Source organism: Actinoplanes sp. NPDC051405, from assembly GCF_055586185.1.
The window spans coordinates 55,357-169,571 of record NZ_JBVJIR010000004.1 but is presented as its reverse complement, the minus strand read 5'-3'; the positions used below and the strand labels follow the sequence as shown (position 1 = coordinate 169,571).

Below are 114,215 nucleotides of genomic sequence, written 5' to 3'. Positions count from 1 at the left end.
GTACGCGTGGATCCGCGCCGACTCGGGCCGGACCACCAGCGACGGTCGTCCGGCGCGGCCGGTCTCGCGGGGCACCGCCTCGCTGACCAGTCCCGCGGTGGTCAGCTCGGCGGTCAGGGCGCCGATGGTGCTGCGGTTGAGGCCGAGCCGGTTGGTCAGCTCGGCCCGCGACGTCGCGCCGTGCAGGTGGACGTAGCGCAGCAGGGACCCGAGGTTGTGCCGGCGTACCTCCTCCGGGCTGGGGCCGGCCCGCATCAGCGCGCCGTCCCCGTACCCGAAGTTTCGCTCACCGGGTTCCGGTAGCTGCCGCCCTGCGTCGGGCCAGGGCGTCGACGCTGGCGGCGACCAGCAGGATGAGGCCGGTGAAGATGTACTTCTGGCCGGACGAGAAGCCCATCAGGCCCATCCCGTTGTCGATCACGGCGATCACCGCACCACCGATGACCGCGTTGATGATCTTTCCCTTGCCGCCGAAGAGGCTGGTGCCGCCGATGACGGCCGCGCCCACCGAGTAGAGCAGGATGTTGCTGCCACCGGTGTTCGGGTCGACCGAGCTGGCCCGGCTGACCGCCATGATGCCGCCGATCGCCGCCATGGTGGACGCGATCGCGAAGACCGAGATGCGGATCCGGTCGACCGGGATGCCGGCCCGGCGGGCCGCCTCGGTGTTGCCGCCGACGGCGTAGACGTGCCGGCCGTAGGTGGTCCGGCTCAGCACGAAGGTCCAGAAGATCAGGAAGGCCCCGATGATCGGGACCACGATCGGTACGCCCTTGAGCGAGTTGATCGCCGGGTTGACGGCCCGCTCCTGCGACAGCACCGCGGTGGTGGTCAGCACCAGCACCGCCAGGCCGCCGATGCGCAGCAGCACGATGCCGATCGGGTCCGTGACCAGGCCGCGGGCGGCGCGGCTGCGGATCCGGCTGAACTGCACCAGCGCGTAGCCGGCGACCACGCCGATGGCCAGGATCCAGCTCCACAGCACCGGGATGTTGTCGTTGTTGAGCGAGATGACGAACTGGTCGCGGATCGAGATGTTGATGCCGCCACCCAGCAGCACCAGCAGCAGGCCCTGGAAGCCCAGGAACGCGGCCAGCGTGACGACGAAGGACGGGATGCCGACCTTGGCGATCAGCAGGCCCAGCGCCAGGCCGATGACCACGCCGGTGAGCAGCGCGGCCGGGATGGCGAGATACCAGGCGACGCCGTGGTTGGTCAGCAGGATGGCCATGACCGCGCCGCACACGCCGCTGGCGAAGCCGGCGGACAGGTCGATCTCGCCGAGCAGCAGCACGAAGATCAGGCCCATGGCGATGAAGACCACCTGGGCGCCCTGAGTGAACAGGTTGGCGAAGTTCAGCGGGCTGAAGAACGTCTCCCGCGCGACGCCGAAGATCAGCGACAGGACGACCAGTCCGAGGACGGCGGGCAGGCTGCCCAGGTCGCCGCCGCGGACCCGGCCCCAGTAGTCGTGGATGTGGCCGGCGAGGGTCGGCTTGACCACCTGGACGCCGCCGGCCGTGGTCGTGGTGGTGGTCACTGGTCCCCTCCGGGCGTGATGTCGATGGCGTCGCTGGCGAAGTCGGCGGGCTTCTCCGGGGGCAGGCCGAGGTTGCCGCTGCGTCCGGAGGTGATGAGTTCGACGATCTGGGAGTGGGTGACGTCGGTGGTTTTGACCTGGGCGGCGGTGCGGCCGAGGTAGAGGGCGGCGACGCGGTCGGAGACGGCGAAGACGTCGTTCATGTTGTGGGAGATGAGTACGACGCCGAGGCCGTTGTCGGCGAGGCGGCGGACGAGTTCGAGGACCTGGGCGGTCTGGGCGACGCCGAGGGCGGCGGTGGGTTCGTCGAGGATGACCACGCGGCTGTTCCAGAGGACGGCTTTGGCGATGGCGACGGTCTGGCGTTGGCCGCCGGAGAGGCTGGCGACGAGTTGGCGCAGGCTTTTGACGGTGCGTACGGAGAGGCTGGCGAGGGTGTCGCCGGCCATTTGTTCCATGGTGGGTTCGTCGAGGACGAGTCCGCGGACTTTTTCGCGGCCGAGGAACATGTTCTGGACGATGTCGAGGTTGTCGCAGAGGGCGAGGTCCTGGTAGACGACTTCGATGCCGAGGGCGGAGGCGTCGCGGGGGCTGTGGATGGCGACCTGGTTGCCGTCGAAGGTGACGGTGCCGGCGTCGATGGTGTAGATCCCGCTGACGCATTTGACCAGGGTGGACTTTCCGGCACCGTTGTCGCCGACCAAGGCGGTGACCTCGCCGGGGTAGACACTCAGTCCGACATCGTGCAGGACCTGGACGGGACCGAAGCTCTTGTCGATCCCGTTGAGTTCCAGGAGGGGTGTCGCGGCCACGGTGGTTCTCCTTCGCTTGGTGACCGGGTTCGTCGTGGCAGCGCCACTGGCGGTGGGATGGGGGTGACCCGGCGCGGCGCCGCCCACGCCCGTGCGGGCGGGAGCGGCGCCGAGTCGAACGGGACGACCCGCGATCAGCTCAGGTCAGCTGATGCCCGCGTCGGTGCAGGCCTTGGCGAAGTCGGGGGTGCACAGCTGCTCCTTGGTGACGAACCCGTCGGCGATGACGTCCTTGACGTTCGCCTTGGTGATCGACTGCGGGTCCAGCAGCACCGAGGGGACGTCCTTGCCGGACTCCACGTCCTTGGTGACGCCGGTGGCGGTGGTCGGCTTCTGGCCCTTGGCCAGCGCGATAGCCAGCTCGGAGGCCGCGTTGGCCTCCTTCTTGATCGCCTTGTAGACGGTCATGCACTGGTCGCCGGCGAGGATGTTCTGCAGGCCCTGCACGGTCGCGTCCTGGCCGGTGACCGGGACCTGGCCGTTGAGCTTGTTCTTCTTCAGCACCGCGATGGCGGCGTTGCCCAGGCCGTCGTTGGCGGCGAGCACACCCTTGATGTTCTTGTTCGAGGTGAGCATCTGCTCGAAGATGGTGCCGGCCTGCGCGTTGTCCCAGTCCGGTACGGCCTGGTCCGGGCCCTTCTCGTAGTCGCCCGAGTCGTACTTGAGCTTGAGGACCGAGTCGTAGCCCTGCTTGAACAGAGTGGCGTTGTTGTCGGTCGGGGAGCCGTTGAGCTCGGCCACGACCGGCTTGGTGTACTTCTTCTCGGTCAGGCAGTCCACCAGGCCCTGACCCTGCAGCTCGCCGACCTTGACGTTGTCGAACGACACGTAGTAGTTCGCGCCGCCGTTGAGCGTCAGGCGGTCGTAGTCGATGGTCGCGATGCCGGCGTTCTTGGCCTTGTCCAGCACGGCCTTGCCGGTGCCGGAGTCCAGGTTGACGATCATCAGGACCTTGACGCCGCTGGAGATCATGCCGTCGGCGATCGTCTGGAACTGGGTCTTGTCACCCTGGGCGTTCTGGATGTCGGCCTGGACCCCGGCCGCGTCGAACGCCGCCTTCAGGTACGTGAGGTCGGCAGTGGCCCACCGCGCCGAGCTCTTGGTGTCCGGCAGGATGACGCCGACCTTGCCGACGGACGAGCCGCCGGTGCTGCCGGAGTCGCCGCTGCTGTCGTCACCGCACGCGGCCATGCTGCCGGTGGCCAGCAGGCTTGCCGCGGCCAGGGCGAATAGTCCTTTACGCATACCTTGGTGTCCTTTCGGGTGTTCCGGGCCTTCGATCGGCTTCGATGGTGCCACTGCGCGGGAGAGTCACTCCCGGAGGTGTTCAAGATCAGGAGCGAGTTTGTTGTGCCCGGCAACGTTTTCCCATAACGACCGGTTGCACAAGGGTGTCGGCGGGCGATCTTGAAACACGGGATAACAATCCGGCAACACGGCGGTGATACGAGGATTTCCGGGCTCGGCGAGCGTTGGCCGGCCGGGTCGTGGTAATCGCTGGAAACGACACAGAATGGGCCGGTGCGGTCCGCCGCGTGTCCGACCTCGACCCATTTAAGGGGAAAGGATCCCGGCCGGTTGGGCCCGAAACTTTCGAAGGGATGATCTTCCCTGGCTCCGCCCCGACCCGGACACGGGGTCGGTCGTTCGGACGGGTCCTCGATCCAACGAAGGGGGAGAGGCCCTCCGCAACTTTCGGAGCGGACTTGAGGTGTACCGGCTGTGGCGGGGGTGCACCGGCTCCTCGGTCGATGCGGTGTGGGCTGCCGCGGTGCTATTCCGGATTGTGCGGTGGTGGCCCGGGAATGGGTGTGATCAACGGGGAGTGGCCAGTGCTTTTCCCGGAATCCGCGGTCGATATCCTGGTGCGCCGGGTCGGGAAGCAGATGGACCCGGCGACCCCCGGGAGAACAAAGATGAACGGTGCCGATCCCGGCCGCTGGTCGGCCGTCGCCGAAAGCTGGTCGCGGCTGTGGGGCGCATTCGCCGAGCCGGCCTGGGACGCGGTGCTCATCGCCGCCGGGGTGGGCCGTGGTGCCCGCGTCCTCGACGTGGGCTGCGGTGCGGGCGACCTGCTCGCCCACCTCGCCGGCCGCGGGATCTCGGCCGCCGGCATCGATCCGGCGCCCGGCATGGTGGCGTACGCCCGCACCCGCGTGCCCGGCGCCGACGTCCGCGTCGGCACCGCCGACCACCTGCCCTGGCCCGACGCCGGCTTCGACCTGGCGGTCTCGGTCAACGCCCTGCAGTTCGCCGAGGACACCCTCGACGCGTTGAGCGAGCTGATCCGGGTCACCGTCCCCGGTGGACACGTCGCGGTCGCCAACTGGGCCGAGGGGGACCGCAACGATCTGACCGTCATCGAGGACGCCGTGGCCCGGGCCGCCGACGAGGAACCACTGCCCGACGGGGAGCTACGACTGCCGGGCGGCCTCGAGGAGCTGCTGCACGACGGCGGTCTCACCCTGGTCGCGGCCGGGATCGTCGAGCTTCCGTGGCGGGCGCCCGACGACGACACGCTCGTCCGTGGCGTCCTGCTGGGCGAGGATCCGGCCACCATGGCGGCCACCGCGCCGACCGTGATCGCCGCGGCTCAGCCCTTCCGCACCCCCGACGGCGGGTACACCCTCGTCAACGCGTTCCGTTACGCGGTCGGCCGGACGGCGCGCTGAGCGTCAGGGCGCCGTGCCCGATATGCGACGATTGCCGGCATGCCACTGTCTCGTCGCACGCTCCTGCGCGCCGCCGTCGCGATCCCGGCCACCTGCGCCGGAGCCGGACCGGCTTTCACCGCCGGCGGCCCGAAGACCGGCGGCGCGGCGGCCGGCGGCCCGAGGACCGGCGGCGCGGCGGGCACCGGACCGACGGCCGGTGACTGGAAGGCGCTGGCCGCCGGCCTGGAGGGAACGGTGGAACTCCCCGGCACGGCGACCTTCGCCGCGGCCCACCGCCTGGTCGATCCCCGCTTCGATGCGGTCCGGCCGCCCGCGGTCGCCCGGTGCGCCGCCCCGGCGGACGTGACCGAGGTGATCCGTTTCGCGCGGCGCTTCGGCGTACCGGTGGTGCCGCGCGGCGGCGGCCACTCCTATGTGGGCGCGTCGACCAGCCGGACCGGCGTGGTCCTCGACCTGCGCGGGCTCCGCGCGATCGGCTACGACGCGGGCAGCCGTATGGCGACGATCGGCGGCGGTGCCCGGCTCATCGACGTCTACGACCGGCTCGACGCCCACGGCGTCTCGATTCCCTCGGGTTCGTGCGGGACCGTCGGCATCGGTGGGATCACGCTGGGCGGCGGCATCGGGATGGCGGCTTCCGCGTACGGGATGACCTGCGACGCGGTGATCGCCGCCGAGCTGGCCACCGCCGACGGCCGGCTCCGCACCGTGCACGCCGGCCGGGAGCCGGAGCTGTTCTGGGCGCTGCGCGGCGGCGGAGGCGGCAGCCTCGGGGTTGTCACCAGCTGGCGGATGCGCACCTACCCGGCGGCCCCGGCCGGCACCTTCGTGCTGACCTATCCGTGGAGTACGGCGGCCCGGGTCGCGGCCGGCTGGCAGGCCCGGCTGTCCCGGGCGCCCGACGAGACCTGGTCGTCCTGCCAGTTCGCCTCCGACGCGCGCGGTGCCCGCAGCGTACGGATCGCCGGCGTGCTGCTCGGCGGGGCCGCGGACGCCGAGGTGGCGGCGATCGTCCGGGCCATCGGCCAGGACCCGGCCACGGTACGCGTCGAGCGCCTCCCGCACCGCACCGTCGTGCACAACCGCGGCGGCTGCGACGACGTCGGTGACTGCGGCCCGCGCGCCACCGAGCTGGTCGGCAGTGACGTCTTCCCGCGCATCCTGCCGCCCGATGCCGTCGCCGCCCTGCTGGCCAGCGTGGAACGCCGGTCCCAGGCCCGCCGGCCGGGCATCGCCAAGCTCAAACGGATGACCGGCGTCCAGGGCCGGGTGGCTCCCGGCGCGACCGCGTTCCCGTGGCGTGGCATGCACACGATGCTGCAGTGGCTGGTCCAGCCGGCGGCCGGTGACCCGGCCACGGTCCGCGACGGCTACGCCTGGATCGACGGCGGCCACCGGGCGATGGCCCGCTGGTCGGCCGGCCGCTACGTCAACTACCTCGAACCCGATCCGGCCCAGGTGCCGCGCTACCACGGCGCCAACCTGGCCCGGCTGCGCCGGATCCGCGGCGCCGCCGACCCGGACCGCGTCTTCCGCTCGCCGTACGCCGTCTGAGGGCCTGCTGTTTCGGGGCTGACCAGCAGGGAACCAGAGCAGCATGTTCCCCGCTGAGAATCTGCGCGACTGGCGCGGCGAGAAAGTCATCGACCCCGACGGCTCCAAGATCGGCGAGCTGGAGGCCGTCTACGTCGACACGGCCACCGACCAACCGGCGTTCGCGACCGTACGGACCGGCATGATCGGCCGCCACCGGCTCACCTTCGTGCCGCTGGACGGGGCCACCGTGAGCCCGAGTGCCGTCCGGGTGCGCTACGACAAGAAGGTCGTCGGCGACGCGCCCACCATCGATCTCGACGGTGAGCTGGCGGCCGGCGACGAGCCCGGCGTCTTCGCCCACTACAACCTGCCGTACCAGCCGGGAGGCGCGGGGGAGCGCCGCCTGGCCCGCCGCTGATCCACTACTGGACGGGCCGGCCCAGTAGGGTGCGGACGTGCGTCGCAGCCTTTCCGCCGGCCCCTCCGGTGGCGTGCGGCTGGTGCCGGACGTCCTCGCCGCGGCCGTCGTCGTCCTGGTGTTCTGGGCGCCGCCCACGCTCGACTCCGCGAGCCCGGCCCGCTCGGCCGCGGGCTGGGCCCTGGCGGCGCTCACCGGCCTGGCCATGGTCTCGCGGCGGCGGTTCCCCGGCGCGGCGACCGTGGCCGCGGCGATCGCCACCGTCACCGGCAATGCCCTGGGCCTGTGCCAGGACCCGATGCTGGCCGTGGCCTGGTGCCTGTACCCGCTCGCCGTCGCGCGCGCTGCGCGCACCAGGCTGCCCGTCCTCGTGCTGGCCTGCGTCGCGCTCAGCCTCGCCGCGGTGACCGGCGTCCCGTCCAGCGACATGACCGGGCTCGGGCAGCGGGCCGTCGTGGCCGTCGCCGCGGTCAGCGTCGCCTGGCTGCTCGGCACCATGGTCGGCCGGGGCATCGCCGCCACCAGGGAGGCGGAGCGTGCCCGCGTCCAGCTGGAGGTCGCCCGCGACGTGCACGACGTGGTCGGTCACGCGCTGGGCGTCATCAGTGCCGAGGCCGGCGTGACCCGGGGCCTCGCCGACGCCGGTGAGCAGGAGCTGCGGGATTCCCTGGCCGGCATCGAGCTGCACGCGCGGCGGGCGCTGGAAGAGGTGCAGGTGCTGGTCCGGGGACTGCGTTCGGCGCCTCCGCCGGTCACCGGGCTGTCCTCGGTCGTCGACACCACGCGCGCCGCCGGCGTCGACGTACGGGCCCACATCACCGTCGACGAGCAGGTCGAGGACGCCGTCGGGGCTGTCGTGCTGCGGATCGTGCAGGAGTCGCTGAGCAACGTGGTGCGCCACGCGGCGGGCGCGCCGTGCACGGTGGACGTCCACGAGACGGGCGGTGCGGTCGTCGTCCGGGTCCGGGACCGTGGGCCGGGCGCCGCCGGACGCGAGCACACCGGCTTCGGCCTCGCCGGGATGAGCGAACGGGCCCAGCTCGTCGGCGGCACCGTCACGTGGGGTGACCACCCCGGCGGTGGCTTCGAGGTCAGTGCGCGCCTGCCCGTCCGGGAAGGTGGTGGCCGGTGACCGCGGCCATCAGCGTGTTCCTGGCCGATGACGACGACCGGTTCCGCGGCATCTACCGCAAGCTGTTCGACCGGACGCCCGGCTTCCGGGTCGCCGGCGAGGCAGCGGACGGGGAGACCGCCGCCCGGCTCGTCGGGGCGCTGAAGCCGGCGGTCGCGCTGCTCGACGTGCAGATGCCCGGCGCGAGCGGACTGGAGGCCGCCCGCCGCCTGCTGCCGGCCACGACCACCAAGGTCATCATGCTGACCACCTTCGACCTCGACGAGTACGTCCACGAGGCCCTCACCCTCGGCGCCTCCGGCTTCCTGCTCAAGAACGCGTCCCCGCCCGAGGTCCTGCACGCCGTACGCACCGTCCACGCCGGCCACGCGATGCTGGCCCCGGAGATCACCGCCAGGCTGATGCGGCAGTTCGCGCCGCGCCGGCCCGAGCGGCGGCATGCCTTCGCCGGCCAGGTGCTGTCCGCCCGCGAGACCGAGGTCATCCGGTACGTCGCCCGCGGCTACACCAACCAGCAGATCGCCGACGAACTGACGCTGAGCGTGGAGACGGTCCGCACGTACCTGCGCCGGATGTTCGCCAAGCTCGACGTGAACGACCGCACCCACCTCGCCGTGCTGGCGTACGAGGCGGGCCTGCTGCACGAACCTCGCTAGATGTCTACTTCCGGGTGACGCGGGCCGGCGACCGCGCCCAGCAGGCTGGTGTCCGTGATCGACATCGCCCACCTCAGCAAACGCCACGGCGGCCGGCCGGCCGTCGACGACGTCAGTTTCACCGCACGGCCCGGGCCGGTGCCGGAGCGCCGGGCCGTCGACCACCTCACCTGGATCGCCCGGTCGAACCGGATCCCCCGGGCCCGGGTGAGTGCGGTCCTCGAACTCGTCGGCCTGGCCGAGGTGGCGAGGCAGCGGGTGAAGCGGTACTCGCTCGGGATGGGACAGCGGCTCGGCATCGCCGCGGCCCTGCTCGGCGAGCCGGACGTGCTGGTGCTGGACGAACCGGTGAACGGGCTGGACCCGGAGGGGATCCGCTGGGTGCGGCAGCTGTTGCGGGACTATGCGGCGTCCGGGCGTACCGTGCTGCTGTCCAGCCACCTGATGGCCGAGACGGCCGGGACCGCCGACGACCTGGTGGTCATCAACCGGGGCCGGATCGCTGGGCAGGGTACGGTCGCCGAGGTCACCGCGGGCCATCCATCGCTGGAGGCGGCTTTCTTCGCTCTGACCGGCGAACGGACTGCGGCATGAGAGCCGCCGTCCGCGCGGAACTCACCAAGATCACCACCCTGCGCACCGGCTGGCTCGTGCTCGGCGCGATCCTAGCCCTCCAGCTCCTCGTGGAGGTGCAGGTGGTGGGTCTCACCGCCGACGCGGTCGCCAACATCACGCCGGACGGGTCCATCGAGATCTTCCTCGGCCGGCGTGAGCCCGCCCGCGCGGCCCTGCTCGAGGGCATCCGCGCGTCCTCCCTGCAGATGAGCGTGTTCCTGCCCGCGCTGGCTGCCGTGATCGCCGGGCAGGAGTTCCGCGGCGGGCAGCTCGGGCTGACGGTGCTCGCCGTGCCCCGGCGGGGCCGGTTGCTCGCGGCGAAGCTGCTCGCGGCGGCCGGATACCTCACCCTGGCGGCGGTGCTGATCGCCACGATCAGCACCGTGTTCAGCTACCAGGGCGTCAAGGACCGGTACCCCGGGCTGCCGGTCAGCGCCGACGCGATCGCGGGCCAGGCCAGGTTCATCCTGTACGCGGTCCTGCTCGGCCTGAGCACGTACGCGATCGCCGTCATCGCCCGCAGCACCCTGGTGGCCATCGGGGTCAGCCTCGCGCTGATCACCGTGACGATGACCCAGGTGCTGGCCGGCGCACCCGGACTGGACGCGCTCCTGCCGGTCAGCGCCGGCCGGAACCTGCTGCTCAACCCGGCGACCGGCGACCTGACGTCGAGCCCGCCGCGGGCCGTGCTGGTCCTGGTGGGCTGGGCGCTGGTGACCGCTCTGCTCGCCGGGGTCACCCTCGTACGGCGGGACGCCCGGTGACCGCCCTGATCGCCGCCGAGCTGGCCAAGATCCGTACCCTGCCGGCGGTCTGGATCGCCCTCACCGGCGTGCTCGCCGCGAACGGTGCGCTCGGCGTCCTCGCCGCGACGGATGCCGTCCGCGTCGCCGGCCCCGACGGCCCGGCCCCGATCGCCCGGCTCGGCGCCCCGCTGCTGGCCCCGGTCTACGTCTTCGTCGCGATCGCGGTCTTCGCCGCCGGCAGCGAGTTCCGCGGCGGTCAGGTCCGGGTCAGCCTGCTCGCCGTGCCGCGCCGGACCAGGCTGTTCGCCGCCAAGTCCGCGGTGTGCGCGCTGGTCAGCGTGCTCGCGGCCGTCCTGGTGGTGCTGCCGTTCCTCCGTGCCGCCGCGGGCACCGGCCTGCCCGCGCTGGTGACCGCGTACCTGCTGCTCGCCCTGGTCGGCTATGGCTTCGCCGTCATCGCGAGGACCGCCGTTACCCCGCTCGCCGTGCTGGCCGCAGCGGCCCTGCTGGTCGCGCCGATGCTCCGCGGCGTCGTCCCGGCCCTGGTGCAGTACCTGCCGCACGACGCGGCGCTGAGCCTCGTGGGCCTGCCCGGTGGCCCGGCCGCCCTGGGCCGGACCGGCGGCCTGCTCGCCCTGTCGTCCTGGGCCGCCGGGTGCGTCGCGGCCGCCTGGCTGGTCTTCGTCCGCCGTGACGCGTAAGGAGGCGATGGTGTCGAAAAAGGCCAAAACGGTCGCCGCGCTCGTCGCCGTCGTGGTGGCAGCCGTGGCCGCGCTCGTCGTGCTGTACCCGATCGTCGTCGCGGCCGCCTGTCCCGGCTGCTACGGGCTGCGCCGGGCCGCACCGGACGTGTACGTCGACGACGGCGCGACGCCCGAGCAGCGGCGTCAGATGGTGGACATGATCGCCGCGGCGAGGCAGCGGGTCAGCGACTACCTCGGAGCGACGCGCAGCAGCCCCCGCGTCCTGGTATGCCTCAGCGCGGACTGCTACGAGCACATCGGCGGTGGCGGCGAGAAGGGACAGGCCCTGCGGGATCGTGCGCTGGCGCTGTCCCCGGACGGCGCCAACGAGGTGATCGCCAGTCACGAGCTGACCCACGCCGAGCTGTACCGGCGGCTCGGCTCCCGCTACGACGAGGTGCCGCGCTGGTTCCATGAGGGCATCGCGGTGCTGGTCTCCGACGATCCCCGTTACCTGACCGCGAAGCCGCCGGGCGAACGCTGCCCGATCGACCACGCCCGGGCGCTGGCGGCCATCCGCGCCGGCGCGGCGCCCTCGACGGACTTCTACCGCGACAGTGCCTGCGTGGTGGACCGGTGGGCCGCCGCGCACGGCGGTGCCGATGCCGTGCAGGACCTCGTCCGCCGCCTGCGAGCCGGCGAGTCCTTCGCCGCAGTGGTGGTCATCTAGCCGCCCGCAGCAGGCGGCGCAGGCTGGCGATGATCTCACCCTCGTGCTCGGCCAGGATCGGGATGGTGGCGTCGGCCAGCTGGAAGATGTCCGGCCCCTCCAGCTCGGTCAGGGTCCGGCGCAGGGTGGCGACCCGGGCGTCCGACGGCGGGTGGTCGGCGACGATCGCCGCGCCGCCGAGCTCCGGCACCTCGTCGCGCACGCGGTTCAACAGGTGGTCGACCGCGAAGAACAGGAACGTCCCGGTCACCGCGATCGACTTGCGCAGCAACGGGCTCTGCTCCTGCTCGTCGTGGTCCAGGGCTTTCAGGGCGAGCAGCATGCCGATCTCGTCCGCCTCGAACTCCTGGTCGTGACTCTTGCGCAGCCACTCGGTGCCGCTCGGGCGCCGGCCGGTACTTCTGAGGTGGCCGGCGAGGAAGTGGCCGTACTCGTGGGCCACGGCGAAGGTCTCCGCGGCGTCGGCGTACAGGTAACTCAGCACGCCGCGGGTGGTGCCGTCGACCTCCTGCTTGCCGCCGCGCCCGGGATCCGTGTGCAGCACGTACGCCGCCAGCGAGCTGACCAGGTTCTCGTCCGCGTGCCGCCGGCGGCGTTCCATGGCCGGCGTGGTCGGCTGGACGTCATAACCGCCGTCCGGGCGCCGCTCGGCCACCCGCACCCTGGTGTTGAGCGCGAGGGCCACCTCGACGAGCAGGTAGTGCAGGCCGGTGTTGATCAGCAGCAGCGTGCCGTGGCGGGCGGCGAGCGCTTCGGCGTTGAACGACCGGTGGGGATACTCGCCGACGTACACCGGGCCGGGCAGCTCTCCGCCGAGCTCGCGGACCGCCCGCTCGATCCGCGCCGAGGTGGCGGCGTAGCGGTCCCGCGGCTCGCCGCCGGACGGCTCGGGCGGCGCGGGCGGCAGCAGGTTCGTCTCGCCGTAGTCGGCCGCCGATCGCTGCGCCTGCTCCGTGATCCGGGCGATCAGGAGCGCTTCCTCCTCGGGCGTGGCGGTACGCCCGACGAGTTCCTCCAGGCCCTGGGCCCGCAGCAGTTCGCGGTACTCGGCGGCCAGCGCCGCGCGCGCCGCGTTCACGGCTGGCCCTGCCAACCGGCGCCGGGCACGTCGGTGGGCCCGCCGGTCACGGCCACCGCGAAGTCCTGCGGCCCGAAGAGCAGCTCCGACACGGCGGTGACCTCGATGGAGTAGTCGCCCGGACCGGCCCGGTCGAGGCGGACGATCTGCACGTTGTTGGCGGTGTCGGCAGTCGCGTAGGCGGTGCGGCGCTGCTCGTTGCCGGACCAGCGGCGCCCGTCCGCCCGGTGCACCACCACCAGGCTGAGCGCGTGCTGGATGCCGCGCCCGGGCGGGTCGGTCCATGCCAGACACACGCGCAGCGGGCCGGGATCGGTGCGGTGCAGCGTCAGCCGGACGGTCTGCCCGAGCCGGTCCAGCGGTCCGCAGGGGGAGGCGGCCGCCCAGGTGTCGACGTACATCGCGGGCAGGGCGCCGGCCAGGTCGAGCAGGCCGAAGCCCTGGTGGCAGTTGGGCGGGTACGGATGCTGCGCCGCCGCGTCCCGGCCGCCGAGCCAGCGGGTGCCGTTGAGCAGCGAGGCCTTGAGCAGGGCGGCGCTCGGCACGTGGGCGTGGCCGGTGAACCATTCCCGGACCAGGGCCGCGGCTCCGGCGACGAGCGGCGCGGCCATGCTGGTGCCGCCCAGCACCGCGTAGTTGTCGTCCCAGTCCCGCCAGAAGGAGCGGTCGGGGGCGAGGGCGGACCGGGTGGACACGACGCAGGTCCCCGGCGCCACCAGGTCCGGCTTGATCCGGTCGTGCTCCTGGCACGGTCCCCGGCTGCTGAACGCGGCCAGCGAGTCCGGGTCGCCGCCGAGCCGCTCGTCGCCGATCGGGGCGTCCGGGAAACCGGCCGGGGACCACTCACGCCAGGTCAGGTCCGGGACCCCCCGGGTGCTGCGGCTCGCGCCGACGGTCAGGGCGTTCTTGGCGGTGGCCGGCGCGGTCACCGAGAACAGGTCGACGAAGCCGGCCGGCACGTGCCGGGGAGCCAGGGCCCGCCCGGCGTTGCCCGCGGCGACGACGACGAGCATGTCCGGGTGCTCGCTGACGAACTCGTCGATCTCCAGCGAGCTCATCCGGTAGACCGAGCCGGCCTCGGCGCCCCAGCTGTTGTTGTGGATCCGGGCGCCCGCGTCGTAGGCCTCGGCCAGCAGGTCGTTGAGGTCGACGGGCAGGCCGGAGAGCCGGCCGGCGGCGTCCAGGACGGACTGGAAGAAGACCGAAGCGCCGGGCGCCGCGCCGCGGAACGTGCCCCCCGAGGCGGACCCGTCCCCGGCCAGGGTGCCGGCCACGTGGGTGCCGTGGCCGTGCGGATCGCTGGCGTCGTTCGGCCGGCCCCGGGCGACCACCTGCAGCAGGCGGCCCTTGAGGTCGGGATGCCGGCTGTCGACGCCGGTGTCCGCGATCGCGACGACCTGGCCGCGCCCGGTAAGCCCGGCCAGGGCGGGCACGGACGCGCGCAGGCCGACGATGCGCTGCGCGTGGTCGTTGGCCAGCTCCGGGGCGACGTAGAGGTCGACGGCCGCCACGTCCTGGCGCCGGGCCAGCTCGACCAGCGCGGGATCACCGAAGCGGCACCGGAAGCGCACCTTGCGGCGTCCGGCGCCGTCCTCCGGCCAGCTCTGCCGGGCCAGCCAGGCGCGGATCGCCGGCAGGTCCGCCGCGCGGTGGGCGAGCACCTCGTAGCGCACGGGCCGGGCCCCGGGCGGTTGCCCGCCGGGGGACACCACGTTGCCGGCGTCGGCGGTGTCGCTGAGCCGGTACGGCCGCACCTCCAGCACGAACGCCAGCGCCGCCACAGCAGCCCCGCGCCCGCCGGGGATCCGGGTCACGTAGAGCTGGTCGGCGACCCGTTCGAGCACGGCGGCGTCGAGCGCGGCCAGCTCGTCACGCCAGGACGGCGGTGGCACCGGCACCGTCCGCAGCAGGACGGTCTCGCCGTACCCGGGTTGCTCGGCCTTCGGGGTGTCGTCGAGGTCCGGCAGGGTCAGCGAGCCGAGCATGGCGTACCGCGACGGCGGCGCGAGTGGCGGGACCGGCCCGGCGGCTGGGTCTCCGACGGAATGGATGATCAGTCCGAGCCGGCGCAGCTCGGGCAGGTTCCGTTCGTCGGTGGCGCCGGAGACCACGTCGCCGCGTACGGCATTGCCGGCCAGCAGAGCGAGCACGGCATCCCGGTCGCTGCCGCCGGCCAGGTGCCCGACCACCGAGATCACGAGCGGCGGCCGAAGAAGCGCCGGGACGAAGCCGGCAGCACCCGCAGTCGTTGCGCCGCCCGGGTGGCCACCTCGGGCACCGAGGACTTCGCGGCGAGCTGGTAGAAGCGGCGCGATCTGGTCAGGTCACCGGCCTGCTCCCAGTACCAGCCCAGGTTGTGCGCGGCGAACGCCCGGCTGCGGTCGTCGGTGGCCTTGTCGTACGCGAACTCCCACAGCCGGCGGGCCTGCGCCTGGTGGCCGGCCTCGTCCTCCAGCATGCCGAGGTTGATCGCGCCCTCGACGGCGAACTCCGGGATGCCGAGGTCGATGGCGAGCTGGAAGGCCCCGCGGGCCCCGGCCAGGTCACCCAGCTCTTTGCGGACGTTGCCGAGCTGGCGGGCGGCCGCGGAGCGGAACACCGGATCGGCGCCGGTCTGCTCGGTGGCGCCGCGCAGCGCTGCCTCCGCCCGGCCCGGCTCGCCCAGCTCGATCAGGGACAAGCCGAGGTGCAGGTGCACGGCCGCCACCTCGCTGGGCGTCTTGGCCACCGGCGCGGCCCGCTCCAGCCACAGCACCGCCTTGGCGTGCTCGCCGTGCTGGTGCGCGTCGATCCCGATCTGCGCGGCGAGCAGGGTGGTGAACGCCCGGCTGAGCGCCTCGTGCTCGGTCTTGCGGGCCGACGTGGCCTGCCCGTACATCGTGTCGCGCAGGGAACTGGCGAAAGCGCCGCGGGTGAACTGCCGGCCTTGGCCGTCGCTGCCGAACCCGGCGAAGTCCGCGGTCGGGCGCAGCACGTTGCCCCAGGGGCCGGAGCCGTCCGCGGCCGCGTCGACGTGCTCGCGCGGGGCGACCAGCTGCAGGTCCTCCTCGGTGCGCGGCCGGTCCCCGCACACCGGGCACGGCCGGCCGACGCACCGCGCCTTGAGGGCCTGGTACTCCTCCGGGCCCATCACCACCTGGTGGTGGACACAGTGGCCGCACCGGTGCGACAGCACGAAGATGTTCAACGACGCCTCCCAGGCGGGCGGACAAAGCCACCCTACGACGCGGGCGTATCCCTGTGTACCCGAGAAGCTCCGGTGGGTGAGAGGGCTGGCAGCATGCGGCCATGCAGCCGGCCTGCCGCCTGGTCGTCCAGATCGGACACCTCGCGCAACGCCAGCCAGGCGGCCCCCACGGCGGGATCGTGCGAGGTGGCGACCGGGCCGGGCAGAGCCGCGAGCACGGCCTCCCGTACCGGGGTGTCGCCGGTGAGCAGGCCGCCGGCCAGCACGACCGGGCCGTCGGGGGGTCCGAGCTCGGCCAGGGTGGCGACGAGCCGGGTGCCGGCCTCGGTGGTCAGCCGTACGGCGAGGGGGTCGCCGGCCCGGGCGGCGGCGCAGACCACCGGAGCGAGCGCGGCGAACGCCGAGGGCGGCTGGCGTCCGGCCCAGTGCACGAGCTGATCGCACGAGGCCACCGCGGCGTGGGTGGCCACGGCGGCGGCGAGCCCGCGGGGTGCGGAAGCCGGCCACGTACGGGCCACCGCCCGGACGGCGTGCAGGCCCAGCCACAGGCCTGAGCCCTCGTCGCCGAGCAGCCAGCCGAGCCCGTCCGCCGTGCCCGTGACGCGGCGGCTCTCCAGCCGGGCCGCCACCGCGCCGGTGCCCGCGATGAGCACCGCGCCGGAGGGTGCCGGGGTGCCCGCGGCGAACGCCGTGACCGCGTCCCCGGTGACGGTGACCGGGCAGGTCAGGCCGGTTGCCCGCCACTGCTCGTCGAACGCCTCCGACACCCGGGGATCCGCCAGGGCGCTGCGACCGGCTACTCCCACGACACCCGCGATCACCGTGGCCGGGTCGTGGCCGCGCAGGGCTGTGCGCACCGCCGTACCGATGGCCCGGGCGGCCCGGGGCCCGGCCGCCGCGGGGTTGCCCGGGCCGGCCGAGCCGCGGCCCACCACCGCGCCCTGCGTGGTGGCGACGACGGCGCGCGACGCCGTCCCGCCGGCGTCGACTCCCAGCACCAGCTTCACGCAAGGAATCGAAACATAGAAAGTTTTTGTTGACCAGAAGCCACAGTGGTCGTAATTTTCATCGACATAGGACGACGATGAAAACGAGGATCAGCACAATGAGGATCGGGTGACGGGCGAGAGCGGCGGTCTGCTGGTGCGGCTGCGCATCGAGGGGCCGAGCATGCCGGAGGCGCTGGCGAAGATCGCCGAGACCATCCTGGCCGATCCGGAGACGGCCGCCCACGCCAGCATCGTGGACCTGGCCGAGCGGTCCGGCACCTCGACCGCCACGGTCACCCGGTTCAGCCGGGCCCTCGGTTTCAAGGGCTACGCGAACCTGCGGGTCGCCGTGGCCACCGAGACCGGCCGGGCCGAGCAGGCCCGCTGGGAGACCGACATCAGCGGCGACATCAATCCCGGCGACCAGCTCGACAAGGTGCTGGACGTGATCACCGCCGCCGACACCCGGGCCATCCAGGCCACGGCGTCCGGTCTGGACACCGCGGCGATCGAGCGGGTGGCGGCGGCGATCGCCACCGCCGGGCGGGTGGAGATCTTCGGGCTGGGCAGCAGCGGCACGGCGGGCAGCGAGATGGCCTTCCGGCTGGAGCGCATCCGCGTCCCGGTGCGGTACCGCGCCGACACCCACACCGCCCTGACCAACGCCGCGCTGCTCGGACCCGGTGACGTGGCGATCGCCCTGTCGCACTCCGGCCGCACCCGCGAGGCCATCGAGACCCTCGCCGAGGCCGCCGACCACGGGGCGCTGACCGTCGCGGTGACCTCGTTCGCCCGGTCGCCGCTGGCCGAGGTCGCCGACGTCGCGTTCGTGACCTCGGTGCACGAGACCACCTTCCGGCTCGCGGCGCTGTCCGCCCTGCACTCGCAGCTGCTGATCCTCGACCTCATCTACGTCGCCGTGGCCCAGCGCACCTACGAGCGCACCGCCGAGGCCCTCGAGCTCACCGTGCGGGCCGTCGACGCCCACCGGGTGCCCGAGCCCCACGCCAACCGCAAGCGAGCACGGAGGGACAAGCCGCTGTGACGATCACAAGCGCCGCCTACGCCGAGGTCATCGCCGAGGCCATCACCCGGGTCGGGAGCAGTCAGCGCGACGCGGTGGCCCGGGCCGCCGACCTGCTGACCGCCACCCTGCGCGCCGGCGGGGTGATCCAGGCCTTCGGCTGCGGGCACTCCGAGGCGCTCGCCATGGAGATCGCCGGCCGGGCCGGTGGCCTGGTGCCGACCAACAAGATCGCGCTGCGCGACATCGTCCTGTACGGCGGCGAGCCCGCCGACGTGCTCACCGACCCGCAGCTGGAGCGCACGCCCAGCGTCGCGCACCGGCTCTACGACCTGGCCCCGATCAAGCCCGACGACACCTTCGTCATCGCCTCCAACTCCGGGGTCAACGGCGCGGTGGTGGAGATGGCGCAGCTGGTCAAGCAGCGCGGGCACGCGTTGATCGCGATCACCTCGCGGGAGCACTCGGCCCGGGTCGACTCGCGGCACGACAGCGGCCTCAAGCTCGCCGACCTCGCCGACGTCGTGCTCGACAACGGCGCCCCCTACGGCGACGCCGCGCTGTCCTACAGCGCCGGCGCCGGAACCCCCGGGGCGGTGGGTGCCGTCTCCTCGATCACCGCCGCCCTGCTGGCCCAGCAGATGGTCACCGAGGTCGTGGCCCGGCTGCTGGCGCTCGGCATCACCCCGCCGGTCTATCTCTCCGACAACGTGCCGGGCGGGCGGGAGCACAACAAGGAGCTCGAAGCGCGGTACGCCGGGCGCATCCGGCGTACCGCTTAGGGAAGAAGGCCCAGTTGATGAACCGCCCACCCCTTACCGAACCGTACCCCACGAGACGCACCCTGCTGCGCACGGCGCTGGCCGCCGGCGTCGCGGCACCGCTGCTCAGTGCCTGCGTGACCGGCGGCAGCGACGACAACGACCCGGCCGCCGGCAACACCGGCGCCAAGAGCGCCGACAACCCCCTGGGGGTCAAGGCCGAGACCCCGCTCGAGGTGGTGATCTTCAAGGGTGGGTACGGCGACGAGTACGCCAAGCACGCCGGCACGCTCTACACCCGCAAGTACCCGGGCGCGAAGATCGACCACCAGGGCCTGCAGAAGATCGGTGAGGCCCTGCAGCCCCGGTTCGTGGCCAACACGCCCCCGGACGTCGTCGACAACACCGGCGCGAGCCGGCTCGACATCGCGACGCTGGTGGCGGCCAAGCAGGTCAGCGATCTGAGCGCACTGCTGGACGCGCCGTCCTTCGACGATCCGGCTGTGACGGTGCGCGACACCCTGCTGCCCGGGGTGGTCGAGGACGGGACGTTCGGCAAGACGCCGATGACCCTGAACTTCACCTACACGGTCTGGGGTCTCTGGTATTCCAGGCCGCTGTTCGCCGCCAAGGGCTGGGCGTACCCGAAGACCTGGGACGAGATGCTGACGCTCTGCGCGACCATCAAGGCGGCCGGCATCGCGCCCTGGACGTACCAGGGCAAGTATCCGGAGTACATCAACGATCCGCTGCTCAGCATGGCCGCCAAGACCGGCGGGCCGGCGCTGGTCAAGGCCGTGGACAACCTGGAGCCCAACGCGTGGAAGGCGCCGGGGCTGCTCGGTGCCGCCGAGGCGTTCGCCGAGCTGGCCGGCAAGGGCTACCTGATGGCCGGTTCCGAGGCGCTGACCCACACCGAGGCGCAGGCGGCCTGGTCCAACGGCAAGGCCGCGTTCATCCCGTGCGGCTCGTGGCTGGAGAGCGAGCAGAAGGACGTCACCCCGCCCGGCTTCGACATGGTGATGGGCGCGGTACCGTCGCGGACAGCGGGTGACCAGCTCAAGCCGACCGCGGTGCAGGCCGCCAGCAGCGAGTCGTTCCTGGTGCCGGCCAAGGCCAAGAATCCGGCCGGTGGGATGGAGTACCTGCGGATCCTGTTCTCCAAGCAGTCCGCCAAGGCGTTCGCGTCCACGGCCGGCACGCTGCCCGCGGTGGCCGGGGCGACCGACGGGCTGACCCTGAGCAGCGGGCTGGGCTCGGTCCGCGACGCGGTCACCGCGGCCGGCGCCGAGACCTTCACCTACCGCTTCCGCACCTGGTACGCCCCGCTGGCCAAGGCCCTCGACGACGCCACCGGCGAGCTGGTGAACAAGCGCATCACCGCGGCGGAGTGGGCGCAGCGGGTGCAGAAGGCGGCGGACGCGATCGCCAAGGACTCCTCGGTGCAGAAGTACACCCGCTGATGCGTCACGGTCGGTGGCGGTTCCTGGCCGGCGCGCTGGTGCCCGCGCTGGTGCTGCACGTGGTCTTCGTGCTGTCGCCGTACGCGCAGGCCTTCTACCTGTCGCTGACCGACTGGACCGGCGTGGCCGGCGAGGCGCACTTCGTCGGGGCGGGCAACTACGCCCGCCTCGGCGGGGACTCGCTGTTCCTCGACGCGGTGCGCAACAACGCGGTGATGCTGGTGGTCGTCCCGCTGGTCACCATCGGCATCGGGCTGTTCCTGGCCAGCATGATGCACCTCGGCGGCCGGGGCGGGCGGCGCGGCATCGCGGGCTCGGGGGCGTACCAGATCGTGTACTTCTTCCCGCAGTTGCTCTCGCTCGTGGTCATCGCGGTCCTGTGGGGTTTCGTCTACAACCCCAACACCGGCCTGCTGAACGGGGGACTGCGTGCGATCGGGCTCGGCGGGCTGGCGCAGAGCTGGCTGGCGTCGCCGTCGCTGGCCCTGATCGCCGTGATGGCGGTGCTGGTCTGGTCCTCGGTCGGCTTCTACGTGGTGCTGTTCAGCGCGGCGATCGACGGCATCCCGCGGGAGCTGTTCGAGGCGGCGCTGCTGGACGGGGCCGGGGCCTGGGCGACCTTCCGCAAGGTGACGTTGCCGCTGGTCCGCGAGACCGTGCAGGTGGCGTTCGTGTATCTCGGGATCGCCGCGCTGGACGCCTTCGCGGTCGTGCAGGTGATGACGGTCGGGCCGGGTGGTCCGGACGGCGCCACCGAGGTCATCGGGCTCTCGCTCTACCGCAACGCGTTCACCTACGGCAAGTTCGGCTACGCCTCGGCCATGGGCGTCGCGCTGTTCTTCGCCACCCTGACGCTGGCCGTGCTGGCGCTGCGGGCCGGTCGCAAGGAGAGGCTGGAGCTGGCATGACGCTGGTGGATGAACGGCCCGCTGTGTCCGTACCGCCGGCTGCCGCGCGCCGGCCGCGGCGGTCCTACGCCGTGTTCCCGGTGCACCTGGCCATGCTCGCGTGGGCGGTGGTCACCGCGCTGCCCCTGCTCTGGGCGGTGGTCAGCTCGTTCAAGACCGACACCGAGATCCTGAACGAGCCGTGGTCGCTGCCGGCCTCCCCGCAGCCGGGCAACTGGGCGCGGGCCTGGACCGAGGCCAGCATCGGCCGCTACTTCCTCAACAGCCTCATCGTGGTCGGCGGGGCGCTGCTGCTGACCATGCTGCTCGGCTCGCTGGTCGCCTACGCCCTGGCCCGGTACGAGTTCCGGGGCAACCGGCTCATCTACTACACCTTCGTCGCGGCCATGTTCTTCCCGGTCTTCCTGGCCCTTGTGCCGCTGTTCTTCGTGGTGCAGCGGCTCGGGCTGCTGGGCACGTACCCGGGTCTGATCCTGGTCTATGCGGCGTATGCCGTGCCTTTCACGGTCTTCTTCCTGCATTCGTTCTTCCGCACGCTGCCCGGCGAGGTGGCCGAGGCGGCGTTCATCGACGGCTGCTCGCACGGCGCCGTCTTCTTCCGCGTCATGCTGCCGATGGCCCGGCCGGGCCTGGTCGCCGTCGGCATCTTCAATTTCCTCGGGCTCTGGAACCAGTACCTGCTCCCGCTGGTCCTCAACCCCGACCCGGACCGGTACGTCCTGGCGCAGGGTCTGGCCGCCCTGTCGGTCAGCCAGGGCTACCGCAGTGACTGGAGCGGTCTGTTCGCCGGCCTGACCATCGCCATGCTGCCGGTGCTGATCGCCTACGTCGCGTTCCAACGCCACATCCGCGCCGGAATGACCGCCGGCGCGGTCAAGTAGGTCCCCTCACCCCCCATTCCGGAGGACCCCCATGTCCAAATCCCTGAAGCTGCTGGGTGTGACGACGCTGCTGAGCTCCCTGGCCGTCTTCACCCACGCCGCCGGCGCCTCCGCCGCCGACTGCGGCTACCTGTTCGACGACTTCTCCTACAGCTCGGCCAGTGACAGCTCGCTGTCCGCGCACGGCTGGACCCCGCGCAGCTACGCCGGCGGACCGGGCGTGCCGGGAGCGACGTGGTCACCGAGCAGCATCACCTTCCCCAGCGAGGGCGGGCAGAAGGTCATGCAGCTCACCGCCTCGACCGACGGCACCGGCGCCGGCACCAACCACGCGGAGCTCTACAGCACCCAGAAGCGCTACCTGGAAGGCACGTACGCCAGCCGGGTCCGCTTCACCGACACCCCCACGGCCGGCAACGACGGCGACCACATCAACGAGACGTTCTTCACCATCAGCCCGCTCAACGGCGACCTGGACCCGACGTACAGCGAGCTGGACATCTCCGAGTACCTGCCCAACGGCGGGTGGGGCGAGACGGGCCCGATCAACTACCAGACGACCTGGTACACGTACCGCGCCGAGCCGTGGTTCGCCGACAACGTGCACTCCGAGCAGCGGTCCAGCCTCAACGGCTGGCACGACCTGGTCGCGACGGTGGCGGACGGGCACGTCAAGTACTACATCGACGGCGTGCTGGTCGGTGACCACTCGGGCAAGTTCTACCCGCGGCAGACCATGACGATCAACTGGAACCTGTGGTTCATCGACACGGCGGCGCACACCGGCGGGCGCAGCACGTACATCCAGCAGGTGGACTGGGTGCTGTTCGCCAAGCAGGCTCTGACCCCGGCCGAGGTGACCGCCCGGACTGCGGGCTACCGCTCGGCCGGCACCACGTTCGCGGACACGGTGGACACCACCGGCGGCTGCACTCCGCCGACCACCCCGCCGTCCACTCCACCGACGACCCCGCCGACCACGCCGCCTTCGCAGGGCGACTGCACCAACGCGCCGGAGTGGACGTTCGGGTCGGTCTACCAGGGCGGTCAGACCGTCAAGCACGAGAAGAGCCGCAACGGCGATCCCAGCGGCCCGCCGTCGGGTGAGGGCAAGCACCTGTGGAAGGCCCGGTACTGGACGCAGGGCTCGGAGCCCGGCTGGACCCAGCAGTGGCAGGACCTCGGTCGCTGCTGATCCCGTTCGCGGGGGCGTCGCCGCGGGCGGCGCCCCCGCTCAGGTCAGCCAGTTCCAGCACTGCCAGCCGATCCCGGCCAGCCCGGCCGCGGTCAGCGCGGCCAGGTATGCCACCACCAGCCGGACATCGCGCAGCACACACTTCGACCGGCGCAGCCCCGCCCGCCGCGCCCGCACGTAGCCGGCCAGGCCCAGCGCGGCGAACGCGGTGACCGCCAGCGGCCCGGCCAGCCAGGCCAGCGCCGCCACGGTGGCGTAGACACACAGCCGCAGCGGATCGGCCGGACTGCTGGTCATCTCCGCGCCACCGCCTGCGGCAGGCGCTGGGCGGCCAGCTGCGGCCAGGCCTGCACGGCGCAGAACGGCGCGCACTGGTCCCGGTCGTCCTTGCGGGTGCCGACGTGCACGCAGCACTGCAGCAGCCGTTCCTCCACCATCGTGGCCATGTCCATGAACGGCTTGACGGTGATCCGTTTGACCCGTTCGGCCAGCATCCGGCGCAGCCGGTCCCGGCCACCGGGCAGGCTGGACGACGCCATCGCGGCCAGTGTGCCGATCCCCAGGTCACAGTTGGCGCAGATGTCGCGCCACAGGTCGCCGACCCGGGGATGCGACAGTGACGACTGCTCCGACAGCAGACCGAGCAGTGAGTCGCGGACCGCCCGGCGCAGCTGCGCGGGCAGCTCGGTGTCGGCGATCCGGTTGGCGACGGCGTCGGGCGCCAGCTCCAGGAAGGACAGCAGCCGGTCGTGGCCGACCAGGGCGGTCAGCGAGCGCCACTCGCCGGTGTCGTCGCGCAGCAGGTAGCCGACCGAGCAGCAGTGCGGGTGCGAGCAGGGCAGCGCGGTCAGGTCCCGCCAGGTGACCAGGTCGCCGGTCTGCGGGCCGAGCCGGGCCAGCACCCCGGTGTGGGTGAGCCGGCGGTTGCTGTCGATCGCCGCGGAACGGCCGGAGCCGAACTGCGGCTGGATCGACACCCCGCCCACGTACGGCGTGTCCAGCGCCCGCTTGACGACCGCGCCGATCTCGTCGTCGTTGACGTTCAGCGCGGCCGTCATGGTCAGCGTGGTGAAGATGCCGCGCCCGGCCAGCCGGTCGATCGCCTGTTCCTTGGCCCGCCGCAGGTCGGCGCCGCGGTGCTGCCGGTGCGCGCGCTCACTGACCCCGTCGTACTGCAGGTACACCTCGACCCGTTCGCGATGGGCGGTGAGCAGGTCCAGCAGGGCGTCGTCGCGGGCGATCCGCAACCCGTTGGTGTTGAGCAGGATCCGCACGACGTCCCGCGCGGCGACCGCGTCGAGCAGCTCGGCCAGGTACGGGTACAGCGTGGGCTCGCCGCCGGAGAGCATGAGCACGTCGATGCGCTGCCGCTCGCGGGCCAGCCGGGCGTCGAGATTGGCCAGCACGTCGGCCAGCGGGACGACGGTGTCCAGGGCCGGCGACGAGTCGGCGAAACACGTGGGGCAGCGCAGATTGCACGAGTCGGTGAGGTCGGTCAGCAGGATGCAGGTGTGCTGCGTCTGCATCTCCGGGAGCCCGTCCAGGTAGGCGGCCGGCACCGGGGCGAAGTTGCCGGCCAGGTCGGGCTCGTGCTGTTTGGTCGGCGCGGTCCACTGCTCCAGGTAGGTCAGGATCGCCGGGTGCTCGTCGTAGAGGGTGCGCACGAGGCCGTGCCGCGGGCAGCCACGCTCGAGCCAGACCTGCTCGTCGCGTACCACGAGCCGGCCGGAGAGCCGGGCGACCTCGGCCAGCGGGCGCTGCGGGTCCTCGTCGTGGCATTGCGGGCAGAACGCGTTGACGTAGCGGTGAATGCGGTCGCCGCGCAGCGGCATGCCGGTGCCCATCAGTGGTCCCTCCGGGATGTGGTCATTGGGCCGAGATCATGGCCACGCACAGCCCGAACCCGACGAGCGGCAGCACGATCAGGCCGGCGGCCCAGCCGATGAACAGCCCGATCCCGATGCCGCGGTCGCCCTTGACGATCAGGACGGTGCCGACCGCGACGACAGCGGCGAACAGCACCAGCTGACCGAGCAGGCTGCCGCCGATCAGCGCCTGGTCGGCCGCCTCACCCGCGCCCCAGATGGCGGCGGCGACCAGACCGGCGCACATCAGGTGCCCGAGCATCGCGAGCCCGATGCCGGCCCAGACCGCGCCGGCCCGGATCGGCTGCGGCGGCGTCATGCCGGCACCTCCTGCGCGCGGGTGGTCCGGTGCTGCCGGGTGAGGACGACAAGCCGCCAGGCCAGCAGGGGAGCGCAGGCGAGCAGGAACAGTTGCGGGCGGGTGAGCCCGGCGGCCACCACCTCGTTGCCGCGGACGAACTCGACCGCGAACCGGAACGCGGCGTAACCCGCCAGGTAGCCGGTGAACAGGGCGTCCGGCTGGGTGATCCGGTCGCGGGCCAGGATCAGCACGGCCAGGGCGAGGAGATGAAAAGCGATCTCGTACGCGAACGAGGGGTGCCGCGGCACGCCGTCCACGGTGATGCCCCAGCCGGCGCCGGTGGGCGTGCCGGGCCGTTCGGTGAGCAGGCACCCGATCCGCCCGACCGCCAGGCCGGCGGCGATCGCGGGCGCGAACAGGTCGCCGCTGCTGGCCCGGTAGCCGCTGAGCCGCTTGGCGACCAGCACCCCGAGGTACGCGCCGGCCAGGCCGGAGAGGATGCTGCGGTTGCCGTACGCCCACTGCTCGGCCAGGGTCGCGTTCTGCCGCAGGTCCAGGTGCTGCAGCCAGGTGCCGAGCCGGCCGAACAGGGCGCCGCCGACGAGCACCCCGGCCACCAGGTACCAGAGCCGCTCGTCGCTGCGGCCGCGCCGGCGTACCTCGGCGGCGAAGACCAGCCCGGCGACCGCCAGGCCGAGCGCGACGAAGACGTCGTGCGTACCCGAAGGCATTTGCCCGATATGCACCAAACGACGATATAGCATCCGAGGCGGTAGCGTCTGCCGGCGTGACCGAGACCGAGGTGCGGCTGCTGACCTTCAACGCGCTGATGGGTGGTGACGTCCGGGCGCGGCTGCGTGCCCTCGGCGCGGTCCTGGAGCAGTCCTCCTACGACGTGGTCTGCCTGCAGGAGGTCCTGCTGCGCCGCCATGCCGCCTTGGTCCGCCGCCTCGCCCGGCACTACGGCCACCACGCGTGGTCCGGTTCCCTGCCCCTGGCGGGCGGCCTCGTGCTGCTGTCGCGGTGGCCGATCCGGACCGCCCGCTTCGTGCGGTACCCGCGCACCGGCCCGCCCCGTCCCGAATACCTCATGCGCAAGGGCGTCCAGCTCGCCGTCCTGGAGACGCCGGCCGGCCCGCTCGCGATCGCGAACACCCACCTGTCCGCCAACCGCGACGGCGACTGGTCACCGGCGAACCGCTACACCCGGGTCGCCCGCGCCGAGCTGGAACACCTCGCCGGTGAGCTGGTCCGGCTCGACCCGGCGCTGCCGGTCGTGGCGGTCGGCGACTTCAACGTCCCGCGCAACGCCGCCGCGCTCACCGGCTTCCTGGCCCGGGCCGGGCTCACCGACGTGCTGGCCGGGAACACCGCGCCGACGTACCGGCCCACCGAGCGCTGGCCGACGCCGCCCGCCTTCGACCACGTGCTGATCCGGCCGGCGCCGCGGCGGCCGCTCTCCGCCGAGGCGCGGATCGTCCTGCGGGACGCGGTGACGCTGCCGGGTGGCCGGCAGGGGTATCTGTCCGATCACTACGGTGTCGAAGCGGTGCTGTCCCTGGCTGTCCTCGATCCGCCACCGCACGGGACGGAATTCGGCGGACGTCGATGTTAGCGTCCGGTGATGATGCGACGTGGCGTCCTCGGCGTCACCGTGCTGGGGGAGGAGGACCCCGCGACGGGCGCCTACCGCCCGGGCTGGCAGATGATCGTCGCCGGGCGCCTGGCGCTTCCGGGACGCGGCCGGCTCCTGGGTGGCGGACAGGGCCCAGGCCGCCCCGATCCTGTCGGCGCAGGTGTCCAGCGTCCGGCACGGTCACCATCAGCTCGCCGGCCGGGACCACGCCGCAGGGCCGCAAGTACCAGACCTACTCGCCGCAGCTGCACCCCGAGCAGGCGCTGGCCTCGGGCAAGCTGCTGGTCAGCATCGCGTGGAACGGTGCCACGCTGGCCGACGTAAGCGCCGACACCGATCTCTACAAGCCCCGCTTCCACGAGGTCACCCTGCCCTGAGAACGAGCTCACGCTGCCCTGAGGTCGCCGCGACCACAAAGACCACAACGACCACCGTGTCCGTAACGATGACCGCCGATGGTCCCGCGATGCAGCATCTCTGAAACACGTACGCAACACAGAGGAGCGGTCGTGAAGAACACAGTTCTGCGGCGCCCGGGTCGCGTCGTCGCCGCGGGGATGGCCGCGGCGCTGCTGGCCGCCACCGCGGCCGGGTGCACCAAGGACACCGCCGGCGGGCAGACGAGCACCGGCGAGGTGCGCTATCCGACCAAGACAGTGCAGCTCATGGTGCCCGCCGCGCCCGGCGGCGGCTGGGATCTCACCGCCCGCACCATGCAGAAGGCGATGACCGACGGCAAGCTCGTCGAGCAGCCCGTCGAGGTCTACAACGTCACCGGCGCGGCCGGCACCATCGGGCTGGCCCAGCTGGTCTCCAAGAACCGCGGCGACGCCCACCACCTGATGGTCATGGGCCTGGTGATGGTCGGCGGCGTGGTGGCCAACAAGTCGCCGGTGAAGCTGGACCAGGTCACCCCGATCGCCACGCTCACCGCCGAGCAGGAGGTCATCGTCGTCCCGGCCGCCTCCAAGTACAAGAACCTCAAGCAGCTCATGGACGACGCCAAGGCCGCACCGGCGTCGATCAACTGGGGCGGCGGCTCGGCCGGCGGCACCGACCAGATCCTGGTCGGCCTGCTGGCCAAGGCGGCCGGCGCCGACCCCAAGGCGATGAAGTACGTCGCGTACTCCGGCGGCGGCGAGGCCAAGGCCGCGCTGCTCTCCGGTGACCTGACCGCCGCCGTCTCGGGCCAGAGCGAGTTCAAGGACCTGGTCGCGTCGGGCAAGGTCCGCGCGCTCGCGGTCTCCGGCGCGACCGGCGTCGACGTCGGCGGCGGGTCGCCGGCTCCGACCGTCAAGGAGCAGGGGTACGACGTCGAGCTGATGAACTGGCGCGGAGTCGTGGCACCGCCCGGGATCGACGCCCCGACCAAGGAAGCTGTGACCGCCCTCGTGGACCGGCTGCACTCCTCGGAGTCGTGGAAGTCCGCGCTGCAGAAGCAGGGCTGGGAGGACTTCTACAAGAGCGGTGACGCCGCGTCGACGTTCTTCACCAGCGAGAACCAGCGCATCACCACGGTGCTCACCGACATCGGGCTCGGCTAGATGACCACCGAAGCGGCACCGGTACGGCCCTCGGAGACGAGCCGCCGTACCGGTGGGGTGGTCCTCGCCGCCGTGCTGGTCCTCGTCGGCGGGTTCCTGGTGTGGACGGCGTTGGGGGAGGCCGACGGTGATCTGGGTCTGCGCAGCCCCCGGCTCGCGCCGGTGGTGGTGTCCGCGGCCTGGGTGGTCGTCGCCGTGGCGTACCTAATCGCCCAGCTGCGCACCCGGGAGGCGCCGCCGGAGGAGAAGCCGGGCTGGTGGAGCCCGGCCGGGGTGGTGGCGAGCCTGGTCGGCTTCGCCGTCGCCCTGGAGTACGCCGGCTTCGTCGTCTCCGCCGCGGCCTTCGTCGTCGTGGTCTCCCGGGTGCTTGGCAGCCGCCACCTGGTCCGGGACGTCATCGTGGCGGTGGTCCTGCCGACAGCCGTCTACCTGGCCTTCACCCGGCTGCTCGACATCTTCCTGCCCGCGGGGGTGTTTCCGCTGTGAACGTCTTCGGTGATCTGCTCTCCGGCTTCGGCACCGTCCTGAGCCCGCAGTACCTGCTGTACGCGGCGATCGGCGTCACCCTGGGCACGTTCGTCGGCGTGCTGCCCGGCATCGGCCCGGCCCTGACGATCGCGCTGCTGCTGCCGGTCACCTTCAGCCTGGACGACCCGATCGGCACGTTCATCATGTTCGCCGGCATCTACTACGGCGCCATGTACGGCGGCTCCACCACCTCGATCCTGCTGAACACCCCCGGCGAGTCGGCCTCGGTGGCCACCGCGATCGAGGGCTATCAGATGGCCCGGCGCGGAAGGGCGAAAGCCGCCCTGGCCACGGCCGCGATCGGGTCGTTCGTGGCCGGCACCATCTCGACCCTGCTGCTGAGCCTGCTGGCCCAGCCGGTCGCGAAGCTGGCGACCACGTTCCGGGCGGCCGACTACTTCGCGCTGGCGTTGCTGGCGATGGTCGCGGTCACCGCGCTCGTCGGCCGGTCGGTCGTCCGCGGCCTGATGTCGCTGGTTTTCGGCCTGTTCCTGGGCCTGGTCGGGATCGACGCGCTGACCGGGCAGGCCCGGTTCACCTTCGGCACGATGGAACTGCTGGAGGGTGTGGACATCGTGGTGGTGATCGTCGGCCTGTTCGCGATCGGCGAGACCCTGTATGTCGCCAGCCGGCTGCGGCACCTGCCCGAGCACGTGCATCCGCTGGAGCCGGGCTCGGCGCGGCACGGGTGGCTGACCCGCGACGACTGGCGGCGTTCGTGGGGGCCGTGGCTGCGCGGGACGGCGGTGGGCTTCCCGTTCGGGGCGCTGCCGTCGGGCGGGGCGGACGTGCCGACGTTCCTGTCGTACACCTACGAGAAGCACCGGGCGAAGGACCGGGCCGAGTTCGGCAAGGGTGCCATCGAGGGGGTGGCCGGTCCGGAGGCGGCCAACAATGCGGCGTTCTCGGGTGTGCTCGTACCGTTGCTGACCCTCGGCATCCCCACCTCGGCGACCGCCGCGGTCATGCTGGCCGCTTTCCAGATCTTCAACCTGCAGCCCGGCCCACAGTTGTTCGACACCTCGCCCGAGCTGGTCTGGGCGTTGATCGCCTCGCTCTACGTCGGCAACGTGCTGCTGTTGCTGCTCAACCTGCCGCTGATCCGGGTCTGGGTCAAAGTGCTCCAGATCCCCCGGCCCATCCTGTACGCCGGCATCCTGGTCTTCGCCACGCTCGGGGTCTACGCCGCCACGGGCAGCGTCAACCAGGTGTTCATCGCCTACGCCGTCGGGGTGATCGGCTTCGGGATGCGGCACTTCGACTTCCCGATCGCGCCGGTGATCCTGGGCCTGATCCTGGGCCCGATGATGGAGGTGCAGTTCCGCCGGGCGCTGCTGGTGGCCAACGGTGATCTGAGCACGTTCGTGACCCGGCCGCTGACCGCGGTGCTGCTCGCGTGTGCGGTGCTGGCGTTCGTGGTGCCGTACCTGCCGCGCATCGTGGCCCGGCTGCGCGGCCGCGACCCGCGCGACGAGCCGAAGAAGCTGGTGTTCGCCGAGGACGATTAGTGGTACCAGACGGGATTCGACGCGTAAGCGCGCACCGTCGCCGCTACGACGTCGCCCAGGAGATACTCGCCGCGGTCCGGGCCGCCCCAGGAGGCGAGTTCCACGATGACCCGCACGGACCCGTCAGGGAGCACGCTGGTGTATGCCCGGCTCATCGCTGAGTAGGGGTATTCCAGGAACTGCGTACCGGCCTGGTGGCCATGCAGGTGGGCCAGCAGTATCTCGCCGCTGGTGTCGAGGGCGAGGTCGGGGCGATGGTCGCCACCGTCGGTCAACGGCCAGGCCCGGTCGCTGGTGACCCGGTAGCGCGGGCCGTCACCTGTAGGCGGCTTGCCGATCGCCCTGTGCAGAAGGCGCGCGACCCGGCCGGGCGGGCGGCGGTATCGGGCCAACGGCAGCGGCACCGCTCCGAGGGACTCCAGCGTCCCGGCCAGCTGCCTCAGGACCGGCGCAACGGCTGCGTACGCGTCCGGCTCGGGTCTGCCCATGCGCCGAGCATAGGAGCGCCGGAACACCGCCTATGTGAACGCGCGGCGGAAGCGCTCCAGCGCCAGGTCGTCCTCGCCCGCGGCCCAGCTCTCCAGGCCGACGACGCCCTGGTAGCCGAGCCGGTGCAGGGCCGTGGCGACGGCGGGATAGTGGATCTCGCCGGTGCCCGGCTCGCACCGGCCCGGCACGTCGGCGACCTGGAGCTCGCCGATCCACGGCAGGGCCCGCTCGACGAGCTGGACGAGGTTCCCCTCGCCGATCTGCGCGTGGTAGAGGTCCAGGTTCATCCGCAGGTGCGGACTGCCGACGGCCTCCACCAGGGCCAGCGTGTCGGCCGCCCGGGCGAAGGGGACGCCGGGGTGGTCGACGGCGGTGTTGAGGTTCTCCAGGGTGAACACCCGGCCGGCGCGCTCACCGAGCTCGGCCAGGCGGGTGAGGGTCCGTACGGCGGTGAGCCACATCGTGGGCGTCACCACCGCGGCCGGGACCACCGGAAGTCCCCGGTCGTCCAGGCCGGTGCCGTGCACGTTCAGGCGCGGGCAGCCGAGCCGCTCGGCGACCTCCAGGGACAGCCGGGCGGTGGCCAGGAGCTCGTCGGCGCCGGCCGGGTCGGCCAGGGTGCCCCGCAGGTAGCCGGTCATCGACGAGATCGTCGCGCCGGTCGCGGTCAGCGCCTCGAGGTCCTTGCCGGCCCAGTTCCACATCTCGACCTCGAAGCCGCGCTCGGCGATGCGCCGCACCCGGTCGGCGAAGGGCAGTTCGAGGAAGACCATTTCGGCGCAGACCGCCAGCCGGTAGCCGCTCATCCGGTCACCTCGTCGATGCGGACCGGGCGCCCACCGGCCACCGACGCGGCGGCGGCGAGCGCGATGGCCAGGGCGGCCCGGGCGTCCTCGCCGGTCACCGGCGCCGGCGTGCCGGAGCGGACGGCATCGGCGAACGCGGCGAGCTCCGCGGTGTAGGCGCCGGTGAACAGTTCCTGGTCGCTGCGGACGGTCTCGGCCGTCCGGCCCGGGGCGCCGGAGAAGACCATGGTGGTACGCCGCCCGTCGCCCAGCGTGGCCGTGCCGCCCGGCCCGAACACCTCACCGCGGACGTCGTAGCCGTAGGCGGCCTCGAAGCAGGCCTCCGCCGTGCCGACCGCGCCGTTGTCGAAGCGCACCGTGACCACGGCCGTGTCGAGCAGCCCCCGGTCCCGCCAGCCCGGCTCGACCAGGGCGTCGGCGACCGCGTAGACCTCCACGGCCTCGGCGCCCGGATTGAGGAACCGCAGCGTGTCGAAGTCATGGATCAGGGTCTCGAGAAAGATCGTGTCCGGCGGTACGCGCGCCGGGTCGAAGCCGCCCGGATCCCGGGTCAGCGACCGCAGCAGCCGCGGCGTCCCGATCGTGCCGGCGTCCAGCAGCGCCCGCGCCGCCTGCCAGTCGGGGGCGAACCGCCGGTTGAAGCCGACCTGCAGCACCACCCCCGCGGCGCGGGCGGCAGCGACGGCCCGGTCGGCGTCGGGCAGGGTGAAGGCCATCGGCTTCTCGCAGAACACGTGCTTGCCCGCCTCGGCCGCCGCCACGACCAGGCCGGCGTGGAACCGGGCGGGCGCGGCGATCACCACCGCGTCGGCCCACACCTGCGCCGCGTCGGTGTAGGCCCGGTCGGCGTCGAGGGATTCGGCCAGGGTCTCAGCCGCGCCCGGCGCCGGGTCGGCGACCGCCACCAGCCGGGTGCTGCGCAGACGCCGGCTCACCGTCTCGCCGTGGAACGAGCCCATCCGGCCCGACCCGATCAGCGCGACCCCCACCGCTTTACTGGAACGTTCCATGCCACGAGAGTGGGCCGCGGCACCGGCCGGCGTCAAGGGGTGCAGCTGGAACGTTCCAGACTGTGCGACTACGCTGGGCCGGTGCGCAGCGCGGAGCCGAGAGCGACCCTGGCCGACGTGGCGGCGCGGGCCGGCGTGTCCAAGTCGTTGGTGAGTCTGGTGATGCGCGCCGAGCCGGGAGCCGGCGCCGAGACGCGCCGACGGGTCCTCGAGGCCGCCGACGAGCTCGGCTACCACCCCGACAGCCGGGCGCGGCTGCTGCGCAGTGGCCGCAGCCGGCTGCTGGGCGTCGTGTTCGGCATCCAGCACGACTTCCACGGCGACCTGGTCACCGACCTCTACACCGCCGCCCGGGAGACCGGCTACGAGGTGGCGCTGAGTGCCGTCACGCCCGGCCGCGACGAACGCGAGGCAACGGCCGGCCTGCTCCAGGACCGCTGCGAGGCGCTCATCCTGCTCGGACCGCAGGAGCCGACCGCAAGCCTGGTCCGGCTGGCCGCCCGCTTGCCCGTGATCGTGCTGGCCCGGGGCGTCCGGCACGCGGCCGTGGACGTTGTCCGCACCGCCGACGCCGAAGGGCTGCACCAGGCCGTCGACCACCTGGTCCAGCTCGGCCACCGTAGGATCGCGCACATCGACGGCGGGCGCGCCCCCGGCGCAGCCGACCGCCGCCGCGGATACCGCGACGCCATGCGGGCCCACGGCCTCGACCGGTACGCACGGATCGTTCCGGGCGGCCTCACCGAGGAGGAGGGCGCGGCGGCGGCCCGGGTGCTCCTCGACGACCCGCCGACCGCCGTCACCGTCTTCAACGACCGCTGTGCCACCGGGGTCCTCGACGTCCTCGCCCGGCACGGCCGGAAGGTGCCCGGCGACCTCAGTGTGGTCGGCTACGACGACAGCCGGCTGGCCCGGCTCGCGCACGTCGACCTCACCACGATCGCGCAGGACACCGGCACGATGACCAGGCTCGCCGTACGCCGGGCGATCGACCGGATCGAGGGGAGCGCGGTGGCCCGGCGCGAGGTCGTCGTCCCGCCCCGGCTGGTCGTCCGGGGCACCACCGGGCCGCCGATACATTGACAGATATGGATGGCCTCTGAAATTCTCGGTGCGGGACCGCCGCGGGAGCATGTGGCCGGTCGGGAGAGGGCGAAACTCCCGGCCCACCGTCCACCGATGCCCGCGCGCGTCGTGCGATCCGTCCCGCCGGCGACCGTGCCCGGGCATCTCGATCCCTCATCGAGTGCTGGAGGCACCATGTCCTCGACCATCCGACTGCCCCGACCCGTGGCCCGCACCTTCACCGTGCTGGTGGCGGCCGTTCTGCTGCTCACCACCGCGCTGGCCGACGGCGCGTTCGCCCACGGTTCGACGATCGACCCCGCATCGCGCAACTACGGTTGCTGGAAGCGCTGGGGCAGCGACTTCCAGAACCCGACCATGGCCACCGTGGACCCCATGTGCTGGCAGGCCTGGCAGGCCGACACCACAGCGATGTGGAACTGGAACGGTCTCTACCGGGAGAACGTCCAGGGCAACCACCAGGCCGCCGTCCCCAACGGCACGCTGTGCAGCGCCGGCAACACCGGCGGCACCCGCTACTCGGCGCTGGACACGCCGGGCAACTGGACCGCCACCCGGATCCCCAGTTCGTCGGCTTTCACCGTGGTGGCCCACGACCAGGCCCGGCACGGCGCCAAGTACTTCCGGGTCTACGTCAGCCGGCAGGGGTACAACCCGCTGACCCAGCGTCTGTCCTGGAGCGACCTGACCCTGCTCAAGGACACCGGGCCGATCGCGCCCGGCGCCGGCGAGACCACCACCGACCCGGCTCTGGGTGGCGTGTCGGTGAAGATCCCGGTGAGCGCACCGGGGCTGACCGGCCGGCACATCGTCTACACGGTGTGGGAGGCCGGGCACGCCGACCAGGTCTACTACTGGTGCGCGGACGTGAACTTCGGGTAGCCGTGACCTAGGCGATCCAGCGGTACCGGCGTTGCGGCCGGCCCGCTGACCCGTAGCGGAGCCGGACCTCGGCCTTTCCCGCGGTGACGAAGTGCTCGAGATAGCGGCGGGTGCTCACCCGGGAAAGGCCGATCCGCTCGGCGCACTCCTCGGCCGACAGGTCGCCCGGGCAGTCGCGCATCGCGTCCGCGATCAGCCGGGAGGTGTCCGCGGTCAGCCCCTTGGGCATCGGCGCGCTGGACATCCGCAGCGTGACGAACAGCTGATCCACGTCGGGCTGCCCCACGTCGGTGCTGAGCGCGAGCCGGTCGTGCACGGCCGCGTAACGCTCCAGCCGGTCACGCAGCACGTCGAAACCGAACGGCTTGAGCACGTAGTGCACGACGCCCCCGCGCAGCGCCGAGCGTACGGTCGACACGTCGCGCGCCGCCGTCACCGCAAGCACGTCCGGGCCGCCGTCACCGCTCTCCCGCAGCCGCCGCAGCACGTCCAGCCCGGTGATGTCGGGCAGATAGATGTCCAGCAGCACCAGGTCCGGGCGCACCGCGCCGACCTGGGCCAGCGCGTCGGCGCCGGTGTGCGCGACCCCGACCGTGGTGAAGCCGGGCACCCGGTCGACAAAACCGCGGTGCACCTTGGCCACCATGAAGTCGTCGTCCACCACCAGTACGCGGATCACGACACCACCTCCCGGGCCGGCGGCAGCCGCGCGGTGAAGGTCGAGCCGTGCACCTCGACGCCGCCGCCGCGGTGCACGCAGATCAGCCGGATCATCGCCAGGCCCAGCCCGTGGTGGCCGTCCACCTGGTCCTTGGTGCTCCAGCCCTGCTGGAACACCCGGTCGGCCAGTTCCGGCCCGACCCCGGGGCCCGAGTCGGTCACCGTCACCACCACCTCACCGACCGGCATCGTCGTCACCCGTACCGTGATGGACCCGCCCGGGCCCACCGCGTCGAGCGCGTTGTCCACCAGGTTGCCGACCACCGTGACCAGGTCGGCCGACAGCTGGTCGTCGACCGCCGCCAGGTCCGTGCCCTCGGCGATGGTCAGCGTGACCCCCTGCTCGGCGGCCAGGCTGGCCTTGGCGATCAGCAACGCGGCCAGCGCCGGGTCCCGGATCACCCGGGTCACCTCGCGGTCCAGGGTCTCGTGCAGCTCGCTGGTCCGGTTGATGTAGCGGACCACCTCCTCGTGCTCGCCCAGCTCGACCAGGCCGGAGATGGTGTGCAGCCGGTTCACGAACTCGTGCGCCTGCGCCCGCAGGGTGTCGGTCGTGTGCCGGCTGACGTCGAGCTCCCGGCGCAGCGCGGTGAGCTCGGTGCGGTCGCGCAGGGTGGTCACCGAGCCCGCGGCGCGGCCCCGCATGACGACCGGCTGGCGGTTGAGCACCACCACCCGGTCGTCGCTGAGCACCACCTGGTCGACACCCTCCGACCGGCCGGTGAGCACGTCCAGCAGCGCCGGCTCGAAACCCTGCTCCAGCAGCGACCGGCCGACCGCGTCCGGGCGCAGCCCGAGCAGCCGGATCGCCTCGTCGTTGACCAGGGTCACCCGGTGCGCGGCGTCGGTGCCGATCACGCCCTCCTTGATGCCGTGCAGCATCGCCTCCCGATGCTCGACCAGACCGGTGATCTCGCGCGGCTCCAGGCCCAGGGTCTGCCGCTTCACCCGCCGCGCGAGCAGCAGCGAGCCGCCGACGCCCAGCGCCGCGCCCAGCACGAGGTAGGTGAGCAGGTTGGTCAGCGCGCTGCCGAGCTGATCGGTCAGGGTGGGATAGGCCCGGCCCACGATGATCAACCCGATGAAGTGGCCGTCCTGCTCGTCCAGCACGGGAACGTGCGCGACCAGGGCCTTGCTGCCGTTCTCGATGACGCCGACCCAGGACCGGCCGCTCAGCGCCGGGCTGCCGGCCATCGGCGCGGGCCGCCCGGCGTCCGGGCCGGTGACGACGGTCCCGGCCGCGTCGGCGACCACCACGTACGAGGCGCCGGACACCGCCCGCGCACTCTCCGCCACCGTCTCCAGGGCGTCGCGGCCCAGCGGATTACCCAGCCCCAGCCGCACGGTCCGGTTGATCGCCGCGTTCTCACCGACCGACCGCAGCCGCTCGCCCTCGACCCGGCGGAACGCGGCGTCGGCCTCGGCGATCGAGACGGCGGCGACCGCCCCGACGACGAGCAGGACGATGGCCAGTTGCAGGGCGAGCAACTGACCGGCCAGGGAGAGCCGGTGTCTCATGCAACAGCATCCTGCGCCGATCGGCCGCGCTGCGCCAGACTGTCGGCATGCGACGACGGTCCCTGCTCGGCGGCGCGCTGGCGGGCGCGCTGGCGGGGTGCACCGCGCCGGCCGGGCCGGGCGACGACCTGCGGATCATGGTGCCGAACCCGCCCGGCAGCGGCTACGACATCACGGCCCGGGTGCTGGCCACCGCGCTCGGCGACGCCGGCATCGCCCGCGGCGTCGAGGTGTTCAACCTGCCCGGCTCCGGGGGAGTGGTCGGGCTGCGGCGGCTGGCGTACGAGAAGGGCAACGCCCTGCTGGTCATGCTCATGGGGCTGGGACTGATCGGTGCCGAGATCGCGGCCGATGCCCAGGTGACGCTGGCGGATGCCACGCCGATCGCCCGGCTGGTGCAGGAGCCGTCGATCGTGGTGGTGCGGCGCGATTCGCCGTACGGCTCGCTCGACGAACTGATCGAGGCCTGGCGGGCCGACCCGGCCGGGGTCCCCGCCGGTGGCGGCTCCTCGATCGGCGGACCCGACCACCTGGCCACCATGCTGCTGGCCGAGGCGGCCGGCCTGGCGCCGGCCCGGGTCGCGTACCGGCGCAACGACGGCGGTGGCGACCTGCTCGCCGCCGTCCTCGGCCGCGAGGTCGCGTTCGCCATGTCCGGCCTGAGCGAGTACGCCGACCAGATCACCTCGGGTCAGCTACGGGCCCTCGCGGTGACCAGCGAACAGACCGTCGACCAGGTGCCGGCGCCGACGGTCCGGGCCGCCGGCCTCGACGTCGTCTTCAACAACTGGCGCGGCATCGTCGCCCCGCCGGGCCTGGCCCCCGCCGATGCGGCTTCGCTGCGGGCGACTGTCGCGAAGCTGGACACGTCGGCGCCCTGGGCCGCGGCCCGCAGCCGCTTCGGCTGGACGGCGGCCTATCTGACCGGCGACGCCTTCGGCGCCTTCATCGCCGAGGAGAGCGCCCGGGTGGCCGGGGTGCTGCGCCGGCTCGGCCTGCACCGCCCCTGACCGGTACGGCGGCCACGGGCCTGATCGCCGGGAGGTCGCCTTCCTCGTACCGGCTGGCGCTCAGCAGCAGCGTCCACTCGTCGCAGCCCTGCCACGGGTACAGGTCCGCGGCGCCACCGCGCACGGTCCGCGGCCCCTCACCGGTGCGCGGCCGGGCGTCCGCCGGTGCCTGCGCGTAGTCGGGGAACCAAGCGTCGGCGCAGAGCTCGGTCGCCGAGCCGATCCCGGCGAGACCGAAGGCGTTCTCCGCAGCAGCAATCCGCTGCTCGTCGCCGAAGTCGTCGAGCAGCTGCTCCTCGCCCGGCCGGGCGTCGCCGCGGAACGTCAGCGTGGTGGTGCCGGCGCGGGCCGCGTACTCCCACTCGGCTTCGCTGGGCAACCGGAACGGCAGGGCCTCGAGCAGCTCGTCGAGGTCGTCCTCGATCCGGGCGGCGGTGGTGTCGGTGTCGGCGTAGTCGTCCTCGTAGGCGGGCAGCCAGTGGCGTATCTGCTCCACCGTGAGCGGGTGGCGCGCGATCAGGAACGGCTCGACCCGCACCTCACGAGCCGGCCGCCATTGCGCTGCGGCTTCGAAGAACGGGTCGGGGTCGTCCTCGAACTCACCGCGCTCCTGGATGCCGCGTACCGCCGCCAGCTCGGCGTCCGACAGGCCCATCCGGAACGTCCCGCCCGGCACCTCCCGGAACACGACCCCGGACGCCGTGTGCCGCCAGGCCGGCCGCCCGCTAACGATCTCCGCTGCCCACATGCCGGCGCACGATAGCAACCCAGATCCGCCCCGGGTTCTGTCGTACCCGTCCGATACAACTACGGCCCGATCGATCGTGCGGGAGGACCGGATCGTGACCGAGGACGGGATCGCCTACGAGCGGCGCAGCGCGGCGCCGGTCATCGCGCCGGTGCGCCCGCGCAAGCTGGCCAAGGTGCCCTTTGTGGAGCCGGCCGAGGGCCGGTTGCAGGGCGTCGTGTCGAGCGGCTCGGACGCGTCGCGGGTCTACGTCTCCTCGATCACCGCCGGGGACCACGGGCTGAGCTGCACCACCAACAACAACCGGCCCTGCGGCGGGCTCGGGGCAGCCCGGCCGTGCAACCACATCGGCGCGCTGATCGACGCCGCGGTGGCGCAGTACGGCCTCGACCGGGTGACCCGCTACCTGAAGGCCGACCTGCCCGAGGGCGAGCAGGACCTCCGCCGCGGCCTGCACCCGACGACGGCGCCGAGGCACTCCGCCGAGGTGTTCAGCAGCTTCCTGCGCCACCTGGCCTACCTGGAGCTCCCGCCGGTCGCCGACCCTCTGCCCGAGCTGCAGTGGTTCCCGGCCGCCGGGGTGGTGAGCTGATGCTCGCCGCGGCTCTGCGCTCCCGCCCGGCCGGGCTCGACGAGGCGCTGGCCCTGGTCGACGGCCTGGACGACGCGCTCCTGCACGGCCTGGCCCGGCTCGACGAGACCCGCGCCGCCCACCTCGCCGCCCTGGCCGCCGCCTTCGCCGGTGCGCCGCTGGCCGGCCCGGTCGCCGACGCCACCGCGAAGATCATCTCCGGGACGGTGACCGACCGGCACCTGGCCGCCCTGGCCGGCGCCCGTTCCGCTCTGCTCGGCGCGGCCCACGACACCCTGCTCGCCGGTGTGGACGCCGCCCTCGGCCGGGTCCGGGAGCCGTGGTCCGCCGCGCCCGTTCCCGTGGCTCCCGGCCGTCCCCTGGCCGCCGGCCGCTCGTGGCTGCGCGAGCTGGCGATCGCCGGCTGGCGCGGCGTCGACACCGAAGTGGCGGGCAGCGGCGCGCAGGCCGTGCAGGCGCTGCTGGCCGACCCGTCCGCCCGCCGGCTCGCGGTCCTGCTCGACGGCTTCGCGGCCGAGCTGCGCGCCACGGCGCCGATCGCCACGCTGACCCCCGTCCCGGTGCGCCGCTGGGCCGACCTGTGGGCCAGGGCCCTGCTGCTGTGCCAGGACGGCTTCGCCACGACCGAGGCCGCCGCGGTCGACGGGCGGTTGCTGATCCTCGGCGTCGACCTGCACGAGCACCCGACGGCGTTCCGGGCCCAGGTGCACGGGCTGCTGGAGACCCGCGGCGGCGACGTGCGCCTGGTCCGGGCGAGCATGGCGGCCGCCAAGGTCGACACCATCAGCGGCCCGTCCGCCTGGCGCATGCTCGCCGCCTTCCCGCTGCTGCGCGCGGCGCTCGCCGGGCACCGCACGGTCGAGGTGTCGGGCATGCCGCTCACCCCGGGTGGCGATCTGATGTGGCACGAGGCCCGCGCCGCGCCGGGTGAGCCGGCCGACCCGTTCGCGACGGCCCGCGTCCGGCTCGGTGCCGCGATCGCCTCGTCCGCCCCGCCGCTCGACCGGCATCCGGTGGCGATCGCCGAGCCGGTGCTGCTGGAGGGCTACCGGGCGACGGCGGAGTCGTTCGACCTCGGCGGCACGACCCTGGCGGTGGACGTGAGCCGGCTGCCGGCGGCCGGTCCGCTCACGCCCGCGCTGGTGGCGGCCTCCACGGCCTGCCTGGGTCTGCTGCGCTGGGACGGTGGGCGGTGGTCGGTGCAGCCGCTGGCCGTGCAGGCCCTGATCCGCAAGAAGGCGGTCGCCGTGCACACCGGCGACTGGGCCCTGGGCCCCACCGAGGCCAAGGCGGCGAAGGCAGAGGCGGCCGCGGGCACCGCCGTCGACGTGCTGCGCGAGCGAGCGGGAAGGCTGCTGCGAAAGTGACGACCGCGCAGCACAGACGGCAGGTGCTCTACTGGCGACTCCTGGCCCGGCTCTTCGACCCCGAGGAGCAGGCGGCGCTGGAGTCCGCGAGCGTGGCCGTCGTCGACGACCTGGGGCTGCCGGCGGCGCTGCTCGACCCGTCGGTCTCGGTGGACACGGTGGTGCAACGGTTCCCGCTCCTGGAGTCCGAGTTCGACGATCTGCTGACCACCGCGGCGGACGACCGCGACGGCGAGGTGCGCCGGGCGGCGCTGATCTCCAAGGTGCTGCTCAACGTCTTCGCCACCGGCTCGGGCGACGTGACCGCCGGGCAGCTCGCCCGCTGGCAGGCCGACGCGGGCTGGTTCAGGCGGGCGCTCGGCGGCGAGCCCGGTCAGCCGCGGGGGCGCTCGACCGGCTCGGGCCGCGGTTCCGGCGGCGACCTCACCGCGGTGCTGGCCGAGATCGAGGGTGAGCTCGTCAGGCGGATGCGGCTGCGGGAGGTCCTCGCCGACCCCCGGCTGGCCCGGCAGCTCACGCCGGGCATGTCGCTGATCGGGCAGCTGCTGCGGGACAAGAGCAACCTCGACGGCGTCGCCCTGGCCAACGCCAAGGCGCTGATCCGCCGGTTCGTCGACGAGGTCGCCGAGGTGCTGCGCACCCAGGTGGCGCAGGCTCCGGCCGGCACCGTCGACCGGTCCGTGCCACCCCGGCGGGTCTTCCGCAACATCGATCTCGACCGGACCATCTGGCAGAACCTGCCGAAGTGGAGCCCGGCCGACGAGCGCCTCTACGTCGACCGGCTGTACTACCGGCACACCGCCAGGCGCACCAGCCCGGCCCGGATGATCGTGGTGGTGGACCAGTCCGGGTCGATGGTCGACTCCATGGTCAACTGCACCGTCCTGGCCTCCGTCTTCGCCGGGCTGCCGCGGGTCGAGGTGCACCTGATCGCGTACGACACCCGCGCGCTGGATCTGACGCCCTGGGTGCACGACCCGTTCGAGGTGCTGCTGCGGACCGATCTCGGCGGCGGCAACGACGGCCCGGCCGCCCTGGCCATGGCCCAGCCCAAGATCACCGATCCGGGCAACACGGTGCTCGTCTGGATCTCCGACTTCTACGAGTTCGACCGGTCCCAGCCGCTGTTCGACGGCATCGCCGCCCTGCACCGCTCCGGCGTGCGCTTCATCCCGGTCGGCTCGGTCACCAGCTCCGGCGCCCAGCAGGTCAACCCCTGGTTCCGCCGGCGCCTGCGGGACCTGGGCACCCCGGTGATCTCCGGCACCATCGGCAAGCTCGTCACCGAGCTCAAGAATTTCGTCGCCTGACAACCAAGGAGCTGCCATGAGCGAGATGCTGCGCGCCCCCGCCGAGGTGAAGTACGCCGACGAGCTGGACTGGCTCGAGTCGGTCGACGACGGGCCGAAGCCGTTCTCCTGGCGGCTCAGCCCGAAGATGGTCCGCCTGTTCGTCCTCGGCTCGGTCCGCGCCGACGGCCTCGACCGGGTGATCCCGCAGAAGTGGTTCGGCGAGCGGAGCCTGGTCGAGCGGGCCGTCGTCACGCTGGCCTCCGACCGCGGTCTGCTGCTCATCGGCGACCCCGGCACCGGCAAGAGCTGGCTGGCCGAGCTGCTGGCCGCCGCGATCAGCCGCAACTCCACGCTGGTCGTGCAGGGCACCGCCGGCACCACCGAGGACCACGTCACATACTCGTGGAACGTCTCGATGGTCATCGCCAAGGGCCAGTCCCGCGCCTCGATGATCCCGTCACCGATCATGACCGCGATGGAGGGCGGCGTGATCGGCCGCTTCGAGGAGCTGACCCGCTCCACCAGCGACGTGCAGGACGCGCTGATCTCGATCCTCTCGGAGAAGTACGTCTCCATCCCCGAGCTGGACGACGACAACATCGTCTTCGCCAGGCCCGGCTTCTCGATCATCGCCACTGCCAACAGCCGCGACCGGGGCGTCAACGACCTCTCGTCCGCACTCAAGCGGCGCTTCAATTTCATCCGCATCCCCATGGTGACCAACCGCAGGAGCGAGGCGGAGATCGTCCGGTTCCGCACCGCCGAGCTGCTGCGCCGGCACACCATCGAGCTGGAGGTGCCACCGACATTGCTCGACGTGCTGCTGCAGAGCTTCGCCGACCTGCGCGCCGCCTCGGCCGCGGCGACCGGCGACGACGAACGCCTGGAGTCGGCGCTGTCCACGGCCGAGCAGATCGGCGTGCTGGAGGACGCCATCCTGCACAGCACCTTCTTCGGAGGAACGCTCAATGCGCAGACGCTCGCCGGTGCGCTGGTCGGGTCACTGGCCCGGCGCAGCCCCGAAGACCTGGCCATCCTCACCAAGTACTGGCACGGGGTCGTCGAACCGCGCAGCAAGGACCACGGCGGCGACTGGTCCGGCTTCCTGGAGGGCGGCCGCCAGGCGATCGCCACCCTGTCGTGAGTGACCCTTTCGGCGCGCTGCGCGCACAGCTGCTCGAGGCGGCCGAGGCGCTCACCGGCGGACCGGCGGCGCTACCGGAGATCCTCGCCGGCATCGTCGACGACATCGACCACGCCCTGCGCGAGCCGGTGGAGATCTTCCCTGTCTGCCACCACTCGCCGTCCTCCGCGCTGGCCATGGTCCGGCGACTGCGCGAGAAGCGGCCCACGGTGATCTACCTGGAGCTCTGTGAAGACCTCGGGCCGCTGCTGAACGAACTGCGGAACTGCCGGCTGCCGGTGGCGTTGCAGGCTTTCGCGTCCGAGCTGAACGGCTTCCCCGAAGAAGCGTCGCCGCTCAGCGTGATCGCGCCGATCACCGAGGCGTCGGCGGAATACCAGGCGATCGCCTACGCCCTGGAGACGCCCGGCGTGGAGCTCGTCCTGGTCGACCGGTCCACCGATCACGTCTTCCCATCGATGCCTGCGCCCGGATCCGTCACGTCTACCGAGGCGGCGGGGGAGTTGCACGGTGATGCGGTCGGGGTGGAGCTCGGCGATCTGCGGCCGCGCTTCGCGGACCTGGAGGAGCACCTGCTGCGCCACGGCCGGGTCCGGCACTGGTCGGAATGGTGGGACCAGCACGTGGAGCAGCCCCTCGCCGGCGCCGACCACGCGACGTACCGGCAGGTGATGGTGCTGATCGGTAGCCTCTTCCGGCGCTTGACCCCGCGCGACTCCCGGCTGCGTGCGAACGACGAGGACCGCGAGCGCCACATGTGGACGCGAATCCGCGAGCACCTCGCGGCCAGCGGCGCCGACCGGGCCGACTGCCTGTACGTCTGCGGCGCCTTCCACGCCGCCAGCCGTGTGCCCGAGGCCGGCTCCGATCCGTCGGCGCCGGACTTCACCATCCCGCCGCCCACCGGCAGCAAGTGGCTCTACGGGCTCATCCCGTCCAGTCACTCCGCGATCGAGGCGCAGTTCGAGCTCGCCCCGGGTTCCGTCTCCATCGCGGCCGCCACCTGGGAGAAGGCGCTGGGCCGCAGCCGGCTCACGCCGTACCGGCTGGCGGGGCAGAACGGCACCAGGAAGCGCGCTGCGAAGGCCCTGCCGCCGCCCACGGTGGTGCCGGTGGCGGTGACCGACCAGCTCACCGCCTACCTCGGGACGCCGGCGGTCCTCGACGGGCTCGACGAGGAGGAACTGCGCGGCTGGTGCGTCGACATCGTACGGCTCGCCCGGCGCAACGGCTATCCGGCCAGCACCGCCGACGCCATCGCCGTCTTCGAGACGTCGATCCTGCTGGCCGGGATGCGGGGGCGGGCGCGGCCCACGACGTACGACTTCCAGGACGCCGCCGTCACCTGCATCGAGAAGGAGGTCGTGCCGGGGCGTCGTGACGTACGCCGGCTCTGCGAGATCTTGCTCGGCGGCGACCGGAACGGCCAGGTCGGGTACGCCGCGATGCCGCCGCTCGCCCGCGACGTCTACGACCGGCTTGCCCCGCTCGGCCTCAACCTCGAACAACGCACCATCCAGCGGGCGCTGCTCGACGTCACCGCCCGGCCGGAACTCGCCGCCTGCTCGGATCTGCTCTGGATGCTTCGCCACCTGCTGCCCGACCACGCCGTACGCCCGATCACGGGCACCCGCCGCCTGGGTGAACCGGCCCTCCAGGAGAGCTGGGACCTGGACCTGGGCCGCCACCAGCGCACCATCATCGAGCTCGGCTACGAGGGCGTGACGGTCGAACAGGTCCTCGAGCAACGCCTCCGCCGCGCCGCCTGGGGCCGCGAGTCCACGGCGGCGACCGCGCTCAAGGCTGTCGAACAGTCCCTGGTGTTCCTGCACAGCCCCCGGCTCACCGACGACCTGGGCGCCCGCGCCGTCGACCTGCTGGCCGGCGAACGCACCGTCGACGAGGCCCCCACGGTTCTGCGCCGCATCCGCCGCCTGCTGGCCTACTACCGGACGACCGCGCCGGCGCTGCCGTCCTGGTGCGACCGGTTCGTCACCGAGGGGTACGCGCACTACTGCACGCTCCTGCCCACCGCGTTCGTCAGCGAGGACACCGGAGTGCGGCAGGTGGGGGCGATGCTCGGCTTTCTGGTCAGCCTCGAGACCCTGGCGTTGTCGCTGGGCTGCGACCGGAGACAGCTGGAGCTGGCCGTACGGCAGTCGCACCCGCAGGCCCCGATGAAGCTGGCGCTGCTCTGGGCGGCCCAGCACCAGCTGGGTCTGCTCCCCCTGGCCGAGCTGCGGGCCCGGATCGACGCCCTGCTCGACAATCCGCTGGTGGTGCCGGCGTTCCCGCAGTACGTCAGCGGCCTCGTGCAGGCGCTGGAAGCGGTGCCCCGGCTGGCGCCGTTCGTCGTCGAGACGCTGTCGAAGGCGTTCGGCCAGCTGCCCGACCGGGTTCTGCTGCCCTGGCTGCCGGCCCTGATCACCACCCTCAGGACTCACGCGGCGGAGCTGGTCCCGGTCCTGACCCGCGAGGCGGGCCGCACGTTCCCCGGCACACTGGCCGAGCTCGACTCGTGGACCGCGCCCTGGGATGCGGACGGCGTGCCCGAGAAGCCGCCGGTGGGCCTGGGCATGAGCGCCGCAGTGGCGCTGCTGGCGGCTTATCCGGCTGCGGGCGAGGCGGTGGCCGAGCTGATGATGTGAAGGTGATCTCGTACTGGCGGGTGGCCGTACCCGGGTGCTCGGCCCGTGGGGGATTTGCTAGTGTTTCCTCCGTCGCCGGGACAACGTGCCGGAGTGACAAGCGGACGTAGCGCAGCTGGTAGCGCATCACCTTGCCAAGGTGAGGGTCGCGGGTTCGAATCCCGTCGTCCGCTCTTTCGAACGGCACCTATCCGTCGAAGCCTGTGCTCACGGTCAGGTCTCTCCACTGCTCCAGCTCGGCGCGCTCCGCGTCCAGGACATTGCTGAACGCGTTGAGGGCGTCCTCGCCGAGCAGCAACAGCGCCGGCGGTTCATTGGCGGCCACCGCGGTGATGATCGCTTGTGCGGCCTTCGCCGGGTCACCCGGCTGGGTGCCGTGGACGGCGTCGTTCTCCTTGCGACGCTTGCCGGCCGTGTCCGCGTAGTCGTCGATCGGCTCGGCCGACTGGGTCAAGGAGCGGCCCGCGAAGTCGGTCCGGAACGCGCCCGGCTCCACCGCGATCACCGAGATCCCCAGTGGCTGCAACTCCTTGCGCAGCGAGCCGGACATGCCTTCCAGCGCGGCCTTGGTGGCGGAGTAGTAGCCGGAACCGGCCGGGGTGATCCGCGCGCCGATCGAGGAGACGTTGACGACCGCTCCGGCCCGGCGAGCCCGCATGCCCGGAAGCACCGCCTTGATCATCGCGACCGCGCCGAAGAAGTTGGTGTCGAAGAGCCGTCGCACGTCGGCGTCGTCGCCTTCCTCGACCGCGGCCCGGTAGCCGTAGCCGGCGTTGTTGACCAGGACGTCGACCCGGCCGAAGTGCGCCTCGGCCTGCTGCACGGCCGCCATGACCTGGGCGGGTTCGGTCACGTCGAGCGCGAGGGCGCGGGCGGTGTCCGGATGGGCCTTCTCCAGGTCCTGCACCTTGGCGGCGTCGCGGGCGGTCACGACGGCATTGTCACCGCGGGCGAGGACCGCCTCGGCGAGGGCACGGCCGAGGCCGGTCGAGCATCCGGTGATCAACCAGGTCTGCACGGGCATCAGGGTGAGTCCTTCCTTGTCGCGGACATCCCCAGCCAACACCTCTTCGAATCCGCGAGGGAGAGTTCGGCGTGGCTGGTTCCACCAGGGCCTCCCAGCCGGACGGCGGTGGGCCGCGACCTTACCCGGATCGGTAAGGGAGTGGGCGGCAACAAGCCTCGCGGAGATCCGCTTGAGTCTTCGCGGCCGAAGGGTGCGGCGGCCGGGACGCCGCCGCACCCCCTGAGGCTCAGGGATCAGCTCGCAGTGCAGGTGGGCGTCATCGCTCCCGCCGTACCGCTGGCCTGGAAGCCGAATTCCGTGGCCTGGCCGGCACCGATCGTGCCGTTGTAGGCCACGTTGGAGAACTGCACGGGACCGCTGGTCCCGGTCCGGTTGGTGTTCCAGCTGCTGGTGACCGTGGCGCCCGCGGGCACCGTCACACCTACGGTCCAGCCGTTGGTTCCCGACGCCCCCGCTGTCACCTTGACCGTGGCCACAAATCCGCCGGTCCATGCGTTGACCGATACCGTCGCGGTGCAGCCGGCGCCCGGCACCGGGGCGCTGGGTGACGGCGAGCCGGAGGACGGCGCGCTCGGGGACGGCGAGCCCGACGACGGGGCACTGGGCGACGGGGCACTGGGGGACGGGGCACTGGGCGACGGGGAGCCCGACGACGGCGGCGTCGATGTGAGGGTCGGTGTCTGCCAGTCACGCCACTCGGCCAGGTTGCCCGCTGCGCGGCTGGAGATCCGGATCGCGCCGGGGGCGGTGCCGGTCTTCAGGAGGAACTTCTGGATGTGCTGCTGCAGCGGGGTACGCCACTCCGCCCGGTTCGCGCAGTGGCTGCCGTCCTGGACGTCCGACCAGTACGTGATGTTCGCGGCCGCGCCCAGCGCCTTGTAGACCTCCGCGCCGCCCAGGGCAGCCACGCTGGCCGACTTCGGGCCCAGGTTGGCGATGTGCGGGTTGTCCATGATGAACAGGCCGCGCGGAGCCACCATCGCCACGAGTTCGTGGGTGTCCACCGGGAGTCTCGCCGGGCTGCTGGTGAAGGAGCCGAACGCGTCGCCCAGCCAGGGCTGTTCGCCGTACGCGCTGCTCAGGCTTTGTGCGCCCTCGCCCGGGATCCCCCGGAAGATCGGTGCGCCCGCGCTGCCCGACTCGATCGGCATGGTCAGCGCGATCCGCTGGTCGAACGCACCCGTGACGATGGCACCCTTGCCGAAGCGCGAACAGCCGGTGACACCCGTGGCGTCCGCGCGCAGGATGCTGCCGTTCGACTGCTCGATGACGTCGATGATCCGGCTGACCCCCCACGCCCACGCCACCAGCAGACCCGTGCTGCTGGACGCGCCGTAGATGCTGTAGAACGCGCCTTGCTTGTTGTTGCGCGGGGTGCCTTCCTTGCCCACCGCGTACGGGTCGTAGTTGATGACAGCCGCACCGGCCGCCTTGATGCCGGCCGTGTCGGCACCGAAACCGCCCAGTACGACAACGGCGGGGAACGGGCCGGAGCCGCTGGGCAGTTCGACCTTGGCCGAGAAGCTGGAGCTCTTGCCGTTGTGGCTCACGTTCACGGTGATGCTGGTGCTCGACACGGTGCCCGAGACTGTGGCCGGTTTCGCGGGCTTCTCGCCGTACACGAATTTCTCGGCCAGTTTCTTGATCTCCGCCCGCCGGCACTGCCAGTCCGACGTGCTGGTGATGCGCGTGCCGTTGAGCCGGGTGAAGGGGTCGGGGAGCTTGGCGATGGTCGGCAGCGAGCCGGCGTCCGGCAGGGCGGGTACGGCGCAGCCGGCACCTTCGTCCTCCACCGCGGCGGCCGGGACGGCGGCCTCCGCGGAGGGGATCGTGGTGACCAGAGTCGCCACTCCGGCGATGGTCACTGCCGCTGTCAGCAACGCGATGAGTGCCGAGCGGATGTCAGAGCGGCCCGGTTGGGTGGTCACAGGGGCCCTCCTTCCGTGGGGGATTGCGGGGCGCCGATCGCCGAAAGTTCCGGTGGTGTGGTCGTGGAAGCGCTCCCATGGTGGATGCGACCAGTGTTGAATGCCTTATCGAAGAATGTCAATCGACCTGGGGTCGGGGAGGGGTGAGTCCGGCCGTCTTTCTCGCCGGGCTTCCGAAACTTCCAGCTCGCCGCCGACCCCCACCACCCCGCCGCGGACGCGTAATCTCTGCGCATGGCTGATGCTGAGGATGTTCGTCGCCTGGCGCTGGCTCTCCCGCAGACCGAGGAGATCGACAGCGACGGCTTCGACTTCCGGGTGGCGGGCAAGGGCTTCGTCTGGTCCTACCCCGAGCGTCTCCCCGGCAAGCCGCGCACGATCCGCACCGACGTCGCCGTTCTCTACGTGGGCGACGAGGCCGAGAAGCAGGCCCTACTGCTCGGCGAACCGGAGCTCTTCTTCACCACGCCCGGCTACGACGGCCTCCCGCTGGTGATGCTGCGCCTGCCGGAGGTCACCGTCGACCGCCTCGGTGAGCTGGTGACCGACGCCTGGCGGATGCGTGCCCCGGAGGATCTGGCCGGCGCCGCGTAGCCCTACGGGTAGCTCAGCTCCACCACGGCCGAGTAGTTGTCGACGGCGTTCAGCGTGCGCACCCCGAGAGTGTGCGAGCCCGGAGCCGGCGCCGGAATGGTGATCGATGTGCTGCCGACCTGTCCCACCGGCATCCCGTCCAGCAGGACCTCGTAACCCGCGACCGGCGCCGTGATGAACGGTGACTGTGCCGGGGGAGCCGTCCATGACAAGCGCAACAACCCGGCCGCCGGAGTGTCCATCCGCAGAGCGCTGGGCGGCGCCGGGATCTCGTCACCGCGCCAGATCTGCCCGAGCGACTTGAACGACCACGGCGACACATTCCCGGCCGCGTCCACGGCGCGCACGGAGAAGACGTACACCCGCGGCGGCAACGTTCCGCCGGTTGAGTAGACGTAGCGGGTGTCGGTGACCGTCGCCCGTGGCTGGCCGCTCTCGTACACCTCGTATTCGACCGGTCCCTGGTCGTCGGTGGACGGCGCCCAGGTGATCGTGAGGCCGGAGCTGATGTCGAAGGCGAGTGGTCCGGGACGGCTGGGGGCCGTGTGGTCCACCGGGGCCCCCGCGCAGTCGGCGCCGTTGAGGGTGCAGTTCGCCGGGTCGCCCTGGCCGCTCGCCACCCAGCCGAACGTCGTGGACGATCCCGGCGGCAGCTGCGCGTTCCAGGTCTCGTTGGTGACCGTGTAGTGCTCGCCGCTGCGGGTGAACACGCCGCTGTAGGAGCTGGTCACCCTGGTGCCGGGAAGGTCGAACTCGACCCGCCAGCCGTCGACTGCGGCCGCGCTGTCGTTGCGGATGGTGATGCTCCCGACGTAGCCCGCCGGCCACTGACCCAAGCGCGTAAAGCTGGCGACAGGCGCGGCCGCCGAAACGCCGGCCGCCGAAGCGGCGTCTGCCGCCGAAGCGGCGGCCGCCGGTGCCAGGGCGGCACCCGTGGCCAGGGCAATCAGCACGGCGAGTCGTTTCATATCGACGACGTTATATGTCACCTGGCCAAGATCGACAGAGGGCCCATCTCCGGGTCATCCCGGATAGGACTCCGCCCCCTATTGCGGGCATGCTGGACGGATCGCGCATTCGGCCACGGGGAGGAAGCCCATGCACGCCAGACGATTCACCATCGGGACCGGCGCCGCGCTCGCCACACTGCTGCTCGCCGCGGCGTGTGGTTCCGACACCGGCGACCCGGCCGAGCCCGCCCCGGCCCCGGCGAGCGCCGGTCCGCACGGCTCGCACAGCGCGTCGGCCCCGGCGCCTCCGGCAGCGTTGCGCCAGGGGGAGCGGTTCGTCGACCTGGCCCTGCCGCAGGCCTACACCCCCGCGGCCCCGAACGGCGGCACCGACGAATACCGGTGCTTCGTCGTCGATCCGAAGCTGACCGAGCCCGCGTACCTGACCGGCAGCCGCTTCCTGCCGCAGAACGCCGACATCGTGCACCACGCGATCTTCTACCGGCTCAGCGCCGAGCAGGCCAAGGCCGCCGCCGACGTCGACGCGAAGACGCCGGGCGAGGGCTGGACCTGCTTCGGCGACGCCGGGGTGCCGGGGGATACGGCCTGGGTCGCGCACTGGGCTCCCGGCGCCGGTGAGACGCTCATGCCGGCCGGTTTCGGCTTCGAGATGCCGCCGGGCAGCAAGCTGGTCATGCAGGTGCACTACAACCTGCTCGGCGTCACCGACCAGAGCAAGGCTTCCGACCGGTCCGGCATCCAGATGCGGATCGCGGACGGCAAGGCGCCGTTGCAGGGCCTGGAGACCGCACTCGTGGCGGCGCCGATCGAGCTGCCGTGCGAGCCAGGTGCCGCCGGCCCGCTCTGCGATCGCGACACCGCTGTCGCGGATGTCGCCAAGCGCTTCGGCGCCGAGTCCGCCGAGACCGTCCAGGGTCTCAACGCGGGCTGCAACGGCGGCGCCGCGCCGGTCGCCGGCAACACCCAGCACTGCGACCATCCGGTACGCGAGCCCGGCACGATCTACCTCGCCGCCGGCCACATGCATCTGCTCGGGCGGGCGATCAAGGTCGAGCTCAATCCGGGTACGCCCAAGGCCCGCACCGTCATCGACGTGCCCCGGTACGACTTCGACAATCAGGCCCTCGTCCCGCTGCCCGAGCCGATCGCCGTCGACCGCGGGGACACGCTGCGCGTCACCTGCACCCACGACGCGACCCTGCGCAAGCAGTTGCCGCAGCTCAAGTCGCTCCCCTCGCGGTACGTGGTCTGGGGCGAGGGCACCAGCGACGAGATGTGCCTGGGAGTCATGGTGATGGCCCCGAAGTCCTGAACGGTGAGCGGTCCTTGACACCGCGCGGGGCAGGCCCTTTGCTGAACGCATCGACGGCCACGGATGGTCTGTCCCGCGCCGGAGAGGTTCCCATGCGCCGCTGGTTTGCGCTCCCGCTCGTGATCGCCGTACTGATGGCGGGGGCACCCGCCCGGGCGGACAGTGCCGCACCGGCCACACCGCGGCGGTTGGCGGTGGGGGCCGGCACGACCTCGATGAGTCTGTCCTGGGAGCAGCCGCGCACGGGTCCCCGGGCCCGCTGGTTCCGGGTGTACGAGGGCAGCCAGGTGGTCGCCCGGGCCACCACCACGTCGGCCGCTCTGGCGGTGGCCTTCAACTCCACCCACACGTACACGGTCACCGCCGTCGACGATCAGGGCCACGAGTCGGCCCCGACCGCCCCGGTCAGCGGGCACGCCTGGGCGTCCGGCCTGAACCCGGAGTGCCTGAGCCCGGCGCCGCTGACGGTCACGGCCGCCGCGATCACCGCCTCGGCCGCCTCGCTGTCGTGGCCGCGGCATCCTCTGTGGCAGGACCTGGAGCTGCGTGTCGGCGGCGTCAGCCTGGGCCGGACGACGCGGACCAGCGCCCGGATCGGCGGGCTGGCCCCGGCGACGACCTACAGCGTCGGCCTCTACCGCTACAACGGCTGTCAGCAGCAGACCGTGCCGGTGGCCTGGGGCTCCCTGACGACCGCCACCGGCAGCACCGAACGCCCGGCCGCACCCTCCGCGCTGACCGTCGCGGGCCGCACCGACACCACGATCCGGCTCTCCTGGACAGCACCCGAGGGTCCCGCCCCCTCCCGGTACGCGGTCTACGACGGCGACACCCTCGTCGCCCGCACCAGCAGCACCGCCGTGACGGTCGGCCGCCTCTACCACGCCTCGTGGCACACCTTCACGGTCGCGGCCCTGAACGCCGCCGGCGACGAGTCCACCCACACCCGGCCGGTGCCGGCGAACACCGAGCCGTGCCAGGTCAACCCGCCCCGCCCGATCGGGCTCACCGCCACCGCGGTGTCCCCGTCCTCGGTCCGGCTGGGCTGGATCCTGCGCACCGCGGCGATCTCCTACACCGTCTACGACGGCGACCGCCCGGTCGCCACGCCCGCCGGTCCGGAGGCCATGGTGACCGGGCTGGCGTCCGGCTCCCGGCACAACTTCCAGGTGACCGCCACCCTGCCGGACAGCTGCGGTGAGACCCCGCGCAGCACCGCCGTCGCGGTGACCACGCCGACCGGCCCGACCGGCCGTCCCGCCCAGCCCGCCGACCTGACCCTCACCGGCAACGCACCCCTGGGCGTGAACAGCACCGCGATCACGCTCAGCTGGACCGCGTCCGCCGGCGGAGAACCCACGACCGGCTACCGGATCTACGAGGGCGCGACCCTCGCCGGTACGGCCACCGGCACCCAGCTGTCCCTGACGGTCGGCGCCGGAACGCGGCACACCTACACCGTGGTGGCAGTGGACGCCGCCGGCACCGAATCCGTGTCCAGCGCGCCGCTGGCCGTCCAGGCCACGTACCTGCCGCCGCCGTAACGGCGGCCGCACGCCGGCCTCTCGCTATGCTGGCGCCGAGCAATGGCCGGCAGCGAGGGAGAGGCACGCGTGCGCACCACCGTGCATGACGTCGCGCGCGCGGCCGGCGTCTCGGTCTCCACGGTGTCGCGGGCGCTCACCGGCGGCCGGGTCAGCCCGGCCACCCGCGAGGCGGTGCAGGAGGCGGCGGAACGCCTCGGCTACCGGCCCAACCGGGCGGCCCAGGGGCTCATCACCGGCCGCACCGGCAACCTCGGCCTGATCGTGCCCGACCTGCGCAATCCGTTCTTCGCGGACGTGGCCAAGGGCGTGACGGCCCGGGCCCGGTCGGTCAACTGCGGCGTGTTCATCAGCGACACGGACGAGGACGTCGCGGCCGAGCTGGAGGCGATCGCCACCCTGGGCCGCAACACCGACGGGGTCCTGCTCTGCTCCCCGCGGGCCGGCGACGCCGAGCTGCTGGAGGTGGCCGACCCGGCGTCGACGGTGCTGGTGCACCGCCGGGTGCCCGGCATGCTGTCCGTGGTGGCCGACATCGCCGACGGCACCCGGCAGGCCATCGGTCATCTGCGGGCCCTCGGGCACCGGTGCATCGCCTTCGTCGCCGGCCCGGAGGACTCGTGGGCCGGGCAGCAGCGGCTGTCCGCATTGGCCGGGATCACCGCCGACGACGACACCGAGATCCTGCGCGTCGGTTCGGTGGCCCCCACGTTCCAGGGCGGAGTGCTCGCCGGTGACCTGGTGCTCGCCGGTCCGGCCACCGCTGTACTGGCCTACAACGACCTGGTCGCCATGGGCCTGTTGCACCGCCTCGCCGCCCGCGGGGTCGCGGTGCCGCAGCGGATGAGCGTGGTGGGCTACGACGACATCAGCATGGCCATGATGAGCCACCCGCCGCTGACCACGGTGACGGTCCCCAAGGGCCGGGCCGGGGTGGCCGCCCTGGAGCTGCTGCTGCGCCGCATCGGTGGCGCCGACGGGTCCGGCCGGCCGGCCGGCTCAACCCGCGAGCCGGAGATCACCCTGGCCACCAGCCTGGCCGTGCGCGACTCCTCCGGGGTGGCCCCGGCCTGACGACTCCCGTCAGGTCACCGCGCCCAGCTGCCACGGGACGAACTCGTCGCGGCCGAGGTCCAGCTCCTCGCTGACGGTGGGCCGGCCGGACGCCACGTCCAGGACCGTCCGCAGGATCTCGTCGCCGAGGCCCTCGATGGTCGCGGTGCCGTCGGCGATGCCGCCCGCGTTGAGGTCCATGTCGTCGCGCATGCGCTCGAACATCGTGGTGTTCGTCGCGATCTTGATGCACGGCACCGGTTTGGTGCCGAGCACCGAGCCCCGGCCGGTGGTGAAGCAGACGACGTTCGCGCCCCCGGCGACCAGGCCGGTGACGGAGACCGGGTCGTAGCCCGGCGTGTCCATGAACGTGAAGCCCGAGGCGGTCACCCGCTCGGCGTACTCGTAGACCGCCACGAGCTCCGCGGTGCCGCCCTTGGCAACCGCGCCCAGCGACTTCTCCAGGATCGTGGTGAGGCCGCCGGCCTTGTTGCCCGGTGACGGGTTGTTGTCCAGCGTGCCGCCGCCGGCCTGCACGTACCCGTGCCACCAGGCGATCCGGTCGAGCAGCCGCTGCCCGACCTCCTGGCTGACCGCCCGCCGGGTCAGCAGGTGCTCCGCGCCGAAGACCTCGGGGGTCTCGGCCAGGACGGTGGTCGCTCCCTGAGCGACCAGCAGATCGGAGGTACGGCCCAGAGCCGGGTTCGCGGTGATCCCCGAATACCCGTCCGAGCCGCCGCAGTTGAGCCCGAGCACCAGCGCCGACGCCGGTACGGTCTGCCGCCGGCGTTGCGCCACCTGCTCCAGCAGGCCCCGCACCGCGGTGACCCCGGCCCGGACCGTGGCCCGGATGCCGCCCTGCTCCTGGATGACCAGCTGCTCGATCAGGGTGTCCGCGGGAAGCGCGCCTCCGGTCACGCTGTCGACGCCGATCATCTCGCAGCCCAGGCCCAGCACCAGAATCGCGCCGATGTTCGGGTGCGCGGCGTACCCGCGCAGGGTGCGCTGGAGCAGCTGGCCGCCGTCGCTGGTGGGCACCAGGCCGCAGCCGGAGTCGTGGGTGAGGGCGACGACGCCGTCGACCCCCGGGAACGCGTCCATCGCCAGGCCGCGGAACTGGTCGGCGATCATCCGGGCCGTCGACGCGGCGCAGTTGACCGAGGTCACGATGCCGACGTAATTGCGGGTGCCGACCGAGCCGTCCGCGCGGACGTAGCCCTCGAAGGTGAGCCGCTGGGCGGCCGGCGGGATCGCCACGCGGGCCGTGCCGAACTCGTACGTGTGGTCGACGGAGTCCATCGCGAGGTTGTGGGCGTGCACGTGGTCGCCGGCGCGTACCTCGCTGGTGGTGCGGCCGATCGTCTGGCCGTACTTGTGCACCCGGCTGCCCGGCGGCAGCTCGCGCAGCGCGACCTTGTGTCCCTGCGGCACCGCCGCCGTGACGGTCAGCGCCAGGTCACCGTGTCGCAGCACCAGGCCCGGCGGGAGGTCGCGCAACGCCACCGCGACGTCGTCATCGGGCCCCAGCACGAGGGCGTGCTCGGTGAGCGGGGCGGGTTCCGGGTCAGCCATGAGGTGCATCCTCGCCACGAATGGAAAGTTGCGGGAACGTTTTCACTCTGTATCATCGCACGCAGTCGATGGGTCGTCCACGGGCGGCGATGTCGGTGCCGGTCCCCGGAGAGGAGCCACGTGACCCAGGCGAGGCCAGATCTGCGCCCCCTGAGCAACGCGGGCGTGACCCGCGCGGAGCTCCCCGTACGGATCCTGCAGATCGGCGCCGGCAACTTCATCCGCGCGTTCGTCGACCTGATGGTGCACCGGGCGAACGAGGCCGGCGTGCTCCGGCACGGGATCGCGGTGCTGAAGGTGACGCCCCGGCCCGAGCACGTGACCCCGCGCCTGGCCGAGCAGGACGGCCTGTTCCACGTCGTCCTGGAGGGCGCCGGAGCCAGGGAGACCACTCTGGTCACCGCGGTGCGCGAGGTCGTCAACGCCTACGCCGACTGGGATCGCTGCCGCGCGCTGGCCCGCGGCGAGGAACTGCGGTTCGTCGTCTCCAACACCACCGAGGCGGGCATCGTGTTCGTCGACGGCGACGACCTCACAGCGTCGCCGCCCGTCTCGTTCCCGGCGAAGATGACCGCGCTGCTGCACGAGCGCTGGCGGCACTTCGGTGGCGACCCGGCCCGGGGACTGTCGTTCCTGCCCTGCGAGCTCAACGAGGACAACGGCAGCACCCTGCGGGCGATGGTGCTCCGGCACGCCGCGGGGGCGAGCAGCGATCCCGGGTTCACGCGGTGGGTCGCCGAGCACTGCCGGTTCTACGACACGATCGTCGACCGGATCGTGCCGGGACTGCCCGAGGACGAGGCCGCGGAGCTGCGGCAGAGCCTGGGGTACGACGACCGGCTCATCGTCCGCGGCGAGTCCTACGGGCACTGGGCGATCGCCGGCGACCCGGCCATCCGCGACGAGTTCCCGCTGGACCGGGCCGGTCAGCCCGTCGAGTTCCTCACCGACATCCGGCCGTACCGGGAGAAGAAGGTCCGCGTGCTCAACGGCGCGCACACCGCCATGGCCGCGGTGGCCCCGCTGCTGGGCTGCCGGACCGTGCTGGAGGCCACCGCGCACCCGCTCGCCGGGGCGTACGTCCGGCAGCTGGTCGAGTGCGAGGTGCTGCCGACCCTGCCCGGTGACCGCGCCGAGTTGAGCCGTTTCGCCGCCGCGATCCTCGACCGGTTCCGCAACCCGGTGCTGCGGCACGAGCTGGCCGACATCGCGCTCAACGCGATCGCCAAGTGGCGTACCCGGAACCTGCCCGTGGTCCTCGACGCCTGGCGCGCCGGGCGCGAGGCCCCGCTCAGCGTCTTCGCGCTGGCCTGCCTGCTGGCCGGCTACGCCGGGGCGCTGGGCGACCTGCCGATCCGCGACGACGACCCGGCGGTGCTGTCACGGATCCGGGACAGTTTCCCGGCCGGCGATCCGGAGCACTGGCTGGCGGAGCTCTTCCCGGCGCTCGGCTGGCACGGCACCCTCGACCAGTCGCAGGTGACGCGGCTGGCCGCCGAGACCGCCGTACCGTTGCGGGCGCTTCTCGCCGGTGACCCCGCGCAGGTCCTGACCGGACTGCTGACACCCGCCTCTGTGTCCGATGAGGAGTGATGACCGTGCACGAGACCTGGCAACAGCTGGCCGACCACGCGCTCGTACCGGTGGTGGTGCTCGACGATCCGGCCGCCGCCCTCCCGCTGGGCCAGGCGCTGGTCGACGGCGGGCTGCCCGTCGCCGAGGTCACGTTGCGCACCCCCGAGGCCCTCAAGGGCATCCAGGAGCTGGCCGGGCACGGCGGCCTGCTGGTCGGGGCGGGCACGGTGCTGACCCCGCGGCAGGTGGACCTGGCCGTCGAGGCCGGCGCCCGGTACGTCGTCTCGCCCGGCCTTTCGCGGGCCGTGGTCGAGCGGTGCCAGGCGCACGGCGTACCGGTGCTGCCCGGCGCGGTGACCGCGACCGAGGTCCAGGCGGCCATCGAACTCGGCCTGGAGGCCGTCAAGTTCTTCCCGGCCGCCACCTCGGGCGGCCCGGCCGCCGTCGCCGCACTGGCCGCGCCCTTCGCGGACATGCGGTTCGTGCCCACCGGCGGCATCGACGCCGGCAACGTCGCCGACTACCTCGCGCTGCCCGCCGTGCTGGCCGTCGGCGGCTCCTGGATGGTGCCACGCGCCGCGATCCGCGCCGGTGACTTCGCCCGGGTCCGCGAGCTGACCAGCCAGGCCGTCGCCGCCACCCGCGGACGTTGAGAGAGGTCCACCATGCCGGTTCTGCCGCTCAGGCCCGCCGACTCCTGCCGTTTCGACGCCGTCAGCCTCGGTGAGGTGATGCTGCGCCTCGACCCAGGGGAGGGGCGCGTGCGCACGGCCCGCTCCTTCCGCGCCTCGGAGGGCGGCGGTGAGTACAACGTCGCCCGGGGGCTGCGGCGCGTCTTCGGGCTGCGCACCGCGATCGTCACCGCGCTGGCCGACAACGAGGTGGGCCGGCTCGTCGAGGACTGCATGCTGACCGGCGGGGTCGACACCAGCTTCGTGCGGTGGATCCCGTACGACGGGGTGGGCCGGGCGGTGCGCAACGGGCTCAACTTCACCGAGCGGGGTTTCGGCGTACGCGGGGCCGTCGGGGTCTCGGACCGCGGGCACACGGCCGCGTCGCAGCTGCGGGCGCAGGACGTCGACTGGGACCACCTGTTCGGCGAGGTCGGCGTCCGCTGGCTGCACACCGGCGGCATCTTCGCGGCTCTGTCCGACACCGCCGCGGAGACGACCCTGGCCGCGGTGCACGCCGCCCGCCGCCACGGCACGGTCGTCTCCTACGACCTCAATTACCGCCCGAGCCTGTGGAAGGCGGTCGGTGGCACCGCCCGGGCCCGCGAGGTCAACGCCGGCATCGCCCCGCACGTCGACGTGATGATCGGCAACGAGGAGGACTTCACCGCCTGCCTCGGCTTCCAGGTCGACGGCGTCGACGACAACCTGCGGGACCTGCGCACCGCGTCGTTCGCCCAGATGATCAGCAAGGTGGCGGCCGAGTACCCCCGCCTGCGCATCATCGCGACGACCCTGCGCGGCGTCCGCACCGCGACCCGCAACGACTGGGGTGCGCTGGCCTGGTCCGGGCCGACCGGCGTGATCGAGTCGACGCACCGCCCGGACCTCGAGATCCTGGACCGCGTCGGCGGCGGCGACTCCTTCGCGGCCGGCCTGATCTACGGCATCCTGGACGGCGCGTCGCTGGCGGAAGCGGTCGAATACGGTGCCGCGCACGGCGCCCTGGCGATGACGACGCCCGGGGACACGTCGATGGCCGGCAAGGCGGAGGTCCTGGCCCTGGCCGCCGGCGGAGGAGCCCGCGTCCAGCGCTGACCGCCCGCGCTCGCATTGACGGGTTTCCCTACCGTGGGGCCAGGAGGCTGCCACGGATGCGGGAACCCTCACCAACGCGGTCGCACTGTCGGTCTCGATGCTGGCCCTGACCATGTCGACGGTGCTGGCCGTCCGGCAGCTGTGGACCACCCGCGCCGCCGGCCAGGACTCCAACCCACACGCAGGTGCTGCTGCGGCTCAACGGCGAGTACCGCACCGACGGCGTACCCGCCGTGACGTGCTCCGCGACCTGACGACCAGGGCCGGGCCGGGCCGGGCGCCGTCACGGCGCCCGGCCGCGGTCAGGAGCACTGCTGATCGAGCGGGGAGAGCCAGTCCTTGAGCGTGGAGCCCAGCGTCGTGTTGACGTCCTGGGTGGTCTTCACCGCGCTGAAGCTCTTGGCGTCGGCGGCCTCGGCCTTCAGCTTTTCCGCGGTCTGCTTGCCGGCGTTGCGCAGCTCCGGGTCGGTGCTCTCCGCGGTGGCGCTGCTGATGGCCGTCGCGAACGCGGTCAGCGCCTGCTGCACTTCCTGCTCGTTCTTCTTGTCGTCGCCGGCGGTCTTGCGCGCGTCGGCCAGCTCGGTGAGGGCCTGGGCGAACGGCGCCATGTGCCGGCTGTAGACCTTGCCGACAGCTTCGCACGCGGACCTCGTCGAGGCCTCCGCGCTGCGCTGGGCTGCGGGCGGCGCCGAGGCCGTACCGATTCCCACGCCGGCCTCGCCGGGTGCGGGATTGGTGGCGGTGCCGCAGGCAGCCGCCGAGAGCAGCACGCCGCCTAGAAAGAACGCCTGCACGGCCTGGCGCATCGGGGAACCTCCTGCTGATCGGGGATGCGGGAACGTGGGAGCGCTCCCATCGCGCTCTGCACCATACGTCGCGGTGCAGTTCTCGTCTAGAGACGCCCTTCTATTCCACCCGCCCGGTATGCCGGGGACGATTCATCGGATGTCGCCTCCCGGCGGGCGTGCTCGGGAGACGATGACGGCATGCAAGCAGCACAGGGCGTGCCGTTGTCGTGATGAGCCGTACCTTCGGGATCCTCTCGCCGTTCGTGGGCGGCGACTACTACGGAGCGATCATCGCCGGCGTCAACAGCGCCGCCGTGGCCGCCGGCGACCGGGTCATGGCCGTGCAGACGCTGGATCCGGGTTCGTACAGCGCCGACCGCAGCGGTCTGCCGGACTTCCGCCGGCCGTTGGCGTGGCAGCACCTGGCCGGCCTGATCGTGCTGCCCGGCGCGGTGGACGCCGCGTACGCCCGGACCGCGCGGCTGGCCGGCAAGCCCGTGGTCCTGGTCGGGCACGAGGTGCCGGGCAGCGACTGCTCGTCCGTGCTGGCCGACAACCGCAGCGGGATCCGGGAGGCCGTCGCGCACCTGGCCGGGCACGGCCACGAACGCATCGCCTTCGCCGGCAACCTGACCCACTTCGACGTGCGGGAACGGCACGAGGGCTACCGGGAGCAGCTGCTGGCCCAGCAGCTCACGCCGCGGCCCGACCTGTTGTTCGCGCTCAACGACAATCACGAGACCGGCGGCGAGTCCGTCGCCGACGCCCTGATCCGGGCCGGCATGCCGGCGACGGCTGTCGTGACGGGCACCGACCGCAATGCCATCGGCCTCATCCGCCGGCTGGCCCAGGCCGGCTACACGGTCCCGGGCGACCTGGCCGTGGTGGGCTTCGACGACATCGCCGACGCAACCTACCTGCGGCCGAGCCTGTCCACAGTGCGTCAGCCACTGGACGCTCTGGGCGCGGCCGTGCATGCCCTGGCCCGCGAGCTGGCGGCGGATCCGCGGCTGCCGGCCGCCGTACGGCTCGTGCCCACCACCTTCGTCCAGCGCGACTCCTGCGGCTGCCCGAGCCGCGGTCTGCCGGTGTCGGAGTCGCGGACCCGGGAGCTCTTCTCCGACGTCCGCTACCTGCAGGCCACGCTGAACGTGCAATATGAGCTCGGCATCGAACTGCTGGGCTCGCACGAGAAGGACCCGCGCGGCCTGGCCTGGATGGAGAGCACCCCGGCCGTCGGCGGTTGCCTCGGTCTCTGGCGCGGCGACGGCGAGCCGCGCGGTGCCGACCCGCTGCTGGAGGTGGTCGGGGAGTTCCGGGCCGGTGGCGGTCCACGCTGCGGGCCGGTGAGCGCGTTCCCGCCGCCCGGGCTGTTCACGCTGGCGGACGGCCCGGCCGGCGACATCGTGTTCGTCGTGCCGGTGCGCAGCGCGTCGCGGGACTGGGGCGCGCTGGCGGCGGTCGGGCGGATCCAGGCCAGCACGCCGCCGGGCCGCGAGATGATGAACCAGGCCGGGGCCCTGCTGGCCGCCGCCCTCGACCGGGACGCGATGGTGGCGTCCCTGCGGGACCAGGAGGAGCGGCTGCGCAACGCCGCCCTGCACGACCACCTCACCGGCCTGCCGAACAGGGTGCTGCTGGCCGACCGTCTTCAGCAGGCCGGCCTGCGCGCCGCCCGGCAGCCCGGCCACCGCTTCGCGGTCCTGTTGCTCGACCTGGACGGGTTCAAGGCCGTCAACGACTCCCTGGGTCACGCGGCGGGCGACGTTCTGCTGGTGGAGGTCGCCCGCCGCCTGACCGGGCTGGTGCGTCAGTCCGACACCGTCGCCCGGCTCGGCGGTGACGAGTTCGTCGTGCTGCTCGACGGCTTCGCCACCCGCGACGGCCACGAGCGGGTCCGTGACGCGATCACGGCCGCGATCACCGAGCCGTTCGTCATCGACGGGTGCCCGGTCGAGGTCGGCCTGAGCATCGGTGTCGCGCTGTCCACCGACGGCTCGGCCGACCCCGACCACCTGCTCCGGGAGGCCGACGCGGCGATGTACCGCGAGAAGTCGACCGCCCGGCGTCGCTGACCGCCGGGAAGTGGCTCAGCCGGTGCCGCACACCGTGCCGTTGAGGGCGAACACCCCGGGCAGCACGTTCGGTCCGCTGTAGGCACCGACGAACCCGGCCGTGGCTGTGGCGCCGGCGGCCAGCGTGGCACCCGGATCGCTGGTGACCCGTACGTCGCGGCCGGTCTGGGTCCAGGTGGCGCTCCAGCCGCTCTGCACGCTCTGCCAGCCGGTGGGCCAGGTGAACGTCAGCGTCCAGCCGGTGACCGGGGCAGGCCCGTTGTTGGTGACCTCGACGGCCCCGACGAAGCCGTTGCCCCAGTCGTTGGTGTCGCTGAACTTGACGGTGCAGCTGCTGCTCGCCGGCGCGGTGGTGGTGACGGTCAGCGGCAGGGAGGACCACGACACCCGGCCCGCGGTGTCCCGGGCCAGCACGTTGACGGTGTAGCGGGTGCCCGGCGTGAGGTTGCGGGCGGTGAAGGACGTGCCCGAAATCTCGCCGAGCTGCTCGCTGACGGCGCCGTTGGCCCGGTACACCTCGTACTTGGCGATCGGGTCGCGGCCGGGCCGCGCGGCCGGCCAGGAGATCGTCGCGGTGCGGTCGGTGACGGCCCCGGCGACGGGCGCGCCGGGTGCTCCGGGGGCCCCGGCGCCGGTCCGGGCCGGGCGCAGGGTCACCAGCGTGAGCGAGTACGGCGGCAGCGTCTGTTCAGTCGCACTTCCCAGCGCGGCGGTATCGAGCGCTCCGGCGCCGTTGCCGAGCGAGATGACGGTCGGCGCGGTGCTCGTACTCGGGTTGTAGCCCCGGTAGTCCAGGGTGGCCGTCCGCTCGTTGTCGGGGTCCCGGTTGACCAGCAGCACCCGCAGGTCGCCGTTGGGCCGGCGAGCGGCGTGCGCGGCGACGAGCGGATCGTCGGTGCCGGCCCGGACCAGCTGGTCGCCCGGGTGCACGAAGGACTTCATCAGCGTCAGGGCGTGGTACGGCGCGAACGGTGTGTTCAGCGGCGGTTCACACACCGACCCGTCGGACGTGCAGTTGCCGGAGGAGAGCAGGCCGAAGTCGCCGTAGTCGCGCTGCCCGGCCACGGTCGACACGGTGCCGATGCCGTTGTGGACGTTCCACCACTGCACCGTGAAGACGCCGTTCTCCAGCAGGTCGCTGTACGCGTCGGCCAGGAACAGGGCGCCGGGCTGGGTGTTCTGTCCCACGCCGACGTTCATCTCGGTGAGGCTCACCTGGATGCGGCCGGCGTTGCTGCCGGCGTACCGGTCGATCTGCCGGCGCAGCAGGTACATCGCGTCGTCGATGTGACCCGTCCTGGTGAGCGCCTCGGCGGCCGTGCCGCCGCCGGGATACCAGTGCACGTCGACGAAGTCGATGTGGGCGCCGGCGCGGGTGAGCACCTCCTGGTTCCAGGTCCCGGCGTCACCCGCGCCGACCAGCCCGTCGGGCCAGTTGCCCGGCGTGGTGAGCACCGCGCCGATCTTGATGTCCGGGTCGACGGCCCGCATCGCCTCGGCGAACGCGACCACCCCCGCGGCGTACGCGGCCGGGCTCTTGTCGGCGTGGTGGTCGGCCTCCCACGGCTCGCCGTAGTGGCCGTTGCCGTAGTTCTCGTTGCCGATCGTCCAGTACTTGGCCCGGTAGCCCTTGTCCTTGGCGTGGCGCACCCAGTCCGCGGCCTCCTGCGCCGTCCCGGTGCCGTAGTTCGCGATGATCATCGGCTCGGCGCCGATCCGCCCGGCCGAGGCCATGAACGTGTCGAAGTCGGTGCCCGGGGCGACGTAGCCGCCGGGTGCGGTGTGATCGCGCCAGTGGTAGATGTCGGCGTACGAGCCGCCGGGGTAGCGCAGCATCTGCACGCCGGCCGACTTGAGCAGGCCGGAGGTCTCGGCCGTGCCCAGGTTGGTGTCCCAGATGGCGTCGTTGACGCCCAGGGCTGTGTCGGGAACGGTGGCCAGGCCCGCCTGGGCGTTCACGGTCACGGCGACGGGAGCGGGGGAGGCGGCGGGCGCGGCGGTGGAGGCCGTGGGTGCGGCGACACTGCACAGCGCACCGGCGCCCAGCAGCAACGCGCCCCGCGCGACCCGGTGGAAGATCGCGGACGGCATGGCTCTCCGATCGGAGGACAGCGACACTTGGGAGCGCTCCCATACTCACTGTCGCAGCGACCACTGTCAATCTTCACTGACGTTGCCGGCCGGCCTCGGAAATCCTCACATTCGGCACAGGTCAGTCGAACAGTCAGACGAGCCCATCGGGGGGCTTCCAGGGCGGACAGGTGATTCGGTTGAAGATGTCGAACCTCAGGGTCGGGCTCCGGCTCGGCGCCGGCTTTCTCGTGGTGATCATCGGCATGGTGGTGCTGACGGTCATCGGCGTCAACGAGGTCAACAAGATCAACGATCGGCTGACCGTCGTCAACGACCTCAACGGCGTCAAGCAGCGGTATGCCATCAACTTCCGGGGCAGCGTGCACGACCGTGCGATCGCCGTCCGGGACGTGGTGCTGGCTCGTACCGGTGCCGAGGTGCAGACCGAGGTCGACACCATCGCCAAGCTGACCACCAAGTACGACGAGTCGGCGGTCAAGATGGCCGCGATGTTCTCCGACGGGGCCGACGTCAGCGCCGAGGAGAAGCAGGCGCTCGCCGAGATCAACCGCATCCAGGCCAAGACGCTGCCGCTGATCAGCCAGGTCGTCGACCTGCGCCGGGCCGACACCAACGAGCAGGCCTACGTCGTGCTCACCACGCAGGCCAGGCCCGCCTTCATCGAGTGGCTCGCCGCCATCAACGTGTTCATCGACCTCGAGGAGGCGATGAACAAGGCCGAGACGGCCCAGGCCCGCCAGACCGCCGACGGATTCATGACCATCATGGCGATCGGCCTGCTGCTGGCCGCGCTGATCGCGGCGCTGGTCGCCTGGCGGATCACCCGCGGCATCACCCGGCCGCTGGCCGAGGCGGCGGACGTGCTCGTCGCGGTGGCCGACGGCGACCTGACCCGGCGGGTGGACGTGCGTTCCGCCGACGAGGTCGGCCAGATGGGCCGCTCGGTGAACACGGCGCTGGACGCGATCAGCACCGTCATCACCGAGTTCGGCCGCAGTGCCCAGGGCCTGGCGCAGACCAGCCACCGGATCGGCGCGCTGTCCGGCCAGATCGCCAAGGGCGCGGAGGAGTCCTCGGTGCAGGCCAACGTCGTGGCCGACGCGGCCCAGGAGGTCTCCCGCAACGTGCAGACCGTCGCGGCCGGCTCGGAGGAGATGGGCTCCTCGATCCGCGAGATCTCGCACAACGCCAACGAGGCCGCCACCGTCGCCGCCCGGGCGGTCGACACCGTCCGGGTCACCACCGACACCGTGTCCCGCCTCGGCGACTCCAGCCGCATGATCGGCGACGTGGTCAAGGCGATCACCAACATCGCCCAGCAGACCAACCTGCTGGCCCTCAACGCGACCATCGAGGCCGCCCGGGCCGGCGAGGCCGGCAAGGGCTTCGCGGTGGTGGCCGGCGAGGTCAAGGAGCTGTCCCAGGAGACCGCCCGGGCCACCGAGGACATCTCCCGCCGGGTCGAGGCCATCCAGGCCGACACCACCAGCGCGGTCGCCGCGATCGCCGAGGTCACCGCCGTGATCACCCAGATCAGCGACTACCAGACGACGATCGCCTCGGCGGTCGAGGAGCAGACCGCGACGACCAACGAGATGAACCGCAGCGTCAACGACGCCGCGTCCGCCTCCGGCCAGATCGCCGCCAACATCAACAATGTGGCCGACGTGGCCCGCAACACCACGGCCTCGGTCGAGGAGTCGCGCCGCGCCGCCGACGAGCTCGACGAGGTGAGCCGCAAGCTCCAGGCCCTGGTGGGCGGCTTCCGGATCTAGTCGCACCCGACGCACAGCGTCCCGGCGTGAGCACCACGCGCCGGGACGCTTGCTGTCCGCGGCACGCCGGTGAAGACCGGGCCGGGTGCCGGACATGTGCCAGGGTGAACGTGGTGAACACGCAGGCGCGCCGGGCCCGCTTCGAGGAGCTCGCGGTCCTGCTGATGGAGCCGCTGCGCCGGTTCCTGGCCCGCCGTACGGATCCGGACACGGCCCAGGACGTGCTCTCGGAGACGCTGCTGGTCTGCTGGCGCCGGCTCGACGAGGTGCCGGAGGACCGCCTGCCCTGGGCGTACGGTGTCGCCCGGCACTGCCTCGCCAACGCCGAACGCGCCCGCCGCCGCCAGGGCCGCCTGGCGGCCCGGATCCTCGCCCTCGATCCGCCCGCGGCCGCCGTCGCCGAGCCGGTCGAGCTCCCGGACGAGCATCTGCACACCGCGCTGGGCCGGCTGGGCCCGCTGGACGCCGAGATCGTGCGCCTGTGGGCCTGGGAGGACCTCGGCCCCGCGCAGATCGCCGCCGCGCTCGAGCTCACCCCGAACGCGGTCAGCATCCGGCTGCACCGGGCCCGGGGCAAGCTCCGGGCGGAGTTGAGAAAGCTCGGCGCGGGCGCCGGACATGAGGTACCGGAAGAGGGGAGGCGGCCGTGACCGACGACGACCTGCGGGCCCGGCTGCGGGAGGCGGACCCGGCGGCACAACTCGCGCCGCTGTCCCCGGACCGGGCGACCCGTCTGCTGGAGGAATCCATGATCACCGAGTTCGGCACCGCGCCACCCCGTCCGCACCCCGTCCGCCGGTGGGCGCTTGCCGCGGCCGGCCTGGTCCTCGTGGCGGCGGCGGCCGGCACAGGCGCGGTGCTGCGATCGTCGGACGGCCCCGGGCCCGGTCTTGGTGCCGGTCCTGCTCCCGGGGTGCCGACGGCGAGCCCGGCCGTCATCTCGGTGACGCGCATCGTCATCCCCGGGGACACCGCGGCCAAGTGCATGCCGCCCGACCCCGGAACGCTCGCCCGGGTCTCGCTGGCCTTCGCCGGAACCGTCGAACGGATCGCCGGCGGCACCGCAATCCTGCGCGTCACCCGCCTGTACGCGGGCCTGCCCACCGATGTCGTCGAGGTCGCGCAGAGCGACGGCAACAGCGAGGCGCTGATCGGGGCCACGGTCTTCGAGCCGGGCCGGCAGTACCTCGTCGCGGCCACCGACGGCCAGGCTCTGGTCTGCGGTTACAGCGGTCTGGCCACGCCGGAGCTGCAGGCCCTCTACGACGCGGCGTTCTGAGCCCGGGTGGCCGCGAGCGAGCCGAGCACGGCCAGCGCGTCGGCCGACGGGCTGCCCGGCGCCGCGTGGTAGACGACCAGCTGCTGCCCGGGGGCCGACCGTACGTCGAACGTGTGCATGGCCAGGGTCAGCTCGCCGACCTCGCGGTGCACGAGCCGCTTGGTCTCCAGCGTCTTGCCGGTCACGTCGTGGCGGGACCACAGGCGGCGGAACTCCTCGCTGTGCTCGGACAGCGTGCGCACCACCGTGGCGACCCGGTCGTCCGCCGGTGCCGCCCCGGCGGCCAGCCGTAGAGCGCCCACGCTGTTGCGGGCCACGGCCGCCCAGTCGGCGTAGAACGCGCGCGCCGACGGCTCGAGGAAGACGGCGTGGATCAGGTTGCCGCGCTCCTCGATGTCGGCGAACAGCGCCTCGGCCAGCGGGTTGCGGGCGAGGATGTCGTACGCGCGGCCGAACACGATCGCCGGGTTGTCCCGCCACGCGCCGAGCAGCTCCACCAGGGCCGGATCGGGGAGCTCGGACGAGGCCGGCAGTGTGGCCACCGGGAGCAGCCCGGCCAGCCGGTACGCGTGCATCCGCTGATCGTGGCTCCACCGCAGCACCCGGGCCAGCGCGTCGAGGATCTGCGGCGACGGATGCCGTTCCCGGTCCTGCTCGAGGCGGACGTAGTAGTCCACGCTCATGCCGGCCAGGGCGGCCACCTCCTCGCGGCGCAGCCCGGTCACCCGCCGTCCGGTCGCGGCGGGCAGGCCGACCTGTTGTGGCGTCACCTCGGCCCGCCGGGCCCGCAGGAAGTCACCCAGCATCCCGTCCCTGGTCATGACCGATTGTCTCCCGGCGAGCGGCGGCGCAGCACCATCCCGGCGTGGTGCAGGACGCCGTCGACGAAGTCACCGTCGGCGGTGAAGCCGGTGTCGTCGACGTAGTCGATGTGGTCGCCGCTGATCTCGTACCGGCCGGTGTACGCCCGTTCCCGGCGGCCGCGGGCCTCGACGTAGCGGCCCTCCGGCAGCAGTTCGTGGCGGATGGCGCCGTCGGCGGTGACCCACATGCCGGCGTACGGGTGAGATGTCTTTGTCATGGGATCCACGCTAGGAGCCTCGCGGACGCGCGGGGAGGGTGCGTCGCACCCACCCTGCGGTGTGTCCCGCACAATATTTACGAACGGTCGGTCTTATTGTACGGTGACGGCATGACCCAGGACGGCCGGCTGATCCGCGGCGAACGCACCCGCACCGCGGTGCTCGATCAGGCCCTGGCGCTGGCCACCGTGGCCGGCCTCGGCGGCCTGTCGCTGAGCCAGGTCGCGGACGCGCTCGGCGTCAGCAAGTCGGGCCTGTTCGCGCACTGGCGGTCCAAGGAGGCGTTACAGCTCGCGGTGATCGAGCACGCCCGGGCCCAGTGGACCGAGCGGATCATCCGGCCCGCGCTGGCCGCGCCGCGCGGGGTCCGCCGGCTGTGGGCGGTGCACGACACCCGGCTGTCCTTCTACGAGGCCGAGGTCCTGCCGGGTGGCTGCTTCTTCGCCAACGCCCACTTTGAATACAACGCTCGCCCCGGTGTCATCCGCGACCGGCTGGCCGCCGAGCTGACCGACTGGATGACCTTCCTGACCGGGCTGGCCGCCGACGGGGTCGCGCTCGGCGAGCTGCGGCCCGGCGCCGAGCCCGAGGGCATCGCCTACGAGACCGAGTCCCTGGGTGTCTGCGCCGTGATGCAGGCACCGGTGCTGGGACGAGACGTGACCTTCCGGCGCGCCCGCCGAGCGCAGCTCGAGCATCTGCGCGCACTCGCCACCGACCCGACGATCCTCCCGGAGCTGACATGACCACCGTGACCGAGACGCTGCCGCACGGCGGCGTCGTCCCCATGCCCGTGCACTTCGACGACCTGGACGCCATGGGCGTGCTCCACAACTCCCGCTACGCGGTGCTGGTGGAACGCGCGATCGTGCTCTGGTGGGCCGAGCGGGGCGTCTCTTTCTCCGGCGGCCGGCCCACCACGCCCGACGCCTTCAACGTGGTCCGCGAGTATTCGGTGACCTTTCACCGGCCGGTCCGCGGCACCGGCGAGATCAGCGTGCACTTCTGGCTGGAGAGCATGGGCACGACCAGCGCGGACTACCGGTTCCGGGTGACCTCCGCCGACGGCGCCACGGTCTTCGCCGAGGGCCGCCGGGTCAACGTGCGCCTGGACCCGGCCACCATGCGCCCGGCCCCGTGGACCGAGCACGGCCGCACCCTCGGCGCCGAGCTGCTGCGCCAGTGACCCCCGTCCGACCACCCCGCCGCCACCCTTGAACGGATCAAAGGCTCTTCTATTCGAAGAACTTGAGACCCCAGCCGGTGTCGGAGGTCGGGCCCGGCACGTTGGCTCTGCTGTAGACGGTGTTGCCCCACCACGCGAAGGTGCCGGTGTACCAGAAGCGGTTGCCCCACGAGTACGGCGTGCCCTTCGGTACGGCGTGGAACATCAGCGGAAAGCGCGGGCCGGCCGGCGGGCTGGTGGCGATGTCGCCGTTGAGCAGCACGAAGCTGTGGTGCCCGGGGCCGTTGACCGACAGCGTCGGATCCCAGCCGGCCATCATCGTGGCGCGTTGCGAGCCGAAGAGGCAGCCGTTGGACTTGTACCAGTCCCAGACGTAGGCGGGGTCGCCGCCGGCCCGCAGCCGCAGGTCGGCGAGGCAGTACTGCTCACTCCAGCTGCCGTTGGCGGAGTAGACGATGTGCAGCTGCCCGTTGGGGTCGCGGATCGGTTCGGGGCCCTCGTTGATGAACGGGTTGCCGACGACGCGCTCCCAGGGCTCGCGGGGCTGGGAGATGACGTACCGGCCGCCGGTGGGGGTGGTCGGGCTGCTCATCCGGACCAGGTAGATGTTCTGCTCGACGTTGGTGTCACCGGCCCAGCCGGACCAGACGAACCAGCGCTGGCCGTTGAAGGTGAACAGCGCGCCGTCGACGGCCCACTTGTTGTCCGGCAGGGCGAGCTGGGTCTCCGCGGTGTAACCGGTGTCCGGGGCGGCCGAGCTGATCGCGTACATGCGGTGCGCGGCGCCGGTGCCGGCCGAGAAGTAGATGTAGTAGCGGCCGCCGTCCACGACGATCTCCGGCGCCCACACCTCGCCCCGGCCCCGGCTGTCCGACCACACCTGCCGGGCCGGGGCTGCCGCGAGCCCGTCCGGGGAGGAGGCCTGCCGGACCGCGATGCCGCCGTTGAGCGACTGTGCGGAGATGTAGGTGCCGCCGACCCGGATCACGCTGGGGTCGGCGGCCCGGATGCTCTGGGCCGCCTCGGCGCTGCGGGCCGGGGAGAGGGCGAATGTGGTGGTCAGGGTCAGCGCCAGGGCGGCGGTGAGGAAACGTGACTTGGGCATGGGCGTTCCCGCTTCTGCCTCCGCTTCGACGCCGCTGCGGTGGGGGCCGCACGGGGATGGCGTCCGGTGGGGATGCGCCGGAGGCGCCGGGGGGACATCCCGGACCGTCACGCGCCGGAGAGCGCTCCCTGAGGATTTCTCGTTCCGGGCGGGAAGTCAATGCATCGACAAGTGTCACTGAGGAGGAGAGTCCGCGGGGTAGAGCGAGTCGAGCAGATCGGCGTACCGGGTCTCGACCGCGCGGCGCCGCACCTTGAGCGACGGGGTGAGGTCGCCGCCCTCGACGGCCAGGTGGTGGTCGAGGACCCAAAACTTCTTGATCGTCTCCCACGGCGCCAGCGTCGCGTTGAGCTGCTCGACGTAGCCGCCCACGGCCTCGGTCAGCTGCGGGGAGCGGGTGATCCCGGCGTAGTCGGTCTCGCCGAGCCCGTGCCGGGGCGCCCAGGCGCGTACGGCGTCCGGGTCGAGGTCGATCAGGGCGGTGATGTACTTGCGCCCCTCGCCGTGCACCACGATCTGGCTGGCCAGCGGGCAGATGCCCTTGAACCGCGCCTCGATCGTCTGCGGGGCGACGTACTTGCCGTTCGAGGTCTTGATCAGGTCCTTCTTGCGGTCGGTGATCCGTAACGAGCCGGCGGCGGTGATCTCGCCGATGTCGCCGGTGTGCAGCCAGCCACCGGCCAGCGTCTCGGCGGTGGCCTGGGGGGCGTCGTGGTAGCCCTGCATCACGCCGGGGCCGCGGACCAGGATCTCCCCGTCCTCGGCCAGGGCGACGCCGGTGCCGGGCAGCGGCAGTCCCACGGTGCCGTACTCCGGGCTGCCGGGCCGGTTGAAGAACGTGGTGGCGCACGTCTCGGTGAGGCCGTAGCCCTCCAGCACGGGCAGGTCGACGGCGTCGAACCACTCACCGATCTCCGTCGACAGCGCGGCAGCCCCGGAGATGAAGAAGCGCAGCCGGCCACCGAACCGGCTCCGGATGCGCGCGAGCACCAGCCGGTCGGCGATGCGGTGCTGGACGGCGAGGAACCGGCCCGGCCGCTCGCCCCGCCGGCGCAGCCGGGACACCCGGATCCCGACGCCGATGCCCCAGCCGAACAGGCGCGCGGTCACCGGGCCGGACTGCACGGTGGCCAGCACCCCGGCGTACACCTTCTCGAAGATCCGCGGCACCGCCGGGATGATCGTCGGCCGGACCACCGGGAGCCGCTCGACGAGCCGGCCCACGTCGCCGTCCACGGCGAACGCGAAGCCGACCGAGAGCTGGCAGGAGAGCAGGGCCTTGCCGAAGGCGTGGGCCAGCGGCAGCCAGAGATAGCCCAGGTCGCCGGGGCGCAGGAAGCCCATGGCCTGGATGGCCAGGCCCTGGTAGACCCAGCTGTGGTGGGTGACGCGGACGCCCTTGGGCAGCCCGGTGGTGCCGGAGGTGTAGATCAGCGTCGCCAGGTCGTCGGCCCGGATCGCGGCGCACGCCTCGCGCACCGCGGCGGGCTTCGCGGCGAGCAGTGCACGGCCCCGGGCGCGCAGGTCGGCCAGGGTCAGCACCCGGCTGTCACCGTCGCCGGGGTCGCCGTCGATGACCACGGCATGCTCGACCGGCGAGCCCGCGGCGAAGACCTTGGCCAGCTGCCCGGTGTGCTCCACGACGGCGAAGCGGCTCGCCGAGTCGGTGAGGATGTGCGTGACCTCGGCGGCCGAGCTGCTCGGGTAGACCGTGGTCGTGGCGCCACCCGCGCACATGACGCCGAAGTCGGCCTCGATCCACTCGGTGCGGGTGCCGGCCAGGATCGCGACCCGTTCCTGCGCCCGTAACCCGAGGTCGAGCAGGCCGGCGGCGATCTCGGTGACCGCCGTACCGGTGTCGGCCCAGGTCTGTGACCGCCAAGCGCCCTCGCTGTCCGGGCGCCGGTAGGCCTCCGCCTGGGGCGTGCGGGCCACCCGGTCGAGGAACATGGCGCCGAACGACGCCGGCTCGGTGCGCCGCAGCTCCGCCAGCAGGGCCTCCTCGGCGGTGCTCGCGCGGCAGCTCGCGGACGCCGTCACGGTGCTCGTCGGCATGTGCCTCCCTCTCCGTCGACCCCTCCATCATCCGTCAGCGCGGGGAGCGGCGGCAGCGGACCCGCTCAGCCGGGACGCAGGACCCCGAGCAGGAAACGGTCGGGACGCACGGCGGTGACCGTGCCGGCCTCCGCGCGCAGCAGGCCGTCGAGGTCCTCCACGGCCAGGCAGCCGGGCGCCGGATCGGCCAGGCCCAGCGCCAGGTGCACCGCGCCCGGACGCTCCGCCTCGGGCACCCGGCGGGGATCACACCCGTGTCCGAGGAAGGCCCACCGGTATCCGATCACGTCGTCGAGCCGGACCGGCGGGCCGCCGGCCACCCGGACCCACGGATTGGGCAGCACCTGGCCCGCCTGCGGCAGCGGCCCGGCCACGGCGCGGGGCAGGCGGCGCGGCGGGAGCGGACGGTCGCTGAGGCGGCGTTTGAGACCGGGCACGGCGTTGAGGCTGCGGGCCAGGCCGCGGAACACCAGCGCGGCGGCCCGGTTGCGGGTCTGCAGCACCCGGCCGATCCGCAACGCCAGCGTGGTGGTCGCCGCGACGTCCGGGCGGCGCTCCCGCTCGTACGCGTCCAGCCCGTCACCCTCGCGCAGCCGCCAGGCCAGCGCACCGGCGTCCCTGATCCCCATGCCCAGCCCGGCACCGGCGAACGGTGGCATCGCGTGCGCCGCGTCCCCGGCCAGCAGCACCCGCCCGGCCCGCCACCGCTGCGCCATCCGCGCGTGGAACGTGAACACGGCCGCCCGCTCGACCTCCAGCCGGTCCGGATCGGTCCACGGGGCGACCAGCGCGCGGACCGTATCCGGCCGGAGCATGGTCTCGGGCTGCTCGCCGGGCAGCAGCATCCACTCCCAGCGCCAGCGGCCGGGGCTGGACATGGCCACCGCCGGCCGCGCGGGGTCCAGCACGAACGCCACCGTCGGGTTGCCGTCGGCGGTGCCGTCCACCCCGGTGTCGTCCGTGGCGGTGGTCGCCGCGTCGACGACCAGCCAGGGCTGCGCGAACGTGTCGCCGGTGAAGGCGATGCCGGCCCGGGTGCGGACGGTGCCGGACGTGCCGTCGCAGCCCACGAGCCACTGCGCGGTGATCCGTTGTCCGTTGTCGAGGACGGCGACGACGTGGTCGGCGGACTGCTCGACGTCCTGGACGGAGCGTCCGGTGAGCACCTCGACCGAGGACAGCTCGGCGACGGCGGCGCGCAGCGCGGTCTCCAGCGCCGGCTGGTCGATCCGTACGACCTGCGGGTGCCCGAACGCCTGGGCCCGCTGCGTCATCAGGAACAGCGGCCGCCGGTCGGCACCGACGGCACCGTTGCGGATCAGCGGCACCGACCAGGCGTCGCGCGGGGCCAGCCCGGGGATCAGCGACAGCAACCGGATGGACTCGATCTCCAGCACGGCGGCCCGGGGCCTGGGGTACGGCCGGACGCTGGGCTCGACCACCACGGTCCCGACACCCTGCGCCCCGAGCAGCGCGGCGAGCACCCCACCGACCGGCCCGAGCCCGGCCACCACCACCGTCGTGTCTCGTGTCACCGGGGCAGCCGGACCACGTCGGCGATCACCGCCCCGTCGTCGGTCAGCCGGACCGCGGCCGGGCTGTCGAAGACGATCATGGCAAGCTTCTCGTCCGGGCGCCCGATCAGGCCCATGCCCTCGGCGTGGTCGTCGCCCTCGCCGTACGTGATCTCCAGCTCGCGGGTCAGCACCTCGCCGCGCACGACCGCCGGCATCCCCACCCGGTAGGCGCCGTGCCAGCGGTAGATCCGCACCGGGCCGTCCAGGCTCATCGTCGGGCCGGCCAGCACCAGCAGGTCGTCGCCGTCCGGGCACAGATCACGCACGCCCAGCCCGTCCAGGTCCAGGACGTGCTTGCGGTACTCCAGCCCGTCGTCGAACGGGCGCAGCCGCAGCCGGCCGGGCTCGGCCGGATCCACGTACGGCCGCAGCTCCAGCACGAACGCCCAGCCGCGCAGCACCGGACCGCGCAGGCCCAGGTAGACCCGGTCGCCGCTGACCGCGATGCCCTCGATGTCCAGCCCGTTGTCCTTGCCGGGAATGGCCAGGAACGGCGCCAGGTGGGCGTCGTGGCGCAGCAGCGTCCGCAGCCCGTCCCGCTTGTCCAGCTGCGCGGCCCGGTGGTGCTCGCCGTCCACGACGATCTCGCGCACCGGGGTGGGCAGCCCGTCGACCTCGGCGATCGGCAGCCGCAGCAGCACCTGGCGGTTGTCCTGGCCCTCGACCCGGGCCAGCCGCCGCAGCGCCTTGTCACCGGCGTGCCGGGTCTTGATCTGCTTGCGGCGCAGGCTGTGCGACCCGACCGCCCACAGGAAGTGCCCGGTGCGGGCCAGACCCTCGATGTCGGCTTCCTCGTCGGCGTCCGCGCCGGGCAGGTCGATGAAGTCGGCCAGCCGGAAGGTCCGCTCGTCGGCGTACTCGGCCGGCTGAGCCGGGTCGTCGGCCACCAGGCGCTCGACCGTCGCCGTCTCGTCACCCGCGATCCAGAGCACCCGGCCGTCGACCCGCACCGCGGACAGGTTCGTGTGGGTGGCGGCGGCCCGCGAGTGGTCGCCGAACCGCAAGCGGACCGTGTGTACCAGTGTCATGGCGACCATCGTGGCACCCGCAGTCGCGCTCAGCGCAGCAGATGGCCGACGCCACGCACGGTGTGCAGCACCGGCGGTGTCCCGAGCTTGCGGCGCAGCTGGGCGATCAGGACATCCAGGACGTTCGTGGCGGGCGGCACGACCTCGTCCCAGGCGGCGGCGATCAGCCGGGCCCGGGGGACCGGCTCGCCGCCGGCCGCGATGAGCAGGCGCAGCACCTCGAACTCCTTGGCCGTCAGCGCCAGCGGCCGGCCGGCCCGGCGCACCTCGTAGCGCCCGGGATCCAGCTCGATGCCGGCGTGCCGCAGCACCGGCGCCGGGCGGGGGCCGCCGCGCCGGCACAGGCTGCGGACCCGGACCACCAGCTCCGGGGTGGCGAACGGTTTGCCGAGGTAGTCGTCGCCCCAGGCCAGGCCCCGGACCCGTTCGTCGGGGGCGCTGCGGCCGGTGAGGAACAGCACGGGCACGTGCCAGCCCGCGCGCCGCCGGGCCGCGACGTACTCCAGCGCGTCGCCGGCCGGCAGCACCCGGTCGAAGACCGCGCAGTCGTACGCGTTGACGGCCAGCGCCTCGTCCGCCGCGGGCAGGTCGGCGGCGGTGTCCACGGCGAAGCCCGCGCCCCGCAGCGACGCGTCCACGGCCAGTCGCAGATTCTCGTCGTCCTCGGTGACCAACACCCGCACCCGCCTACCGTAGCGGCATCAGTATTCCTCGATCCGCCGCCCGCAGCCCGGCCTGGAACCGGCTGCGCGCGCCGAGCCGGGCCATGATCGTGGACATCATCCGGCGTACGGTGCGCACCGAGACGCCCAGCCGGGCCGCCGCCGACTCGTCGGTGTAGCCCGCCGACAGCAGCGCCAGCAGCTCCCGTTCGCGCCCGCACAGCTCCTCGGCGCTGGTCAGTGGCTTGCCGACCAGCCACAGCCGGTCGAAGAGGGCCACCACGGTGTCCACCACGCCGCTCAGGCCCACCATCGCGACGTCGTCGCCGGACCGGTCCCGGGCCAGCATCGCCACCATGCCGTCGACGACCGTCACGTCGGCCGGCACCTGCGGCACGGTACGGATCTCGACCCCGGCGTCGACCAGCCGGCCCAGGCGCAGCACCTCGGCGGGACGGCTGCGCACGCCGTCGGTCAGCAGGATGCGATACCGCACCCCGCGGCGCAGATTGCTGTGGTCGGCGTGGCGCAGCGGACCGCCCGTCCCGGTCCCGCCGGTACGGGCGACGAGCACCTCCCGGACGGCGTTGCTGAGCGCGGCGTCGACGGCGGCGGGCGCGGACAGCACGGCGACGAGGCCGGGTGCCGCCACGGTCGTGGTCATCACGCCGCCCGGCGCGGGGCCAGCGCGGACCGGCACGCCGCGAGGTGCCGGAACACGGGATGGCTGCGGTAACGGTCCGGACCGGCCGGCTCCAGCAGTCCCCGGTCGGCCAGCGACTCGTGGGCGGCGCGGTTGCCGGCGGTGGTCGTCAGCTCCGCCGGCGCCGGGCCCAGCGTGCGCCAGACGCACTGTTCGGCCAGGTCGAGGCCGGTCAGTGCGGCGTTCGCCGACTGCCGGACGGCTCCGGAGAAGACCCGGCACGGGTCCTCGTCGAGCTCCTCGGCCAGGCGCCGCACCGTCCAGTGCGGCCGGGTCAGCAGCCGGGCGGCGGCGTCGAGCAGGGCGGCGGGCAGGCCACCGCAGGCGCGCAGGACGGCGGCGGTCGCGCGGGTCTCCGTACCCGGCCGGGCGGCCGCGGTGGCGAACAGGGCTGCGGAATCCTCCGGGCCGAGTGGTCGCAGAGCGAGGCGGGCCGCGCCGTCCAGGTGCCAGCCACGGCGGGTGGTGGTGATCAGCATCCGGGAACCGGGGGTAGCGGGCAGCAGCGGGGCGACCTCAGCGGCGTCGCGAGCACCGTCGAGAACGATCAGCATCCGCCGCCGGGCGACCTCGGAACGCCACAGTGCCACCTGCTCGTCCGGATCGGACGGCACCTCGGTGACGCCGACGCCGCGCAGCAGCCGCTGGGCCACGGGAGTGCGGCCGGTCATCGCGACGAAGAGCTGCCCGTCCGGGTGGTCCGCGGCGAGCCGGTGCGCGGCGTGCACGACCAGCGCGGTCTTGCCCACCCCGGGCATACCGTCGACGATCGTCACCGGTGCCGGCCCGAGCAGTTGCGCCAGCTCCCCGGCGCGGCCGGTCAGCCTGATGTCGCGCGGCAGTTCCCGGCGGGTGCTGCCCAGCGCCCGGCGGTGTGCCGCCTCGAGCCCCGGCCCCGGCCCGACCCCCAGCTCGGCGGCCAGCACCCCGGTCGCCTGCCGGTACGCGACCAGCGCTTCGGTGCGCAGACCACTGGCGTGCAGCGCGCGGACGAGCAGCGTCCAGGCGCTCTCGCGCAGCGGGGCGTCCGCGGTCACCGAGCGCAGGGTGGCCGCCGCGTCCGCCGCCCGGCCCAGCGCCAGCTGCACCTCGCCGAGGTGTTCCCGCAGGTCCAGATGCAGCTCCAGCAGGCCGATCAGCGCGCCCGTGTCCACCTCCACACCCTCGAACGGCCGGCCGCGCCACAACCGCAGCGCGTCCTGCAGCAGGACGAGCGCCTCGGCGTCGGTGCCGGCGGTGCTCGCGGCGGCACTCAGCTCGGCGGCCCGGACCGCGTCCAGCTCGCCGGGCCCGACCCGCATCCGGTACGCGCCGGTGGTCCGCTGGATCCGGTCGCCTCCGTCCACGTGCGACGGCAGCATCCGGCGCAGCTGCCACACGTAGGTCTTGAGGTTCGCCTCGGCGGAAGCCGGTGCGGTCCGGTCCGGCCACAAGGCCTCGGTCAGGATGTCGACGCCGACCCAGGCGTTCGGCCGCAACAGCAGAGCGGCCAGGACGGTGGCCGGTTTGCCCGTACCGAGCCGGCCGGGGATCGTGGTGTGCACCTCGAGCGGGCCGAGGATGTGGAAGAGCACGGGTACACCTCCTTGGTGGTCCCCCTACGATCCATCCGGGCACATGAGGATCCGATGACACGAGCGGTCGGGGGAGGGCACAGTGCGGGTGCTGGTGGTGGAGGACGACGACAACCTGCGGTTCGCGGTGCGTACCGAGCTGGCCGGGGCGGGGCTGCTCGTCACGCAGGCGGCCGACCTCGCCGCCGCGGACGCCGCACTGACCGCCGCGGACTTCGACTGTGTGGTGTTCGACCGGATGCTGCCCGACGGTGACGCGATCCACTATGTGCACGGTCGCCGCCAGCAGGGCTGGGCCGTGCCCGTGCTGCTGCTGACCGCCCGCGACAGCCTGGCCGACATCGTGGCCGGGTTCGAGCACGGCGGCGACGACTACCTGGTCAAACCGTTCTCGGTGGCCGAGATGACCGCCCGGGTGCTGACCCTGTGCCGGCGCGCGGGCACCGGCCGGCCCTCGGTGCTGCGCCACGGCGACCTGGAGATGGACTGCGCCCGCCGCCAGGTGCGCCGGGCCGGGGTGCTGCTCGGACTGACGGCCAAGGAGTTCGCGGTGCTGGAATACCTGCTGACCCGCCCGGAGCAGGCGGTACCCCGCGGCGAGCTGATCGAGCACTGCTGGGACAGCAGCACCGACCCGATGTCCAACGTGGTCGACGTGGTGGTCCGCCGGCTGCGTGGCAAGCTGCGCGAGCCGGAGCTGATCCACACCGTGCGCGGGCGTGGCTACCGGCTGGCCTCATGACCGGCTCGGCGCTGGACCGGCTGCGCCGGCTGCCCTGGTGGCTGGCCGGCTGGCTGACCGCGATCACCGCCGCCGGGCTGATCCTGGCGACCTGGCTGCTGATCGGGGCCGACACCCGGCGCGGCGAGGCGGAACTGGACGCGGAGCTGATCCGGGTCACCGCGGCGGTCACCCGGCTGATCTCGTACGACGGGACGATTGTCACCGCGCGGATCAGCCGGGACGAGGTGGATACCGGCTGCCCGGAGTTCGCCGTCCTGCCCGGCCCGAACGAGCAGTTCACCGGCCACTTCAGCCGCCAGCCGTGCGTGACGGTGAACGCCGGCACGAAGTCCGTGCTGGCCGCGCGGGCTGTCGCCTCCGGGCGGGCGCAGACCGGCTACGTCCCGGACGCCACCGGCGAGCTGATGCGGGTGCGGGCCGAGCCGTTCCGCAACACCGACGGCCAGTACGTCGGCGCCGTGGTCGCCCTGGTCGATCCGGCCGAGGTCCGGGCCGCGCACCGGGATTTCGTGCTCGCCGTGCTCGGCGGCTCGGTGCTGTTCCTGGCCGCGGTCGCCGCGGCGGGCTACCTGCTCACCGTCCGGGCGGTCCGGCCCGCGACCGCCGCCCTGGAACAGCAGGAAGTGCTGCTCGCCGACACCGCGCACGACCTGCGGACACCTGTTGCCGCGCTGCGGGCGCTCGCCGAGACCGCCCTGCTCCAGCCGGCCCAGCGCACCGAGCTGCTGCCGCGCACGGTCGACCTGGCCCGGCGGATGGGCAGCATCATCGACGGTGTGCTGATCCGGGCCCGGCTGGCCGCCGGGGTGGAGACGCTGACGATCCAGCCACTGTGGCTCGACCAGCTGGTCAGCACCGTGGTCGAGGAGACTGTGGACGACGGGGCCGACATCACCGTGACCACCGCGCCGACCAAGGTGCGCGCCGACGCCGACCTGGTCCGCCGGGCGATCGACAACCTGCTCGACAACGCGCTGCGGCACGGCCGGGTGCCGGGGAAGCCGGCCATCGTGCACATCACCGTGGCCGGCGGACGGGTGACGGTGGCCGACCACGGTCCCGGCATCGACGCGGCCCTGGCCGAGGAGAGCTTCGAACGGTTCAAGAGCTCCGGCGGCTCCAGCGGGCTCGGACTGTCCATCGTGCGCTGGGTCGCCCAGGCGCACGGCGGCACGCTGCGGGTCTACAACGCCGTGGAGGGCGGCGCCATCTTCGAGCTGGAGTTACCGGCCGCCGCCTGACACCGGTGTATCCGCCGTGGACCGATCATGTACACGGTCTTCTATGCTTTCGGCGTGACCGCCATGGGGGATGTGCGTCGTTTTGCTGCCCGGACCGGACGGGTGCTGCGCTCGGGCCGCCGGGGCCGGCTGCCCCTCGTGCTGGTCGTCGGCACCTCGCTGGTGGCCGTCACGGCGGCGGTGTCCGGTGCCGCCTCGGCCCCGCCGGGAGTCCGCTTCGCGCAGGCCGGCCACTGGTTCGCCAATCCGGCCGAGGACCTGATCTACCACGTCAACGGCTCGGCGCACTCGATCGACGCGCGGGCCCGGATCGACGGCCTGGAGCCGGGCAGCCAGGTCGTGCAGGGCGACACCACCGGCTACGTGGTCGGCAGCACGGAGATCCTCGAGTTCGGCAAGTCCACCCTGGCCGTCGAGCAGACCCTCACGCCGCCGACCGGGGAACGGCCCGTCGCCGTGGAGGCCAAGGGCGGGCCGTACCTGGTCTATCGCGAGACCGGCACGGTGGTCCGGCTCGGCACCGAGCCCCGGACCATCAAGGCCGGGGAGCCCCTCGGCGAGCCGGCCGTCACGCCCGACGGCACGCTGTGGCTGCACCGCACCGGCACCAACGCGCTCTGCCTGCTGCGTCCCGGCGCCGACCTGCTGTCCTGCCCGGCCGCGGCGCCACCGCGACACGCCGGTGCGCTGACCGTGGTCGGCAGCCGGGCCGTGTTCGTCGACACCGACACGAACACGCTCACCCCGGTGACCGGCGACGGGCTGGGCCGGTCCACCCCGGCCGGCGTGGACCTGCCGGCCGGCGCGGGCATCGCCGCCGCCGATGTGCACGGGCGCGTCGCCGTGCTGGACCCGCAACAGCACAGGCTGCACCTGGTCGACGCGAGCACCGTCGGTTCCGGGCGGCCGGCCGCCGCGCCTGTCCCGGTCGAGCTGCCGCCGGGGAGTTACTCGGTGCCGGCCGCCGGCCGCTCGTCGGTGGTGCTGCTCGACCGCGAGCACGGCTCGCTGCTGACGTACGACCGGGACGGCCGGCGCCAGGGCCTGTCCGCCGTGCCGCCGGAGAGCGGTGACCCCCGGCTGAGCCTCGGCCAGGACGACCGGGTCTACGTCGAGGGCGGCGAGGGCCGGCAGGTGCTGGTCGTCGACGACCGGGGCCAGGCCCGCGCGGTGCCTCCGGCCGGGGCCGGGAGCAGGACCAGCGACGGGGCGACGCCGGGCGGGACGGGGGCGCCGACCGACACCAGGCCGGCGACGAAGCCCGGCCGGCCGGGCACACCGGCGCGCCCGACGGACCCGCCGTCCCCCACCAGCAGTGCGTCCACCAGCGGCAGACCGGCCACGATCGGCAGTCCGCCCACCCTCGGGGCCGGCCCGGTGCCGCGGACCACGGACAACGGGCCTCCGCCCACCCGCAAGGCGGTGCCGGCCAGTCCGCCCGGCATGCCGCCGCGGGTCCGGGCCGGCGTCACCGGCGCGAACATCGTGGTCAGCTGGGGCGCCGCGGCCGGCAACGGCGCCGTGGTCAGCGGCTACCGGGTGTCCTGGGGACCCACCGGCGGCGGGAGCGAGTCGACGACGCGCTCCGGGAGCAGCCGTTCGGCCACGCTGACCGGCATCACCGCCGGCATGTCGTACCGGATCACCGTCGCGGCCGAGAATGCCGCCGGTCGCGGGCCCGCCGCCACCGTGTCGGCCGTCGTCCCGGAGCCCGCGCCGGAGCGCTCGCTGATCGTCTCGCGCGGGGACCCCACCACGTACGACCACGGCTGCGATCCGCCGGAGTGCGCGTTCGTCAAGGTCACGATGCGCGGCTTCGAACCGAACACGGCCTACGACATCGAGCCGTGGGCGTCCGGCTGGGGTCACTTCAACACGGGCGCCCGGCTGACCACCGACTCGCTGGGCAACCTCACCGCCCGGCGCCGGTTCCCGTTCAACGGTGTGGGCCAGGAGGTCTGGGTGATCGTGGACGGCATGGAGTCCAACCGTCTGGTCTGGACCGCCGGGTGAACCCCGCGGCCGCGGCCCGGGTCGCCGGGCTCGTCATGCGCAACGTGGAGCAGGTCGTGCGGGGCAAACCCGAGCTGGTCCGGCTGGCCGTCGCCGGGCTGCTGGCCGAGGGGCACCTGCTGATCGAGGACGTGCCGGGGCTCGGCAAGACCACCCTGGCGCGCTGCCTGGCCCGCAGCATCGGCGGGCGGTGGAGCCGCATCCAGTTCACCCCCGACCTGCTGCCCAGCGACATCACCGGGGTGAGCGTCTACCACCAGAAGGACGAGCGCTTCACCTTCCACCCGGGCGGCGTCTTCGCCCACGTCGTCATCGCCGACGAGATCAACCGGGGCACCCCGAAGACCCAGTCGGCCCTGCTCGAGGTGATGGCCGAGGGCCGGGTGACCGTGGACGCCGAGACCCACCGGGTGCCGCGGCCGTTCCTGGTCATCGCCACCCAGAACCCGATCGAGATGGAGGGCACCTACCGCCTGCCCGAGGCGCAGCTCGACCGGTTCCTGATGCGCCTGACCGTGGGCTACCCCGAGCACGACGCCGAGGTCGACGTGGTGCTGGGCAACACCGCCGGGCGCTCCGCCGACGACCTGTCCGCGGTGGTCGACACCGACATCCTCAGCGCCGCCGTCGAAGCGGTCCGCGGCCTGCACGTCGACACCGGCGTGGCCGGATACGCCGTCCGGCTCGCCGCGGCGACGCGCGAGCACCCGGCCGTGCGCTACGGCGCCAGCGTGCGCGGCAGCATCGCCCTGGTCCGCGCGGCGCAGGCGCTGGCCGCCATCGACGGCCGCGGTTTCGTCACTCCCGACGACATCAAGGACGTGGCGGTGCCGGTGCTGACCCACCGCCTGGTGCTCACCCCGGAGGCGGAGCTCAGCCTGGGCGGAGCCGGGGAGATCATCGACGACGCGCTCGCCTCGACCGCCGCACCGATGGCGCGCGCGGGCGGCTGACCATGCGGGTGACCCGCCGCGGGTACGCCGTCCTTCTCAGCGCGGTCCCGCTGCTCGCCGCCGGCTGGTGGGGCCGGTTCGCCCTGGCCGGGGTGCTCGGGGCGATCCTGCTCGGCGCGGTGTCGGCGGCCGTGTTCGGCACCGGGCGCACGCTGCGGATCGCCGTCCGGCGCTCGGTGTACCCGAGCCGGGTGACCAGGGGACGTCCGGCGCAGGCCCGGCTGTGGATAGCGAACACAGGCACCCGCCGGCAGCCGGGCTTCACCGCCGCCGATCCGGCCGGGCCGGTCATCCGTACGGTGCAGGTGCGCGGCCTGCCGCCCGGGGGCGAGACCGTGCTGCACTACGACCTGCCCACGGACGTACGGGGCAAGTGGACGATCGGCCCGCTCAGCCTGGAACGCCGGGACGCGTTCGGGCTCGCCCGCAGCAGCCTGCCGGCGGGGGAGACCACGACGTTGTGGGTGCATCCGCGCCGGCTCCCGGCCCGGGCGTTGTCCGGCGGCCGGCGGCGCCACCATCACGAGGGCACCGTCGCCGGCAGTGCCCTGCGCGGGTCGGCCGAGCTCAACGACGTGCGCGAGTACGTGCCGGGCGACGAGGTACGCCTGCTGCACTGGAAGGCCACCGCCCGCACCGGGCAGCTGATGGTCCGCGACCTCGCCGACCCGCAACGCAGCCGGTTCACGGTCCTGCTCGACACCCGGGCGGCCGCCGCCACCGCCGACAGTTTCGAGGAGCTGGTCGAGACCGCCGCGTCCCTGCTCAGCGCCTCGGTCGCCGCCGGGCAGCACACCTGCCTGCTCACCTCCTCGGGCCACCGGACCGCGGTCGACGGCACGGCCGGCTCCGCCGGTGCCCTGCTCGACGCGCTGAGCGAGGTCACCCAGGACGACAGGACCGCCCGCTTGCCCCTGGACCGCGGTGGCAGCCTCGTCGTGGTCTGCGGCGACGGACCACCGCTGGTGCCGCCGGCCACGCTGCTGCGGCGGTTCACCCGGGTCCACGTCATCGCGCTGGGCGGCCCGGTCGAGGCGCCGGGCGCGCGCGTACTGCGGGCCCGGACGGCCGACGAGGCCGTACGGCTGTGGAACGAGGCACTCGGGTGACCGTCCGTACGGCCTGCGTGGTGCTCGCCGCCGCCTTCGCCGGGATGCTGTTCGCCCCCGTGTTCGGCGTCGCGGCGCTGCTCGTCCCGGTCGGCGTCCCGGCGGCCGCGGTCCTGCTGGCGGTGCTCGCCTGCGGCCGGTTCTCGGTCGTGGACTGGCGTCCCGTGCTGGCCCTGCTGGCCGGACTGCTCGCGGTCGTGGAGACGGTGCTGTGGCGTACCACGGCCGCGGGCCTGCCGACCGGCGCGACGCTGCGGGCGCTGGTGGACGGCGCCGGCGACTCCTGGCGGCTGGTGCTGCAGTCGACGTGGCCGGCCCGGCCGGACCCGGCGCTGCTGCTGTTCGTACCGCTGCTGGTGGTGCTGGCCGCGGTGCTCGGCGCCGAGCTGCTGCACCGGCTGCGGAGTCCGGGGCCGGCCCTGCTGCCCAGCCTGGCCGTGCTCGCGGTGAGCCAGCTCTATGTCAGCCCCGGGCCCGGTCCGGCCACGCTCGCCGCTCTGGCCTACGCCGCGCTCGGCGCCACCCTGCTGTTCGAAGGCCCGGCGGTGCGCGTCCTCCCGGCAGCGGTCACAGCGGTGGTCGCCGCCGTCGTGGCGGCGCTCGTGCTCCCGAGCGGCCCGGCCCGGTACTCGCTGGCCCGCGACCAGGCCGCGCCGCTGCCCGACGCCGGGCTGACCAGCCCGCTGGACGAGGTCACCGGGCGGCTCGGCGACCCGTCGCGGCCGGTGTTCCGGGTCCGGGACGCGACCGAGGTGGACCGGTGGCCGGTGGTGGTGCTCGAGGACTTCGACGGCGTCAACTGGACCCCGGCCGGCCGGTTCCGGCGACTGGGCGCCACCCTGCCGCCGGGTCCGGCGGTGACCGTGCCGGCCGTCGAGCGTACGGCCACGATCGAGCTCGCCGCGGGTGAGGGACCGTGGCTGCCGAGCCAGACCTGGCCGGCGCGCGCCGAGGGCGTCGAGCCGCTGGTGGCCGAGCACCAGGGCACGCTGCTGCTGCCCGGCGCGGCGGGCGGCGTGCGGTACGACCTGAGCTGGTGGCAGCCCCGCTCCGACGCCGGCAGCCTGGCCGAGGCCGCGATCGACCCGGACGCCCCCGGTGGCCTGCACGGGATCGGCACGGTCCCGCCGCAGGTGGAGGGGCTGGCCGGCACGGCGGTGCACGGCAACCGGCCCTCCTTCGCCAGCGCCGTGGCGCTGGAGGAGTGGTTCCGGGCCAACCACGACGTCGCGATCGGCCGCGAGCTGCCGGCCGGGCACGCCTGGCCGCAGCTCACCGAGTTCCTGCTCAAGACCCGGCGCGGCACGAGCGAGCAGTTCGCCGCGGCGTACGTGGCCCTGGCGCGGATCCTCGGCATCCCGGCCCGGCTGGTGGTCGGCTACCGGATGCCCGCGCAGGCCGACCCGGACGGTTTTGTCACCGTCCGCAACGGCGACGCGCTGGTCTGGCCCGAGGTCGCCGTCCGGGATGTCGGCTGGGTGCCGCTGGACCCGACCGGCGGTGCCGCGGAGTCCGGTGCCGCGGCCGGCGACGGGCTGGCCGGGCTGGCCGAGCGCGCCCGGCAGACCTTGCCCGCCCCCGGTGATCTGCGGGACCCGCCCCTGGCCGCCCCGGCCGGTCCGGCGGCTTCCGCCGTGCGCAGCGTGCCCTGGCTGGTGCTGCTCGCGCTGCCGGTGGTGCCGTTGGTCGGCTGGCCGATCGCGGTGCCGCTGGCCTGGGGTGTGCGCTCCTGGCGACGCCGGCGGCGGCCGGGGCCCGCGGCGGTCGTCGGCGCGTGGGAGGAGGTCCGGGACCGGCTGCGGGCGTACGGCGTCCCGGTGTCCACCGGCATGACGGTCCGCGACCTCGGTACCGCCGCGGCGGCGCTCACCGACGAGGGCACCGTCGCCGAGATCCGCCGCCTCGGCGTGCTCGTGGACCAGGCTCTGTGGTCGGGCGCGGCCCCCGTCGGCCAGCACGCCGCGCAGGCCTGGTCGATCGTCCGCGCGGTACGGCGTGGGCTCGCGCGTACCGGCCGGCGCCGCCGGTTGCGGGCCCTGCTCGACCACCGGGGCCTGCGCCGCCCGGGCTGACCCTCACTGCTTGCAGACAGCGCCGCGGATCGGCTCGGGTGCGGTGCTGTAGATGTCCACGCCGTTCGTGCCCTGCACCAGCAAGCAGTACTTCGCCACCGGATCGACCGGCACCGAGTAGCTGGTGGCGCGCTGCGCGAGGAAGGTACGGGTGGAGCCGTCCTCGCCGGCCAGCAGGATCGCGAAGGACAGTGGCTCGCTGCTGCGCCAGGCCAGGTCGACCACGTCGCCGCGGTCGGTGATGTCGGCCAGTTCCAGCCGTACGGCGGGCCGGCTGGGCTCCGGGGCCGCGGGCGACGCGACACCCGGTGCCGGCACCGCCGGGATGTCGAGGTCGTCCGGCTGGTTCAGCCGGAACAGCAACGCCGCGACGGCGACCAGGGCGAGCACCACCGCCGGGCCCCGCGCCGCCCACAGGCGCGAGCGTTTGCGCGGGCCGAAGACCAGGAGCGGCCCACCGGACGGCTGCGGCGCGACCGGCCCACCGGCCGCCACCGGCCCGTCCCCGGCGGCGTCGAGCGCGCGAAGTGTCGCGGCGACGGCGGCCGCACCCGCGGGCCGCTCGCCGGGGTCCTCGGCGAGCAGGGCGCCGACCACCTTCGCGAAGGCGGGCGGCAGATCGTCCCGCCGCGGTGCACCCGGCGCCGCGGCGGACGGCGGACGCCCGGTGAGGGCCAGGTGCAGCACCGCCCCGAGGCCGTAGAGGTCCGAGCGCTCGTCGGCCGTGCCGTCGCGCAGGGTCTCGGGGGCCCGGAAGTCCGTGCTCCGGGCGGGTTCGGCCGGGAAGGCGCGGCGCAGAGTCATCCCGAAGTCGGCCAGGACCGGCTCACCGTCGGCGCGGAACAGCACGTTGCCCGGGCTCACCGAGCCGTGCACGACCCCGGCCTCGTGCGCGGCCGCCAAGGCGTCGGCCAGGGCGATGCCCAGCGCCACCGAGTCGGCGACGGACAGAGGCCCGAACGCGGCGACGAGCTCGGGCAGGGACTGGCTGCACAGCTCCATCCGCAGCCCGTGGCGGCCGTCGCCGAGCTCGACCACCCCGCACGCGAGCAGGATCGGCGCGCGCTCGGCCGGCCCGGCCAGCGCGCGCAGTTCGGCGTCGAGGCCGGCCCGGGTACGCCGGTCGAGCGGCCCCGGCAGCGCCTTCACCGCGAAGGCCTCGCCGGTGGCACCGTCCACACCGGCCAGCACGTTGCCCACCGTGCCCTCGCCCAGCGGCACCAGCTCGCCGTCGGCCGGATCGGTCGTCATCGTCGTGTCCTCTTCGCCGCCGTCCGTTCCCGCCGCCCGGGGGCCTGACCGCATCGTAGAGCGGTGCGCCGCCCGGGGCCGATCAGGTGCCGTCGCCGGAGTACAGGGAGAATCCCTGCGTACCGGTGCCCTTGTGGTTGCCGGGGTCGTTCTTGGCCGGTGCGACCTTGACGACCGCGCCGGCCGGGCCGGTCTGCTGCACGGTGACGGTGAGCCCGTAGGCGAGCGCGAGGTTGCCCGTGCCGGTGATGGTCGCGTGCAGATCGTCACCGTCCCGCACGGCGACGTCGATCCGCAGCTCGTTGGGCGCGGTGAAGGTGAGCAGCATGCCCTCGCAGGAGAACTTGCCGTCCAGGGCGAAGTCGCTCTGTTTCTTCACGAGGATCTGGCACCTGCCGTCCTCGCAGGCGCTCGCGTCGGTGCCGTCGGCCGCCGTGACGGTGGCCGGTGGCGTCTTCGACGGCGGCGCACTGGTCGCCGCGCTCGAACCGGAGGGGCTGGGAGCCGGCCCGGCATCGCCGCCGCTGCCGGCGCAGGCCGACGAGGCGAGAAGGACGGCCGTCACGAGCAGCGTCAGGGCGCGTCCCCGGCTCACACCGGCACCGCGGACAGGCGGCGGCCGGCCGGGGCGGGCCCGTGGCGGTTCGGCCCGGGCTCACCGGGCAGGGCCAGGAAGACCAGCAGCACGATGACGCCGAAGGGCAGCAGGTTGATCAGTTGCAGCCAGCCGGAGTAGCCGACGTCGTGCAGGCGCCGCGCCACCAGGGCGGTAACCGGCACGACCGTGGCGAAGTAGTAGGCGATCAGGACGTACATGAGCCAGTCGGCGACCGCCACGCTCAGCGTCGCCAGCGCGACCACGATGACGGCGTGCACGAGCACGAACATCCAGTACTCGATGCGGCGGGCCCGGCCCCGGTAATCGGCGTACCGGCGCAGTGCCGAGAGGTAGTAGCGGTGCATGGCGGCCTCCCCGGATGTTCTTCCGCCCGCTCGGGCGGCACCGGGAACGCTAGGGCCGGGCCGGCCGCCACCGGGGCCGATGGCCGGATGCGGCCATCGGCCCCGGTCGCGGGGCCGGCGTCAGGATCAGCCGACGCCCTGCTGGGCACCCTTCTCCACGTGGACACCGGCGCCGAAGTCGACCATGGCGTCCTGGCTCAGCCCGATGCCGTCCCAGAACTGGATCAGCAGGTACGTGCCCGAGGGCTGCTCCACCCACAGCGTCCGGCCGTCGGTGTTGTCCGTTCCCTTGACCAGCACACCCTTGCGGTCACCGACCTTGACGGCCTCGCCCGCGGGCGCATCCTTCTGATCCTTGGACTGCAGCATCACGGCGATCTTGCCGACGAAGCTGCGCGGGTCCTGCAGCGGGTCGGTGGACGGGTCGGCCTTCGGCTTGCCGGCCGCGCTGCGGGGCGCGAGCACGATGCTGGACGCGTCGTCGGCCTGCACGAACCAGCCGTCCGGCACCTTGTCCAGGCTGAAACCCTTGGGCTGCTTGCCCGTGTAGGACACGAGCTGGGTGGCCGCGGCGGCGACGGCGGGCCGGTCGGCGGGCTGCTGCGCCTGCCCGGCGGGGCCCGTACCGCCGCCGGCGAAGGAGAACGCGGCCACGATCGCGGCGACGGCGAAGGCGGAACCGCCGACGGCCAGCGCGGTGCGGCGGTGGCGCGGGGCCGTACCGGCGGGGTCGGACTGGGGGTGCAGATCCATGGTGAGGTCACTCCTGGAGGGAACGGCCGTGCGGACCGGGCCGGCCGCACGGGCGATCGAGTCGCACCCCCCAGACGGATGCGCGCACGGCGGGGTTGCATGGGCGGGCGACCGGTTCGAGGCAGAATTCCGCGGCTCCGCCAGAGCAGCCAGAGCAGCACCGCCACCGGCAGGACCCGCGAGTGCCGGGCCACGACCAGCGCCCGGGCGGCGTGCGGCGCGACGAGGCAGACCAACGCCGGCCGGGCCCATGCCCGACCGGGATACTTGACCGGTTCAGCTTCATTGACGTCCATCGCTCTATAGGCCTACCGTGCGTGGTGTCGTCGGAAACCCCTGGAGGTGGCCATGCACAGCCGGTTCCGCTCCCTGCGCACCCTCGCCGCGGTGCTGGTCCTGGCCGCTCCCGCTGCTGTGGTCGCGATCGGCCCGGCCGCCTCGGCCTCGGCGGATGCACCCGTCGCCACGCTGGTTCCCACTCCACCCATGGGGTTCAACGACTGGAACGCCTTCGGCTGCGAGGTCGACGAGAAGCTCATCCGGGAGACCGCCGACGCGATGGTCGACTCCGGCCTCGCCGCCGCCGGGTACGAGTACGTCAACATCGACGACTGCTGGTCGCAGAAAGAACGGGACGGGGACGGCCGGTTGGTGCCTGATCCGGTTAAGTTTCCGAACGGGATAGACGGGGTGGCCGACTATGTCCACGGCAAGGGCCTCAAGCTCGGCATCTACGGCGACGCCGGCACGCTGACCTGCGCCGGCTATCCCGGCAGCCTCGGGCACGAGGAGCTGGACGCGCGCACCTGGGCCGAGTGGGGCGTCGACTACCTGAAGTACGACAACTGCAACAACCAGTCCGACGGCTCACAGGCCGACTACATCCGGCGCTACACCGCGATGCGCCAGGCCCTCGACAAGGCGGGCCGGCCGATCGTCTACTCCATCTGCGAGTGGGGCTCGTCGCGTCCGTGGGAGTGGGCCCGGGGCGTGGGCGACCTGTGGCGCACCACCGGGGACATCAGCGACAACTGGGAGAGCCTGCGCTCGATCATCGCGCAGAACGCGCCGCTGTACCCGTACGCGGGGCCCGGGCACTGGAACGACCCCGACATGCTGGAGATCGGCAACGGCGGCATGACCGACACCGAGTACCGCACCCACATGAGCACCTGGGCGATAATGGCCGCACCGCTGATCATCGGCACCGACCTGCGGACCGCCTCGGCGCAGACCCTGGCCATCCTCGGCAACCGCGACATCATCGCCATCGACCAGGACCCGCTCGGCCGGCAGGCCACGGTGGTGTCCGACCGCGACGGGCTGATGGTGCTGGACAAGCCGCTGGCCGGCGGCGACCACGCGATCGCGCTGTACAACTCGACCGACCGCCTCGCCACCGTGGGCGTCGCGGCCGCCGACACCGGGCTGGACCCGGCCCGCGGCTACCGGCTCAAGGACGTGTGGACCGGCCGGACCACCGAGGCCGCCACCACCATCGAGGCGGCCGTCCCCGCACACGGCACCGTCGTCTACCGCGTCCGGGCCCGGCACAGCCACGAGACCGTCCCGCCGGCCGTGACTGTGGACGCCACGCTGCCCACGGTCGTCCCGGGCGCCGACTCCACCGCCGCGCTCACGACCACGGTCACCGACCGGGGCGCCCAGCCCCTGAGGCAGGTCCGCGTCACCGTCGAGGCGCCGGCCGGCTGGGTCGTCGCGCCGACCGGCGCGGACCGGCGCCCGCGGCTGGGCACCGACCAGAGCCTGCGGACCACCTGGACGGTACGGGCCCCGGACGACACCGCCGCGGGCGACTATCGGCTCACGGTGACCGCCCACTACCGGTGGGGCCGGCGGACCGCCACGACCTCCAGCGTGCTCGTCGCCACGGTCGTCACCCCGCCGCAGGCGGGCCGGCGCGCGCTGAGCAAGGTCCTGGCCTACTCCACCGCCAATGGCCTGGGCCCGGTCGAACTGGACCAGAGCAACGGCGGCGCCGGGATCGGCGACGGCAACCTGATCACCATCGGCGGCCGTTACTACAACCGGGGCATCGGCACCGCGGCACCCAGCGAGATCGTCTACTACCTCGGTGGCACCTGCACCCGGCTGGTCACCCAGGCCGGCGTCGACGACGAGGCCCCCGCGGCGGCCCCGGCGACCTTCACCGTCTATGCCGACGACACCGTGGCGGCCACGAGTGGGCCGCTCAGCTCGGGGGCGGCACCGGTGACGCTGGACGCGGATCTCACCGGCGTCCGGTGGCTGCGCCTGGTCACCGCCGGGGCGGCCGGTACCCGTACCGACTGGGCGGATCCGGTGCTGACCTGCGGTGACGCCGGCCCGGAGGACCCGGTGCTGCCGGTGCGGCAGACCATCTTCTCCTTCGAGGACGGCACCGACGGCTTCACCACCGCCAACCCCGGCACAGGGGGCACCGTGGCGCAGTCGCCCGCGTTCCACACCGACGGGACCTCCGGCCTGCGGGTGGAGACCCCGGTGCCGGGCAACTGGTTCGGCGCCCCGGTGCCCGCGTCGCTGGACCTGAGCGGGCGGTCCGGGCTCGCGTTCGACCTGCGCACCGAGGACGTGGGCAGCGTCGGCGAGATCGCCGTGCAGGTCGGTGACGCCCTGACCTGGTGCCAGGCCGGGCGCTGGGCGTGGACGAATCCGCACTCCAGCCGGACGGTCACCGAGTCCTTCGACGACATCGAGTGCCCCTCCGGCGTCACCCTCGACGTCAGCCAGATCCGGGTGGTGTGGGTCTTCCTCAACTCCGGGGGAGTGGTCCACATCGATCACGTCCGCGCCGAATGACATCTACTCCCGTGGATGCTTTTTGATTGCCGACGTGGTACTCCGGATTGAGGGGCGGCCCATCGGTGGGACGCCGTGGCGTACTCCACGAGGAGGGGGCCATGACAGCGACACCGGAGTTCGGCCGCGGATCGGGCATCTTCCGCCGCAAGCCGGTCGAGGAGATCGCGGACGACCGGGAGGCCGGCCTGTCCCGCTCACTCGGACTGTGGCAGCTGACCGCCATCGGGGTCGGCGGCATCATCGGCGCCGGCATCTTCGCGCTGGCCGGCGCGGTGGCCAACGAGACAGCCGGGCCCGCCGTGCTGATCTCGTTCCTGATAGCGGGCATCGCCAGTGCCGCCGCCGCGCTGTCGTACGCGGAGTTCGCCGGCATGATCCCCAAGGCGGGCTCGGCCTACACGTACGGCTACGTCGTGCTGGGCGAGATCGTCGGCTGGTTCATCGGCTGGGACCTGCTGCTGGAGTACATCGCGATCGTGGCGGTGGTGGCGATCGGCATCTCCGGCTACTTCGCCTTCCTGATGGGCGAGCTCGGCGTGGACCTGCCGGCGTGGATGCTGGGGGCCCCCGGCAGCGGCGACGGGCACGTGGTCGACCTGTTCGCCGTGGTGCTGTGCCTGCTGATCGCGTTCCTGCTCAACCGGGGGATCAAGGCGGCGGCCCGGTTCGAGACCGGTGTGGTCGTGCTCAAGGTGATCGTGGTGCTGCTGGTCATCGTGGTCGGCTTCTTCTACATCAAGTCGGAGAACTACCGGCCGTTCTTCCCGTTCGGCGTCGGCGGCGCGATCACCGGCGCCGCCACGGTCTTCTTCGCCGTCTTCGGCTACGACGCGATGAGCACGGCCGCCGAGGAGTCCCGCGACGCCAAACGGCACCTGCCCAAGGCGATCATCTACTCGCTGGCCGTCTCGATGGTCCTGTACGTGCTGGCCACCCTGGTGCTCACCGGCATGCAGAACTACCGCGAGATCGACCCGGAGAGCGGCTTCTCCACCGCGTTCGCCTCGGTCGGGCTGTCCGGGCTGGCCGACGTCATCGCGGTCGGCGCGATCATCGGCATCCTCACCGTCATGTTCACCTTCATGCTCGGCGTGACCCGCGTCTGGTACGCGATGAGCCGCGACGGCCTGCTGCCGGCCTGGTTCGCCAAGGTGCACCCGGTGCGCCGGGTGCCCAGCCGGGTCACCTGGATCGCCGGCGTGGCCTCGGCGATCATCGCCGGGCTGCTGCCCATCCGGGAGGCGGCGGAGCTGACCAACATCGGCATCCTGCTGGCTTTCGTCGTGGTCTGCGTGGCGGTGATCGTGCTGCGCTACCGGCGCCCGGAGCTGCCCCGCTCGTTCCGGCTGCCCGGAATGCCGGTGATCCCGGCGCTGGGCGTGGTCTTCTCCATCTGGCTGATCACCTTCCTCACCCCGACCACCTGGCTGCGCTTCGCCGTGTGGTTCCTGCTCGGCCTGATCGTCTACTTCGGCTACAGCCGCCGGCACTCCAAGCTCAACGAGCGCGTCACCGAAGGTCCATGAGCATGTCGAAGAAGGCGGACTTGCGCTGCTCGTACTCCTCGGGGTGGTCCCGGTGCCGCAGCTTCATGGCGTTGTAGGCGTCGACCAGGGCGGGATCCGCCGCGAGCAGCTGCCACCCGCGGCGGAACCTGGTGTCGTGCTCGGAACCGACCGGCGTCACCGCGACGCCGGTCGGCAACGGCGCGCCCGGGACCTCGAACGTCGCCAGCGACTCCTGCCAGATCTCCGGATGCACCACCGCATAGATCTCCCGCAGGGCGGCGACGGCTGGGCCGAAACCTTCCGCGGGCACCCGTAGGTGCAGGTCGACGTCGCCCTTGGTCAGGGCGGCGGGCACGGAACTGCCGCCGACCAGGGCCAGCTCGTGCTCGCCCAGCAATGCGGCCAGGCGGGCCTGCTCGTGGGCGAGGACCGCGTGGGCCGTACCGATGAACTCGCTGCCCGGCCGCAGCTCGGGCAACTCCTCAGGACTTTCCACCCCACCGATCTTGCCCCACCCGGCGTGGCCGGATAACGGATGGTCCGGCACTGCCGGCCCGGCCAGAATGAGGCCGTGGTCGTCGAGGTGGGACTGCTGGGCCCGGTCGAACTGCGGCTCGACGGCGCGGTCGCCCCGCTGACCGGTGCGCCCCAGCGGATCGTGCTGGCCCGGCTGGCCCTGGCCGCCGGGAGGGTGGTGCCGGTCGCCGATCTGATCGACGCGCTGTGGGGCGACGAGCCGCCGGGCAACGCGGTCGGCAACCTGCACAGCTACGTCTCCCGGCTGCGCCGGCACACCGGCGGGGCGGCGATCCGGCGCGAGCCCGGCGGCTACCGGCTGGATCTGCCGGCCGCGGCGATCGACATCACCCGGGTCGCGGACCTGGTCGACGCCGCCCAGGGGCAGCAGCCCGGGCCGGCGGCGAGGACGCTCGCCGAGGCGCTGGCGTTCTGGCGCGGCGATCCACTGTCCGACGTGGCAGACCGGCTGGCCTTCGCGCCCGACATCGCCCGGCTCACCGAGTGGCGCCGGCACCTGCGGGAGGAATGCCTGGACCGGCGGCTGGCGGCCGGCGATGCCGCGGCGGCGCTGCCCGACGCCGAGGCGCTGGGCGCGGCGGAACCGACCAGGGAACGGGCCCAGCTGCTGCTGATGCGCGCCCTGCACCAGAGCGGGCGCACGGCGGAGGCCCTGCACGCGGCCCGGGTCTTCCGGGAGCGGATGGCCGACGGGCACGGAATTGATCCGTCGCCCGCCTTCGACGAACTGCACCGGCAGATCCTGAGCGAGGACCCGGCGCTGCGGCCCGCGCCACCACCCGCGCCACGCCGGCGGCCGGACCGGTTCTTCGGCCGGGAGAGCGAGCTGGCCGCGCTGCGTAAGGCCCTCGACGACGGCCGGGTGACCACCGTCGTGGGCCCCGGCGGCGTCGGCAAGACCCGGCTCATGAGCGAGGTTCTCACCGGCACCGAGCTGGTCGTCGAGCTGGCCGGACTGTCGGTGCCGACCGACGTCGCGGCGGCGGTGGCCGGCGCTCTCGGGCTGCGGGCGGCACCGCGGGGCGGCGTGGCAGCCGTCGCCGAGCGGCTCGGTGCGGCGCCGGCGGTGCTCGTGCTGGACAACTGCGAGCACCTGCTGGGCGCGGTCCGGGACCTGGTCGACGAGCTCGTCGCCCGCTGCCCGGGGGTACGCGTCCTGGCCACCTCCCGGCGACGTCTGGATGTGGCGGGCGAGCGGGTCCTGCGGCTCGGTCCCCTGGCCGAGCGCGACCGGGTCGCCTTGTTCTGCGACCGGGCGGCGTTGCTGCGGGCCGACTTCCCGGACGACGCGCGCAGCCGGGAGCTGGCCGCGCAGGTGTGCCGGCTGGTCGACGGCCTGCCGCTCGCCGTCGAGCTGGCGGCCCGCCGGGAGGCGGTGTTCGGGCTGGTCCACCTGCGTGACCGGCTGGGCGCCGGGCTGAACGTGCTCGACCCGGCCCACGGCGGGGACCGGGCCACCGCGGTGACGGCCACCGTCGAATGGTCGTACCGGCTGCTCAGCCCGGCCGCGCAGGCCCTGCTGGACCGGCTCGCGGTGTGCCGCGGCGGCTTCGGGCTCGACGCGCTCCGCCACTTCGGCCCGGACGGCGAGCCGGTCCTGGCCGAGCTGGTCGACGCGTCGCTGGTCGGTTGCGACCTGAGCGCGGAGCAGCCGCGCTACCGACTGCTGGAGACCGTCCGGCATGTGGGCCTCAGCCATCTCGGGCCGGGGCGGGAGCGGCAGGCCCGTGACGCGCACGCCCGGTGGATGCTGGATTTCGCCGCCGACCTGGTCCGGCGCCAGCGCGTGCGCAATCCGCACACCACCGCGGCACTGCGCCGCGAGCTGCCCAACCTGCAGGAGGCGCTGTCCTGGCTGGACGGCAGTGACGACGGTGCCCGGCTGGCCGCGCTGCTGGCCCTGGCCAGCCTGGACGCGCCCGATCCCGGGCTGAACGCGCAGTTTCTCCGCCAGGCGCCGGTCGAGGTGCGGACGGAGACCGACGCCCTGCGGGCGCTGGCCGCGGGTATGGCGGCATGCCTGGACAGCCACCTGAGCGAGGCGGACCGCCTACTCACGGCGGTCCTGGCCCGGCTGCCGGCCGACCATCCGATGCGCTGGGCGGCGCTGCTGCTGCGCATCACCGGTGCGATGTTCGCCGGGCGGCGCGACGACGTGCGTGCGGACGCGCTGCGGCTGCTCGCCGATCCGGCTGCGCCCGGCTGGTCGCGTGCCAACGGACTGTGCTGCGCGGCCCTGATGGACGCCTACGCCGGTGCGGCGGACGCGGGCCGGCGGTGGCTCGACGGGTACGCCGCTGAGCTCGGCACCGACGTCCAGGAGGGCTTCGTGCCGTTCACCCGGGGCGAACTGCTCGCGGACTCGGCCCCGGAGCAGGCGCTGGCCTGGTACGACCGGGCGCTCGAGCGCAGCGACCGCTTCGACCAGGCGTACACCGGGGCGATCACCCGGGTGGCCCGGGCCGCCGTCCTGATCCGGCTCGGTCGCCGGAGCGCGGCCGTCACCGCCTGCCGCGAGGCGATCGCCGTGGTCCGCGACGCCGGGATGACCGCCCAGATCTGGACCGTGCTGCGGCTCACCGCGGAGCTGCTCGGTGACCTCGGCGCGGCCCGAGCGGCCGCGGTCATCGTCGCGGCCGCTGACGCCAGCCCGTACGCGCCGGTTGTGATGGGCGCGGACCGGGACCGGCTCACCCGCCTGCGGACCGCCGCGCCGGTGCCGGACCCGCTGCCCGTCGGTGGTGACAGCACCGCGACGGCCGAGTTCGCCCTGGCCGAGCTCGACCGGCACGGCTGACCGGCCCGGCAAGCGGCGGGCACGCCTCCAGCAAGCGAGCACCCGCACAGTGGCCGCCATGACACAGACACAGCAGACCCCGACCCTCGACGAGGCCCGTGCGGAAGCCTTCGCCGGGCAGCTCCTCACCGACGTCGCCGGCGCCGCGACGACCGCGATGACCGTGCTGGGCGACCGGCTGGGCCTGTTCCGGGCCCTGACCGGGGCCGGCCCGGTGACCGCGGGCAAGCTCGCCGCCACCACCGGCCTGCACCCGCGGCTGGTCACCGAATGGCTCAAGGCGCTGACGGTCTCCGGCTACCTCACCGTCGACGGCGACACGTTCGAACTGCCGGCCGAACACGCGCTCGCGCTGTCCGTGGTGGACTCGCCGACCTACATCGTCGGCGGCGCCGAGATCATCACCGGTTACTACCTCGCCCTCGACCAGCTCGTGCACGCCTTCCGCACCGACGGTGGTGTCGCGTACGGCGACCTGCCGATGTGCACCTCGCACGGCATCGAGCGGTTCTTCCGCACCGCCTATGTCAACCAGCTCGCCCAGGTGTGGTTCCCGGCCGTACCGGGCCTGCTCGCCCGGCTGGAGGCGGGCGCCCGGGTGGCCGACGTCGGCTGCGGGCACGGGTTCGCGACCATGCTGCTCGCCCGCACCTGGCCGGCGTCCACGGTGGCGGGTTTCGACCACCACGAACCGTCGATCACGACCGCCCGGGCCCGGGCCATCGAGGCCGGCAGCCCGGTGAACGTCACGTTCCACGTCGCCGACGCGGCCGGGATCGGCGCCGCCGGCCCGTACGACGTGGTGGTCTTCTTCGATTCGCTGCACGACCTGGGCGACCCACCGGCCGCCCTGCGCGCCGCGTACGACGCGCTCGCCGACGGCGGCATCGTCGTCGCGGTGGAGCCGTGGTCGGCGGACGACTTCACCACCACCATCGGCAATCCGGTGGCCCGGGCCAATTTCGCCGGCTCGACCGCTCTGTGCACGCCCGGCTCGCTGAGCCAGCCCGGCGCGTACGGCCTGGGCACCCAGGGCGGGCCCACCGCACGGCTGAAGCTGCTGGCGGAGGCCGGTTTCGCCGATCCGGTGGTGGCCGCCGACACCGGCTTCAACCTGGTGCTGTCGGCCTCGAAGACGGCGCGCTGACCGGTCCGGGGGGGGGGGGGGGGGGGGGGGGGGGGAGGGGGGGAGGGGGGGGGGGGGGGGAGGGGGGGGGGGGGGGGGGGGGGGGGGGGGGGGGGGGGGACGCGACCCCCCCCCCCCCCCCCCCCCCCCCCCCCCCCCCCCCCCACCCCCCCCCCCCCCCCTCCCCCCCCCCCCCCCCCCCCCCCCCCCCCCCCCCGGGCACCGGCGGGGTGCTCCTACCATCGGGGGGATCCTGGAGGAGGACCATTGCCGACCCGCAGCCTGACCCAGACCGAGGCCGAGACCCGCGCCGCCCTGCTCTCGGTCGACCGGTACGACATCGCCGTCGACCTGACCGACCTGCCGACCGGGCCGCACGTGCGGTCCGTGTCCACGGTGACCTTCGCCTGCCGGGAACCCGGCGCCCGGACCTTCGTCGACTGTGCCGCCGAGGTGGTGGGCGCCACGCTCAACGACCGGCCGCTCGGTCCCGCCGCCGACGGCCGGATCGAGCTGGACGGGCTCGCCGCCCGCAACGTCCTGCGGGTGGAGAGCGTGCAGGCCGACACCACCGAGGGTGAGGGCGTGCACAAGGCCGTCGACCCGGCCGACGGTGAGGTGTACGTCTGGATGTCGTTCGAGCCGGACGAGGCCCGGTACGTGTGGGCGTGCTTCGACCAGCCTGATCTCAAGGCGCCGCACGCGTTCACCGTCACCGCCCCGGCCGGCTGGACCGTGACCAGCAACTCCGGCTCAGGCAACGCCCGGGTGCAGGAGCTGGGCGATGCCCGCGTCTGGACGTTCCCCGACACCCCGGCGCTCTCGCCGTACAACACCGTCATCAACGCCGGACCGCTGTACGAGATCCGGCGCGAGGTCGACGGCCGTGACCTGGGCCTGTTCACCCGGCGGTCGCTCGCCGCGGTGCTGGACCGCGACGCCGCCGAGATGTTCACGCTGACCAGCCAGGGCCTGGCCTTCTACGGCGAGGTCTTCGGGATGCCGTTCCCGCAGCGCACCTACGACCAGGTGTTCATGCCCGAGTTCGGCGGGGCGATGGAGAACTACGGCTGCGTCACCTGGTCGGACGTCTTCCTGCGGCGCAGCGCGCCCACGCCGGCCGAGCGGGGGCTGCTCGCCCGGGTGCTGCTGCACGAGATGGCGCACATGTGGTTCGGCAACATCGTCACCATGCGCTGGTGGGACGACCTCTGGCTCAACGAGGCGTTCGCCGAGTTCGCGTGCCACTGGGCCGCGGTGAGCGCCACGGCGTACACGGATGCCTGGGCGGCACATCTGGCGGCGGAGAAACTCACCGCGTACGTCGCGGACCAGGGCCCGACCTCGCACCCGATCAGCCTGCCGATCCGCGACGTCGCGCAGGCGGCGTCGATCTTCGACGCGATCACCTACCCGAAGGGTGCCTCGGTTCTGCAGCAGCTCATGACCTACGTCGGCGAGGACAACTTCGCCGCCGGCATGACCGACTACTTCGCGCAGCACGCCTGGGGCAACACCACTCTGCAGGACCTGATCGACGCGCTGGGCGCGGCCGGTGGGCGCGACCTGAACGCCTGGCGCCGCGGCTGGCTGGAGACGGCCGGGACCGACCGGCTCACCCTGGAGACGGACGGCGACGACGTGGTGCTGGTGGGCCGCGGGCCGGCGGGCGACCCGCGACCACAGGTGGTGGGCGTCGGCGCGTACCGCCGCGACGGTGACAAGCTGGAGCGGACGGCGCTGGTCCGGGTCGAGGTGCAGGGTTCGCGCACCCCGGTGGCGGTGCCCGCCGACGCCGCCTTCCTGCTGGCCAACGACGACGACCTGACGTTCGCGACGACCCGGCCGGCCGCCGGTGACACCGCCGGGCTGCTGGCCGCGGCGCCCGCGCTGCCGACCCCCGTCTCGCGCGGCGTGGCCGTGGCCACGGTCTACGACATGCTGATCGCCGGCGAGATCACCGCCCGCGAGGCGGCGCTCTGCGTGCTGGACGTGCTGCGCGTGGAGACCTCCGACGCGGTGATCGAGCCCTATCTGACGATGGCCGGCACCATCGCGGAGTCGTGGTCGCCGGAGGCCGAGCGGGCCGGGCTCACGGCCGCGGTCGCCGCCGTCTGCCGTGAGCTGGCCGGACAGGACGGCCGCCGCCGGGTGGCGCTGCGGGCGTTCGCCCGGTCGGCCGGCGACCTGGACGACGTGGCCTGGCTGCAGGAGCAGGCCGGTGACGACGTGGACCTGCGGTGGCACGCGCTGGTGCGCAAGGCCGAACTGGGCGCGCCGACCGCCGGCGAGGTCGACGACCTGCTCAAGCGCGACCCCGACCCGGACGCGCAGCGGCGCGCCCTGGCCGTGCGGGCCGCCGCCCCGGACCCGGCCGAGAAGGCGGCGGTGTGGCAGACCCTGGCCGTCGACCGGTCGGTGCCGGTCGGCTCGTTCGGCCCGGTCGCCGCGGCGTTCTGGGTCCCCGGCCAGGACGAGCTGCTGGCGCCGTACGCGCAGAAGTACCTGGACCTGCTGCCCGGCCTGGACCGGGGCGGCATGATCCTGGCGATGGCCTACACCGGCCGGCTGTTCCCCCGCTTCGGTGTCGACGAGGCGTTCCTCGACCGGGCGGAGGAGGCGGCCGCGCGGGTCGCCCCGGTGGTCGGCAAGACGCTGCGGGAGCGCTCCGACCTGGTCCGCCGGATGCTGCGTTCCCGGGCGAACGGGAGCCGCTGACCGGCAGCCGACAGCAGCGGATCGCCCCGGGCCGGCACGGTGCCCGGGGCGATCCGCGTTTGCATTCGGTTTCATCGATGTTACCGTTCACACGACAGCGAGGTCGGTCGATGGGAGCGGTCAGATGCAGCTCGGGAGATCCCGTGCCGGGGTACTGGCGACAGTGGTCCTGGTGCTCACCGGCCTGGCGGTGCCGGGCGCCGCCCTCGCGGCCGCCGAAGCACTGCCGGCGGCGGTCGTGCACTACACCTTCGACAATGCCGACCTCGCCGGCACCCGCATCGCCGACACCTCCGGCAACGGCCTGGACGGCACGCTGGTCAACCCGGCGACCGCCGCGCTGTCCGGCGACGGCCGGGGCGGCGACGCGCTGACCCTGCCCGGCGGGGCGCCCACCTCCGACGGCGCCCACGTGCGGCTGCCCCGGCGGATCCTCGAGGACCGGACCGACCTGACGGTTTCCGTCCGGGTGCGGTGGGACGGCACAACCGCGCCGTGGCAGTGGATCTACGCGCTCGGCACGGACACGACCCGGTTCCTGTTCACCACCCCCTACAACGGCGGCGGGCTGCTGCGGACGACGGCGCTGGTGCCCGGGGCCGGCGAGGCGTCGATCACCGGTACGAAGCCACTGCCGGCCCAGGTGTGGAGGACCCTCACCGTCACCCTCGACACCGGGGCGGACCGGCTCACCACGTACCTGGACGGCGTGGCGGTGGATTCCGCGCCGAGCGGGATCGCCGCCGCCTCGGACCTGCTGACGCCGTCGACGACCTTCGCCGGCTACCTCGGCCGCTCGTTCTTCCCGGACCCACTCTACGACGGTGCGATCGACGACTTCCGCGTGTACGGCTCGGCCCTGACCGCGGCCCAGGTGGCCGAGGTCCACGGCGCCGAGCTGCCGGCCGCCACCGGGCTGTCGCAGACCACCTTCGACGTTCGGACCACGGTCGGCACCGCCCCGGCGCTGCCGCCGGCCGTGCTCGGCGACTTCTCCGACGGCTACCCCCGGCAGATCCCCAGCGTGTGGCCCGCCGTCGACCCGGCCTCCTACGCCACCACCGGCACGTTCACCGTGCGGGGCACCGCCGCCGGCCGGGCGATCACCGCGACCGTCACCGTCATCCGCGAGGGGCAGCTGGTGGTCGACCTGGCCAAGAACACCGGTGCCTTCCACGGCGGCGCGTCCGGTTCGCTCTACGGGCTCTACGGACAGGGCGTGCCGACCAACAACCTGATCGAGGGCATGCGGCTGCGCACGGTCTCGACCAAGGCGCAGGACGGCCCGCAGCACCCGGGCGCGGACGCGCTCGAAGTGGTCGAGCCGCTGGCCGACAGCACCGGCGGGGACGTCTACATCTACATGACCGACATCCACCGCGGGTTCCCGTACCAGTGGCCGGGGGACACGCCCGCCGAGAAGCTGGCGCTGTACAAGGAGAAGATCGTCACCCAGGTCGACCAGGTGCTGACGCTGGCGCCGGAATACCGGGACAACATCGTCTTCGTGCCGTTCAACGAACCCGAGGGCAACATGTTCGGCACCGGCGAGTGGTCCTACGACCGGACCAGCTGGCTGACCGACCCGGCGGCCTACTTCCGGGCGTGGGACGACGTGTACGCCCTCATCAAGGGCAGGCTGCCGGCGGCGCGGATCGCCGGGCCCAACACGAGCGTGCTGTACCCCCAGGTCAAGGACTTCCTGCGGCACACGGTCACGGCCGGCACGGTGCCCGACGTGATGACCTGGCACGAGCTGAGCCACCCGGAGGCGGTCCGCACCAGCGTCGCGACCTACCGCGCCTGGGAGAAGGAGGTGCTCGGGCGGGAGCTGCCGATCAACGTCAACGAGTACGCGTTCAACTACCACACCTCGGTGCCCGGCCAGATGATCCAGTGGGTCTCGGCCATCGAGGAGTCCAAGGTGGACGCGGACATCGCGTACTGGAACATCGACGGCAACATCTCCGACTCGGCCGTGCAGGCCAACCGGGGCAACGGGCAGTGGTGGCTCTACAACGCGTACGGGGCGATGACCGGGCACACGGTGGGAGTGACGCCGCCGTACCCGGGCCGGAACTACACGCTGCAGGGCGTCGCGACGCTGGACGAGCGCAAGAAGCAGGCCCGGCTGCTCTTCGGCGGAGCGGGCGGCAAGTCGTGGGTGCAGTTCGACCACGTGCCCAGCCGGGTCTTCGGCCGTACGGTGCACGCCGAGCTCCGCCGCATCGCGTGGACCGGGCAGCTCGGCGACTCGGCCCAGCCGCCGGTGATCGCCTCGCGGAACCTGACCGTCCGCAACGGCACGGTGGTGCTGCCCCTCGGCACCGACGGACTGCCCGCCCTCGACGAGTCGTCGGCCTACGAGGTCGTGCTCACCCCCGGCATCTCACCGGCAGCCCCGGTCACGACCCGCTGGGAGCACGTCTACGAGGCCGAGGACGCCACGTACACCGGCTCGGGCTACAGCAGGAACGGTCCCGAGGGCTCACCGGCCGACGTGTCGAAGTTCTACACCTCCGGCGGGTACGACGTGGGCGGCCTGCGGACCGGCTCGGACGGCGTGCTCGACTTCACCGTCGACGTCCCCGAGACGGGCCGCTACGACCTGCGGGTGTTCGCCAACTCGCTGAACACGTACCCGCTGGTCGCCGACCAGGGCCCGACCAACGTCTTCCTGCGAGTCGACGGCCGCGCCGAACGGGAACTGTTCCTGCCGTTGGGCTACAAGTGGGCGGTCTGGGACCACGCCGACACCGAGGTCGACCTCACCGCCGGCCGGCACATCATCTCGCTGGCCGCCCGCAGCCTCGACGGCACCCGGGCGACCAAGGGCGACGCGATCCTCGACCGCATCCAGCTGGCCCTGCCCGGCCCGGCCGCGCGGACCGCGGTCTACGAGGCGGAACGGGCCGACCTCACCCGGGGCGAGCCGGCCTACGGACGCACCCGCGACGTGGTGCGGCTGCGCGGCGGATCGGCGACGTTCTGGGTCTACTCAGCGGCCGACGCCCCCTCGACGATCCGCGTCCACACCGCCGGCCGCGCCGAGCTCACGGTCAACGGCCACAAGGTGCTGCGCACGAACGGCCGCCGCGACGCCGTGACGGTCGCCCTTTCCGGCGGCATCAACAAGGTGACCGTCGCTGGTCGGGCCACCCTGGACCGCATCGAGGTGACCCCGGCGACGCTGCCCACAGCCAGCTACGAGGCCGAGGCAGCGACGACGGCCGGCACGGCGGTCGCGACCCCGCTCCCACTGGCCTCCGGCGGCGCGGCGGTGGACCGGATCGGCGGCGCCCCCGGCAACGGCAACACCCTGACCTTCACCGTCCGCGCCGACCGGACGGAACTCCACGCGCTGCGCATCCGCTACGCCAACCCGGAACAGGCCGAGGCCACCCACTACAACCCCGACCCCCTGGTACGCCACGCCGACATCACGATCAACGGCGGCGCGGCGGAGCGGGTGAACTTCCCGCACAGCTTCCACCGCGACAACTTCTGGGAGCTGACGGTGCCGGTGTCGCTGCGCCGGGGCACCAACACGATCAGCTTCGCCAGCGAGGAACTGCCGAACTTCGACGGCCGGACGTACGCGTCGCAGACTTTCCCGGGCATCCTGCTGCGGTCCGCGTACGCCCCTATCATCGACAGGATCGCGATCACGCCGCTGGCCCGGCCCTGAAGAACCCGCGAGCTTGCATCGCGATCCGGACGCCGCCGAGCGTCTATCGTGCCGGCTTCAGGCGTGTGCTGACCGGGATGCCGGCCCCGGTCAAGAACGATCCCAGTGTCGCGGCCAGCCCGTCGATCTTGTCGTCCTCGACGAAGGCGTAGCCGGAGTCGGCGAAACAGTCGGCGACATGCTCGGCGATGTGCCGAAGCAGGCCGTGGTCGTCGGTACAGGTCGCGTCGCCCGCCGGCAATGAACTGGTCGAAAAGAGATCGGGGCCGTCCTGCAGCTGGTGGTCACTTCGCATGCTGTCAGCCAACCCGAGGCAGCGCAGGTTGGCGACGTCCTAGCATGTCATCGCCGGTGCACTACCGGTGCACCGGCTTGTCGCCGGCTCGTTCGACCAGCTGAAACGCCCTGTGCCAGGGGAACGACGCCTGAGCATCGGAGCCGGTACCTGGCGGATGGGGTTCCCAGTTGTGGTCCGGACCGGACAGAACGTGGACACCTTCGCTGCGCAGGTCGACGAGCGCGCGCCGAAAGGGGGTGCGGGCGGCCAGCGCGGCGTTGACGAAGGGCACGATGACAGTCGGGACACCCCGCCCGATCAGCTCGGCGGCGGAGGCCAACGGATAGGTGTCGGCGATGCCTAGGGCGAGCTTGTTGATCGTGTTGTAGGTGGCCGGAGCGATGATCATGGCGTTGACCGATGGCATCACCCGGCGGCCGGTGGGAGACGTCCGGTACGACGAGCGGACCGGATTGCCGGTCACCTTCTCGATCGCGAGGAGGTCGAGAAAGGGCAGTGCGCTCGACGTGGCGGTCACCACCACCGTCCACGACCCATCAAGGGCGGCCGCGATCAACCGGTTGACGTCGGCGGCGGGCCCAGCACCGCAGACGACGACCTGCAGGTGGCCACCTGTCACCGGCGGATCCCCGCGCCGGCGGCGAAGTCGAGGACCTGGCTTCGGGTGTGTCCCCTGGACAGAGCGGCCAGGTCGGCGACGATTCGCTGCACCGCAGGCCGGGAGCGGATCTCTTCCGGAGCGATGCGGTAGGCGGTTCGCAGTGCCGACAAGCCGTTGTCGTGGCGGCCCCATCGGGTGTACGCCTGTGCCACGTCGACGAACAGAGACGCTTTCCGCTCGGCCAGTATGATCTTGTCGAGCTGGACCCGCCGGGCGAAGGTGATCGCGGTACCGGCATCGCCGAGCGCCAGAGCAACGGCGGCCCGGTGTTGCAGCACGTTGTTCGGGCCGAATCCGGTCCATCGGTCGTTGCCGTCGTGCCCCAACCGGGCGGCGGCCCGTGCGGCTTCATCGAGCATGGTCCCGGCGGCATCGCGGTCATCGGCCTGCGCGGCGGCGATCGCGCCTCGCAGCATCAGCGCACCGAAGACTGCCACGGAGTCGATGGAGCCGAGTCCCGTCTCCCGCTCCAGGCCCGCAGCGGCGCTCTGTGCCAGGCAAAGGGCTCGGCGATGGTGTCCGTTGCCCATCAGCGCATGGGTCATGATCCGTGCGCTGGCGCCGACCGCGACCGGATCAGCGCTGTCGAACCCGCATCGAGTGCTGCGCTCGGCGGCCACCAGCGCCATCGCCTGATCGCCGCACTTGAGCAGCACACTGGCCACCACGTGGTAACTGTCGGTGGCGAGCACATCGAGCCGGGACCGCTGATCGCCGCTCAGCTGCGAGCGCGCCGCGGTGACCGCCGGCAGGAGACCGACGAGCCGGTCACGCGCGCTGTCGTAGCGGCACGCCTGGTAGTCGTCCTTCACCGCAGCGACCTGCGCAGCGAGATGGTGCAGCGATGGCAGCGTGTCGCGTTCGACCGTGGGGCCTCGCATCGACAGAAGGGCGTCGAGCAAGCGTGCGACGGCCGGAACGGCGGCGATGCCGCTGGCTGCAGCGTCCGTGAGTACCTGCCTGCGCTGTATGTCACCATCCTCGTCAAGCTCGCCGAGGTCGCTCTTGCCGGTGTCGAACACCGGCGTGGTGCTCGGCATGGTATCGAGTGCACCGTCGGTGCCGGCCGACCGCAGTTGTTCGAAGCGTTCGCGGACTTCGGCCGGCGCCCGCGCCCAGGCCGGGTCCAGTGCGGCTTGCATCTGTGTCCGTAGCTCGATGTCTCGGCCCCGGCTGCTCCATTTCGCTACGGTCCGCCGTGCAGCACCGAGGTGTTCCGCGAAGTCGGTCACGCTCATCCGGAGCGCCTTGCGGAGGGCGTTGGCTTCCCAGCCGGTCCACGTGGTGATGGTGGGCATCGCACGTCCTTCCCGGCGACCACGCTGACATCCACCGACGATCGTAACCGCCCGTGTGGGAGCGACCGTGCACTGTCAAGGCGCCGCGCAGGTATTTCATGACAGTGCTACGCGTATCGGGGCCGGCCGGGCCCAGACCCGACCGGCCCCCGCGGCGAGGGGGACGCCTACCGCCTCATGCGACCGTGCAGGCCGCGCCGTTGAGGGTGAACGACGCCGGGCGTGGGTTGGTGGATCCGCGGTTGGCGTTGAACCCGAAGGTCACCGTCGCCCCCGCGGCCAGCGACGGGCTCCAGCTCTCACCCGTCGCCGTCACCACCGTTCCGACCTGAGCGACCCGGGCCGACCAGCCCTGGGTGACCACCTGGCCCGCGGTGTACGACCATTGCAGGCTCCACGCGCTGACCGCCGTCGTGCCCGTGTTGGTCACCGAGACCGAGCCGGTGAAGCCGGCGCTCCAGTCGCTCGTGGAGTACGCCACCCGGCAGGTCCCGCCCGTGGGTGTGTCGCCGGCCGAGGTGGTCACCGCCAGCGCCGTCGAGCGGGCCGAGCGGTTGCCTGCCGCGTCCCGGGCCACCACCGTGAACTCGTAGCGGGTCGCCGCACTCAGGCCGGTGACCGCGTGGGAGGTCGTGGTGGGTGAGCCGATCAGGGTGCCGTCGCGGTAGACGTCGTAGCCGGCCAGGCCGCTGCCGCCGGTGTCCGTCGAGGCCGGCCAGGTCAGCGTCAGGCCGGTGGCGGTCACCGCGGTCGCGGCCGGGGTGCCGGGCACGCTGGGCGCGGCGGTGTCGGCCGGGGTGCTGCCATAGGTCAGGCCGAAGCCGTACGCGAACAGCGGCGTCTTGCCGTCCCCGTCGTTGATCGGTTGCTGGCTCGCCGACTGCATCCAGGTCACCGGGAGCTTGCCGGTCGGCGCGTAGTCACCGAACAGGACGTCGGCCACGCCGGCGCCCTCGCTGCCGGGCAGCCATGCGGCCACCAGGGCGTTCCAGTTCGGCAGCTCGGTGGCGATGTCGAGCGGGCGGCCCGAGACCAGCACCACGATCACCGGTACGCCCGCGGCCCGCAGCCGCGACAGCGTGGCCAGGTCGGTGGCGTCCAGGCTCATCGAGCCGACCCGGTCACCCTCGCCCTCGGCGTACGGGGTCTCGCCCACGACGGCGATCGCGGCCCGGTACGTGTTGTCGATGCCGGTGCCGTCGCGCTGGTAGGTCACCGTGGCGTTGCTGCCCACCGCGCTGCGGATGCCCTGCAGGATCGACGTTCCGGGGTAGGTCGACCCGCTCGCGCCCTGCCACGTGGTGGTCCAGCCGCCGGCCTGGTTGCCCAGGTCGTCGGCGCTCTTGCCGGCCACGAAGATCTTGCCGCCGGACTTGGCCAGCGGCAGCACCCCGCCCGCGTTCTTCAACAGCACCTGCGACTTGCGCACCGCCTCGCGGGCCAGGGCGCGGTGCGCGGTGCTGCCGATCGTGGACGCGTACGTGCGGTCGGCGTACGGCTTCTCGAAGAGTCCCAGTTCGAACTTCTTGGTCAGGATGCGCCGGTTGGCGTCATCGATGCGGGCCATCGGGATCTGCCCGGCCTGCACCGCCGCGCGTAGGTAGCTCAGGAACTGCTGCCAGTCGTTCGGCACCATGATCATGTCGAGGCCGGCGTTGATCGAGGCGACCACCTCGGCCTGGGTGAAGCCGACCTGGCCGTCGATCTGGTCGATGGCCGCCCAGTCCGAGACGGTGAAGCCGGTGAAGCCCAGCTCGCCCTTGAGCAGGTCGGTGATCAGGTACTTCGAGCCGTGCAGCTTGGTCCCGTTCCAGCTGCTGAACGAGATCATCACCGAGCCGACGCCCCGGTTCACCGCGGCAGTGAACGGCGGCAGGTGCACGGCCCGCAGCTCGGCCTCGGTGAGCTGGGTGTTGCCCTGGTCGGTGCCGCCGGTGGTGCCGCCGTCACCGATGTAGTGCTTGGCCGTGGCCAGCACGGACGCCGGGCCGTTCAGCGCGGTGCCCTGCAACCCGTCGATGACGGTGGTCATCGCCGTGGCGATCTCCGGCTTCTCGCCGAACGACTCGTACGTGCGGCCCCACCGGTCGTTGCGGGCCACGCACACGCACGGCGCGAACGTCCAGTCCTGCCCGGCGCCGGTGACCTCCTCGGCGGTGGCCCGGCCGATCCGCGCGGCCAGGTCGGGGTCGCGGGTGGCGCCGAGGCCGATGTTGTGCGGGAAGATCGTCGAGGAGAGCACGTTGTTGTTGCCGTGCACGGCGTCGATGCCGTAGATCATCGGGATCTGCAGCGGGGTGGCCAGGGCGCCGCGCTGCAGGTTGTCGTACATGTCGGCCCAGGCCGCCGGGGTGTTCTGCGCGGGGCCGGAGCCGCCGCCGGAGAGCACCGAGCCGACCCGGTACTGGGTGAGCTGGGCCGGGCTGATGACGGCGCGTTCGGCCTGGGTCATCTGGCCGATCTTGTCGTCCAGGGTCATCCGGGCGAGCAGGTCGGTGACCCGGGTCGCGACCGGCAGGGCCGGGTCCTGGTAGGGCAGGACCGCGGCGGACGCGGGCGGTGGCCCGAACGCCGCCAGGGCGGTCACGGTGGTCGCGGCACACAAGGCCGCGCGGAGGGCAGTTCGCATGGGGTCCTGTCTCTGCTGGTGGGAAGCGGCTCAGGCGACGGTGCAGGCGGAGCCGTTGACGGCGAAGGCGGTGGGTCTCGGGTTGGCGCCGGTGTGGGTGCCGTTCATGCCGAAGCTCACCGAGGCGCCCGCGGCCAGCGCGCCGTTCCAGCTCGCGTTGGTGACGGTCACCTGCGTACCGGTCTGGGTGGCGGTGGCCGACCAGGCCTGGGTGATCTTCTGTCCGGCGGAGTAGGCGTAGGTCAGCGACCAGCCGTTGAGCGGCGCCGTGCCGGTGTTGGTCACGGTGACGTTCGCCGTGAAGCCGGCACTCCAGTCGGTGGTGCTGTAGGCGACCCGGCACGGCCCGCTCGGCCCGGTGCTGGGCGTGACCGACGGCGTGACGGACGGAGTCGCGGACGGCGTGACGGACGGAGTCGCGGACGGCGTGACGGACGGAGTGACGGACGGGGTGACCGAAGGGGACGGTGACGGCCCGGTGCCGGGCTCGTTGCCCCACACCCGCGTCGTGCCCTCGTAGAGCGGCACGCCCGCGTTCGCTCCGGCGGTCGCCTGGTACGACGGGTCGTCGGCCGGGTCCCACGTGCCGCCCTCGACCACCCCGATCTTGAGCTGCACCTCCATCCGGTGCGCCGACTGCCCGGCCGGAGCGATGGTGTAGCCGGTGCAGTCCACCTCGACGTACCAGACGTCGCCGGCGTACTGCCTGGCCGCGGTCGGCCCCGGGCATCCCTGGGTGTAAGGCGTGCTGACGGTCAGCGCGGCGTCCCCGTCGCGGGTGAAGTAGTAGCGGAACTTCGCGGCGGTCAGGGCGCGCGCCGGGAAGGCGGACTTGTTGTAGACGATCACCTTGACGCCGGTCGAGCGGGTCTCGTTCTGCATCACCGTGGTCTCGACGGACAGCTCCGCCAGGTCCGGCTTCTCCGCCTGCGGGAAGTTGGCCGCCGGCGCGCCGCCGTACTCGCCGTAGAGCCGGGCCACCGCCGAGGTGAAGCCGGCGTTGTAGTCGGTGGCGACCTCGTTCATCACGTAGTCGCCGCGGCTGTCGGTGTACGCGTCGTCCGGCGCCGACGGCCCGCCCACGAGAGCGCCGTACAGCACGTGCCGGGTCTGCTCGGGCACCTGCTGGCTGTCCCACCAGGACCCGTGCGCGGTGCGGTGGTGCGGATTCTTCGGCGCGTTGGCCCCGAAGCCGATGACGTAGCTCGACTTGCGCGGATTGGCGCCCAGCGCGTAGTCGATCTGCTTGACGGCGAAGTCGTGGTAGCGCGTCTTACGGGCCGCGTCGGCCAGGTGGTCGCTGTGCACGAGCGCGACGAAGGCCGTGTTGGCCGCGTACCGCAGGGCGCCCCAGGTGTCCACGACCACCATGCCGCCGGGGGAGGTGCGGACCTTCTCGCCGTTGACCCCGACAGTGAACCAGTCCAGCCACCGGTTGGCGTCGTCCAGGTACTTCTGCTTGCCGGTCAGCTGGGCCAGCAGCACGTAGGTGCCGTACTGCTTGTTGTCCCAGGAGATCGTCCACTTGTACATCTTGGTGCTGGTCTGGTTCTCGTTGCCCTGCGCGTCGTACCCGGCCTCGGCCTTGGCCAGGTAGGCGGCGTCACCGGTCGCGCGGTGCAGCCAGATCGCGCCCCACACCAGCTCGTCGGCGTACCCGCTCCAGGACTTGTAGTACGACGTCGCGTCGGTGATGCACTCGTGGTAGTTCTTCCGGACCGTGTCGGCGAAGGTGTAGAGCTGCTTGGCGTGGGTGAGCAGCGTGTCGGCGTACCCGGGATCGGTCGCGCGGAAGACCATCGAGCTGGCGGCCATGGCGGCCGCGGTCTCCGCGGCCAGCTCGGTGCCGCCGCAGCTGGCGTCGATCTTGTACGCGGGCCGCGCCATCGGCAGCACCTCGGCCGGTCCCCACCACTTGTGGTCGGCGTCGCCGTTGCCGACCTGCCCGTAGAGCACGTTGGGGGCGGGGTGGGCCTTGATGAAGTAGTCGTTGGGCACCCGCAGGTTGTTCAGCAGGTAGGTGAGCTGGCCGGAGGCGGCGTAGGCGTCGCGGTTCTCCACCGCGCCCCAGGCCAGCATGGTGGTGGTGAACGCCATCGGCAGGCCGAACTTGACGTGGTCACCGGCGTCGAACCAGCCGCCGGTCAGGTCCAGGCCGACGTCCGAGCCGTCGCGCAGGGCGGAGTCGCCGCGCCAGGAGACCCGGTTCCAGGCCGGTTTGCGCCCGGCGACCTGAGCCTCGTAGAAGAACAGGGACTTCTGCAGGGCCTCGCCGTAGCTGTAGGTGGGGGCGGCGGCCGCGCCGGAGGGCGCGGCCAGCGCGATCCCGACGGAGGTGAGCAGCAGGCCGACTAGGGACATCAGGAGATAACGGCGTGAGGGGGACAACGGTGGGCTCCTGTCCGGGGTATGGGAGCGCTCCCATATCGCTGTGCCTCGATTTAACCCGCAGATGACGAATGTGTGAAGCCCTGATTTCAGAGCGGCACATCTTGGCGTTTCAGTCGTATTGCGAAACGGCTATGGTTGTTCCGTTGCAGTCGTATGGCGATGGCAGGGGGCCGGATGTCCGTGATCGCGTTGTCCGAGGTGCGGGCCGGGACGCAGGAGCTGGTCGGCGGCAAGGCGGCCGGGCTGGCCGAGCTGATCCGCCAGGGCGAGCGGGTGCCGCCGGGCTTCTGCGTCACGACCGAGGCCCATCGGCGCGGCGTCGTCCCGGCGGCCGGGATCCTGGCCGCGTACGAGAAGCTCGGCGAAGGCCCGGTGGCGGTGCGCTCCAGCGCGACCGCCGAGGATCTGCCCGACGCCAGCTTCGCCGGGCAGCACGACACCGTCCTGGGCGTCAGCGGCGCCGACGACCTGCTGGCCGCCGTCAAGGCGTGCTGGGCGTCGCTGCACAGCGCCCGCGCGGTCGCCTACCGCGAGGCCCACGGCATCGCCCAGGACACAGTCCGGATGGCGGTGGTCGTGCAGCGGATGGTCGACGCCGAGGTGTCCGGCGTGCTGTTCACCGCCAACCCGCTGACCGGCAACCGCACCGAGATGATGGTCGACGCCGCCCCCGGTCCCGGCACCACTGTGGTCGACGGCACCGCCCCGGTCGACCACTACGTGCTGGGCCCGGCCACGCCGGCGGCCACCGGGTGCGTGCCGCCCGAGCTGCTCGAGCGGTTGCGGTCGGTGGGGGAGCGGCTGCAGGAGCGGGCCGGCAGTCCGCAGGACGTCGAGTGGTCGGTGGACCGCTCCGGCACGCTGTGGCTGCTCCAGTCGCGGCCGATCACCACCTTGTTCCCGCTGCCGCCGCGGACCGGCCCGGAGCCCCGGGTGTACGTCGAGTTCGGCCACGTGCAGGGCATGCTCCAGCCGGTGACGCCGATGGGCCTGTCCACCCTCAAGGCCCAGATCGCCGGCATGCTCGCGGCCCTCGGCGTGCGGGCGGAGATCGTCGACATCGGCGGCCGGCTCTACGGCGACCTCACCGACCAGGCCCGCCACCCGTCCGCCCGTAAACGCCTGATCAAGCTGATGGCGGTCGACTTCGGCCCCCGCGCCCAGGCGGCCATGGCGTACGTCCTCGACGATCCGCGGTTCGCCCCGCGCAAGGGCGCCGCACCCCGCGCCGCCACCCCGTCGCTGCGCACGGCCGGACGCGCGGTCACCGGGATCATCGGCGCCCTGGCCCGCCCCGAGGCCGCCCGGGCCCGGATGGGCCGGGCCGTCGAGCAGTTGCGGCTCGCCGCCGCCCCGGCCGAGGAGCTGCGCACCGCCGCCGACCGGCTGCGCTACCTGCGCGACAACGGCTCGGGCGACGGCGCCGACGCCATCACCTGGCCGATCGTGGCCGGCATGCTGGCCGCCACCCTGCCGCGGCAGCTGCTCAAGGGCATCGCGACCGCGGACGAGATCCACGCCGTGCTGGCCGGCATGCCGCACAACGTCACCATCGAGATGGACCTCGCCCTCTGGCGGCTGGCCCAGGGCGCCCGGCAGCACCGCGAGCTCCTGCTCGGCACGCCGCCGGCCGAGCTCGCCACCCGCTACCTGGCCGGTGAGCTGCCGGAGCTCGGCCTGACGGCGTTCCTCGACCGGTACGGCCACCGCGGCGTCGCCGAGGTCGATCTCGGCGTGCCCCGCTGGTCCGAGGACCCGGCGCCGGTCTTCGCCATGATCGCCAACTACCTGCGGGTGACCGATCCCGAGCAGGCCCCCGACCGCCGGTTCGCCCGGGCCGCCGCCACCGCCGAGGCCACCCTGACCGAGCTCGTCGCGCGGGGCCCGCCGGCGCCGGCCGGTGCGGGGCCGCCTCGCCGGTTTTCTGCTGCGCCGGGCGCGTTCGCTGGCCGGCTTGCGCGAGACGGGCAAGTTCGCCGGCCTGTACCCGCTGCGGGAGATGCGCCGGCAGCTGCTGCTGCTCGGCGCCGACCTGACCGCCGCCGGCCGCCTCGACCGGCCGGACGACATCATGTTCGTGACCCTGGACGAGGCCGGCACCGACGCCGATCTGCGCGAGGTCGCCGCCGCCCGCAAGCTGGTGCACCAGCGCGAGTCGCGGCGCCCGACCGTGCCGGTCGCCCTGCTCTCCGACGGCACCGACGTCGAGGCGGTGCTGCCCGTGCCGGCTGCCCGTGACGGCGCGCTGCAGGGTGTGGGCGCCTCGGCAGGCCGGGTGACGGGACCGGCCCGGGTCGTCCATGACCCGGCCACCGCCCGCATCGAACCGGGCGACATCCTGGTCGCGGCGACCACGGACCCCGGCTGGACCCCGCTGTTCCTCACCGCCGCCGCGCTGGTCACGGAGACCGGCGCGATTATGGCGCACGGCCCGACGGTGGCCCGCGAGTACGGCATCCCCGCGGTGATCTGCGTCCCCGGCGCCACCGAGAAGATCACCACCGGCCAGCTGATCACCGTGGACGGCGCCACCGGCACCGTCACGCCCGCCAAGGTCACCTGAGCGCCTTCTCAGCGGCTCAGCCGGCAC

At 72.9% G+C, this 114,215-nt stretch carries 96 protein-coding genes, 1 tRNA gene and 1 pseudogene (1 of these 98 running past the window's edge); 55 read left to right on the top strand and 43 right to left on the bottom strand.

Going from position 1 to position 114,215, the window contains the following annotated elements:
• The 4 genes from ACZ6S4_RS11255 to ACZ6S4_RS11240 all read right to left on the bottom strand — a co-directional run.
• A protein-coding gene (locus ACZ6S4_RS11255) for an ROK family transcriptional regulator (RefSeq protein ID WP_465474795.1) crosses the window boundary here: on the bottom strand, positions 1-255 show its 5' end (the start). The gene continues 921 nt to the left of window position 1, outside the view; 255 of the gene's 1,176 nt are visible here — the first part of the coding sequence; the start codon lies at positions 253-255; the stop codon falls past the left edge of the window.
• Between the two features lie 31 nt (positions 256-286).
• Complete coding sequence (locus tag ACZ6S4_RS11250; RefSeq protein WP_465474794.1) at positions 287-1,540, bottom strand: sugar ABC transporter permease; 1,254 nt, start codon at positions 1,538-1,540, stop codon at positions 287-289.
• Positions 1,537-2,352 carry an ATP-binding cassette domain-containing protein gene (locus ACZ6S4_RS11245; RefSeq protein ID WP_465474793.1) on the bottom strand — a complete coding sequence of 272 codons (816 nt, stop codon included), beginning with the start codon at positions 2,350-2,352 and terminating at the stop codon, positions 1,537-1,539. The genes ACZ6S4_RS11250 and ACZ6S4_RS11245 overlap by 4 nt, the downstream gene beginning before the upstream one ends.
• Positions 2,353-2,496: 144 nt before the next feature.
• Positions 2,497-3,597 (bottom strand): sugar ABC transporter substrate-binding protein, encoded by a 1,101-nt coding sequence (locus ACZ6S4_RS11240; protein ID WP_465474792.1) that lies wholly within the window; start codon positions 3,595-3,597, stop codon positions 2,497-2,499.
• Between the two features lie 671 nt (positions 3,598-4,268).
• Between ACZ6S4_RS11240 and ACZ6S4_RS11235 the strand changes: the two genes are divergently transcribed.
• From ACZ6S4_RS11235 to ACZ6S4_RS11195, 9 genes are read left to right on the top strand one after another with little or no spacing between them, the layout of a single operon-like run.
• Positions 4,269-5,024, top strand: coding sequence for a class I SAM-dependent methyltransferase (locus ACZ6S4_RS11235; RefSeq protein ID WP_465474791.1), 756 nt, complete (start codon positions 4,269-4,271; stop codon positions 5,022-5,024).
• Between the two features lie 39 nt (positions 5,025-5,063).
• Entirely contained in the window at positions 5,064-6,581 is a 1,518-nt protein-coding gene (locus ACZ6S4_RS11230; protein WP_465474790.1) for an FAD-binding oxidoreductase, read from the top strand.
• Between the two features lie 43 nt (positions 6,582-6,624).
• Positions 6,625-6,981: a PRC-barrel domain-containing protein gene (locus ACZ6S4_RS11225; protein ID WP_433730024.1), complete on the top strand. Its 357-nt coding sequence runs from the start codon at positions 6,625-6,627 to the stop codon at positions 6,979-6,981.
• 37 nt (positions 6,982-7,018) lie between these two features.
• Entirely contained in the window at positions 7,019-8,113 is a 1,095-nt protein-coding gene (locus ACZ6S4_RS11220) for a sensor histidine kinase (protein ID WP_465474789.1), read from the top strand.
• Entirely contained in the window at positions 8,110-8,769 is a 660-nt protein-coding gene (locus ACZ6S4_RS11215) for a response regulator (protein WP_465474788.1), read from the top strand. The genes ACZ6S4_RS11220 and ACZ6S4_RS11215 overlap by 4 nt, the downstream gene beginning before the upstream one ends.
• Before the next feature lie 54 nt (positions 8,770-8,823).
• Positions 8,824-9,363, top strand: coding sequence for an ABC transporter ATP-binding protein (locus tag ACZ6S4_RS11210; RefSeq protein ID WP_465474787.1), 540 nt, complete (start codon positions 8,824-8,826; stop codon positions 9,361-9,363).
• Positions 9,360-10,148, top strand: a complete 789-nt coding sequence (locus ACZ6S4_RS11205; protein WP_465474786.1) for a hypothetical protein — start codon at positions 9,360-9,362, stop codon at positions 10,146-10,148. Before ACZ6S4_RS11210 ends, ACZ6S4_RS11205 begins: the two co-directional genes overlap by 4 nt.
• The gene (locus tag ACZ6S4_RS11200) at positions 10,145-10,831 is read left to right on the top strand and encodes a hypothetical protein (protein ID WP_465474785.1); all 687 of its coding nucleotides are present in this window, start codon (positions 10,145-10,147) and stop codon (positions 10,829-10,831) included. The genes ACZ6S4_RS11205 and ACZ6S4_RS11200 overlap by 4 nt, the downstream gene beginning before the upstream one ends.
• A 10-nt stretch (positions 10,832-10,841) precedes the next feature.
• A complete protein-coding gene (locus tag ACZ6S4_RS11195; protein ID WP_465474784.1) occupies positions 10,842-11,543 on the top strand; it encodes a hypothetical protein in 702 nt (233 codons plus the stop codon).
• Here ACZ6S4_RS11195 and ACZ6S4_RS11190 read toward each other — a convergent pair.
• The 4 genes from ACZ6S4_RS11190 to ACZ6S4_RS11175 are packed head-to-tail and all read right to left on the bottom strand — an operon-like array spanning position 11,536 to position 16,815.
• Complete coding sequence (locus ACZ6S4_RS11190) at positions 11,536-12,621, bottom strand: M48 family metalloprotease (protein WP_465474783.1); 1,086 nt, start codon at positions 12,619-12,621, stop codon at positions 11,536-11,538. The genes ACZ6S4_RS11195 and ACZ6S4_RS11190 overlap by 8 nt on opposite strands.
• A complete protein-coding gene (locus tag ACZ6S4_RS11185) occupies positions 12,618-14,819 on the bottom strand; it encodes a S8 family serine peptidase (protein ID WP_465474782.1) in 2,202 nt (733 codons plus the stop codon). The genes ACZ6S4_RS11190 and ACZ6S4_RS11185 overlap by 4 nt, the downstream gene beginning before the upstream one ends.
• On the bottom strand, positions 14,816-15,808 hold the full coding sequence (locus ACZ6S4_RS11180; protein ID WP_465474781.1) for a tetratricopeptide repeat protein: 993 nt from the start codon (positions 15,806-15,808) through the stop codon (positions 14,816-14,818). The genes ACZ6S4_RS11185 and ACZ6S4_RS11180 overlap by 4 nt, the downstream gene beginning before the upstream one ends.
• 32 nt (positions 15,809-15,840) lie before the next feature.
• Positions 15,841-16,815, bottom strand: a complete 975-nt coding sequence (locus ACZ6S4_RS11175) for an N-acetylglucosamine kinase (protein ID WP_465474780.1) — start codon at positions 16,813-16,815, stop codon at positions 15,841-15,843.
• A 109-nt stretch (positions 16,816-16,924) separates the two neighbouring features.
• On the opposite strand from ACZ6S4_RS11175, the gene ACZ6S4_RS11170 reads away from it, so the two are divergent.
• From ACZ6S4_RS11170 to ACZ6S4_RS11145, 6 genes are read left to right on the top strand one after another with little or no spacing between them, the layout of a single operon-like run.
• Complete coding sequence (locus ACZ6S4_RS11170) at positions 16,925-17,842, top strand: MurR/RpiR family transcriptional regulator (RefSeq protein WP_360818441.1); 918 nt, start codon at positions 16,925-16,927, stop codon at positions 17,840-17,842.
• The gene (locus ACZ6S4_RS11165; RefSeq protein WP_465474779.1) at positions 17,839-18,603 is read left to right on the top strand and encodes a sugar isomerase domain-containing protein; all 765 of its coding nucleotides are present in this window, start codon (positions 17,839-17,841) and stop codon (positions 18,601-18,603) included. The genes ACZ6S4_RS11170 and ACZ6S4_RS11165 overlap by 4 nt, the downstream gene beginning before the upstream one ends.
• A gap of 17 nt (positions 18,604-18,620) precedes the next feature.
• Positions 18,621-20,045 carry an N-acetylglucosamine/diacetylchitobiose ABC transporter substrate-binding protein gene (gene ngcE / locus ACZ6S4_RS11160; protein WP_465474778.1) on the top strand — a complete coding sequence of 475 codons (1,425 nt, stop codon included), beginning with the start codon at positions 18,621-18,623 and terminating at the stop codon, positions 20,043-20,045.
• The gene (locus ACZ6S4_RS11155) at positions 20,045-20,953 is read left to right on the top strand and encodes a carbohydrate ABC transporter permease (RefSeq protein WP_360553721.1); all 909 of its coding nucleotides are present in this window, start codon (positions 20,045-20,047) and stop codon (positions 20,951-20,953) included. Before ngcE ends, ACZ6S4_RS11155 begins: the two co-directional genes overlap by 1 nt.
• Complete coding sequence (locus ACZ6S4_RS11150) at positions 20,950-21,834, top strand: carbohydrate ABC transporter permease (protein WP_465474777.1); 885 nt, start codon at positions 20,950-20,952, stop codon at positions 21,832-21,834. Before ACZ6S4_RS11155 ends, ACZ6S4_RS11150 begins: the two co-directional genes overlap by 4 nt.
• Before the next feature lie 31 nt (positions 21,835-21,865).
• A complete protein-coding gene (locus ACZ6S4_RS11145) occupies positions 21,866-23,029 on the top strand; it encodes a LamG-like jellyroll fold domain-containing protein (RefSeq protein ID WP_465474776.1) in 1,164 nt (387 codons plus the stop codon).
• A gap of 39 nt (positions 23,030-23,068) precedes the next feature.
• On the opposite strand, the gene ACZ6S4_RS11140 is transcribed toward ACZ6S4_RS11145, so the two are convergent.
• Genes ACZ6S4_RS11140 through ACZ6S4_RS11125 form a run of 4 tightly spaced genes read right to left on the bottom strand, consistent with a single transcriptional unit; the run spans position 23,069 to position 25,941 of the window.
• Positions 23,069-23,326 (bottom strand): hypothetical protein, encoded by a 258-nt coding sequence (locus ACZ6S4_RS11140; protein ID WP_465474775.1) that lies wholly within the window; start codon positions 23,324-23,326, stop codon positions 23,069-23,071.
• A complete protein-coding gene (locus ACZ6S4_RS11135) occupies positions 23,323-24,873 on the bottom strand; it encodes a radical SAM protein (protein ID WP_465474774.1) in 1,551 nt (516 codons plus the stop codon). Before ACZ6S4_RS11135 ends, ACZ6S4_RS11140 begins: the two co-directional genes overlap by 4 nt.
• A 22-nt stretch (positions 24,874-24,895) precedes the next feature.
• Positions 24,896-25,213, bottom strand: coding sequence for a hypothetical protein (locus ACZ6S4_RS11130; protein WP_465474773.1), 318 nt, complete (start codon positions 25,211-25,213; stop codon positions 24,896-24,898).
• Positions 25,210-25,941: a prolipoprotein diacylglyceryl transferase gene (locus ACZ6S4_RS11125; protein ID WP_465474772.1), complete on the bottom strand. Its 732-nt coding sequence runs from the start codon at positions 25,939-25,941 to the stop codon at positions 25,210-25,212. The genes ACZ6S4_RS11130 and ACZ6S4_RS11125 overlap by 4 nt, the downstream gene beginning before the upstream one ends.
• Positions 25,942-25,982: 41 nt before the next feature.
• Here ACZ6S4_RS11125 and ACZ6S4_RS11120 point away from each other — a divergent pair, with 41 nt between their 5' ends.
• From ACZ6S4_RS11120 to ACZ6S4_RS11105, 4 genes are all read left to right on the top strand, one after another.
• The gene (locus tag ACZ6S4_RS11120; protein ID WP_465474771.1) at positions 25,983-26,810 is read left to right on the top strand and encodes an endonuclease/exonuclease/phosphatase family protein; all 828 of its coding nucleotides are present in this window, start codon (positions 25,983-25,985) and stop codon (positions 26,808-26,810) included.
• 530 nt (positions 26,811-27,340) lie between these two features.
• Positions 27,341-28,375, top strand: coding sequence for a Bug family tripartite tricarboxylate transporter substrate binding protein (locus ACZ6S4_RS11115; protein ID WP_465474770.1), 1,035 nt, complete (start codon positions 27,341-27,343; stop codon positions 28,373-28,375).
• The gene (locus ACZ6S4_RS11110) at positions 28,376-28,861 is read left to right on the top strand and encodes a tripartite tricarboxylate transporter TctB family protein (RefSeq protein ID WP_465474769.1); all 486 of its coding nucleotides are present in this window, start codon (positions 28,376-28,378) and stop codon (positions 28,859-28,861) included.
• Positions 28,858-30,411, top strand: a complete 1,554-nt coding sequence (locus tag ACZ6S4_RS11105) for a tripartite tricarboxylate transporter permease (protein ID WP_465474768.1) — start codon at positions 28,858-28,860, stop codon at positions 30,409-30,411. The genes ACZ6S4_RS11110 and ACZ6S4_RS11105 overlap by 4 nt, the downstream gene beginning before the upstream one ends.
• Here the strand turns inward: ACZ6S4_RS11105 and ACZ6S4_RS11100 are convergent.
• The 3 genes from ACZ6S4_RS11100 to ACZ6S4_RS11090 are packed head-to-tail and all read right to left on the bottom strand — an operon-like array spanning position 30,408 to position 32,716.
• The gene (locus ACZ6S4_RS11100; protein ID WP_465474767.1) at positions 30,408-30,899 is read right to left on the bottom strand and encodes a hypothetical protein; all 492 of its coding nucleotides are present in this window, start codon (positions 30,897-30,899) and stop codon (positions 30,408-30,410) included. The two genes, ACZ6S4_RS11105 and ACZ6S4_RS11100, sit on opposite strands and share 4 nt — an antisense overlap.
• Before the next feature lie 30 nt (positions 30,900-30,929).
• Positions 30,930-31,706 carry a TIM barrel protein gene (locus ACZ6S4_RS11095; RefSeq protein WP_465474766.1) on the bottom strand — a complete coding sequence of 259 codons (777 nt, stop codon included), beginning with the start codon at positions 31,704-31,706 and terminating at the stop codon, positions 30,930-30,932.
• Entirely contained in the window at positions 31,703-32,716 is a 1,014-nt protein-coding gene (locus tag ACZ6S4_RS11090; protein WP_465474765.1) for a Gfo/Idh/MocA family oxidoreductase, read from the bottom strand. The genes ACZ6S4_RS11095 and ACZ6S4_RS11090 overlap by 4 nt, the downstream gene beginning before the upstream one ends.
• An 81-nt stretch (positions 32,717-32,797) precedes the next feature.
• On the opposite strand from ACZ6S4_RS11090, the gene ACZ6S4_RS11085 reads away from it, so the two are divergent.
• Together ACZ6S4_RS11085 and ACZ6S4_RS11080 are read left to right on the top strand one after the other, a co-directional pair.
• A complete protein-coding gene (locus tag ACZ6S4_RS11085; RefSeq protein WP_465474764.1) occupies positions 32,798-33,799 on the top strand; it encodes a LacI family DNA-binding transcriptional regulator in 1,002 nt (333 codons plus the stop codon).
• Positions 33,800-33,976: 177 nt separating this feature from the next.
• Positions 33,977-34,684: a lytic polysaccharide monooxygenase auxiliary activity family 9 protein gene (locus ACZ6S4_RS11080; RefSeq protein ID WP_465474763.1), complete on the top strand. Its 708-nt coding sequence runs from the start codon at positions 33,977-33,979 to the stop codon at positions 34,682-34,684.
• 7 nt (positions 34,685-34,691) lie between these two features.
• On the opposite strand, the gene ACZ6S4_RS11075 is transcribed toward ACZ6S4_RS11080, so the two are convergent.
• The gene (locus tag ACZ6S4_RS11075; RefSeq protein ID WP_360829781.1) at positions 34,692-35,363 is read right to left on the bottom strand and encodes a response regulator; all 672 of its coding nucleotides are present in this window, start codon (positions 35,361-35,363) and stop codon (positions 34,692-34,694) included.
• Entirely contained in the window at positions 35,360-36,922 is a 1,563-nt protein-coding gene (locus tag ACZ6S4_RS11070) for a sensor histidine kinase (RefSeq protein WP_465474762.1), read from the bottom strand. Before ACZ6S4_RS11070 ends, ACZ6S4_RS11075 begins: the two co-directional genes overlap by 4 nt.
• Positions 36,923-36,969: 47 nt before the next feature.
• Here ACZ6S4_RS11070 and ACZ6S4_RS11065 point away from each other — a divergent pair, with 47 nt between their 5' ends.
• Positions 36,970-37,932: a Bug family tripartite tricarboxylate transporter substrate binding protein gene (locus ACZ6S4_RS11065; protein WP_465474761.1), complete on the top strand. Its 963-nt coding sequence runs from the start codon at positions 36,970-36,972 to the stop codon at positions 37,930-37,932.
• Here the strand turns inward: ACZ6S4_RS11065 and ACZ6S4_RS11060 are convergent.
• On the bottom strand, positions 37,868-38,680 hold the full coding sequence (locus ACZ6S4_RS11060; protein WP_465474760.1) for a formylglycine-generating enzyme family protein: 813 nt from the start codon (positions 38,678-38,680) through the stop codon (positions 37,868-37,870). The two genes, ACZ6S4_RS11065 and ACZ6S4_RS11060, sit on opposite strands and share 65 nt — an antisense overlap.
• A 94-nt stretch (positions 38,681-38,774) precedes the next feature.
• Between ACZ6S4_RS11060 and ACZ6S4_RS11055 the strand changes: the two genes are divergently transcribed.
• The 6 genes and pseudogenes from ACZ6S4_RS11055 (at position 38,775) to ACZ6S4_RS11030 (ending at position 45,896) form a co-directional block, all read left to right on the top strand.
• Positions 38,775-39,272 carry a hypothetical protein gene (locus tag ACZ6S4_RS11055; RefSeq protein WP_465474759.1) on the top strand — a complete coding sequence of 166 codons (498 nt, stop codon included), beginning with the start codon at positions 38,775-38,777 and terminating at the stop codon, positions 39,270-39,272.
• Positions 39,272-40,639: a hypothetical protein gene (locus ACZ6S4_RS11050; protein WP_465474758.1), complete on the top strand. Its 1,368-nt coding sequence runs from the start codon at positions 39,272-39,274 to the stop codon at positions 40,637-40,639. Before ACZ6S4_RS11055 ends, ACZ6S4_RS11050 begins: the two co-directional genes overlap by 1 nt.
• The gene (locus ACZ6S4_RS11045; RefSeq protein ID WP_465474757.1) at positions 40,636-41,949 is read left to right on the top strand and encodes a VWA domain-containing protein; all 1,314 of its coding nucleotides are present in this window, start codon (positions 40,636-40,638) and stop codon (positions 41,947-41,949) included. Before ACZ6S4_RS11050 ends, ACZ6S4_RS11045 begins: the two co-directional genes overlap by 4 nt.
• A 16-nt stretch (positions 41,950-41,965) precedes the next feature.
• Entirely contained in the window at positions 41,966-43,075 is a 1,110-nt protein-coding gene (locus ACZ6S4_RS11040) for an ATP-binding protein (protein ID WP_465474756.1), read from the top strand.
• A pseudogene (locus tag ACZ6S4_RS11035) lies at positions 43,072-45,717 on the top strand (DUF5682 family protein); the annotation flags it as partial. The gene ACZ6S4_RS11040 and the pseudogene ACZ6S4_RS11035, both read left to right, overlap by 4 nt.
• 106 nt (positions 45,718-45,823) lie before the next feature.
• A tRNA-Gly gene (locus tag ACZ6S4_RS11030) sits at positions 45,824-45,896 on the top strand.
• A 14-nt stretch (positions 45,897-45,910) separates the two neighbouring features.
• Here the strand turns inward: ACZ6S4_RS11030 and ACZ6S4_RS11025 are convergent.
• Both ACZ6S4_RS11025 and ACZ6S4_RS11020 read right to left on the bottom strand, forming a co-directional pair.
• Positions 45,911-46,747 (bottom strand): oxidoreductase, encoded by an 837-nt coding sequence (locus ACZ6S4_RS11025; protein ID WP_465474755.1) that lies wholly within the window; start codon positions 46,745-46,747, stop codon positions 45,911-45,913.
• Positions 46,748-46,983: 236 nt separating this feature from the next.
• The gene (locus tag ACZ6S4_RS11020; protein ID WP_465474754.1) at positions 46,984-48,678 is read right to left on the bottom strand and encodes a glucuronyl esterase domain-containing protein; all 1,695 of its coding nucleotides are present in this window, start codon (positions 48,676-48,678) and stop codon (positions 46,984-46,986) included.
• Between the two features lie 234 nt (positions 48,679-48,912).
• On the opposite strand from ACZ6S4_RS11020, the gene ACZ6S4_RS11015 reads away from it, so the two are divergent.
• Positions 48,913-49,272 (top strand): MmcQ/YjbR family DNA-binding protein, encoded by a 360-nt coding sequence (locus ACZ6S4_RS11015; protein ID WP_465474753.1) that lies wholly within the window; start codon positions 48,913-48,915, stop codon positions 49,270-49,272.
• A gap of 2 nt (positions 49,273-49,274) precedes the next feature.
• Here ACZ6S4_RS11015 and ACZ6S4_RS11010 read toward each other — a convergent pair whose 3' ends face one another.
• Positions 49,275-50,240: a cellulose binding domain-containing protein gene (locus tag ACZ6S4_RS11010; protein WP_465474752.1), complete on the bottom strand. Its 966-nt coding sequence runs from the start codon at positions 50,238-50,240 to the stop codon at positions 49,275-49,277.
• A 130-nt stretch (positions 50,241-50,370) separates the two neighbouring features.
• On the opposite strand from ACZ6S4_RS11010, the gene ACZ6S4_RS11005 reads away from it, so the two are divergent.
• From ACZ6S4_RS11005 to ACZ6S4_RS10995, 3 genes are all read left to right on the top strand, one after another.
• Positions 50,371-51,555 carry a monooxygenase gene (locus tag ACZ6S4_RS11005; RefSeq protein ID WP_465474751.1) on the top strand — a complete coding sequence of 395 codons (1,185 nt, stop codon included), beginning with the start codon at positions 50,371-50,373 and terminating at the stop codon, positions 51,553-51,555.
• A 92-nt stretch (positions 51,556-51,647) separates the two neighbouring features.
• A complete protein-coding gene (locus tag ACZ6S4_RS11000) occupies positions 51,648-53,099 on the top strand; it encodes a fibronectin type III domain-containing protein (RefSeq protein WP_465474750.1) in 1,452 nt (483 codons plus the stop codon).
• Positions 53,100-53,168: 69 nt separating this feature from the next.
• Positions 53,169-54,173: a LacI family DNA-binding transcriptional regulator gene (locus tag ACZ6S4_RS10995; protein WP_465474749.1), complete on the top strand. Its 1,005-nt coding sequence runs from the start codon at positions 53,169-53,171 to the stop codon at positions 54,171-54,173.
• Between the two features lie 9 nt (positions 54,174-54,182).
• On the opposite strand, the gene ACZ6S4_RS10990 is transcribed toward ACZ6S4_RS10995, so the two are convergent.
• Positions 54,183-55,724: a UxaA family hydrolase gene (locus ACZ6S4_RS10990; RefSeq protein ID WP_465474748.1), complete on the bottom strand. Its 1,542-nt coding sequence runs from the start codon at positions 55,722-55,724 to the stop codon at positions 54,183-54,185.
• A 120-nt stretch (positions 55,725-55,844) separates the two neighbouring features.
• Here ACZ6S4_RS10990 and ACZ6S4_RS10985 point away from each other — a divergent pair, with 120 nt between their 5' ends.
• Genes ACZ6S4_RS10985 through ACZ6S4_RS10975 form a run of 3 tightly spaced genes read left to right on the top strand, consistent with a single transcriptional unit; the run spans position 55,845 to position 59,068 of the window.
• Positions 55,845-57,317, top strand: a complete 1,473-nt coding sequence (locus ACZ6S4_RS10985; RefSeq protein WP_465474747.1) for a tagaturonate reductase — start codon at positions 55,845-55,847, stop codon at positions 57,315-57,317.
• Positions 57,317-57,952: a bifunctional 4-hydroxy-2-oxoglutarate aldolase/2-dehydro-3-deoxy-phosphogluconate aldolase gene (locus ACZ6S4_RS10980; protein WP_465474746.1), complete on the top strand. Its 636-nt coding sequence runs from the start codon at positions 57,317-57,319 to the stop codon at positions 57,950-57,952. The genes ACZ6S4_RS10985 and ACZ6S4_RS10980 overlap by 1 nt, the downstream gene beginning before the upstream one ends.
• A 12-nt stretch (positions 57,953-57,964) precedes the next feature.
• Positions 57,965-59,068, top strand: a complete 1,104-nt coding sequence (locus ACZ6S4_RS10975; protein ID WP_465474745.1) for a sugar kinase — start codon at positions 57,965-57,967, stop codon at positions 59,066-59,068.
• 302 nt (positions 59,069-59,370) lie between these two features.
• On the opposite strand, the gene ACZ6S4_RS10970 is transcribed toward ACZ6S4_RS10975, so the two are convergent.
• The gene (locus ACZ6S4_RS10970; RefSeq protein WP_465474744.1) at positions 59,371-59,874 is read right to left on the bottom strand and encodes a hypothetical protein; all 504 of its coding nucleotides are present in this window, start codon (positions 59,872-59,874) and stop codon (positions 59,371-59,373) included.
• 212 nt (positions 59,875-60,086) lie between these two features.
• Between ACZ6S4_RS10970 and ACZ6S4_RS10965 the strand changes: the two genes are divergently transcribed.
• Positions 60,087-61,931, top strand: a complete 1,845-nt coding sequence (locus ACZ6S4_RS10965; protein WP_465474743.1) for a diguanylate cyclase domain-containing protein — start codon at positions 60,087-60,089, stop codon at positions 61,929-61,931.
• A gap of 15 nt (positions 61,932-61,946) precedes the next feature.
• Here ACZ6S4_RS10965 and ACZ6S4_RS10960 read toward each other — a convergent pair whose 3' ends face one another.
• Positions 61,947-64,022: a cellulose binding domain-containing protein gene (locus tag ACZ6S4_RS10960; RefSeq protein ID WP_465474742.1), complete on the bottom strand. Its 2,076-nt coding sequence runs from the start codon at positions 64,020-64,022 to the stop codon at positions 61,947-61,949.
• Between the two features lie 185 nt (positions 64,023-64,207).
• Here ACZ6S4_RS10960 and ACZ6S4_RS10955 point away from each other — a divergent pair, with 185 nt between their 5' ends.
• The 3 genes from ACZ6S4_RS10955 (at position 64,208) to ACZ6S4_RS10945 (ending at position 67,079) form a co-directional block, all read left to right on the top strand.
• Positions 64,208-65,800 (top strand): methyl-accepting chemotaxis protein, encoded by a 1,593-nt coding sequence (locus ACZ6S4_RS10955; RefSeq protein WP_465474741.1) that lies wholly within the window; start codon positions 64,208-64,210, stop codon positions 65,798-65,800.
• A 113-nt stretch (positions 65,801-65,913) separates the two neighbouring features.
• Positions 65,914-66,450 carry an RNA polymerase sigma factor gene (locus ACZ6S4_RS10950; protein ID WP_465474740.1) on the top strand — a complete coding sequence of 179 codons (537 nt, stop codon included), beginning with the start codon at positions 65,914-65,916 and terminating at the stop codon, positions 66,448-66,450.
• Positions 66,447-67,079, top strand: coding sequence for a hypothetical protein (locus ACZ6S4_RS10945; protein ID WP_465474739.1), 633 nt, complete (start codon positions 66,447-66,449; stop codon positions 67,077-67,079). The genes ACZ6S4_RS10950 and ACZ6S4_RS10945 overlap by 4 nt, the downstream gene beginning before the upstream one ends.
• On the opposite strand, the gene ACZ6S4_RS10940 is transcribed toward ACZ6S4_RS10945, so the two are convergent.
• Both ACZ6S4_RS10940 and ACZ6S4_RS10935 read right to left on the bottom strand, forming a co-directional pair.
• Complete coding sequence (locus ACZ6S4_RS10940; RefSeq protein WP_465474738.1) at positions 67,061-67,900, bottom strand: helix-turn-helix transcriptional regulator; 840 nt, start codon at positions 67,898-67,900, stop codon at positions 67,061-67,063. The genes ACZ6S4_RS10945 and ACZ6S4_RS10940 overlap by 19 nt on opposite strands.
• Positions 67,897-68,160: an Atu4866 domain-containing protein gene (locus ACZ6S4_RS10935; RefSeq protein ID WP_465474737.1), complete on the bottom strand. Its 264-nt coding sequence runs from the start codon at positions 68,158-68,160 to the stop codon at positions 67,897-67,899. The genes ACZ6S4_RS10940 and ACZ6S4_RS10935 overlap by 4 nt, the downstream gene beginning before the upstream one ends.
• 111 nt (positions 68,161-68,271) lie before the next feature.
• On the opposite strand from ACZ6S4_RS10935, the gene ACZ6S4_RS10930 reads away from it, so the two are divergent.
• Complete coding sequence (locus tag ACZ6S4_RS10930) at positions 68,272-68,907, top strand: TetR/AcrR family transcriptional regulator (protein ID WP_465474736.1); 636 nt, start codon at positions 68,272-68,274, stop codon at positions 68,905-68,907.
• Positions 68,904-69,347: an acyl-CoA thioesterase gene (locus ACZ6S4_RS10925; RefSeq protein WP_465474735.1), complete on the top strand. Its 444-nt coding sequence runs from the start codon at positions 68,904-68,906 to the stop codon at positions 69,345-69,347. Before ACZ6S4_RS10930 ends, ACZ6S4_RS10925 begins: the two co-directional genes overlap by 4 nt.
• A gap of 49 nt (positions 69,348-69,396) precedes the next feature.
• Here the strand turns inward: ACZ6S4_RS10925 and ACZ6S4_RS10920 are convergent, their stop codons facing one another.
• From ACZ6S4_RS10920 to ACZ6S4_RS10890, 7 genes are all read right to left on the bottom strand, one after another.
• Entirely contained in the window at positions 69,397-70,452 is a 1,056-nt protein-coding gene (locus ACZ6S4_RS10920) for a glycoside hydrolase family 43 protein (protein ID WP_465474734.1), read from the bottom strand.
• 174 nt (positions 70,453-70,626) lie between these two features.
• Positions 70,627-72,507 (bottom strand): AMP-dependent synthetase/ligase, encoded by a 1,881-nt coding sequence (locus tag ACZ6S4_RS10915; RefSeq protein WP_465474733.1) that lies wholly within the window; start codon positions 72,505-72,507, stop codon positions 70,627-70,629.
• 65 nt (positions 72,508-72,572) lie between these two features.
• The gene (locus tag ACZ6S4_RS10910) at positions 72,573-74,042 is read right to left on the bottom strand and encodes an FAD-dependent monooxygenase (RefSeq protein ID WP_465474732.1); all 1,470 of its coding nucleotides are present in this window, start codon (positions 74,040-74,042) and stop codon (positions 72,573-72,575) included.
• Positions 74,039-75,112 (bottom strand): DUF3616 domain-containing protein, encoded by a 1,074-nt coding sequence (locus ACZ6S4_RS10905; protein ID WP_465474731.1) that lies wholly within the window; start codon positions 75,110-75,112, stop codon positions 74,039-74,041. Before ACZ6S4_RS10905 ends, ACZ6S4_RS10910 begins: the two co-directional genes overlap by 4 nt.
• Before the next feature lie 29 nt (positions 75,113-75,141).
• Positions 75,142-75,795: a response regulator transcription factor gene (locus ACZ6S4_RS10900; protein ID WP_465474730.1), complete on the bottom strand. Its 654-nt coding sequence runs from the start codon at positions 75,793-75,795 to the stop codon at positions 75,142-75,144.
• Positions 75,796-75,799: 4 nt separating this feature from the next.
• The gene (locus ACZ6S4_RS10895) at positions 75,800-76,438 is read right to left on the bottom strand and encodes a helix-turn-helix transcriptional regulator (RefSeq protein ID WP_465474729.1); all 639 of its coding nucleotides are present in this window, start codon (positions 76,436-76,438) and stop codon (positions 75,800-75,802) included.
• Complete coding sequence (locus ACZ6S4_RS10890; RefSeq protein ID WP_465474728.1) at positions 76,438-78,051, bottom strand: AfsR/SARP family transcriptional regulator; 1,614 nt, start codon at positions 78,049-78,051, stop codon at positions 76,438-76,440. The genes ACZ6S4_RS10895 and ACZ6S4_RS10890 overlap by 1 nt, the downstream gene beginning before the upstream one ends.
• An 82-nt stretch (positions 78,052-78,133) precedes the next feature.
• Between ACZ6S4_RS10890 and ACZ6S4_RS10885 the strand changes: the two genes are divergently transcribed.
• From ACZ6S4_RS10885 to ACZ6S4_RS10860, 6 genes are all read left to right on the top strand, one after another.
• The gene (locus tag ACZ6S4_RS10885; RefSeq protein ID WP_465474727.1) at positions 78,134-78,793 is read left to right on the top strand and encodes a response regulator transcription factor; all 660 of its coding nucleotides are present in this window, start codon (positions 78,134-78,136) and stop codon (positions 78,791-78,793) included.
• Positions 78,790-80,037 carry a sensor histidine kinase gene (locus ACZ6S4_RS10880; RefSeq protein ID WP_465474726.1) on the top strand — a complete coding sequence of 416 codons (1,248 nt, stop codon included), beginning with the start codon at positions 78,790-78,792 and terminating at the stop codon, positions 80,035-80,037. The genes ACZ6S4_RS10885 and ACZ6S4_RS10880 overlap by 4 nt, the downstream gene beginning before the upstream one ends.
• A 63-nt stretch (positions 80,038-80,100) precedes the next feature.
• Entirely contained in the window at positions 80,101-82,050 is a 1,950-nt protein-coding gene (locus ACZ6S4_RS10875; protein ID WP_465475073.1) for a fibronectin type III domain-containing protein, read from the top strand.
• A 35-nt stretch (positions 82,051-82,085) separates the two neighbouring features.
• On the top strand, positions 82,086-83,003 hold the full coding sequence (locus ACZ6S4_RS10870; protein WP_465475072.1) for an AAA family ATPase: 918 nt from the start codon (positions 82,086-82,088) through the stop codon (positions 83,001-83,003).
• Between the two features lie 2 nt (positions 83,004-83,005).
• The gene (locus ACZ6S4_RS10865; RefSeq protein WP_465474725.1) at positions 83,006-84,112 is read left to right on the top strand and encodes a DUF58 domain-containing protein; all 1,107 of its coding nucleotides are present in this window, start codon (positions 83,006-83,008) and stop codon (positions 84,110-84,112) included.
• Positions 84,109-86,184 carry a transglutaminase TgpA family protein gene (locus tag ACZ6S4_RS10860; protein WP_465474724.1) on the top strand — a complete coding sequence of 692 codons (2,076 nt, stop codon included), beginning with the start codon at positions 84,109-84,111 and terminating at the stop codon, positions 86,182-86,184. Before ACZ6S4_RS10865 ends, ACZ6S4_RS10860 begins: the two co-directional genes overlap by 4 nt.
• A gap of 3 nt (positions 86,185-86,187) precedes the next feature.
• On the opposite strand, the gene ACZ6S4_RS10855 is transcribed toward ACZ6S4_RS10860, so the two are convergent.
• The 4 genes from ACZ6S4_RS10855 to ACZ6S4_RS10840 all read right to left on the bottom strand — a co-directional run bounded on the left by ACZ6S4_RS10855 (position 86,188) and on the right by ACZ6S4_RS10840 (position 89,151).
• Positions 86,188-87,435 carry a protein kinase domain-containing protein gene (locus ACZ6S4_RS10855; RefSeq protein ID WP_465474723.1) on the bottom strand — a complete coding sequence of 416 codons (1,248 nt, stop codon included), beginning with the start codon at positions 87,433-87,435 and terminating at the stop codon, positions 86,188-86,190.
• Between the two features lie 82 nt (positions 87,436-87,517).
• A complete protein-coding gene (locus ACZ6S4_RS10850) occupies positions 87,518-88,030 on the bottom strand; it encodes a hypothetical protein (protein WP_465474722.1) in 513 nt (170 codons plus the stop codon).
• On the bottom strand, positions 88,027-88,398 hold the full coding sequence (locus tag ACZ6S4_RS10845; RefSeq protein WP_465474721.1) for a DUF805 domain-containing protein: 372 nt from the start codon (positions 88,396-88,398) through the stop codon (positions 88,027-88,029). The genes ACZ6S4_RS10850 and ACZ6S4_RS10845 overlap by 4 nt, the downstream gene beginning before the upstream one ends.
• A gap of 126 nt (positions 88,399-88,524) precedes the next feature.
• Complete coding sequence (locus ACZ6S4_RS10840; protein WP_465474720.1) at positions 88,525-89,151, bottom strand: hypothetical protein; 627 nt, start codon at positions 89,149-89,151, stop codon at positions 88,525-88,527.
• Positions 89,152-89,499: 348 nt separating this feature from the next.
• Between ACZ6S4_RS10840 and ACZ6S4_RS10835 the strand changes: the two genes are divergently transcribed.
• A complete protein-coding gene (locus ACZ6S4_RS10835) occupies positions 89,500-91,971 on the top strand; it encodes an NPCBM/NEW2 domain-containing protein (protein WP_465474719.1) in 2,472 nt (823 codons plus the stop codon).
• 101 nt (positions 91,972-92,072) lie between these two features.
• Positions 92,073-93,500 (top strand): amino acid permease, encoded by a 1,428-nt coding sequence (locus ACZ6S4_RS10830; protein ID WP_465474718.1) that lies wholly within the window; start codon positions 92,073-92,075, stop codon positions 93,498-93,500.
• On the opposite strand, the gene ACZ6S4_RS10825 is transcribed toward ACZ6S4_RS10830, so the two are convergent.
• Positions 93,484-93,978 (bottom strand): GrpB family protein, encoded by a 495-nt coding sequence (locus tag ACZ6S4_RS10825; RefSeq protein WP_465474717.1) that lies wholly within the window; start codon positions 93,976-93,978, stop codon positions 93,484-93,486. The genes ACZ6S4_RS10830 and ACZ6S4_RS10825 overlap by 17 nt on opposite strands.
• Positions 93,979-94,053: 75 nt before the next feature.
• Between ACZ6S4_RS10825 and ACZ6S4_RS10820 the strand changes: the two genes are divergently transcribed.
• The 4 genes from ACZ6S4_RS10820 to ACZ6S4_RS10805 all read left to right on the top strand — a co-directional run bounded on the left by ACZ6S4_RS10820 (position 94,054) and on the right by ACZ6S4_RS10805 (position 104,348).
• Entirely contained in the window at positions 94,054-96,816 is a 2,763-nt protein-coding gene (locus tag ACZ6S4_RS10820) for a BTAD domain-containing putative transcriptional regulator (RefSeq protein WP_465474716.1), read from the top strand.
• Positions 96,817-96,874: 58 nt separating this feature from the next.
• Positions 96,875-97,963 (top strand): class I SAM-dependent methyltransferase, encoded by a 1,089-nt coding sequence (locus tag ACZ6S4_RS10815; RefSeq protein ID WP_465474715.1) that lies wholly within the window; start codon positions 96,875-96,877, stop codon positions 97,961-97,963.
• A 246-nt stretch (positions 97,964-98,209) separates the two neighbouring features.
• Positions 98,210-100,660, top strand: a complete 2,451-nt coding sequence (pepN, locus tag ACZ6S4_RS10810) for an aminopeptidase N (RefSeq protein WP_465474714.1) — start codon at positions 98,210-98,212, stop codon at positions 100,658-100,660.
• A 124-nt stretch (positions 100,661-100,784) separates the two neighbouring features.
• Positions 100,785-104,348 carry a LamG-like jellyroll fold domain-containing protein gene (locus ACZ6S4_RS10805; protein WP_465474713.1) on the top strand — a complete coding sequence of 1,188 codons (3,564 nt, stop codon included), beginning with the start codon at positions 100,785-100,787 and terminating at the stop codon, positions 104,346-104,348.
• 43 nt (positions 104,349-104,391) lie between these two features.
• Here the strand turns inward: ACZ6S4_RS10805 and ACZ6S4_RS10800 are convergent, their stop codons facing one another.
• From ACZ6S4_RS10800 to ACZ6S4_RS10780, 5 genes are all read right to left on the bottom strand, one after another.
• Positions 104,392-104,655 carry a hypothetical protein gene (locus ACZ6S4_RS10800; protein WP_465474712.1) on the bottom strand — a complete coding sequence of 88 codons (264 nt, stop codon included), beginning with the start codon at positions 104,653-104,655 and terminating at the stop codon, positions 104,392-104,394.
• Positions 104,656-104,704: 49 nt separating this feature from the next.
• A complete protein-coding gene (locus ACZ6S4_RS10795; protein WP_465474711.1) occupies positions 104,705-105,265 on the bottom strand; it encodes a flavoprotein in 561 nt (186 codons plus the stop codon).
• The gene (locus ACZ6S4_RS10790; protein WP_465474710.1) at positions 105,262-106,605 is read right to left on the bottom strand and encodes a helix-turn-helix domain-containing protein; all 1,344 of its coding nucleotides are present in this window, start codon (positions 106,603-106,605) and stop codon (positions 105,262-105,264) included. Before ACZ6S4_RS10790 ends, ACZ6S4_RS10795 begins: the two co-directional genes overlap by 4 nt.
• A 175-nt stretch (positions 106,606-106,780) precedes the next feature.
• Positions 106,781-109,234: a glycoside hydrolase family 3 N-terminal domain-containing protein gene (locus ACZ6S4_RS10785; RefSeq protein WP_465474709.1), complete on the bottom strand. Its 2,454-nt coding sequence runs from the start codon at positions 109,232-109,234 to the stop codon at positions 106,781-106,783.
• Between the two features lie 30 nt (positions 109,235-109,264).
• Positions 109,265-111,595 (bottom strand): glycoside hydrolase family 9 protein, encoded by a 2,331-nt coding sequence (locus ACZ6S4_RS10780; protein WP_465474708.1) that lies wholly within the window; start codon positions 111,593-111,595, stop codon positions 109,265-109,267.
• A gap of 204 nt (positions 111,596-111,799) precedes the next feature.
• On the opposite strand from ACZ6S4_RS10780, the gene ACZ6S4_RS10775 reads away from it, so the two are divergent.
• On the top strand, positions 111,800-113,863 hold the full coding sequence (locus ACZ6S4_RS10775; RefSeq protein ID WP_465474707.1) for a PEP/pyruvate-binding domain-containing protein: 2,064 nt from the start codon (positions 111,800-111,802) through the stop codon (positions 113,861-113,863).
• The gene (locus ACZ6S4_RS10770) at positions 113,766-114,188 is read left to right on the top strand and encodes a PEP-utilizing enzyme (protein ID WP_465475071.1); all 423 of its coding nucleotides are present in this window, start codon (positions 113,766-113,768) and stop codon (positions 114,186-114,188) included. The genes ACZ6S4_RS10775 and ACZ6S4_RS10770 overlap by 98 nt, the downstream gene beginning before the upstream one ends.
• The last annotated feature ends 27 nt before the right edge of the window (positions 114,189-114,215 follow it).

Coding starts and splice junctions, on each gene's coding strand:
- ACZ6S4_RS10970 (WP_465474744.1), bottom strand. CDS start 59,874: ATGCGCCAGGCCGTGCAGGCGTTCTTTCTAGGCGGCGTGCTGCTCTCG.
- ACZ6S4_RS11240 (WP_465474792.1), bottom strand. CDS start 3,597: ATGCGTAAAGGACTATTCGCCCTGGCCGCGGCAAGCCTGCTGGCCACC.
- ACZ6S4_RS11060 (WP_465474760.1), bottom strand. CDS start 38,680: ATGTGGGCAGCGGAGATCGTTAGCGGGCGGCCGGCCTGGCGGCACACG.
- ACZ6S4_RS11140 (WP_465474775.1), bottom strand. CDS start 23,326: ATGACCAGCAGTCCGGCCGATCCGCTGCGGCTGTGTGTCTACGCCACC.
- ACZ6S4_RS10840 (WP_465474720.1), bottom strand. CDS start 89,151: ATGGATCTGCACCCCCAGTCCGACCCCGCCGGTACGGCCCCGCGCCAC.
- ACZ6S4_RS11235 (WP_465474791.1), top strand. CDS start 4,269: ATGAACGGTGCCGATCCCGGCCGCTGGTCGGCCGTCGCCGAAAGCTGG.
- ACZ6S4_RS10930 (WP_465474736.1), top strand. CDS start 68,272: ATGACCCAGGACGGCCGGCTGATCCGCGGCGAACGCACCCGCACCGCG.
- ACZ6S4_RS10905 (WP_465474731.1), bottom strand. CDS start 75,112: ATGACACTGGTACACACGGTCCGCTTGCGGTTCGGCGACCACTCGCGG.
- ACZ6S4_RS10845 (WP_465474721.1), bottom strand. CDS start 88,398: ATGCACCGCTACTACCTCTCGGCACTGCGCCGGTACGCCGATTACCGG.
- ACZ6S4_RS11040 (WP_465474756.1), top strand. CDS start 41,966: ATGAGCGAGATGCTGCGCGCCCCCGCCGAGGTGAAGTACGCCGACGAG.
- ACZ6S4_RS11130 (WP_465474773.1), bottom strand. CDS start 25,213: ATGACGCCGCCGCAGCCGATCCGGGCCGGCGCGGTCTGGGCCGGCATC.
- ACZ6S4_RS10940 (WP_465474738.1), bottom strand. CDS start 67,900: ATGACCAGGGACGGGATGCTGGGTGACTTCCTGCGGGCCCGGCGGGCC.
- ACZ6S4_RS10935 (WP_465474737.1), bottom strand. CDS start 68,160: ATGACAAAGACATCTCACCCGTACGCCGGCATGTGGGTCACCGCCGAC.
- ACZ6S4_RS11010 (WP_465474752.1), bottom strand. CDS start 50,240: ATGAAACGACTCGCCGTGCTGATTGCCCTGGCCACGGGTGCCGCCCTG.
- ACZ6S4_RS10980 (WP_465474746.1), top strand. CDS start 57,317: ATGACCGTGCACGAGACCTGGCAACAGCTGGCCGACCACGCGCTCGTA.
- ACZ6S4_RS11155 (WP_360553721.1), top strand. CDS start 20,045: ATGCGTCACGGTCGGTGGCGGTTCCTGGCCGGCGCGCTGGTGCCCGCG.
- ACZ6S4_RS10955 (WP_465474741.1), top strand. CDS start 64,208: ATGTCGAACCTCAGGGTCGGGCTCCGGCTCGGCGCCGGCTTTCTCGTG.
- ACZ6S4_RS11080 (WP_465474763.1), top strand. CDS start 33,977: ATGTCCTCGACCATCCGACTGCCCCGACCCGTGGCCCGCACCTTCACC.
- ACZ6S4_RS10775 (WP_465474707.1), top strand. CDS start 111,800: ATGTCCGTGATCGCGTTGTCCGAGGTGCGGGCCGGGACGCAGGAGCTG.
- ACZ6S4_RS10965 (WP_465474743.1), top strand. CDS start 60,087: ATGAGCCGTACCTTCGGGATCCTCTCGCCGTTCGTGGGCGGCGACTAC.
- ACZ6S4_RS10815 (WP_465474715.1), top strand. CDS start 96,875: ATGACACAGACACAGCAGACCCCGACCCTCGACGAGGCCCGTGCGGAA.
- ACZ6S4_RS11065 (WP_465474761.1), top strand. CDS start 36,970: ATGCGACGACGGTCCCTGCTCGGCGGCGCGCTGGCGGGCGCGCTGGCG.
- ACZ6S4_RS10855 (WP_465474723.1), bottom strand. CDS start 87,435: ATGACGACCGATCCGGCCGACGGCGAGCTGGTGCCGCTGGGCGAGGGC.
- ACZ6S4_RS11205 (WP_465474786.1), top strand. CDS start 9,360: ATGAGAGCCGCCGTCCGCGCGGAACTCACCAAGATCACCACCCTGCGC.
- ACZ6S4_RS10805 (WP_465474713.1), top strand. CDS start 100,785: ATGCAGCTCGGGAGATCCCGTGCCGGGGTACTGGCGACAGTGGTCCTG.
- ACZ6S4_RS11150 (WP_465474777.1), top strand. CDS start 20,950: ATGACGCTGGTGGATGAACGGCCCGCTGTGTCCGTACCGCCGGCTGCC.
- ACZ6S4_RS10835 (WP_465474719.1), top strand. CDS start 89,500: ATGCACAGCCGGTTCCGCTCCCTGCGCACCCTCGCCGCGGTGCTGGTC.
- ACZ6S4_RS10990 (WP_465474748.1), bottom strand. CDS start 55,724: ATGGCTGACCCGGAACCCGCCCCGCTCACCGAGCACGCCCTCGTGCTG.
- ACZ6S4_RS10880 (WP_465474726.1), top strand. CDS start 78,790: ATGACCGGCTCGGCGCTGGACCGGCTGCGCCGGCTGCCCTGGTGGCTG.
- ACZ6S4_RS10875 (WP_465475073.1), top strand. CDS start 80,101: ATGGGGGATGTGCGTCGTTTTGCTGCCCGGACCGGACGGGTGCTGCGC.
- ACZ6S4_RS10865 (WP_465474725.1), top strand. CDS start 83,006: ATGCGGGTGACCCGCCGCGGGTACGCCGTCCTTCTCAGCGCGGTCCCG.
- ACZ6S4_RS10915 (WP_465474733.1), bottom strand. CDS start 72,507: ATGCCGACGAGCACCGTGACGGCGTCCGCGAGCTGCCGCGCGAGCACC.
- ACZ6S4_RS10785 (WP_465474709.1), bottom strand. CDS start 109,234: ATGCGAACTGCCCTCCGCGCGGCCTTGTGTGCCGCGACCACCGTGACC.
- ACZ6S4_RS11135 (WP_465474774.1), bottom strand. CDS start 24,873: ATGGGCACCGGCATGCCGCTGCGCGGCGACCGCATTCACCGCTACGTC.
- ACZ6S4_RS10830 (WP_465474718.1), top strand. CDS start 92,073: ATGACAGCGACACCGGAGTTCGGCCGCGGATCGGGCATCTTCCGCCGC.
- ACZ6S4_RS11230 (WP_465474790.1), top strand. CDS start 5,064: ATGCCACTGTCTCGTCGCACGCTCCTGCGCGCCGCCGTCGCGATCCCG.
- ACZ6S4_RS11005 (WP_465474751.1), top strand. CDS start 50,371: ATGCACGCCAGACGATTCACCATCGGGACCGGCGCCGCGCTCGCCACA.
- ACZ6S4_RS11025 (WP_465474755.1), bottom strand. CDS start 46,747: ATGCCCGTGCAGACCTGGTTGATCACCGGATGCTCGACCGGCCTCGGC.
- ACZ6S4_RS11100 (WP_465474767.1), bottom strand. CDS start 30,899: ATGGGCAGACCCGAGCCGGACGCGTACGCAGCCGTTGCGCCGGTCCTG.
- ACZ6S4_RS11110 (WP_465474769.1), top strand. CDS start 28,376: ATGACCACCGAAGCGGCACCGGTACGGCCCTCGGAGACGAGCCGCCGT.
- ACZ6S4_RS10790 (WP_465474710.1), bottom strand. CDS start 106,605: ATGCCCACCATCACCACGTGGACCGGCTGGGAAGCCAACGCCCTCCGC.
- ACZ6S4_RS11050 (WP_465474758.1), top strand. CDS start 39,272: ATGCTCGCCGCGGCTCTGCGCTCCCGCCCGGCCGGGCTCGACGAGGCG.
- ACZ6S4_RS11145 (WP_465474776.1), top strand. CDS start 21,866: ATGTCCAAATCCCTGAAGCTGCTGGGTGTGACGACGCTGCTGAGCTCC.
- ACZ6S4_RS10780 (WP_465474708.1), bottom strand. CDS start 111,595: ATGTCCCTAGTCGGCCTGCTGCTCACCTCCGTCGGGATCGCGCTGGCC.
- ACZ6S4_RS10960 (WP_465474742.1), bottom strand. CDS start 64,022: ATGCCGTCCGCGATCTTCCACCGGGTCGCGCGGGGCGCGTTGCTGCTG.
- ACZ6S4_RS11000 (WP_465474750.1), top strand. CDS start 51,648: ATGCGCCGCTGGTTTGCGCTCCCGCTCGTGATCGCCGTACTGATGGCG.
- ngcE (WP_465474778.1), top strand. CDS start 18,621: ATGAACCGCCCACCCCTTACCGAACCGTACCCCACGAGACGCACCCTG.
- ACZ6S4_RS11095 (WP_465474766.1), bottom strand. CDS start 31,706: ATGAGCGGCTACCGGCTGGCGGTCTGCGCCGAAATGGTCTTCCTCGAA.
- ACZ6S4_RS10925 (WP_465474735.1), top strand. CDS start 68,904: ATGACCACCGTGACCGAGACGCTGCCGCACGGCGGCGTCGTCCCCATG.
- ACZ6S4_RS11225 (WP_433730024.1), top strand. CDS start 6,625: ATGTTCCCCGCTGAGAATCTGCGCGACTGGCGCGGCGAGAAAGTCATC.
- ACZ6S4_RS11070 (WP_465474762.1), bottom strand. CDS start 36,922: ATGAGACACCGGCTCTCCCTGGCCGGTCAGTTGCTCGCCCTGCAACTG.
- ACZ6S4_RS11015 (WP_465474753.1), top strand. CDS start 48,913: ATGGCTGATGCTGAGGATGTTCGTCGCCTGGCGCTGGCTCTCCCGCAG.
- ACZ6S4_RS10920 (WP_465474734.1), bottom strand. CDS start 70,452: ATGCCCAAGTCACGTTTCCTCACCGCCGCCCTGGCGCTGACCCTGACC.
- ACZ6S4_RS11090 (WP_465474765.1), bottom strand. CDS start 32,716: ATGGAACGTTCCAGTAAAGCGGTGGGGGTCGCGCTGATCGGGTCGGGC.
- ACZ6S4_RS10895 (WP_465474729.1), bottom strand. CDS start 76,438: ATGACCACGACCGTGGCGGCACCCGGCCTCGTCGCCGTGCTGTCCGCG.
- ACZ6S4_RS10975 (WP_465474745.1), top strand. CDS start 57,965: ATGCCGGTTCTGCCGCTCAGGCCCGCCGACTCCTGCCGTTTCGACGCC.
- ACZ6S4_RS10870 (WP_465475072.1), top strand. CDS start 82,086: ATGCGCAACGTGGAGCAGGTCGTGCGGGGCAAACCCGAGCTGGTCCGG.